The following is a 112,749-nucleotide window of genomic DNA, read 5'->3' as shown; positions in this document are numbered from 1 at the left end:
AATCCCCAAGGAGGCCACTCAATGGCGTTGTTCTTCCGTAAGCGCAAGCTGGTGACGGACGCGAACGAGCTGTGGAAGGACCACAGCAATGTTTCACGTGAAACACCCCCACAACCACGCCGAGCGCTGAGCAACGCCGCTACGGCCACCCTGGAGGAAGAGTACGGGGATGAGATGGTCGAATATGCGGCGCCGACGCCGACACTCCCCCGCCCCGCGGAGCCACGCGTCTTCGTCGTAGCTAACCAGAAGGGCGGAGTGGGCAAGACCACCACCACGGTCAACGTCGCCATGGCACTCGCCCTCGGCGGCCTGAACGTCCTCGTCGTCGACATCGACCCCCAGGGCAACGCGTCAACCGCGCTGGGCGTCGAACACACGTCGGGCACGAAGGGCACCTACGAGGTGTTGACCGAGCAGGTCGGCATCATCGAGCACGCCCAGCCGTCCCCCCACTCCCCCAACCTGCACGTGCTGCCGGCCGCCATAGATCTGGCCATGGCCGAGCTGGAGCTCGTGAATGAGCGCGGCCGCGAGATGAGGATGCGTGACGCGATCCGCACCTACATCGACGAATCCGGGGTCGACTACATCTTCTTCGACTGTCCCCCGTCGCTGGGCCTCCTCACCTTGAACGCGCTGGTGGCCGCCACTGAGATTCTCGTGCCCATCCAGACGGAGTACTACGCGCTCGAGGGCGTCTCGCACCTGATGCACACCATCAACCGCGTCAAGGGCAACCTCAACGACGATTTGCAGCTCAGCACGATCCTGCTCACCATGTACGACCCCCGCACCAACCTCGCGCGTGACGTCGCGGAGGAGGTGCGACGCCACTTCCCCAACGAAACGCTCGAGGTGGAGATCCCACGCTCGGTGAAGGTCGCGGAAGCGCCGAGTTTCGGTCAGACAGTCATGACGTACCAGCCGAAGAACGTGGGCGCCCTGGCCTACCAGGAAGCGGCCGAAGAGATCGCCAACCGCGCAGAAAGGGCTGACGCCTGATGGCAGTTAAGAACACGGGCCTCGGCAGGGGCCTCGGGGACCTGTTCGCCCGCACTGACGGCGAATCTGCACCGGAGCAACTCAAGGACGGCTCCGTCTACGAGGAGATCTCGCTTCAGAAGATCGGGCCGAACCCCCAGCAGCCCCGCACGGTGTTCGACGAGGACGACTTGGCGGAACTCGCTGAATCCATCCGCGAGTTCGGCGTGCTGCAGCCCGTGGTTGTGCGACGCGTGGGTGACGCCTTCGAGCTCATCATGGGGGAGCGGCGCCTGCGCGCGAGCAAGCTGGCCAAGCGCAAGACCATCCCAGCCATCATCCGCGGCACAGACGACCAGGCGCTCCTGCGCGACGCGCTGCTGGAGAACCTCCACCGCGCCAATCTGAATCCGATCGAGGAGGCGCGCGCCTACGGGCAGCTCCTCGACGACTTCGACTGCACCCAGGAGGAGCTGTCGCAGCGCATCCACCGCAGCCGGCCGCAGATCTCCAACACGCTTCGCCTGCTGGGCCTGCCGGAACGAGTGCAGCTGAAAGTGGCGGCGGGGACCATCTCCGCAGGCCACGCTCGGGCGCTGCTCGGTCTGGCTGACGCCGAGGCGCAGGAGCGCCTCGCTGATCGGATCATCGCCGAGGGCCTGTCCGTACGGTCCACAGAGGAGATCGTGGCCCTGGGGCGAAACAGAGCCACCCCGCGGCAGTCGGCCCCTCGCGGGCCGCAACTGCCGAGCGAACGCGAGCGCGAGATCTCGGGTCATCTCAGCGACCACTTCGACACGAGGGTGAAGGTCAACATCGGGCGGAACAAGGGCCGCATCACCATTGAATTCGCGTCGGGGGAGGATCTGGAGCGAATCATGGCCATCATGGACGGTCGGAAGATCTAAAACTATAGAACGACATACCGTTATATCGACAAAACGCTAAGGATGGAAAACCGTATGCCCGTCAATGAGGGAACCACGGCCGACAACTCCCAGGAGTTCGTTCTCGACTCCGACGAGGTGCAGGGAGTGAGGAGCGCGCTGACCCGCTACCGGATCATGGCCTGGGTTGTCGGCATCCTGCTCGTCGTGCTTGTGTGCGTGGGGATGCCGCTCAAGTACATCTGGGACGACGACCGGGTGGTGCGCTGGACGGGCATTCCGCACGGCTGGCTGTACGCGGTGCTCCTCATCACCGCGTACGACCTGGGGCGCAGGGTGAAGTGGTCCATCAAGTGGTTCCTCGCCATCATGGCGGCGGGCACCGTGCCCTTCCTGAGCTTCGTGGCCGAGCACTTCGCCACGAAGAACGTGCGGGCCACCCTGCGCGCAGCCGAGAGGCCCTGACCCGAAAGGCCCGGCGTCAGGCGGTCTTGCCGAGCTCGCGGGCGGAGTAGAGCCCGAAGACGATGGCCCCGGCGGCGAACACCCACCACTGCAACGCGTAGCCGCGGTGCGTGGGGGAGCCGTCGGCCGTGGGGAGCACCAAACGCGCCTCCTCGAGGCCCTGGGCCTCGGACTCGGCCCCCGGCAGGGTGACGTAGCCGGCGATCAACGGGGAGGGCCACTCCTGGGCGAGCTCCTGGATGCGGACAGAATGGTAGTCCGCCTCTGCACTGCGGCTGGCCTCGGGTAGATCCGGGGCGAGGAAGATGCCCTCAACGCTCTGCGTGCCCTGCGGCGGGGCGGGGATACCCTCGCTGGCATCGGTGGCGTCCACGGAACCCCGAACGACGGCGATGTACCTGCTGTCGGCCGTCTCCATGAGCGTGAGGACCCGCCAGGGCGACGCGGAGCCGACGGTCACTTCGTACTCGGGCAGGTAGACACCCGTGAACGTGACCCGCTTGCCGTAGATGTCCTGCACCACACCGTCGGAGGCGACCGCCTCAGACAGGGGGGTGGGGGCCTCTGCGGCCCGCTCGGCCGAGACGTCGCGCGTGGATTCCTGGTAGGACGCCATCTGCCAGACTCCCAGCCACATCATGACGAGCGCCACCACGACGCCCGCCGCGATGGCGAGGGTCTGCTGCAGGCGGATGCTCACCGCAGCGTCGCCTGGTCCACCAGGGAGGCGAAGACTTCTCCCAGTTCACGGCCTGCCGCCTCGAACGCCAACGGCGCCAACGAGGTTTCGGTCATACCGGGCGCCACGTTGCCCTCGAAGAACACAGGCCCCTCCGCAGTGACCATCATGTCGACGCGCGACAGGTGACGCAGCCCGAGTGCCCGGTGAACTGCGACTGCCAGCTCCTGCGTGGCGGTGAGCACGTCGTCGTCGAGCTGGGCGGGTGTCACGAAGCGGGTGGCGCCAGCGGTGTAGCGGGACTCGTAGTCGTAGACGCCGGACTCCGGCCGGATCTCCACCGGGGGGAGGGCGACGGGGCCGTCGCCCTCGTCGAGCACGGTCACGGCGACCTCGGTGCCGCTGAGGTACTGCTCGATCACAGCCACCGCACCGTAGGCGTAGGCCGCCACCAGCGCAGACGGCAACGCGGCCGCGTCGTCGACCTTCGTCACGCCCAGCGCAGAGCCGGACCGCGCCGGCTTCACCATGAGCGGGTAGCCGAGCTGCTGCCCGATGGCCGCCATGAGGACCGGTGCGCCGAGTTCGCGGAAGATGTCGTGGGGCAGCGCTATCTGGCGCGGTGCAGCGAGCCCGGCCGCCCTCACCACGGAGGTGGCCACGGCCTTGTCGAAGGTCAGCCGGGAAGCGGCGCCCGTGGGGCCGACGAAGGGTACGCCCAGCACCTCCAGCACCTCGCGCAGCGCGCCGTCCTCGCCCAGGCCGCCGTGCAGCATGGGCACCACGACGGCGTCCTCGTTGCGGCGCAGCAGTTCCACCAGATCGGCGTTGACGTCGGTTTCCACGACGACCCGGCCCGCGTCGCGCAAAGCCTGCGCCACGCGTCGGCCGGACCGCAGCGACACGTCCCGCTCATGGCTGAGGCCCCCTGCAATCACGATGACGGTCACAACATCACTCCTTGTCAGCTCAGGTCTGGCGCCGGCCCGGCGGGCATGCGTCGTTCGACGGGGGAGGTGTGCACGCCGAACGTGGCCATCACCTCGAGTTCGCGCCGCACCACGTCGGCGAATCGCTTGACGCCCAGCTGGATGCGCTCGGCCGGCGGGAAGCAGAAGGAGAGGCGGGCGTTGCGCGCGCCCTGACCGTCGGCGTAGAAGGCGGAGCCGGGGACGAACGCCACCCGTGCGTTCACACCGCGGGGCAGCATGGCCTGCGAGTCGAGGCCCTCGGGCAGGGTCACCCACACGAAGAAGCCACCGGCGGGCTGGGTCCAGGAGGTGCCGGTGGGCATCGTCTCGTGCAGCGTGCTGAGCATGGCGTCGCGACGGTCGCGGTACATGTCGCGGAACACCACCACCTGGCGCTTCCAGTCGTGGTTCTTCAGGTAGTTGCCGATGGCGAACTGGCTGAACACGGGCGGGCACAGCGTCGCCGACTCCTGGGCCAGCACCAACTTCTCCCGCACCGCGTGCGGGGCCAGCACCCACCCCACCCGGAAGCCGGGGGCGAAGGTCTTGGAGAAGGAGCCCAGGTAGATGACGTCCTCGTCGATGGAGCGCATGGCCGGGATGGGATCAGCGTCCAGCGACAGCAGTCCGTAGGGGTTGTCCTCGACCACCAGCACCCCACCTGAGCGGCAGACCTCGAGGATCTCGCGACGGCGGGCCAGCGGCTGCGTCACGCCGGAGGGGTTGTTGAAGTTGGGGATGGTGTAGAGGAACTTGATGCGCTTGCCCTCGGCGGTGAGCCGCGCGATGGTCTCCCGCAGCGCCGCAGGGTTGAGCCCTTCGTCGTCGCACGGGACGTGCACCACCTCGGCCTGGTAGCTGAGGAAGGTGCCCAGGGCGCCCACGTACGACGGCGACTCCGCCAGCACGACGTCGCCGGGGTTGCAGAAGATGCGCGTGACCAGGTCAAGGCCCTGCTGCGAACCGGCGGTGATCGCGATGTCGTCGGGATGGGCCGTGACGCCCTCGAGTGCCATGACGTCCAGGATCTGCTCGCGGAACTCCGGCTCCCCCTGGCCGGAGCCGTACTGCATGATCTGCATGCCGCGGGTGCGCACCATCTCCGCCATCGAATCCGCGATGTCGAGCAGCGGGAGGTCGGCGATGTTGGGCATGCCACCGGCGAGCGAGACGATTTCCGGCCGGTTGGCGACGGCGAACAGCGCGCGCACGGCTGAGACGCGCATGCCGTTGGTACGCTCTGCGTAGTTGTCGACAAACCGGTCCAGCCGGGTGTCGTGACGGGTGTTCTCGGTCACTGGCCGATCGCCTCCTTGAAGCGGTCCAGGGTTTCGGCGACCGCGGTTTCGCTCTGTTCGGTGACTGACACGAGCAGCACGCCCACTTCGTCGATCACCTCACCGCACGCCGATTCGCCGGTGTCCTCGGAGACTCCACAGTATCGAGAGCCACCGGTGGGGGATGGGGTCTGGGCATCGATCTCGATGCCGGCGTTGGCCACGAACTCCGCGACATCCGGCTCCGGCCACGACAGGATGAACACGACGGTGTTCTCGCCGTCGGTGTAATCCGCCTGCACGATGCGCTGGTTGGCCGGTCCGGGGCCTGTGCTTTCGCTCGATTCGCCGCGCACCAGATCGTCCACCATCAGTGGGGTGTCCAGTGGGAAGGCCGGCGAGGGGCTCGCCGACGGGGAAGGTGCCTGCTCGGGGCGATCCGCGAGGCTGCCGCCGACCAGCCCACCGGCGAGCAGGAGCACACCCACCCCACCGGCGAGCGCGGGCTTGACCCAAGGGGGCATGGGCGGCCTCGAACCCACCGGAGGCTCAGGCGATACCGCCGTCCAGCTTTCGGTGGGTCCAGGGTGACCGCCGGAGCTCATCAGAGCAGCTCGTCGATGGCCTTCGTGAGTGCCTTCTTCGTCTTGGCGCCCGAGAGCGAGTTGACGACGCGGCCCTTCTGGAAGAACTGCAGCGTGGGCAAGGACAGCACGCCCTGCTGCGCGGCGAGGTTGGGGTTCGTGTTGGTGTCGACCTTCACGAACTTCACGTCGGTGTACTGGGCGGCCAGTTCGTCGAGGATGGGCGACATCTGCTTGCAGGGCGCACACCAGTCTGCCCAGTAGTCCACGATCACCAGGCTGTCAGCCATCAGCACCTCGTCGGCGAACGTATTCTCCGTCACGTCGGTCACTGCCACGGAATTCTCCTTGCACGTTGGTTGAGCGCCGCCTGCTCTGCCGGCGGAGTCGAAAACCCCGTCATTCTACAGAGCAGGCTGCAGTGCAGCTTACGCCTGAGCGTCTGCGAGTTCCTGGAGGTAGCGCTCCGCGTCGAGGGCGGCGGCGCATCCGGAGCCGGCGGCGGTGATCGCCTGACGGTACGTGTGGTCCACCAGGTCTCCGCACGCGAAGACGCCGGGCAGGTTCGTGGCCGTGCCGCGACCCTCGACGAGGACGTAGCCCTCGGCGTCGAGGTGCACCTGGCCATTGACCAGCTGGGAGCGCGGGTCGTGGCCGATGGCGATGAAGACGCCGTTGACCTGGAGGTCGCGGTCCACGCCGGTGTTCTTGTCCGTGAGGGTGATCGACTGCACGGAGGTGTCGCCGTTGATGGACTTGATGTGGCTGTTCCATGCGAAGGAGATCTTCGGGTCGCGCATGGCGCGTTCGGCCATGATCTTCGAGGCGCGCAGCTCGTCGCGGCGGTGGACGACGACGACGCTGGAGCCGAAGCGCGACAGGAAGGTGGCCTCCTCCATGGCGGAGTCGCCGCCGCCGATGACGGCGATGGGCTTGTCGCGGAAGAAGGCGCCGTCGCAGGTGGCGCACCAGGACACGCCCCGGCCGGAGAGACGGTCCTCGTCCGGCAGCCCGAGCCGACGGTAGCCCGACCCCATGGCCAGGATGACGGTCTTCGCCCGATACTCGGTGTCGTCGGAGTCCTTGACGATCTTGACCTCACCGGTCAGGTCGACGGCGGTCACGTCGTCCGTGATCAGCTGGGCGCCGAAGCGCTCGGCCTGCTTCCGCATCTCGATCATCAGGTCCGGGCCGTCGATTCCCTCCGCGAAGCCCGGGTAGTTCTCCACCTCGGTGGTGTTCATCAGTGCGCCGCCGGAATCCAGCGCGCCCTCGAAGATGACCGGCTTGAGGTTGGCGCGCGCCGCGTAGATGGCGGCGGTGTAGCCAGCGGGGCCGGAACCGATGATGATGACGTCGTGGATCTCGGACATGCACACTTCCTGGAGGTGGAGGGATCGGCCCCATCCTAGGCGCTGCCGCCAAGATCGCCGCTTCCGTTCAGGGGCGTTGCGATACCCCCGGGGATAAGGGCGCGGTAAGGGTTGCGCCCTATACCCAGCCGGTCGCCGCAGGACTAGGGTCGGAGCATGTCTGAAGAACTGTCTCGCGAAGACCTGCACGCCGCGCTCGGGGTCCGCAAGGAGATGGGGGCCGACATCGAGCCGGCCCTCGTGGATTCGCTGGCCCGCAAGATCGAGGCCACCGTGGAGCGGCGCTTCCAGGCGGAGATGGTGGCCAGCCGGCAGGAGGCCGAAGCTGCCAGGGCAGGTCAGAGCGGACGGATCGCCGTGGGCATCGTGTCCCTGGTCATGGCCATTCCGCTGACTGCAATCTCAGGATCCATGTCGGGCTTCCTCGGCATGCTGCTCGTGTGGACGGGCATCGTGCTCGTCAATGTCGCCATGGCCCTCCGCAGGCCGCGCCCCTGACCGAAAAGCGAGAGAAACGGCCCGTCACGCGACGGGCCGTTTCTCTGTCAGGGGGTCAGTAGTTCCAGCTGGAGCGGTACGCGAAGACGGCGTCGACCGCCTCTTGAGGCACCTCTTCGAGAGTCTTCCATCTCCACTGCGGGTTGTTGTCCTTGTCGATCAGCAGCGCGCGGACACCCTCGACGAAGTCAACGGTGAGCACCGACTCGGCCAGACGGAGATCCTGGTCGAGGACCTCGCTGAGCCCGAGCCGCTCGGCGCGGAGCAACGCCCGCATGGCCACGTGCACGGCGAAGGGGGAGCGGGCGCGCAGTTCGCGTGCGGCCTGCTGGGCGGCCTCGTCCGGATGCGACTCCAGCATGCGCGCGATCTGCACCGGATCGTCGGATTCGTAGCACTCCTGGATCCACGCGGCCTCGAACAACGGGGCGGGCAGCGGGCCGTCGGCTGATTCGTCGGCCAGGTTCAGCAGGAGAGCGTCGCCGCCGGTGAACGTGGCGGCCGTGAGCGCGACGTGGCGGCCCACCGCCCGGGCGCGCGCCAGGTGCAGCATCATGCCGACGTCGGGGAAGAAACCGATCTTGGTTTCCGGCATGGCCATGACCGTGTCGGCGTAGACGATGCGACGATCCGCGTGACCACCGAGGCCCAGGCCACCACCCATGGTGATGCCGCGCATGAAGCTGGTCACGGGCTTGGGGTAGTTGGCGATGAGCATGTCGAGGGCGTACTCGGTCTCAAGAAAGGTCAGGAAGGACCCGCCCTGTGCCACGACGGCGGACAGTGCGCGGACGTCAGCGCCGGCGCAGAAGCCGCGGTCGCCGGCCCCGGCGATCTCGACGGCGGTCACGTCGTCGTCGTGGTGCCACTGCGTGAGCGCCTCGTACATCGCCGTCATCATCTCGGCCGTCAGGGCGTTGATCGCCTTCGGACGGTTCAGGGTGATGCGGGCGATGCCATCGGTCACGTCGGTGAGGATGAAATCGGACATGCTGCACAGGGTAACGCCGTCGTGGCATGCAGAAGAAAAGCGGAGGGTTTCACACCGCCCATGTCCTGTTCATGTCAGTCTGAGCGAGGGGTTCATCCTGTGCAGTACGGCCCGGGCGGTGTCCTCGTCGATGACCAGGTCGGTGGCCACGCCCGCGCGCAGGGCTCCCAGCACAGGGGCCGCCTTCGCCAGGCCACTGACGACACAGATCCGACGGGGGATGCGCTGCAGCTCGACCGGGGTCATGCCGGTGGCGCGACGGTTGATCTCCAGGTCACGGTAGGACCCGTCCTCGCGCAGCATGACGGTGCAGATGTCGCCGACCACACCGTCGCGCACCAGGGAGTCGAGGTCTTCCTTGCTGAGGTAGTTGGAGGCGTAGACGTGGCTCTGCAGTTCGGCGTCGAGGCCCCCGACGCCGAAGAGCGCGACGCTGCACTCGGCGCGCACCGCGAGGATGTGGCGGGTGGAGCGCTCGCGCCACATCGCCTCGCGGGTGCGCGGGTCGTCGAAGAAGGCGGGGAGTGCCATCAGTTGTTCCTGTGCACGGAACGCGTTGGCGAACCGGTGGAGGATGTTGCCGACGTAGGGCAGCCCGGTGGTCTGGGAGTTGGCGCCGCCGTTCAGCCCGATCACGGTGACGCCGCTCACTTCCAGGGGCTTCAGGTGGGCCGCGATCGCCGAGGTGGTGGTGCCCCAGGCCACGCCGACGATGTCGCCGTCGGTCACCGCATCGCTGACGACGCTGGCGGCCAGCCGGGCGACCTGGTCGAGGCGGAAGATGTTGCTCGCCCCGGGACGGACCTGCACCAGGTGGGCGTCGACGTTGAAGTGCTTGCGGAAGAGCTCTGCGATCCGGCTCAGCGGGCGGTTGGGATCCGTGATGGAGATGCGCACCAGGCCACGGTCGCGGGCCTCCTTCAGGAGCCGGGAGACGGTGGAGCGTGACACGCCCATCAGGTGGGCGATGGCGTCCATCGTCTCTGATTGGACGTAGTACATCTGCGCCACCCTGAGCAACGTCTCGGTTGTTGCCTCCGCCATGCGTTCCCCCTCCTCAGCGGGGTTTGCCGACGACGTGGTGCAACCCCTCCCTCATCCTAGAGCGCTGCGTGCACAAACGTGCACCGATGTTGCAAACATCGTGCAGCCGGGTGAAGCTGGGCAGGAGCAAAGGAGCCCTCATGACTGTGTTGACCCCCCAACAGCGTGCCGCCTCATTGTCGGCCATGTCGTCAGAAACCTTCGACGTCCTTGTGATCGGCGGCGGTGTGACGGGTGCAGGAATCGCGCTGGACGCAGCCGCGCGAGGCCTGCGCACCGCCGTCATCGAGGGACAGGACTGGGCCTCGGGCACCTCTTCGCGGTCCTCGCGGCTGGTGCACGGCGGCCTGCGCTACCTGTACAACCTGGACTTCAAGCTGGTGGCGGAGGCTCTGAAGGAGCGCGGCCGACTGCTCACCGTGATCGCTCCGCACCTCGTCGAGGCCCAGCCGTTCCTGTGGCCGCTGAAGACGCCGGTGATCGAGCGGGCCTACTCCGCCGTCGGCGTGGGGATGTATGACGCGCTGGCCGTCATCGGCGCCGGGTTCAAGAAGACCGTGCCGCTGCAGAAGCACCTCTTCAAGAAGGGCGCCATGCGCCACTTCCCCGACATCAAGCCGTCGGCGCTCACCGGCGCCATCGAGTTCTATGACGCCCGGGTCGACGACGCGCGCCTGGTCATCACGCTGATCCGCACCGCCGCCAAGTTCGGCGCCGAGGCTGCAAGCCGCGTCCGGGTCACCGATATCCTCAAGGATGACCGCGGTCACGCCAGCGGTGTGAAGGCGGTGGACCTGGAGAACGGCGACGAGCTGACCATCAAGGCCAAGCGCATCATCAACGCCACCGGCGTGTGGACCGAAGAGACCCAGGACATGGCCGGAGGCACCGGCGGCCTGAAGGTGCTGGCGTCCAAGGGCATCCACATCGTGATCCCGCGCGAGCGGATCAAGGCGAAGGCCGGCATGTTCCTGCGCACCGAGAAGTCTGTGCTGTTCATCATCCCGTGGCAGCACTACTGGGTGATCGGCACCACCGACACCGCCTGGCACGAGCAGTTGAAGCACCCGGTACCCACCTCGGCCGACATTGACTACGTGCTGGCCCACGCCAACGAGGTGTTGGCCCGCCCGCTGACCCGCGACGACATCATCGGCACCTACGCCGGCCTCCGGCCGTTGCTGCAGCCGAAGGTGCTGGACGAGTCGAAGTCGACGAAGGTCTCCCGCGAACACACCGTCACCGAGGTCATCCCGGGCATGGTCGCCATCGCCGGTGGCAAGTTGACCACCTACCGCGTGATGGCTGAGGACGCCGTGGACTTCGCTCTGGGGGAGTCCGACGCCAAGACCCGTCGGTCGGTGACGTTCGACCTCCCGCTGCTGGGTGCCGACGGTCTCGACGCCGTGCGCAACCAGGCGGGGCGCCTGGGCGCCAAGTATGGGTTCGACGCGGACCGGGTGCAGCACCTCTTGTCGCGCTACGGCTCTGAGCTGCCGGAACTCCTGGCCACCATCGACGACGACCCCACCTTGGGTGAGCCCCTCGCGGCGGCGCCGCAGTTCTTGCGCGCCGAGGTGCACCGCGCCTGCACCGTCGAGGGCGCGCTGCACCTGGAGGACATCTTCATCGCCCGGGTGCGCCTCAATTCCGAGGCGCGTGACCGCGGTGGCGCGGCCGTCGACGAGGTCGCCGAGGTCGCGGCTGCCGCTCTGGGCTGGGACGCCGAGAAGACCGAGGCCGAGAAGGCGAACTACCGGGCGCGGATCGCGGCCGAGCTCGCTGCGGAAGAGCAGAGCACCGACGAGGCCGCATCTGCGGAGCGGGAGAAGGCCGAGGACATCGTCTGACGCTTCTGCCCCTGGGCCCTGGCTTCTGAGGCCGGGGTGGCCTCAAATCTAGGTGGCCCCAAATCTAGATTTGGGGCCGTCCGCCACCTCAGATCTGGATCCGGCGTGGCCGGGGTGGGAAGCCTCTCCACCAGCCGGTGGCCCCGCCGTCGCAGCTTTGGTTGTCGGCCGGAAGTGCCCCTATACTTGCCACGCGCACTTCGGGGCATTAACTCAATTGGTAGAGTGCCACCTTTGCAAGGTGGAAGTTAGGGGTTCGAGTCCCCTATGCTCCACGGCTGAACTCCCTAGTCAAACGCACTTGACTAGGGAGTTTACTTGTTCCACCTTGGACCCAAGTGCCCTCGAAGGGACAGAAAAGACCGTTCAGATCGCACGTTCATCGCACGCGCTAAGGGCAGTCTGGCGGGGTTCAGACTGTCATGAGACATTTTGGTTACATCCGACGGCTCCCAAGTAAGCGCTATCAGGCGAGCTTCACTCATCCGGACGATCCTCAAAGAAGAGTGACCGCTCCCACGACCTTCACCCACAAGAGCGACGCCGAGCACTGGCTCCTGATGCAGGAGCGCGCCATCGAGCGCGGTGAGTGGCGGTCTCCCGAAGAAGTCGAAGCCAGCCTTCCTGTGGTCCACACTCTTCAAGAGACCTATGAACGCTTCCTGGCCCAGCGGCCCCGGCCGCTGGCCCTCTCCACGGCGACGGCCTACGAACAGGACTGGCGGCTTCGCATCGTGCCCCACTGGGGAACCGAGCGCGACGTGAGGACCATCACCATGATGACGTGTGGCAGTGGCGTCAGTGGCCGCTCAGCGGGGAGCGGCGTCGCGACCGATCCAGCCTGGCCCGTTTCAACGAGTCTGACCAAGGCCACGCGCTGCCGCGTCTTTCCAAGTGATACGTGTCGAGAAGCCGATCGGTGGCGTCAGGGTCTGGACCGTCCCAGACCTGCTCTCGGCTCTTGATCGTTTCGCCGAACGGGCAGGACGACGAACGTTCAGCAGTGGCTGACCTGCGCGGCCTGCCGGAATCGCAGACCTCTAAGCAGCCCTCCGTGTACCGCCGGAGTTGAACCCGTCTCGTTCATCGATGCGTCTTGAAGGAATTCGACCCGACTGTCTCGGCGCATCCTCGGCGAGAACCTCGAGTCGAGTCGGCGCTGGTGTTCTCGTCCGGATCCTCCACCGATCAGCTACTGGGGTGTGGCCAGGTGGCCGTCCTGTGATCTCCCACCACGCGCAAGGCTGTCACGCAGATCAAACCCTTGCTCTGCCGTTGGCATGGCCTCTGCCACCCCCGTCGCTGTGGGCGGGGGAGCCAGCGTGGCGTGAGGGTCCGAACTCACAGATATGGATTGATCATGGCTCAGCACAGCGCTCCGGTTCACCATCCCGACCTGACGGAAGCACGGCCACCCGTGGGGGCACGCCACGGGCTCCACTGGTGGCCGAGCGCGCTCGGTCTGGGTTTCGCGCTCGTCAGCGGCACGGGTTCCGGCGTGAGCGCGACACTTGCCAGCGTGGTTGCCGTCATTGCCGTCATCTACGTGCTGTGCGCAGCGACCGGACGTCAGGCACAGGCGTGGTGGGCGTTCGTCGGCTCCTTCCCGATCGTGCTGTCGGGCAGATTCACCGGGGCCGAGCTCATGCCCTTCCTCCTGCTTGCGGTCGCCTCGATCATCCTGATCGGCGTCGGACGGGCGCGCGGGGCGTGGGCTGCTCCCGACAATCGGGTCCAGCTGTACGGTTTGGTTGCGTTCGGTGGGATTGCCTTGCTGGCTGCCCTGTCGACGCACATGATCGCTGCTGTGCTCATCGCGGTTGGTCTCTTGGCCCACGCGGTGTGGGATGTCGTGCATCACCGCCGGCACAAGGTCGGGGGTCGACGCTATGCGGAGTTCTGTGCGGTGCTCGACGCCGGGCTGGCCATCGTCACCGTCTGGGGGATCCTATGACCGAGCCGCTGGCGCTCATCCGATCAGCCATCCCGAGCCCGCCACTTGGGTGATCTATACGGGCGTCGGATGAGCAAGGTGGTACTTCGGCCTGCGGCACCCTCCTGCACGGCCCACGAATCACCTGAACTACTTCGGATGGGACCCGCCATGCGTCTGGTTCCCCCGGATCGCCCTGGTCAGGTCATGGGCACCGTGTCGATGGTGATCTCCGTCGCAGTGGGCGCGTGTGAGGACGAAATGCGTCGGGCCGGTGCCGACCATGTCGTGCTCGCAGTCATGGAGGACAACGTTGCGGGGCGGCGCGCATACCGCCGCCTCGGTTTCACCGACACCGGGCGGGTCGACGTGCTCGCCGACGGACGACGTGAACTCTGGATGGTCAAGCTGTTGCGCTAGATGGCAGCGTCGCGAGCGGTGACCTCACGCAGCAGGTGGCTTCCCATGCGGGGCAAGCGCAGGTCGGTGCTGGAGGGGCGCAGGTAGACGTCGGTAGGTGTTCACGAGCAGGTCGCCAGGAAGACGCTGGGAGTTCATCAAGGCGAGCGGTCTCGGTTCGAAGCCAGCGTTCATCAGGTGGAGCCCATCGCCGAACAGTACTGGGTAGACCTTCACGTGGACCTCGTCCACGAGACTGGCCAACTGCGCGGCGAGGTCGGCGCCTCCGCACAACCAGATGTCGCGCCCCTTCTGTGCCTTGAGTTCTTGGACGTACTCAGCGGCGTCGCCCGAGAAGGGATACACCGAGGGGTCCTCGGGCAGGTCCCGATGCGTCGCAACGTGCTGCTCCAAGTGGGGATAGGCGCTGGTCAAGCCTGCGTCCAACGCTGGTTGGTGTGTCCGTGCCCCCATGATCACCGTGTCGAACCGCCTGGGGGGACTAGCGATGGCGAAGTGAGCGCGCAGATGTGTGGGGCACGTCTCTGGATACAGCTCGAACAGCGCGGACAGCGTGGCTGGTTCCTGGGGGAATGCGTCGAAGTCACCCGACGGCGCCGCGATGAACCCGTCTATCGACGTGGCGACCAAGTAGACCAAGGATCGCATATCACTCCTGGCTCGTGAACCAAAGGGGTCATGTGGTCAGCGTAGTTGCGTTCCCACGGATAGCGCACTCGCTGATCGGGTGGTCGATGTTGGCTAATGGGATGAGGGGTTGGGTCCGTGAAGTCTGGAGTGTGACGCGTGCGCACATCGATGATCTAGTGACCCTTGGACATCGGCGCTCATGTGCGTCCTGACCTAAAGCTGCGGGCAGCCAACGGCAGGAAGATGGCGGTCAGGATGAGCGGCCAGCCCACCGAGAGCAGGGCCGACACCGTGGCGGGTACCAGGTGCGCGGACCAGCTCGTGGTGCCCAGCAGGCCGCGCAACGTGGTGGCGGTCGCGGAGATCGGGTTGACTTCTGCGATGGCTCCGAGCCAGGCCGGCATGGTTCCCGGGTCGACGAAGACGCTGGACAGGAATGCGACGGGCCACACCAGGATCTGGACGTAGGCGACGGATTCGACGGAACGGGCCCGGTACCCGATAAAGATGCCGATCCACAGCAAGGCGAAACGCAGCAGCATGAGCAAACCGAGCGCCAGCAGCGCGTCGACGGGGCCCACTTGGGGACGCCAACCGAGGACGAAACCGAAGCCGGCCATGACGAGCAGCCCGATCAAGGAGTTCGTCAGATCGGCCAGACACTTGCCCAACACGATGGCCGACGCGTTGATGGGCAGCGAGCGCAACCGATCATTGATGCCGCGTGCAGCGTCGGCGGCCGCCGTCAGGGTGGTGGACTCCAGGCCGAAGAGCATGGTCACGGCGAGCATGCCGGGCATCAGGAAGTCGACGTATCGCTCACCTGAGGGCATCTGGAGTGCCCCACCGAACAGGCCGAGGAACAACAGCGTGACCAAGATGGGGAACAGCCAGGCGATGATGACCGGGCCCGCCTCCGTGCGCCACCCGCGGATGATGCGACCAGCCAGGATGCTTGCCGTGGCCAGCACCCCGGGTCGGGTGGGCACGGTCGCGAGGGATGCGGATGCACTCATGTCGATTCCTTGGGTGTCGGGTTCCCGGTCATGGTCAAGAAAACATCGTCGAGTGATGGTTTGCGCAAGGACGCCTCCACCGGAGCGACGCCGTGACCGCTCAGTACGCGCAGCGATGCCAGCAGGTCTTCGTTGCGGTCGGTGTCCAGCACGAGCGTCGCGTCGTGGTCGAGCCGTGCGCCATCGCTGATGGAAGACAGCAGCGGCAGGGCTGCGCGCGCTTGGTCGTGGGTCGCGAAGCGCAACGTGATCCTGGACTGGCCCAAGGCATCCTTCAGGGCGTCCGAGGTGCCTTCGGCGATGACCGCTCCATGGGCCAACAACACGATGTGGTCGGCCAGTGCGTCGGCCTCCTCAAGATACTGGGTCGTGAGCAGGATCGTCGTGCCTTCCGCGACCAGGCCGCGCAGCGTCTGCCACAGGTCCCTGCGTGCGGCCGGATCGAGACCCGTGGTGGGCTCGTCCACGAACAGCACTTCCGGACGGGTGATGATGCTGGCCGCCACGTCGAGTCGACGGCGCATGCCGCCGGAGAATCCGCGCACCGGACGGCCCCTCGCCTCAGCGAGCCCGAACTGGTCGAGGAGATCCACGGCACGGGTGCTGGCCTGCGTCCGGTTCAACCCGCGGAGTCGACCGAACAGCACCAGGTTGTCCGTGGCGCTGAGGTGTTCGTCGACGGCGGCCATCTGGCCCACCAGCGAGATCCGCTGGCGCACCTCCTGGGGCTGGGACCGGACACTGAATCCCGCGACCCGCGCCTGACCACGGTCAAACTCCAGCAGCGTCGCCAAACCTCGCACGGCCGTGGTCTTCCCTGCGCCGTTGTGTCCCAGCAGGGCCACGACACTGCCAGGTGGCACCGCGAGGTCGAGCTCGCGGAGCCCGACGGCATCGGCACCTGATCCGAACAGTCTCCCCACGGAATCCGCTTCGATGGCCATCTCCATGAATCACCTCTCAAACAGTCGGACGTACAACGTATCGTACACTGTACGACAGCGCAAGCGAGGGTACCCTGCGAGAACTGGGAGAGGTGATGGCGATATGGAGCGCACGGGCGAGGGCGAACCCACGCGGGTCATCCCGCTGCTGTGGGGGCAGGGGGGCCGAACAGGCCGCACGGGTATGAGCCTGGACTCGGTGGTCGAGGCAGGCGTTGCCCTCGCCGACGATGCAGGAGTGGGCCAACTGACCATCCGCCGCCTTGCGCAACGCCTGGGCGTGGGGGCCATGACCCTCTATTCCTACGTGCCGGGAAGGGCCGAGTTGATCGACCTCATGGTCGATCACGTGTTCGCCGAGGTCATTTACAGCGGCCAGGTGCTGTCTTGGAGGGAGGGCCTGGCGGAAGTAGCGGCCACCAACTGGGCATTGCTGACACGACACCCGTGGCTGGTCGATGTCGACGTGTCCCGGCCTCCGTTGGGGCCTGGCGTCATCGCCAAGTACGACGCGGAGTTGCGTCCACTGGTGGGCACTGGGCTCGACGAGGTGGCGATCGACCAGGCATTGAGTCTGGTCCTGAACCATGTCTGGTCCAACGCTCGGCAGATGTCGGTTGCCGCCCAGGGCACGGCCGGCGGCGGTGATGAGGACTGGTGGCGGCGGGCAGGTCCCGTGCTGGCCAGCCTCATGAGCGCGGACCGCTTTCCCCACGCCGCGCGCGTTGGGGAGATGGCTGGGCAGACCTACGGCGCCACCGTGGACCCCGCTCTCGCCTATGAGTTCGGGCTCCGGGTCATCCTCGACGGCATCGAGGCCCTGATAGAGCGCAGCGGCTGATTCGCTCGTACGGTCCTGCCCGGGGCTGATGGCGCAGGCGACCACTGAGGGCGAGGAGCTCGCCGGCTTCTTCCACCAGGAGTGCCTGGTCGTAGGCGTCGATCTCCAGGCAGCGCGCCAGGTCGTCAGGGTCGACCCCGGGGAAGCGGGTGTCGGTTCCGCGGTCGCGGCATTCGATGCCCGCAGGCGACCTTTCGACCCGCTCGAGGAAGGGGCCGGGATGAGGCGCTCGGTTCGTGCTCAGCGCCACGGTGAGGTACTCGGCGAGTGCGACGTCCTCGTCACCCTCGGTGGGCACCAGCAGGGCGTTTGGATACAGAAGGTCTCCTTCGCGCACTGCAGACTCAGCGTCGCGGGCCAGGAATAGCCGGGACGCGCCACGCAGAAGGATCCACGGGGCAGTCGTGAACGCCCGGATCACGTCGATGATCACCGCCGCGTCGAAGGAAGCGTCGTCACCGAGGCTACCCAGTTCGTTGACATGCAGGGTCTCGATTGTGGGTGGCCGATTCGGTTCAACCCGGGCGTGGGCGTTCATGCGCCGAACCCATGGTCGGGATGTGTGCTCAGTTCGAGTCTGGCGAACACCGTGCCATCGGCGCTGTGGTCGATGGTGGCGTTGGCTCGCTGAAGGACTCGTAGCGCGGGCTCGTTGCCGATGGTGGTGCGGGCGACGAGGGTGCTGGCGCCTGACAGCACTGCCCGGTTCGCGGCCAGCCGCAAGACCACACGGGCCAGTCCCAGACCGCGGGCTCGCTTGACCAACCAGATTCCCCACTCGAGCTCGCTGGGATCGTTGGGTGTGGTGCGTCGCAGTCTGGATGCTCCGACGACGTGGCCGTCCAGTCGGATGGCGCAGGGTTCCTCGTCCGCGCCACCTTCGAACCCGGGGAAGCACTCGGTGTGGTAGGCCCGCAGCCAATCGAGGCGCTCTGTTGTCCAGCCTTCGCCCAGGGAGGGTGGCGTGACGTCGAGAGGATCGGCGCCGATGGTCGCCGCGGTGACGAGCTCTGCCAACACTTCCGCATCGACGCGGACCAGTTCCACCTGGGTGGGCTGGTCTGGCCTCATGGCAGTTCCTCCGCTGGCTCGTTGAGCATCCAGCGGTGTCCGTGAGGGTCGCGTAGGACGGCGACCCGTCCATGACTGCTCGGCTCCGGCCCGCGTTCGATCACGGCCCCTGCCGATGACGCGCCGGCGGTGACAGCATCGACGTCCTCGATCGTCAGGTGCAAGGTGACCGTGGCGCCATGCCCGGGCAACGGGGGCTCCACCCCCAGTTCGGGGAAGGGGTCACTCAGCATGATGATGCCCGCGTCGCCAATTGCCACCTCTGCTTGTCCGACGCGTCCGTCCGGCCTCACGAGCGGCCGTTGCACCAGGCGGGCCCCGAAGGTTTGGGTGTACCACTCGATCGCGCGCCAGCTGTCATGGACGCAGAGGTAGGGCGTCATCGTTGGACGAGGGGCCGACGCGTCGGGTGATCGGGGGGTGAGCGCCGATGCGGCGCAACGCCAGATTTCGTTGGCACGGATGAAGACCTCCGTGACCCATTCGTCGGCGTGGAATGGTGCCCCGCGGAAGGTGCCGCAGTTGGTGCCATGCGCCCGAACGACGACGACATCGCCGTGTTGCTGGGCGTCAAGCAGGGTGAACTCCATGGCTTCGTGGCTCAGGTCACCAGAGGCGACGGCCGCGCAGAAGGCGGCCAAGCTGACGGCCCCGGCTTCGGGGGTGACCAGCACCCACTCCGGCTCAGCGAAGGAGGCGATGCGTTCCGGGTCATTGGCGACGATGGCCGCGGCCCACGCGTCGAGCACGCTTTGCATCTGCGCGGAAAGGTCGGCGGAATCGGTGGTCATGGATGGCTCCTGTATGGGTGGTGGCTCAGCGCAGCGGACGCAATGATTGGAACCGGTGCAGCTCGTAGTCGAACCCTCGCTGCTCGCGAGTGGGTGCTGGCGTGTGATCCCTGAGCTTGGTGAGCAGTGTGAGCAGGGATTCTGGGCGTGGGCGGGTCAGGGTCTTCCTGTTCTTGGGCATGGGCCAACTCTGCGTCTTCCGGAGGCGATCTCCATCGGCCGGTGGGCTAGGCGATGCTGGCCGATCGGACCGTGAACCAGACGACTCATCCGTTCGGCCAGTCGGGGATGGCGGCTCGGCCGATCCGAAATCGTGGCCCGCGGTGGAGGCTGGCGCCATGGAACTCATTGAAGTGCGTGACCTGCGCAAACAGTACTCGGGCCGGCCGGTGGTCCAAGGCATCAACTTCTCCGTCAGTGAGGGGGAGGTGTTCGGCATCTTGGGCCCCAACGGTGCGGGGAAGACCACGACCGTCGAGATGATCGGCGGTCTGCGCAGACCCGATTCCGGGTTCATCCGCGTGGCCGGGTTCGACCCGTCTCTCGAGCAACGCGCGTTCCGCGAGTTGCTCGGTATGCAGCTGCAGGAGTCGCGGCAGCCGGCCAAGACCACCGTCCGCGAGGCGATCGACCTGTATCGCACCTTCTACCGGACCGCTCGCCCGACGGACGAGTTGCTGGCACGCTTCGGCCTGGAGGCCCAGGCGGACACCCGCTTCGAGCACCTTTCGGGTGGCCAGCAACAGCGGTTGTCGGTGGCGCTGGCCCTGGTGGGCAATCCCCGCATCGCCATCCTGGATGAACTGACCACCGGGCTGGATCCGGGAGCGCGTCGTGAGATCTGGGCGTTCCTGAAGGATCTCTCCGACGTCGGGGTCACCATCATGTTGGTCACCCATTCGATGGAGGAGGCCCAGTTCCTGTGCGACCGGGTGGCGATCATCGACGATGGGCGCATCACTGCTCTCGACACGCCCGCGGAGTTGGCGCATAGTGGAGGCCAGACGGTGACGACGTTCACCCTCATCGACGGCGACCTTGCCGGTGTCGGTGATCTGGCGTCCGTGGTCGAGGTGGCGCTCAGCGCTGGGGAGGTCACGGTGCGGGGCAGCGCGACGAGCCCCGTGGAAGTGTTGAGTCACCTGGCCAGGGCAGGGGTCCGGTTCGAAGGGCTCAGGGTCAACGCCCCCTCGTTGGACGATGCCTATGTCAGCCTCACGCAGAAGGGAGGCCTCCGATGAACCGCCTAGCGACATTCACTTCGTTGTTGGCCAACGAGGTCCGGTTGCTGGGCCGGGAGCCAGCGCCGGTCATCTGGGCGGTCGTGTTGCCCTTCATCGCCGCCGTCGTCACGCCGTTGGTGCCCCGGGTGGCCGCACCGCAGGGGTTCCTGGGCGGCATGAGCTTTGCCCAGGTCTACCAGCCGGTGCTGATCCTGTTCACGGCCTCGGCGCTCGCGCTCCAGGTGCTGCCCACGGTCGTGACCCAGTACCGCGAGTTCGGGGTCCTGCGCCGGCTGCGCACCACCCCAGTCCCCGCGTGGCTCCTGCTCGCCGCGGTCGTCGTGCTGGTGCTCGGGATCAGCGCGGCGATGGCGATCCTGATGGTGGCAGTGCCCACGGCACTCGGGCTGCCGCTGCCGGCGAACCTGGCTGCCTTTGCCCTGACCACCGCGTTGGCCATCATCTCGTTCCTTGCCATCGGCGCGCTCCTGTGTGGCATCGCGCGCACCTCGCGGATCGGCGCAGGAATCGGCGGTTTCGTGGCCGCTTGCATGTGGTTTGCCGCCGGCATGTGGATGCCTCGCGCGGTCTTTCCCCCCGTCCTGCAGGTCATCTCTGACCTGACGCCGGGTGGAGCCGCTGCCGGCGGGATGCTGGACGCCATGAATGGGCGATGGCCCGAGCCGTTCGCGGTGGTCGTCATGGTGGCGTGGGCCCTGATCGGCTTCGGGATCGCGGCACGCACCTTCCGGCTGGAGGCGCCGTGACCGTGCCGGGCCGGTCGGCGACGGATGGTCCGCTCGGCGCAGTTGCTGGGTCGACGCCGGACGACGCCGGCCTCCACCGGGTGATGGCCTTCGTGCCGTACCTCCTGCTCGGACTTTCGTTCCTGGGCACCCTCGCGATAGGTGGGGAGGCCACCGCGGAGCGCCTACCCTGGGTGATCGCGGCAACGTCGTTCGCGGTGTGCTTCCGGGTGTGGTGGCAACTGCGCTGCGCCGGGCCTCGAGCGCGCATCATCGGGTTCGTGTTCAACCTGGGGCTCACCCTGGCGCTGATCAGCCTCAGTTCGCTCTACGGCCTGTACGCCTTCGTCGGTTACCTGGATGCCGTGGTCGTGTTCTCGGGGACTTCGCAGGCGTGGGCGTTGGTGGCGGCCGGGTCCCTGAATGCGCTGGCTCAGACGGGTGGACCCAGCGGCGCGCTGCAGCGGCCATGGTTGTTTGCGTTCCTGCTGGTCGCCAACGGTGGCTTGGCCGTGGTCATGGTTCGGGTGGATCGACATCGCCAACTGACGGTGACCCGCCTGCAGAATGCCCTCGCTGAACTCGAGTCGGCCAAACAGGTGAACGAGGAGCTGCAGGCCCAGTTGCTTGACCAGGCACGGGATTCCGGTGTCCTGGAGGAGCGCCAGAGGCTGTCTCGCGAGATCCACGACACGGTGGCCCAGGGCCTGATCGGGCTGCTGAGGCAGATCGAGGCGGCCTCCGCGGCGACCTCACTCACCGGGGCGCGTGACATTCTGGAGCAGGCCGATCAGACGGCACGCGACAGCCTGACGGAGGCCAGACGCGCCGTCGGGGCGCTGGCCTCCCCACTGCTGGACGGTGCCGACCTTCCCACTGCCTTGTCCACCCTGACCGCCGGCTGGTCGAAACTCACGGGGACCGACGCCTTCTTCAGCACCGAGGGCGCCGGATTCCGGACGCCCCACGATGGTGACCTGGTGCGGGTGTGCCAGGAGGCACTGTCCAACGTGGCGCGCCATTCCGGAGCCACCCGTGTCGACGTCCGGTTGAACTACACGCCCACCGCGCTCTGTTTGGATATCTCCGACGACGGCTGCGGTTTCGATCCGCAGCAGGGGCGCACTGGCCATGGCCTCAACGGCATCCACCAGCGCATCGCCAACATCGGCGGCACGCTCGACATCGAGACCACGGAAGGAGGCGGCTGCACCATGAGTGTTGTCGTACCGCGATGAATGGACAACAGACCCCCATCAAGGTGGTCATCGTCGACGACCACCCCGTCGTGCGGGGCGGACTGGTCAGCATGTTCGCCGCCGAACCCGGCATCGACGTGGTCGGGGAAGCAGGCGACGGAGCGGAGGCCGTCGTCGTGATCACCGCGGCCGATCCCGATGTCGTCCTCATGGACCTGCGGATGGCCGGAGGCGACGGCGTCGACGCCATCGGCCGGCTCAGGGCTGCGAACGCAACCCGCCCCCGGATCCTGGTGCTGACCACCTATCACGCCGAGCGCGACGTCCGCAGAGCCATGGAGGCCGGCGCGGACGGCTACCTGCTCAAGGACGCACGCCGCGCCGAACTCGTCCGCGCGGTCGAAGACCTGGCTCAGGGCAAGCCGGTGCTGACGAGCGAGGCCCTCGCGGTGCTGGCTGGGCGGGCGAGCGAGCAATCGCTGACCGAACGAGAACTGGACGCCCTGAAGCTCATGGCGGCCGGCCACACGAACCGTGGCGTCGCCATCCGGATGCACGTCAGCGAGGCAACGGTGAAGGCCCACTTGGCACACGTCTTCGAGAAGTTGGGCGTCGGCGACCGCGCCTCGGCCGTCCGCGTCGCCTACGAACGCGGCCTCTTGTGACTCCCGCTAGCCCTTTTGCTTGGCCCCGACGGCTGGTAGACAGGGACGATGGAACGAGCAGACCTGACCAGCATCCCCTCGCAGCAGCAGGAATGGCCCGGCCGCACGGCCGACCTGAACCCACAGCCAGACCACGGCGAGACGTCGTGGATCGGGCGTGAGCGTCTCGTGGGCAAGCGGGCCCTGATCACCGGTGGCGACTCCGGCATCGGCCGCGCCGTAGCCATCGCGTTCGCGAAGGAGGGCGCCGACGTCGTGATCTCCCACCTCCCCCAAGAGGAGGACGACGCCCGCGACACCGTCGAGCTGATCCGCGCCCAGGGCCGCACGGGTGAGTCCGTCGCCAGCGACCTGAGGGACGCCCAGAGCAACAAGGAACTCGCCGCCAAGGCCGTGCAACTCCTCGGCGGCGTCGACATCCTCGTCGCCAACGCGGCCTACCAGATGACGCACGAGGACATGACCGAGTTCCCGGACGAGCAGGTGGAGCGGACGTTCCAGACCAACGTGTTCGGGCCCTTCTGGCTAGCCAAGGCGCTGGCGGATGAGTTGAAGGACGGTTCGATCATCATCACGACGTCGATCCAGGCCTTCGACCCGTCGGAGAACCTCCTCGACTACGCGGCCACCAAGGCGGCGCTGAACAACATGGCCGTCAACATGGCCTCCGAGCTCGGCGGGCAAAACACCCGCGTCAACGCCGTCGCGCCCGGCCCCATCTGGACGCCCTTGATCCCCGCGACCATGAACGCCAAGAAAGTGGAGGGCTTCGGCTCCGACGTCCCGCTCGGCCGGGCCGGGCACCCCATCGAGGTGGCGGCGGCGTTCGTGTTCCTGGCCTCCGACGAGGCGAGCTACGTCTCAGGCACCGTCCTCGGTGTCACCGGGGGCCGCCCCGTCTTCTGATCGACGGATGCTCCGGACGGTGCCACCTTCCCGTGGAACGTTCCTGGAACGTCATGAGCGCGTGATGGCGGGCAACGGGTCCTTGATCCCGCGCCCGATGATCAGGCGACCGGGACGGGTCCGGTCTGGCCGGGGAGGGTTCCCGTGGCGCGCTGGCCCGGGGCTGGGGGCCGGCTGGCGGACATCTCCGCCTGACTGGGCAGGAGGTCGTCCCATGGCACGTCCTGCAACACCAGCAAGGTGGTCGTGCCGTGGAGGATGAAGCTGGTGGCGAGTCCGCCGTGGGGCCAGTAGCGCTGCCCGGACTGTCCGTGCGCGCTGACCAGAACCAGGTCCACCCCCTCGTCGGCGGCCAACGCGTGCAGTGCGGCCGCGGGGTCACGGTCGCGGAGCACCCGCACCTCGGTGGGCGACTGCAGCCCTGAGGCCACCTCATCCAGATAGGACTGCGCCTCGGAGATGAACTGGTTGATGGCCCCGTCGACGATCGACTCGACCACGCTCTCGCTGCGTCGATGGATGTACCTGGGCGGCTGCACCACATGGGCCAGCACGATCGTCGCACCTGTCCCGGAGGCGATGGCATCTGCCGCGCCCAGCACGTGCTCCGCCCGCAGAGACCCGTCCATGGGCACCAGGATGCGTCGGTACGACTCGGAGGCCAGCGTCTCATCGGGTGAGTCTGAGCTGAACTGGTAGCCGCGCACGAGCAGCAGGGACGTGCCGGTCCGCTGTGCCACCTTGAACGCCACAGAGTTGAGGTTCCACGCGTTCAGGCCCCCCGCCCCGTGGCTGCACAGGGCGATCAACTGGGCGTCCCACTCGCGCGCCACCGCCAGGATGCGGTCCGCAGCGCAGCCCTCCTCCACGCGGGAGACGGGATGCAACTCCGTGTCCAAGCCGATCCGCCGCGCGACGTCGTCGAGGTAGACCTCTGCGACGTCGCGGCGCATGCGCCACTCGAGGGGATCGCTCAGAGTGGCCTCGACGTTCTGTTCGAGAACTCGAAGCAGCAGCGTCTGCGAACCCGCGGGAGCGATCCTGGCCACATGCGGAAGGACGCTGGCGGCCAGGGCAGAACCGTCCAACGGAGCTAGTACGCGCTCGAACATAGTGCCCCCTGTCGTGGAGTGTTTGCCATCGTACGCCTGGCGCCGTCGTCGGTCCGGGGCCGTTGCCTGTTAGTCATCGGTCTGCTCATCCTGCTCCACCTTCCACCCGTCGCCGTCGCGTCGGACCGTCACGTCGATGCGCCGCCCACTGCGACGCACGGTGGCGCGGTACCCGTCCCAGTCGCGCGGCAACTGAGGGGCGACGCGGAGCGTGTTGCCGTCCCAGGAGAGGCCCAGGATGGCCTCCACCCCCACCCGGTAGAGCCAGGAGCTGGATCCCGTGTACCAGGTCCAGCCGGCCCTGCCCACGTGCGGCTCGCGGCTGTACACGTCGGCGGCCAGCACGTAGGGCTCGGCCAGGTATCTGGCCACCCCGTCGGCGTCGGCCGTGCGGCGGACGGGGCTGATGAGGTCGAACAACCGGTGCGCGGTGTCGCCGTCACCCGCCTCGGCTGCAGCCCACGCAAGCCAGGCGGCCGCGTGCGTGTACTGGCCGCCGTTTTCCCTGATTCCGGGCAGGTAGCCCTTGATGTAACCGGGGTCGTCGGGGGTGTGCTCGAACGGCGGGGTCAGCAACAATGCCAACCGGTCCTCCCACCGCACCAGGTTCTCGACGGCGGACGCCAGGGCGGTGGTCGTCCGGTCGCTTCTGGGCGCGCCCGAGAGCAGCGCCCAGCTCTGCGCGATCGAGTCGATCCGCGCCTCTGCCTCGCCCGCCGAGCCGAGCGGGTGCCCGTCGTCGTAGAACGCTCGCAGGTACCACCGGCCGTCCCACCCGTGGGCCTCGACGGCGGCGAACAGCTCGTCCGCCCGGGCCCGGTGGGCGGTGGCCTCGTCCGCGTGCCCCGCGCGCTCGCAGAGATACGCGAACTCGCGGCTGGCCGCGCCGCCGAACCAGCCCAACCAGACGCTCTCGCCGCGACCCTCTGCTCCCACCCGGTTCATGCCGTCGTTCCAGTCCCCGGTGCCCATGAGGGGTAGCCCGTGGGCGCCGGAGGTGATCCCGCGCCGCACCGCCCTGCGGCAGTGCTCGAGCAGGTCGCCCTCGCCGTGGGACACCCGGAACGAGTCGTACCGTTCGGCTTCGTGGGCGGCTAGGGGGTCGCCCCGCAGGAAGGGCACGCTCTCCCGGAGGACGTCGACGTCACCCGTGGCGCGGACGTAGTTCGCGGTCACGTACGGCAGCCACAGCAGGTCGTCGGAGATGCGTGTGCGGACACCGCGGCCGGTGGGCGGGTGCCACCAGTGCAGGACGTCGCCGTCCTCGAACTGATGGGCAGCGGCCCGCAGCAGGTGCTCCCGGGCGAGATCCGGCCTGGACCACAGCACCGCCATGACGTCCTGCAGTTGGTCGCGGAAGCCGTAGGCGCCGCTGGACTGGTAGAACCCGGTGCGCCCCCAGAGCCGTGCGGACAGGGTCTGGTACGGCAGCCAGGTGTTGAGGAGCAGATCCATGGCCGGGTCCGGCGTCTCCACCCTCACGCCACCGAGCGCCCCGGCCCACAGCCGGCCGACCTCGGCGTGCGTCGCGTCGATCGCCCCTGGTACGCGTAGCCGTGCGATGGCCTCGGTCGCAGCCTCCGACGAGTCGGCCTGCCCGAGCAGGAACGCCACCTCGTCCGATCCGCCGGGCGCGAGGCTGAGGTGCACCTGGAGCACCGCGCACGGGTCCACCCCGGGCCCGTCGCGCCGCGACAGCCCGATCAGGGACAGACCGGCCGGGCTCGCCAGGCTGCCCATGCGCCCGATGAACCCTCTACGATCGGCCGTCCACCCGTGCAGCGGGTGCGTGGTGGCCACCCACGCCACACGGTCCGCCAGGTCGGTGTGGAACGGGTTCCGGGCAGTGATGGCGCCGGTGGCCTCGTCGTACCGGGCCGTCACGTGATGTCGCGTCGTTTCGTGGGTGCCACCCAGCACCAGGTCGGCGAAGTAGGTGAGCGTAATGCGGCGGGGACGGTCCGCCACGTTGGCCACGTGCACCCGCACCACCACGGCCGCCGGATCTGGGCTGGCGAACACTGTGGTGGTCAGCCGCAGCGCATGGCTGGAGTACTCGTAGGCGGTGTACCCGAGGCCGTGGCGCACCAGGGTGGGTCGCTCGCCGCCCGCTGGTTGCGGGGTCGTCGACCAGAAGGCCCCCGTCTCCTCGTCGCGCACGTACACGGCGTGGGACGCCTGGTCAGCCAGCGGGTCGTTGCGCCAGGCGACCAGCCGGTTCTCCCCGCTGTTGACCGACCAGGCGGCGCCCAGGCCAGCCTCTGTGGCCAGGCATCCGACGTCGGGCGTGGCGATCACGTTGGACCAGGGCGCAGGTGTGGTCACGCCCGGCGGGAGGAAGATCTGGTACTCCCGCGCGTCGGCGTCGAAGCCGCCCAGACCGTTGTCGAACGAGAGCCCGGTGGGGCGGACCACCGATGGGCCGGCGGCGGCGGACAACATGCTGCTCGTCTGGTCCCCGGGTCGAGGATCGAACGGTGGCAGCGCGGCGGGCGCGGGGCCCATCAGGCGTCCAAGCCGGGCGGGAAGGTCGCCTTGGCCCGCGTCGAACACCACACGTGCGGCATGGCGAAGCCACTCGAGCGCGTGGCCGCCCACGTGGTCGCGGTTGAGCATGAACACGCCGCCGCGACGGCCCAGCCAGCGGTCGGCGCCCAGCCGGCCGACCAGAGCGAGCGCCGAGTCGCGCACGTCGGCCGCATAGCCGGTGGGTTCCTCGTCGACGACAGCGAGATCCACCTCGATGCCGCGGCGTCGCCAGTAGGACTGGGCGCGCAGCAGTTGTTCCAGGAGGGCCAGGTCGCCGTCGTCCGCGATGCCGAGGTAGACGATGGGCAGGTCACCGGAGATACCCAGCCCCCACAGCGCGCCCAGGGCCTCACCAGGTCCGGCCGCCTCGGGGCCGGCGACCCTCAGGCCCGACGGTGGGAAGAGGAGCAGGCCCAGCAGCCGCTGGGTGTGCGCCAGATCGCCGCCGGCGAAGCCGAGTTCGCGCAGCTCGCGCTGAGCGTGGGCCGCCGCGACGCCAGCGGCGTGCTCGAGGTGTGCCCACACCCGGTAACGGTCGGCGAGGTGGAGGGCCTCCTCACGGCTCGCCGCGAAGGCGGTGACCACGGCCAATCGGACGCGTCCGTGGGCTTCCAGAAAGACCTCCTGCCCCAGCGCCACCGCGGGGTCCAGGGGCGCCTCGGGGAACTCCTCCAAGCCCCGCCACCACCCAGTGCGATGGTCGAGGGCCCGGGGGCGTGCGGGGGTCCGGTGCCGCCCGAGGAACCTGGCCCGGTCGCTGGTGGAGCGCACCCGGCCCCACTCGGCGCCCTCAGGCTCGGGCCCGCGGACCAGGAAGTGGACGACGAACCGCTCCGTCTCCTCGGCCGAGCGCGGCCTGCGCCGCAGCAGCAGCCCGGGCAGGTCGGGCAGGTCCTCCGCCTCGACGAAGAGCCGGCTGAACGCGGGATGTCGCTGGTCGTCGCCTGCCGGGGCCAGCGCGACCTCCGCGAAGCTGGTCAGCCCGAGCCGGCGGGACTCGGCGGACTCGTTGCGCACGTCGAGCATCCGGATCTCGACGTCGTCGCGGGCGGCGACCGTGATGTCGAGGTGGCTGTGGATGCCGGCGTGTCCCTGCCGGTACTCCGCCCGTGAGGCGCTGAAGACGGTCTCCGCCGGCACGGGCCCGCACGGACGGGCCGCCGCGGACCACAGCGTCCCGCTGGTCAGATCCTGCAGATAGAGCCAGGATCCGCTGTCGTCCAGCGCCTCGTCGGCGCGCCAGCGGGTCAGCGCGACACCCTCGTGGGTGCTGTGGCCGGCGCCGCTGTCGGTCAGCAGCACCGTGTAGCGGCCGTTGGAGAGGCAGTGCACGGCCACCGTCTGCCCCTGCGGCGGGCCGACGGTCCACGGCGCGGTGGGCACGGCCCCCGCCGCGTCGTTCCCGGCACCACCGTCGGAGCCTCCGTCGTCCGCGGGTTCCGGCGTGGGCAGTCGGAGGCTGCCGCCCTCCGGCACCTGCTCGGCCAGGAGCAGGCTGATGGCCGCAGTGAACGGCTCGCGCGCGAACCGCCTCACCATCCGCCGCCCGTCGAGGTGGGCCGCCAGGGCGAGCATGATCATGCCCTGGTGATGAGCCATGTGGGACCGGACGATGCCGAAGTCATGGCCCAGCGGCACCCTGGACGGGGTGAAGTCCACCGCCTCGTACATCCCGTAGCGACCGAGGGCGCCCAGTGCCTCCAACCGGTCAAGGTTCTCCACGACGGCCGACGGGTCGTAGGGCAGGCCCAGAACGCTGGCGTAGGGGGCCACCACCAGGTCATCGGCGAGCCCGCGGGTGAGCCCCGCACCCGGCACCCCGAACGCCCGGTACTGATAGCCGGAGGCCGCGTCGAAGGCGTAGAAGCCGGACTCTGAGATGCCCCACGGGACACCGCGCCTCCGGCCGTAGGCGATGTGGTGGGCCACGATCGCGGCGCAGCTGTGGCCCAGCAGGCTCGCGCGCGGCGTGGGCACCATGAGGGTGGGCATGAGGTACTCGAACATCGTCCCGCTCCAGGACGTGATCGAGTAGTCGCCCGCCAGCGTCCGAGTCATCGGGCGGCCCAGGTGGAGCCAGTGGTCCTGCGGGACGTCGCGCTTGGCGATGGCGATCAGGCTGGCGATCCGCGACTCGGAGGCCAGCAGATCGTAGTAGCTGTCGTCGAGGAGGCCGGAGTTGATGTTGAAGCCGATGTGGAACACCCCGCGTCCCCGGTCGTAGAGGAAGCCGAAGTCCATGTCGGCCACCATCGCCCGGGCGCGGGTGGCGAGGGCCTGCAACGAGTCCAAGGTCCGGTCGGCGGCCGCTGCCGCCTCATCGAGCGACACCGTCAGCGCCAGCGCCCACTCGCGTGCCGGGGGAGGCGCGTCGGAGAGCGCCGCGACGAGGTCGCGGGCACCGGCGGCGGCCTCGCGGCTCGCCCGAGGCAGGTCGGCCCAGGTCAGCTCGAGAGGCAGAGCCTCGCGGACACGGTGCCAGGCCACGGCCGCCGGGCCGCGGCCGAGCGCGTCCTCCCAGGCCGGATCCGGTCGCGACGACAGCCACGGAAGTGCCAGACCGGCCTCCCGTGCGAGCGCCTCGAGGTGACGTTGGAGGAGACCGGCGTGGAGGCGGAGGGCCGCGACGGCTCCGGGATCCAACCCGCGCCCATGCTCCACCAGGTCCGCCAGGAGCAGCGAGACGTTGGCCCGCACGTCGGCCAGGAGGGCAGGGAGGGCGTCGAGCCAGCTCGTCGGGTCGGCCTCCACCGTGGCCACCCGCCGGTCCAGGCCAGCGAGGTACTCGACGAGGGCCGGCTGGCCGGAGCCCAGAGCCGCGGCACCGTCGCTCACCAGCGCGATGGCATCGCGCAGACCCTCCCAGGCCGCGATGGGCCAGACGGGGCCGTCGGGCAGTTCGTCGCACCCCTGGGCCACGATGATGAGGCAGGCCGCGAGGTTGCCGCTGTCCACCGTCGAGACGTAGCTGGGGGGCAGTGAGCCCAGGCTCCGGGTGTCCACCCAGTTCACCGGATGGCCTCGATAGTGCTCGATGCGGTCCAGGGAGTCGAAGCCCGATTGGAGGCCGGACACGAAACTCTGTGTGCCGAGGTAGCCGCGGTCGTGCGCGGCCAGCGCGGCGATGAAGTACAGCCCGACGTTGGTGGGGGAGGTGCGGTGGGCGACGATCCCGAGGGGCACCTCCTGGTAGTTGTCCGGCGGGAGCCAGTTGTCCTCGGGCCCCACGAACTGCTCGTAGAAGAGCCAGGTCCTGCGCGTCAGGGTGCGTAGCTTCCGGTCGTCGGCGGCGGTCAGGCTGGGCTTGACCCAGCGGTCCGGGCGGCCCACCAGGTAGTGGATGAACGGGGCCGCGAGCCAGGCAACGAGGAATGGAGCCGCTGCCGGCAGCGCCGATGGGCGCAGGAGCACGACGGCGACGCCGAGAGCGAGGGTCAGCAGGGTGGCGGGGAGAGCGGCGCGGACCGCCGTGGTGAGCCGGACGTCCTTGCCCACGAGGCCGACGGCCCCGGCCGCCGTCGTCCACTCGAGGAGGTTGCGCCGCGAGACCTTCATCCGCCACAGGGTGCGCACGATCGCCTCGAGGCTGATGACCGCGTCGCCTGCCAGCCCCGCCAGCTGCAGCCCTGCCCTGCTGAACTGCCGCCTCAGTGGGGCAACGCTCGTCCTCCACAGCCTCGTCCGATCCCCACGGACCAGGGCGGACGCGGCAGTCGCCAGTGCACCCACCACGCCGGCCGCGAGGCCCACGACCGGGGCGAGCAGTGCCAGGAGCGTCCATGCCCAGGGTGACCCGGGCAGCCACAGCCATCCGGAGGCCAGCAGCGCGACGATGGACGCCGGGACGAGGCTGCGGCGCAGATTATCCGCCATCTTCCAGCGCGCGACCACCGGCAGGGTGTTGGGAGCGTGACCCCGCTCCGTCGGCACCCGCGAACCCAGCCAGGGCAGCAGCTGCCAGTCGCCCCGGACCCAGCGGCTGAGTCGCAACGCGGCCACCAGATAGTTGGGGGGGTAGTCCTCGTAGACGGTGACGTCGCTGACCAGCCCCGCCCGCCCCTGCGCACCCTCGAACAGGTCGTGGCTGAGCAGGGCGTTCTCGGGAACGAGGCCCTCGAGGCTGCGTTCGAAGGAATCCACGTCGTAGATTCCCTTGCCCATGTAGTTGCCCTCGCCGAAGAGGTCCTGGTAGACGTCTGAGACGGCCATGTTGTAGAGGTCGACGGTGGAGTCCCCGGCAAGCGCCCGCGTGAAGGCGGAGCGGCTGGCGCTCACGGGATCGGTCTCGGCGCGCGGCTGCAGGACGGTGTAGCCGGCCACCACCCGTCCCCGCTCGTCGAACGTGGCCTGGTTCAGCGGATGTGCCAGCGTGCCCGCGAGCCGCCCGGCGGCGTCAGGGGGGAGCACGGTGTCGGCGTCGAGCGTGATGACGTAGCGCACACCGTCCAGCAGGGTGCGGTCTCCGGCCACCAGCTCGAACGACGTGTCGGTGGCGCCGCGCAGCAGCCTGTCCAGCTCCTGCAGCTTCCCGCGCTTGCGTTCCCATCCCATCCAGGACCTCTGGGTCTCGTTCCACATCCGGCGCCGATGGAGGATGAGGAAGGGGGCGCCGGCGGTTGCGGCGTTCAGTTCGGCGAGCGCGCGCTGAGCGTGCGCGAGGACTTCGTCGTCGCCTGGAGCGGTGGGCTCCTTGGCGTCCGGGAAATCGGTGACCGCGGCGAAGGCCAGGCCGGGATCCGGGTTGCGTAGGTAGTGGGCGCGGATGTTGGCCAGGAGGGAGTCGACGTCCGCCGGGCGGGACACGAGGCCGGGCACCACCACCAGGGTTCGGTGCTCCGTCGGGATGCCGTCGCGGAAGTCGAGCTTCGGCAGCACCCGCGGACGCAGGGTACGCCCGAACGCCCAGTTGACGAGGTGGACCGCGGCCGTCAAGGCGGGCACGAGCGACAGGATCGCGGCGGGGACCGCGGCCCACGCGGCCCGGGTGCCCGAGTAGAAGGCGGCGGCCAGCACGAGGGCGGTGGTGATCACCAGGATCGGGACGAGGTAGGTGGCGGTGGGCCTGCCGAGGAGCGCCCGGCGGATCCGCTCACGGAGCCCGGGCCGGCCGCCGACGGTCGTCTCCAGCCGCCGCCGGCCGGCGTCGATGAGGAAGTAGCCCACGTGGCGCTCGCGGGGGGTGGTGGAATCGGCGGCCAGGGCGAGGGCAGCCTGGGCCACCTCGACCTCGGAGCGGCTGGCCGTGCGTGCCGCCTTCTCGATCGCGGTCCGGTAGCGGTTCCGGCTCTCGTAGTCCATAACGGGGTAATGGCCGGTGGGGTCGCCGTCGACGAGCATCCGATGCACCACGCTCAGCCGTTCTGCGGCGGGCTTCCAGTCCCACCTGTCGAGCTTGCGCAGGCTGACCACCGCGGTGGCCATGATGTCGTCGTCGTCGCCTAGGGGCGGATCTGCGACGGGTGGCGCGTTCCTCGCTGCGGGGAGCCCTGCGAGTCGCGATGCGGCCCCGATGATCGCCTGGAGCAGCACGACCCGCAGCATGGTGGGCAGCGCCCACACATCCCCCTGGGTCAGGACGCTGTGCTGTTGATAGAGATCCACGAAGCCGAACAGCTGCTCCGGATCGAGCTGGAGCTCGTCGGCGCCGAGGACGGCCTCGGCCAGTGCGAGGGTTCGCGGGGGGCAGGTTGCGTCACCCTCCCTGGCCAGCCAGGGCAGCTCCCGGTAGTAGGCCGCAGGCAGGTCCTGCCGCACCTGGCCGAGGGCCTGTTCGATCAGGTAGTAATTGTCGAGGAACCACTCCGACCCCGACGTGAGCGTCTTCGCCCCATCGGTGGAGAGCGCGGATCGGGCCGCGCGTAGCGTCCGAAGGAGTTCGGGGAAACGGGCCGGCAGGTTGACAGGACTGCCCCTGCGCGTGGTGGTCAGTACCTCCGCGTGGGCGCGACCAAGCGTCGTCGCGCTGCCCTGTTCAGTTATCACAGCGTCCCCCTTCGGAGGCCTCACCTTCGATGGTAACCCGTGCGGCGTGACGGCCGGGTTGACGGGGTGAGGTTCAACGCCTCAGCTCGGCCGGGGTGGCCTCCGCCATGCCCTGATTCAACCCGCCACCAGGTGCGGCCACCCGCTCGAGAAGTAGTCGACGAACGCCTCGCCCACGCAGTTGTCGCGGAGGACGTCCTTCGTCACCGGGAAGGCGGGCCCAGGGTAGTTGGGGTCCGCCAGGATCCGCTCCGCGATCCGCTGGTCGGCGACAGCCGCCCGGCCGATGGTGACGAAATCGGCGCCCGTGGCCAGCGCCGCCACGGCGGCCGGTCCGCTGCCCACTTTGCCGGCGACCCCCAAGCGGGTGGAGCCGCGGGGGAGATCGATGAAGTGGCTGAGCAAGGGTGCGGCCCCCGGCTCGGCGTCCTCGGGGAGCTTCGTGACGTCCCACAGGGACAGTTCCAGGTGGTCCAGGTTGCCCTCGGACATGAGTTGGGCGCTGAGCTCCGCCATCTCGTCGGTGTCGAGACCTAGTCGTTCGGTGGAGATCCGCAGCCCTAAGTGGAAGTCTGACGACGTGGCCGCCCGGATCGCGGCGATGGCCTCGCGGATGATGCGCGCCTTTCCCTCCAGGTCACCGCCATAACCGTCGTCGCGGACGTTGCGTGAACTCAGGAACTCGCAGAGCAGGTACCCATGGGCGCCGTGGAGCTGCACCCCGTGGAAGCCGGCGCGTTCGGCGCGGACGGCGGCGGCGGCGAAGTCGTCGACGGCTCGTCGCACCTCGTCGGTGGTCAGTGCACGCGCGCCGTGGTCGGCGTCTGCGTAGGGTCCGACGCGCTCCTCGCCTGAGACGGACGGGTTGGCCTGTGTACCGCCGTGATGGAGCTGGACAATCGCGGCGGTCCCCGCATCGCGGAGGCCATCAGCCAGCCGGGTGAGGCCGGGGAGGTGCGCGTCGTCGCTGATCCCCAACTGCCCCTGCCACGCCTTCCCGGCGAGCGCGACGTAGGCCGCGGCGGTCATCGTCATGCCGAAGCCGTGTCTCCCGCGCGCGAGCAGCCACCGGATCTCGTCGTCCGAGAGGGTGCCGTCGGGATGGGACTGCTTGTTCGTCAAGGGGGCCAGCGCGAGCCGGTTGCGCCAAGCGGGCCCGTGTGGAAAGACGAGGGGATCGGAGAGCTCTGTCACGCACACGAGGGTACTTCGTCTGGGCCGGCGCCTTCCCCTACGGGCAAAGCGAGAGATCGGTGGCGCTGGTGGCCGAGAGGTCGCAACGCAGTACAGGGCCGGAGCCGATGTCGATCAGCTACTGCTGCGGCAGTCGACGGTCATCCCGTCAGCGCCGGATGCGGCGCGCCAGGGCGCTGAAGGGGGCGCCCTCGCGTCATCGAGTGCGGACCTGCGGTGGTGTTCATGCGCTCGCGGAGGAGTGCGAGACAACTGGGAGAGGGACTAGACGATGTTCGCGGCGGGGTGGTGGATCGTCGTTGTGAATCCGGTTTTCATGCAGTGCCTCCATCCGATGCCTGGGCGCGAGCGACAAGCACGTGGGTGCGCATCGGGTACGCCAGCACACCGTCGATCACGTAAGGCTGCAACGCCTCGCGCACGTCCCGCACGAAGCGCTCCCGCGCGTCTGCCGACAGCTTCGCTACCGCAAGCCGCGTGGACGGCGAGCCACGCGTCATGCCTTCCAGAAACGATTGTAGGGAACCGAACTGCGAGACGCCCTCCTCGGTTCTGAGCTCGATGCCTGCGAAGCCAGCCTGCGCGGCCGTCGCGCGAATCTCTTCCGTATTCGAGAACGAGCAGGCGCGCTTTGCCGGTGCCGCATCGACCCCGAGCCGTTCGAGCCCCTGCACGACCACGTGATGTCCCTTGTTAGATTCCAGTGGTCCCCAGAAGCTCGCAACGAGCCTTCCCGAAGGCTTCAGCACGCGGCGTATCTCCGCAAAACCTTTCAGCCGGTCCGGAAAGAACTGCAGCCCCTGCAGACACAGCGCGAGATCGAACACGTCGCTTTCAAGCGGCATCTCCAGCGCGCTCGCACAATGCCACTCCATCGGCGTCTCACCGCCGCGTGAAAGCTGCCGCGCGAGCTCGATCACGCCGGGATCGATGTCAACGCCAACGGCCCTGCCCGTCGGCCCGATGTGTGCCGCCGCGAGCCTTGCGCCGATGCCAGTGCCGCATGCGACATCCAGCACATGCTCGCCGGCCTTCGGTGCAGCGAGCCCCACCTGGAGCTCCGTCCAGTGCCGAAACATGCCCGGCACCATGTGCTGCTCGTAGGCTTCCGCCACTGTCGTATCGATTGATTTCTCTGACGCCACTTTCGCGATCCTATTTCTTCCGCACAGCGCGGGTGGACTTAGGTGCTGAGATGGTCTGGGCGTGCTCACCACCAGTAGTTGTCCTGGGGGCGGTATGGGTCTTCGAGGGCGTTGACCTCGTCCGTGGTGAGGTTCACGTCGAGGGCAGCGACTGCGTCTGTCAGGTGGTGCGGTTTGGTGGCCCCGACGATGGGGCAGGCAACCACAGGCTTGGACAGCACCCAGGCCAGCGCGACCTGGGCCATGGGCACGCCACGGCCGCGCGCGACGCTCTCGATGGCGTCCACCACGGCCACGTCCGTGTCCCGGTCGAATGCGGAAGCGACAGTGTCGGAGGCTGACCGGGCGGTCTGTTCCCCCCAGGGACGTGCGGCGCGTCCCTTTGCCAGCGGCGAGTAGGGGGTGAGTCCCACCCCTTGGTCGAGGCACATGGGGATCATGTCCCGTTCTTCTTCGCGCTTGAGGAGGTTGTACTGGTCCTCCATCGCGGCGAACGCGGTCCCGCCATGGCGGCGGGCTGCCTCCTGGAGTTTGGCGAACTGCCAGGCCCACATCGAGGAGGCGCCGAGGTAGCGGACCTTGCCCGCTCTCACGACGTCGTGCAGTGCTTCCATCGTCTCGTCGACGGGCACCTCGTCGTCGAACCGGTGGATGTAGTAGACGTCGATGTAGTCGGTGTCGAGCCTGCGCAGGGAGGCGTCGACCTGTTCGAGGATTGCTGCGCGGGACAGGCCGCTGCCGCCGGGTCCGTCGTGCATCTTGCCCCACACCTTGGTGGCCAGCACGATGTCCTCGCGTCGGGAGTATCTCTTGATGGCTCGGCCGACGAACTGCTCGGAGGTGCCCCCTTGGTAGACGTTGGCCGTGTCCCAGAACGTGACCCCGAGCTCGACCGCCTGCCTGAAGAACGGCGCAGCGGCGTCCTCATCCAGCGTCCACTGATGCATCCCTGCCCCGGCTTGGCCGTAGCTCATGCAGCCGAGCCCTACCCTGCTCACCGGCAACCCGGTGCGACCCAAACGCGTGTAGTCCATAGCGTCCGCCTCCTCGCTGCCAAACCTAGTGGCTCGTCACTGGCCAGCCCTCGACCGTGAGCCGCCCGACGGCGACCCCCAGGTCAAGGCTGGATCAGGCGCTCCAGCGCGAGGATGACACCGGCATCCCTGGGGAGGCAAGCCCTTGTGGCGCTCGGTTGGGGCTGGGACACTGAGCCCAAGCGACCGTGGGTTGTGCGGCGCTGACACTGACCAGCGTGAGCGGCCGGGGCCTCGGTACGGCGGGCGGGGAAGTCATCGTGACGGTGAAGGACGATCTGGTTGGGCGGGCGCAGCGGTGAAGGCCGCATCCAGCCTCGGGCTGCCCGTTGGCCTCTGCGGTGGGACAGACCGGGAGTCCTCGCGCCGTGCAGACCGTACTTCCGTCATGCTGGTCCTTACCTGCATCGAGTGCTCACCGGCGTGCCCATCGCCCGCACCGCGGATCCTGTCGGATGCCGGGCGCGTCCATGGGGCTAGACGATGACGGCCCAGCGCATTGAAGATTACGGGGTCATCGGCGACCTCCATACCATGGCGCTAGTGGGCCGTAACGGGTCGATCGACTGGCTCTGCATGCCGCGGTTCGATTCGCCGGCGTGCTTCGCTCGGTTGCTGGGAGACGAGGAGGCCGGCTTCTGGCAGATCGCGCCTGCGGGTGGCGGGTCGTGCCTCCGGCGGCGTTACCGGGGTGACACCCTGGTGTTGGAGACGGAGTGGGACACCCCCGAGGGGACGGTCCGGGTGGTGGACGCGATGCCTTTGCGTGACCGGGTCACGGACGTGGTCCGCGTGGTGGAGGGAGTCCGGGGAAGGGTGTCGATGCGCATGGACCTCCGGCTGCGGTTCGACTATGGCCATATCGTCCCGTGGGTGAGCCGCCACGGTCACCTGCTCTCGGCCATCGCCGGCCCGGACGCGGTGTGGCTGGACACCCCCGTTCCAGTGCATGGGGAGCACCTGTCCACGGTCGCCGAGTTCGAGGTAGCCGCCGGCGACCGAGTGCCCTTCGTGCTGACCTACCATCCGTCCCACCAGAATCGCCCCGCCCGCCTCGACGCTCTGCGCGGGATCCAGGACACCGAGCGGTTCTGGACGGACTGGGCGGCCCAGAGCAACTACGAGGGGCGGTGGTCGGAGGCGGTCACCCGGTCCCTGGTGCTGCTCAAGGCCCTGACCTACGCCCCGACCGGTGGGATCGTGGCGGCGGCGACGACGTCGTTGCCCGAGCAGATCGGTGGGGTGCGGAATTGGGACTACCGATACTGCTGGTTGCGGGACGCGACCTTCACCCTCCAGGCCCTGTTGGGCACTGGATATGTCAAGGAGGCCGGGGCCTGGCGTGACTGGCTGCTACGGGCGGTCGCCGGGGACCCCGCGGATCTGCAGATCATGTATGGAATCGATGGCACCCGTCGGTTGACTGAGTTCCGGTTGGACTGGCTGGCCGGCTACGAGGGGTCGGCGCCGGTGAGGATCGGCAATGCCGCTGTGAAGCAGTTCCAGCTCGACGTGTGGGGGGAGGTTCTCGACGGGTTGCACGTGGCCCGAATGGCCGGACTGACGGGTGTCGAGCAAGCGTGGGAGCTGCAGCGGGCGTTGCTGGACTATCTCGAGGGCCACTGGCAGAAGCCGGACGACTCCCTGTGGGAGATGCGCGGCGGACGTCGGCACTTCGTCCACTCCAAGGTCATGGCCTGGGCAGGCCTGGACCGGGCTGTCCAGGCGGTGGAACGCTTCGGAATGGAGGGTCCAGTGGACCGGTGGCGGGTGGTGCGTCAGCAGATCCACTCGGAGGTCTGCGCCAAGGGATTCGACGGCCGGCGAGGAACCTTCACCCAGTTCTACGGCTCGGCCGGATTGGATGCAGCCCTGCTGCTCATCCCGCAGGTCGGGTTCCTGCCCTGGGACGACCCCCGGATTGTCGGCACCGTCGAGGCGGTCCAGCGTGAGTTGGACGAGGGCGGGTTCCTGCTGCGCTACCGACCCGAGCCCGACGGTGGGGTGGACGGACTGGCAGGGCGCGAAGGAGTGTTCCTGGCCTGCAGCTTCTGGCTGGCCGATGCTCTGCACGGGATCGGCCGCATCGACCAGGCCCGTACCCTGTTCGAGCGTCTGCTGGGCCTACGCAACGACCTGGGAATCCTCGCCGAGGAATACGACCCTGCCACCGGACGCCACCTCGGCAACACCCCACAGGCCTTCAGCCATGTGGGTCTGGTGAACACCGCCAGGCACCTGTCCAATAGCCATCCGGCCACCGACACCCCCAGTTCACGACAGGACCCGTGATGCTTGCCCTGACCATCCGCCGGGTCGCCCTGCGCCGGGCCGCAGAAGCATTCGAGGCCCAGCAGGACGACATCAAGGCCGTCATCGATCTGCAGGCGCCCGCGTGACCGGGATGCTGGCCGCAGCGGGATGGGGACTCTTCGCCGGGGCCGCCCTGGTCATCGGTGCCGCAGTCGCCTGGTTCATCCCTGTGCCGCCCAAGGTCGTCGGCTCGGTCATGGCCTTCGGCTCGGGAGTGCTCATCTCCGCAGTGGCCTTCGAACTGTTCGACGAAGCTGCCCGCACCGGCGGACTGGGTCCCGCCGTGTTCGGCTTCGGCGTCGGGGCTGCTGTCTACATGCTCGCCAACCTGGCCTTGGCCCGCTTCGGGGCCCGTCACCGGAAACGCTCCCAGCACCAACAACCAACCCGGGAACAGCAATCGGGCAGCGGACTGGCCATCGCCCTCGGCGCACTGCTCGACGGGATCCCGGAATCCCTGGTGCTGGGCATCAGCCTGCTCGGGGGCGGCGGAGTCAGCACCGCTGTGGTGGCAGCCGTCTTCATCTCCAACCTCCCCGAAGGGCTCTCCAGCGCCGCCGGAATGAAGAACGCGGGCCGGGGGGCCCGGTATGTCTTCGGTGTGTGGGGGGCCATCGCGATCGTCAGCGCCGCCTCCGCCGCCGTCGGCTACCTCCTACTGGGGTCTGCTCCCGTGCAAGTCATCGCCGCGATCACCGCCATCGCAGGCGGGGCGATCCTGACCATGATCGCCGACACGATGATCCCTGAAGCCTTCGAGATCACCCATGCCTGGACCGGCCTGATCACCTCCGCCGGGTTCCTGCTGGCGGCAGCCATCAGTTGGTTCGGCGGCTGAACTTCACAAAGCCGGGCAGGGCCCACTTCATCCAGGATCTCGACGCACGGGCATCACAGAAATGATCATGTGATCTCCAACGGGCGCGGCGTCCCGGGCGACCGCATGACCGTGTCGAAGCGGGGTGCCGTCCACGACCCCCGGGCGATGCGGGCAGCGGCCTCAGCCCCCGACGTTGACGACGCCCAACTCGTAGGCGCGGATCACGGCTTGGACGCGGTTGGCCAGCTCCAACTTGGCCAGGATGCGGCCGAAGTGTGCCTTGACGGTGGACTCACTGAGATACAGGCTGTGCGCGATGTCCGCGTTGGTGAGGCCCTGCCCCACAAGGATGAACACCTCGCGCTCGCGGTCGGTCAGCACAGCGAGTTCCTGCTCGGCCGCGCTTCGGTCAGCGCCGGACAGGTGCGGCACCGCGACCTCGATCAGCTTCGCGGTGATCCGCGGAGAGACCACCGCGTCGCCGGCCACGACCGTACGCACCGCCGCTACGAGTTCGGCCGGCCGGGTGTTTTTCAGCAGGAACCCGGCGGCACCGGCCTGCAGCGCGCCGAAGGCGAAGTCGTCGCGGTCATAGGTTGTCAGCACCAGCACACGGGTGCTTGGGAGTGTCGCGGTGAGGTACGTGGTGGCCTCGATGCCGCCCATGCCGGGCATGCGGACGTCCATGAGCACCACGTCGGGGGAGAGCCGCCGGGCCGTGCGCAGAGCCTCCTCGCCGTCGGAGGCTTCGCCGACGACCTCGATGTCGGGTTGCGCCTCGAGCACGAGCCTCAGTCCGTACCGGACCAGTTCCTGATCGTCGACCAGCAGAACACGGATGGTCGCCGCTGTCGCGGAGCCCTCGGTCATCGTTCCTCCATCGGCAATCGAACGTCTACCCGCCAGCCCCCACCGGCGCGGGGACCCGCGTTCACGCGACCATCGTAGAAGGCGGCCCGCTCCCGAATACCCAACAGCCCGCGCCCCGGTTCCGTGTCTGCCTGGACGGGGGCCGATGTGTCTTCGATCAGGACCGTCACCTCGTCATCGTCGTGCACCACCCGCACCAGTACGTCGCGTACCTCGCGTGCATGTCGGAGCACGTTGGTGAGCGACTCCTGCGCGACCCGGTAGACGGTGAGGCCGACGACGGCCCCCGCGTCAGGGTCTCCCTGAAGGTCCAGGCGGACCGGAAGGCCGGCGGCCCTGAACTCGTCCACCAGGGCGGGCAGGTGCTCAACGCTCAGCGAGGACGGTAGCGTCGCCTGGGGTGAGCCGTCGCCATCACGCACCGCCCCCAGCAGCCGACGGACCTCCCCGAGGGTGCGCCGTCCGGTCTCGGCGACCCGCCCGATCGCGCGGAGCGACTCCTCTGGCCGCGACGAGGCCGCGGCGTGGGCGCCGTCGGCCAGCGCAATCATCACGGACAGACTGTGGGCGATGACGTCGTGCATCTCCCGCGCGATGCGCTCGCGCTCCTGAGCCCGCGCAATGCTGGCCTGCTGGTCGCGTTCCCGCCTCATCTGCTCCGCGTGCTCCACGAGGGCAGCGATGTGGCGACGTCGATGGCCGACGTTGATGCCGATGAGGACGGTGATCAGGGCGGCTGCGACGAAGACGGTAGTTGCGCTGAGCCAGTCCGTGGGCCAATCCTGCAGGTCGACGCGTGGGGCCAGGCCCAGTAGAGGGGGGCCGAACCGCACCCGGAACGACAGGATGAGCGCGCCCAGCGCGCCGGCCGTCGCCGCGAGACCGAATGCTCCCCACGCCCGTCGACTGGTCCGCGTGGCGCCGATCTCGTACAGGGCGGGCAGGACCAGCACGGCCTCGGCGCCACTGCCCCAGCCCGCCGTCAGTGGCAGGGCGGCCAGCGTCGCCGCGAAGGCGACCGCAGGACGGCGACGCCGGGTCAGGACGGTCGCGATGCCACCCGCGCCGAGGAGCAGGACCGGCGCCAGCGGCGTCTTCAACGGCGACTCGAGAGACAGGTACGCGAGGAAGAGGGCGAGCACGGCGTAACCGGTCAGTATGGCCAGATCGCTGCAGTCAGGCCGGTAGCGCTCGGCTCGGTTATTCATGCGTCGCGCCTCTGCAGGGCAACCGCCCCCCCGGCCAGGGCCAGAGCCGCCCAGGCTGCCACCAGTAGCCAGCCGGCTGCAGTACTGATGTGGCCACCCCAGACGTCGAGGAAGGGGCCTCCCGGGGTGCCGACCCGCGCCATCGCGTCGCCGGCATTGCCGAGCAGTGCCACGCGTGCAACACGGGAAAACAGGTTGAACGGCAGCGCGGAGGCCAGGATCGGCCCCAGCAGGGTGGCCGTGAACACGACGACGGCACCGATCGTCGTGGACCGCACGAGCATTCCGATGCCCACACCGAACACCGCGCAGAGCCCGAGGTACACCGCGGACCCCAGCAGCGCGAGGAGGACGCCGGGCGCGGTCAGAGGGGCATGGAGTCCGTGCTCCGCATACAGGGGGTAGGTCGCCAGCCAGGCCCCGAAGACGGTCGTCAGGGCGGTTCCGGTCACCGCGAAGAACGCGACGATCGCCTTGGCCCACAACACCCGCACCCTCGTGGGCACGGCCATGAGCGTGGTCTGGATCGACCCGGATGAATATTCGGCGCCCACGGACGAGACCCCGGCGATGCCTGCGATGATCTGGCCGAGAATGACCATCGGGAGGGTGACGTCACCGATGGTGCGTTCGACCGACGCCACCGACGGCACCCCGGAAGACTCGAGGGTGAGGCCGAGGAAGAGGCTGCCTCCCAGCCCCACGGCCAGGATGCCGCCGAGGGCGAGGAACGTCGACGGCAGGCTCAGCAACTTGATCCACTCCGAGCGCAGAGCGTCGCGGAAGGCTGGGCGGCGGACAGCGGGATCGGCGCGTCGGGTCGTCGGCGCGGTGGTCATGATCGGGCTCCTTCTCCTGCGGCGGAGACCGCACGGTACTCGGCGGCCTCCGCCGTGAGGGTCAAGTATGCGTCCTCGAGGGAGCCTTCGGTGGAGGTGAGTTCGTGAAGGACCACCCCCGCGGACGAGGCGGCCTCGGCCACCTCTTCGGCGGTCAGCCCCGAGATCTCGACGGCACCGTCTGAAGTGGGCGTGACGGTCACGGCCTGGGCCGCGACGGCGGCGCTCAACCGCTCTACGTCGCGTGTGCGGGCCCTGACGACTGTGCGGGTTGCACCGGAGATGACCTCGCGTATCGGGGCGTCGGCCAAGATCTTGCCGCGGCCGATCACGATGAGGTGATCGGCGGTCTGCGTCATCTCTCCCATCAGATGAGAGGAGAGCAGCACCGTTCGGCCCTCGGCTGCCAAACGACGCAGGAGCGCCCGGATCCAGAGGATTCCCTCAGGGTCGAGGCCGTTGACAGGCTCGTCAAGGATGACGGTCCCAGGGTCGCCGAGCAGCGCCGCAGCGATACCCAGACGCTGGCCCATGCCCAGCGAGAAACTCCCCACGCGCTTGTCGGCCACCGATTCCAGACCGGCGAGTTCGATGACCTCCCGGACCCGGTGTTTCCCGATGCGGTGGGTGGCGGCGAGACCTAGCAGGTGCTTGTAGGCGGTGCGGCTGGGGTGCGCCGCCCGGGCGTCCAGGAGCGCGCCCACCTCGTGGAGCGGTGACTGCAGGTTCCGGTAGGCAGTTTCGTTGATCGTGGCCGTTCCCCCGGACGGTCGGTCGAGCCCCACGATCATCCTCATCGTCGTCGACTTCCCTGCACCGTTTGGGCCCAGGAAGCCGGTCACCCGGCCCGGCCGGACGGTGAAGTCGATCCGGTCGACCGCCACCTTCTGGCCGTACCGTTTGGTCAGGTTGTGCACTTCAATCATGTAGCGCCTTTCGTTCATTTCCGACGCTACGTGACGACCCCCGACGGGCTCGTTGTCCTGCAGTCCCCTCATCCTGAGGGGGGCAGTACCCAGGTCCACATCCTGGATCCGTTTCAGGCGCTCGCCCAAGAGCCGCCGCGACAGCAGCACCCCGACCCCGCCCTGTGTCACGTCGCTGTGGCGTGAGCCAATTTCCGGCTCAGGCTAACGGCCGAAGGTAAACTCCCATCCGAGACGGACCTGCCGCAGGCATGGCCGCGCGTCGGAAGGCGGCTTGTGGACAGCATCAGCAGAAGCCGGGACGGCAGCGCCCATGTGACTGACGAGCGGTTCAACACCCTCTCGCACCTCGTGGCCCTCTGCTTCTCAGTGATGGGAACGGTGCTGCTCGTCTCCCAGGCCGTCGCTCAGGCTGAACCTTGGAAGATCGTCGGTTTCAGCATCTACGGCCTGTCCCTCATGACGCTTTTCGCGGCGAGCACACTCCACCACGGGATTGATCGTGGGCCCCGGATGAATGAGGCGTTGCGGACGCTCGACTACGCATCCGTCTTCGTCCTCATAGCTGGCACGGTCACCCCCTTGGTGTTGGTGCTCGCGCGCAACGCGTTCGGGTGGGCGGTGTTCGGCGCGGTGTGGGGCGTCGCGATCATGGGCGTCGTCCTTCGTTCCGTCTGGCGCCGGCTTCCGAAGTACATCACCAACACCCTCTACATCACGCTGGGCTGGATGACCGTCGCGCTGCTGGGAGCTGACGTCTCGCTCCCGCCGCTGGCACTCTTCCTCCTAGCGGCGGGCGGGCTTGTGTACAGCGCGGGCTTCGTGATCTACGTGATCGAACGGCCCAATCCCTGGCCCGGCCGGTTCGGCTTCCATGAGATCTGGCACGTGCTCGTAGGCTTAGCGGCGCTCCTGCATTTCCTCTTGATGTACGTCTTCGTCCTCCCTGCCTGATCCGAAGGAGTGACGGCGTCGAGCGGCCACGCACCTGCGAGCGACGATGGCACCGTGCGCGTCGACCACCGGCCCTGGTAGCCGGACGAGTTGCGACACCAGGATGTCGCTCAACTCATCGTGTCTGGCGCCCGGACCAAGAGCGCAGAAGCGCTCAGCCCTAGCCGATGCTCCCGCGGCTCTCGCGCGGCGGTTGCGCCGCTGGGCTCCCCGGCCGGCAGTCCACCGTGAGCCCACCGTCGGCGCGGACGGCCTGCCGCAGTACCTCGTCGGCCCCCACCGTGCAAGCCGGCCAGACGACGCTGTCGATCAGCGTGCCCTCAACGACGGCCCCGTCGCCCACCACGCTGCGGCCGCCGTTGGCCAACAGGTTCGCCCGGAGGTAGTCGGCCGGCGTGCCGCAGTCGACGACGTCGCCGCGCACGCGCACGAACTCGAGTTCGCCGCGCTCGAACGCTGGCCCCCACACAAGCGGGTACAGGGCCGCGAAGCGATCCGGCAGGGCCGCCACGTAACGGTGGGGCAGCAGGCTGACTCCGACGAAGCGCCACGGCCCGAAGTCCGCCGGGCCGTCGCCGGCCTCCGCCACCAGGAGCCTCGGGTACTCGCCCGACCAGTCGGCAACGAGCTCGGACAGGTCGTCGGTCAGCCAGCTGTCGGAGTTGTGCAGCAGCACGTCTGCGTCCCCGATCCAGCCGGCTAGGTGGCCCAGCGCGCCGGCGCTGCCGAGCAACTCCGCCTCGTGCGACACGGTGACCCCCGTGCCGTGCAGGTGGGAGTCGATCTGGCCGGCGAGGTGGTAGGCGTTGACGGCCGTCCGGGAGACATGGGGGCGCACCCGGTCGAGCGCCCAGTCGAGCAGGGGCCGGTTCCCCACCGGGCACAGCGGCTTGGGCCGCAGGTCGGTGAGCGGCCGGAGCCGGCGCCCCTCGCCGGCGGCCAGCACCACACCCAGCAGTTCACGCTTCGTCACGCCGGCCATTCTGCCCGCCGCCGAGACGAGCCGCCAGGATGGGGAAGGGTAAGGTCCACACGAGCCGGGCAGTCGCGGTTTGCGGGGGACGAAGGGAGGAGCATGGCGGAGGTGCTGGCGGTTGTCGTGCCGCTGTACGTGCTGATCCTGCTGGGGCTGCTGGCCAGCAGGGCCAAGGCGTTCGGGAAGGCCGACGTCGGCCTGAACTCCTTCGTGTACTGGTTCGCGCTGCCGGCGTTCCTGTTCGACGCGATCGTGAAGGCCCCGTCGGGCGCAGGGCTTCCCGTTTCCCTGTTCCTGGTGGCGTTCGTCGTCACCCTCGGCTTCTCGGCCCTGGTCTACCTCGCCTCGCGTTTGGCCGGGCTCCGGCCGATCGCGGGCAGGCTGTCGCTGGCGGCGGGCTACGGCAACGTGGGCTACTTCGCCTTCCCACTCATTCTGAGCGTCCTCGGGCCGCGGGCCGCGCTGCCGATGGCGTTGACCTCCATGGTCCACAACCTGATCTTCATGGTGGGTTACCCGGCGTTGGCGACGGCGGGGAAACCCCAGCCGGGGCGGCTGCGGCGGGCGCTGCTGAAGGCGGGCCCGCTCAACCCCGCGGTCATCTCCGTGGTGGCCGCGCTCATCGTGCGCGGCCTCGGGCTGGAACTGCCCGAGATGGTGGCCGTCCCGGTCACGCTGCTGGCGCAGGCCGTGATCCCGGTCGCACTCTTCGCCATCGGCCTGTCGCTCGGCCCGGCCGTCAAGCAGGTGTGGACCCGTGGTTCGTCCCTGGTGGCGATCGTGTCGGTTGCCATGGCGAAGCTCCTGGTCCTGCCGCTCCTGACGTGGGCGGCGGCCAAGCTGTTCGTTCCAGACCCCACGGGCCTGCTCACCGCGGTCTTGGTGCTGCTCGCCGCCATGCCCACCGGCGCGACCACGTTCACCCTGTCGCAGGAGTTCGACGGCGACGGGCACCTGGTCGCCGCCGTCGTGGCGGTCTCGACGCTCTTGGCGCTCGTGACCGTCTCGGCCTTCAGCGTCCTGGTGGTGTAGAGCCGGAGACCCCCGGCTCCGGTGTCCTAACGCAGCTGTGACCCCGAGGGTTCCACCGAGGGTCCGACTCTGAAAGGATCAAGCATGGTGATTGATCCCACCGCATTCGACGCCGCCGTCACCCGCCAGTCGTTCACCGGCGTCGTGACGGTCGACGTCGGCGACCAACGGGTCTTCGAGCGCTGCGAGGGTTTCCTCAACCGGGCTCTCGACGTGCCGATGACACCCCGAGCGCGGATCGCCATCGCCAGCGGGAGCAAGAGCTTCACTGCTCTGGCGGTGATGCGGCTCGTCGAAGACGGCGCCGTGCAGCTGGGGCAGCCGGTGCGCGGCCTCCTCGGGGACGACCTCCCGCTCATCGACGACGCGGTCACGGTGGAGCACCTGCTGACGCACACGTCGGGCATCGGCGACTACCTGGACGAGGACACCGACTGGGAGGTTGCAGACTTCGTGCTGACGGTCCCCGTGCACCGGCTGATCACCGCGGAGGCGTTCCTCCCCATGCTCGACGGGCATCCACAGAAGTTCGCACCGGGCGAGCGATTCGCCTACTGCAACGGTGGGTACATGGTGCTGGCCGTGCTGCTGGAGCGGGTGACGGGGGAGACCTACCACGACGTCGTGAGGCGGCTCGTGTTCGAGCCGGGGGGCATGGCAGCCACCGACTTCCTTCCGCTCAACGAGCTGCCGTCGGACGCCGCGGCCGGCTATGTGGCCAACGAGGGCCACCTCATGAACACGCTTCACCTGCCGATCCTCGGCAACGGCGACGGCGGTGCGTTCACCACGGCCGACGACCTGCATAGGTTCTGGCGCGCGCTGATCGACGGCAGGATCGTGCGGCGGGACACCGTCGACGAGATGCTGCGTCCCCGCCACGACGTGCCGGAGGAAGAGATGCGCTACGGCATGGGCTTCTGGCTGCACCGGTCTCACCCGGTGCCCATCCTCGAGGGCTATGACGCCGGCGCCTCCTTCCGGTCGACGCACATCATCGCGAGCCAGACAACCGTCAGCATTCTGGGCAACAGCTCCGAAGGTGGGTGGCCGGTGATCAGGGTCATGAACGCCGCGATCGAAGCAGCAGGCCTGACCTCGTGAGCCGCCCGGCACGCCCCTTCACTGGCGTGCCGGGCGGTTCTCGTTGGGAGCACGGCACTAAGGTCGACCGTGTGAGTAGCTCAGATGGATTCTTTGGTCAGTACGGTGGACGGTTCGTGCCACCCCAGCTCGAAACCCCCCTCGCCGAGGTGGCCGAGGCGTACCAGGAGGCCGTCAAGGACCCGGCCTTCCTCGCCGAGTACGAGGCCCTATTGACGGACTACGTCGGCCGGCCGTCCCCGTTGTTCAAGGCGCAGCGCCTCAGCGAGGAACTGGGTGGGGCCACCATCTACCTCAAGCGCGAGGACCTCAACCACACCGGCGCCCACAAGATCAACCATTGCCTCGGCGAGGCGCTCCTCGCCAAGCGGATGGGCAAGAAGAAGCTCCTCGCCGAAACGGGCGCAGGCCAGCATGGGGTTGCCCTGGCGACCGCCGCGGCGCTGGTCGGGCTTGAGTGTGAGATCCACATGGGGTCCATCGACATCGCCAAGCAGCACCCCAACGTCGTGCGGATGGAGCTGCTCGGCGCCAAGGTGGTTCCCGTCACCAGCGGCGGGGCGTGCCTGAAGGACGCCGTCGACTCGGCCTTCGGGGTCTTCGCCGCGGACTACCACGACACCTTCTTCGCCATCGGATCCGTCGTGGGCCCCCACCCGTACCCGACCATGGTGCGCGACTTCCAGTCGATCGTCGGGCGCGAGGCCCGGGAGCAGATCCTGGCGAAGGAGGCCCGCCTGCCCGACGCCGTGATCGCGTGCGTGGGCGGCGGGTCCAATGCCATCGGGATCTTCAGCGGCTTCCTCGACGACACGGACGTGCGCATCTACGGCGTCGAGCCCGCGGGCCGCGATCTGGGTACGGTGGGAGAGCACGCCGCCACCATGACCCTGGGGTCAGACGGCATGCTGCACGGCATGAAGACCGTGATCCTGCAGGATGAGGCCGGCGAACCGACGGCGGTGCACTCGATCGCCTCCGGCCTCGACTACCCGGGCGTCGGACCGGAGCACGCCCACCTCCGGCAGACCGGCCGAGTCGACTACGTGCATGCCTCCGACGACGAGACGTTGGAGGCCTTCAAGCTCCTGTGCCGCACGGAGGGCATCATCCCCGCGCTGGAGTCGAGCCACGCGCTCGCGCACGCCATCCGCATCGCCCCGTCGATGGGTGCCGACCAGATCATCCTGGTCAACCTGTCCGGGCGTGGCGACAAGGACATCGACTACGTCGCCGAGAGACTGGCGGAGCGCGCGAACGACGCTGGACTGGAGTCCACACTAGAAGCCTGAGCGGAGCGCGGGGGAACCGGGGGCCGGCGACGATGCGGGTCTGGCTCCCGGTGGTCCCAGCTTCGGCGTCCGAGTGCACGCCACGGCGGTTATTAGGCTGACCCTGCGCCCCCCGCGAACCGCCCGCTCGTCCTCGCCGTCGACTCCTCCACGACCGCGACCAAGGCCCTGGTGGTCGACGACTCGGGCCACGTCGTCAGCCAGGGCGTGCTCGGGCAGCTTGCGCAGTCCCGTGACGATGGCGTCCGCGGTGAGTTCGAAGCCCAGCTCGCGGGCTGCGTTCTATGCCAAATGGCTGCCGATGCTTGTCGTCGGTGCGGGCACCGTTTCCGGCTCCTTCCGTGAGCACGGGCCGTTGGCCGAACACCTGCGCCCCCGCGCCCTGGACCCATCCTGGTGTATTCCTTGGGGGTCGTTTCGCGTCGTGATCCTTCGCGAAAGCGCGATGCACTTCGCGTTTGACCCGTACCATCGCAGTACTGCTGTTCCCCATGGGGCCGATGACGATCACACCACCAGGAGGATCGATGACAGTTGGCGAGCACCGGAGCGCGTCGCGCCGAAGTGGCAATCCATTGAGCGGTTGGGTGATGCTCCTGATCGGACTCCTGGCAGGGATCGCGCTGGCCGCAGCCGCCGGCGTCGTCCTCCTGGGGATCGGTTGGGCCACCCCACTGGAGGCACAGTCCGTGATCAGCGCAAGCCCCACCCCGTCGGCGTCTCCCACCGCGGATGCCTCCACTGGGTCGGGCGACGTCTCTGAGGCGTGCGTGCGGGCGGCCGAGTACAACGTCGAGGTCGACAAGGCCGTCGAGGATCTCGCCAAGGGCGCCGAATCACAGGACGCACGCGCCCTGCAGGAGGCCCTCGACCGCCTCCAGGATGCTCGCGAGGTGGCCGACGGGGCGTCAGAGGAATGCCTTGAGCAGGCCGGGAAGTCGCCGCAGGCCAGCGAGTCCGGCTCTCCGTCGCCTACCCCCAGCGAGACCCCATGACCCACGCACCTGCGCCGCTCGAGGGGGAGCCCCGGCGCGGCTTCATGGCCACTGTCTGGTACGGCTACGCCCGGGCGATCGTCGCCCTGCGCTGGGTGATCGTCATCGGCTGGGTGGCGGCGGCTGTCGCGGCGACACTGCTCCTTCCCCCGATGCAGGGCACCGCCAACGACATCGAGGCGCTCGGCGCCGACGACGACAGCTTCGCGGCCGAGCAGCGGTCCATGGAACTGTTCGAGTTCCCCCTCCTGAGCCGGGCGGCGATCGTGCAGCGCAACCCGGAGGGCCTGCCCCCAGTGGTCCAGGCCGAGGCCGTCATGCGCGGCATCGCCATCAACCAAGGCAAGTACGACACCCCGCTGCTGGGCGCGATCCCGGTCCCCAATGCCGAGGGAGCCTTCCCCGGTGCCGCCGAGAAGAACACGACCGTCCTCACCTACGTGTTCGCCGACCCCACGCTGAACTTCTTCGAGCAGACCCGAATCGTTGAGGACTTCGCGGCGGAGCAGCTGACGGACCCATCCGACGGGTACGTGGGCGTCACCGGTTCCATCCCGGCGCGCGCGGCCCAGGGCCTCGTCCTGAACTCCTACGTCCACATCGTCGAGGCGGTGACCGTCCTCGCGGTGTTGACGATCGTGGCGCTGACGTTCGGCTCGCTGGCAGCGCCCGCCCTGACGCTCGTCTCGGTGGGGGCTGCGGTGTTCGTCACACTCGGCGTCTCGGGCTGGGCCGCGACCATCATGGATGTGTCGATCCCGGCAGACCTGCGGCCGCTGATCGTCGCGCTGCTCCTCGGCATCGTCACCGACTACTGCATCTTCTACCTCTCCGGCCTACGCAGCAGACTGCGGGAGGGCCACGGCCGCCTTGAGGCGGCCCGCCTGGCCACCGCTTCCGTCACGCCCATCGTCGCTGTGGCCGGCATCACTGTCGCGGCGGGAACAGCCTCGCTCCTCGTCGCCCAGTCCCCCCTCTTCCGGGGGTTCGGGCCCGCGCTCGCGCTCACCGTCCTGACCGGGCTCGTGGTGGCCGTCACCCTCGTGCCCGCCCTGCTGGCCATCCTCGGTCGAGGCGCGTTCTGGCCCCGAACCCTGGCAGCCACACCCACGAAGATGCGTGAGAGGCCTTCCCTCCTCACCAGGGCCGTGGCGAACCGTGGCTCCGCCCTGGTCCTGGTGCTGGTGTGTGTGGCCGGTCTGGGCGTCGCCGCCTACCAGGCGCGCAACCTCGACCTCGGCCTCGGATTCGTCCAATCCCTGCCGGAGACCACCAGCGCGCAGCAGGCAGCAGACGCGGCGGGCAAGGGATTCGCTCCGGGCATCGTGTCCCCGACCGAGATCGTGGTCGAGTCACCGGGGGTGGGGGAGAAGCCCGATGAGGTGGCCCAGTTCGGTGAGGCCCTCAAGACCCAACCAGGAGTGGCCGGCGTGATCGGCCCCGGCGACCTCCCGGCCGCGGACGACGTCGGCGCCTTCACCGCGAAGTCGGGTGACGCCGTGCGCTTCCTGGTCATCCTCGACAGCACGCCACTGGAGGCGACGGCGATCGACACGCTGGGGCGCGTGGAAGCCGCCCTTCCACAGCTCGCCGCTGGTGCGGGGCTGGGCGAGGTCACCACGCACGTCGGCGGCGACACCGCGTTGGCTTCAGGAGTCATCGCGGACACCACCAACGACCTCTTCCGGATCGCCATCGTCGCGATCGCCGTCAACCTGCTCCTGCTGGTCATCTTCCTGCGTGCCCTGATCGCCCCGCTGTACCTCCTCGCCTCCAGCGTCCTGGCGCTCGGGGCGACGCTGGGTCTGTCGGTGCTGTTCTTCCAGGACTTCCTCGGGCACGACGACCTCACGTTCTACGTCCCCTTCGCCGCGTCGGTGCTCCTGCTGTCGCTGGGGTCTGACTACAACATTTTCGCGGTCGGCCACATCTGGCAGGAGGCACGCAACCGGTCGATGAGGGACGCCCTCCTCGTCGCCACCCCGGAGTCGACCCGCGCGATCACCTCCGCGGGCCTGGCGCTGGCCGCCAGCTTCGGGCTCCTGGCGCTCGTCCCGCTGGGCCCGTTCCACGAGCTGGGCTTCCTGCTGGGGGTGGGAATCCTGATCGACGTGTTCATCGTCCGGGCGCTGCTCGTCCCGTCGCTGATCACGCTGGTGGGGACCTTCAGCAGTTGGCCGTCGGACATCCTGCGCGAGAGGCGCCCGCGCGTCAGGAAAGCACGTGCAGTTTCCTGACGGGCCGCCACAGTCGCACGGCAGCCACGCCTACTCGCCCGGCGCTGGTGCGGATGAGCCGTTCGGGGCAGGGAGCCACCTGGTTCCCGCACCGCGGCGACGGCTCCGATCACGCGTGCTCGACTGGGTCATCGGCGCCCTCGCCATGCTCGGCATCGTGCTGCTCGCACTCGTGTTGTTCTGGTTGTCGGTGACGCAACCGGTCGACCCCACCGGCGCCCCGCCGAGCGACGACACGTCGACGGCGGCCGGACCAGTACCCGAGGCCACCCCGCCCGCGGACCTCGAGGAGAACGAGGTGTGGCTCGGTGACATCTCCCTGAACGCCGGTTCGGTCTTCGCCGCGGGCACACCGCTCCAGGACGTCGTCGGCACCGGCACCGACGTCATCTCCGGGCCGGACGGGCTCGTCGCGCGGCACCTCGACCTGACGGCAACGGTCCCGTTCCATGTCGTGGCCGCGCAGATCAACCCGAACACCACGCTGAGCGCAGCCGGTGGGGGTGAGGCGCGCGTCGACACCATGATGGAAGCCCTAGGGCGAAGCCTCCCCGTCGGGGCCACCGGCACCGTGGAGGTCGTTGGCGGCAAGCTCGTGATGGTGCCGACCTCCATCGACGTCGGCGCACCACGCTTCGTCTCCGACCTGTTGGGAGACGTGGTGCGGGAGTTGATCACGTTCGAGTACGCCATCGAGGGCCTGCCCGACGGGGTGGTCCTGCGGAGCGTGCAGGTGGTCGACGGCGGCTTCCGCGCCAACCTCACCGGGGACAACGTCCGGCTCGTCCAGTGAGCCGGCCGCCGTGTTCCGTGAGCAATTGGATGGGGTCACGGGTTGAATAACGACGTTTGTCGGCGTGTCGTCACCGTGACCCCATCCAATTGCTCACGACTACCCCGGACTCGGCCCCCTGAAGGTGACACGAGCGTCGTCCGCCGCGACCGTCAGGGCGGCCGTGTATCCGGTCAGTGGGGGATCGAGCTGGAGCACGCTGCCGGCGCCTTCGGGGAGGCCCGCCTTGAACCGCGCCTCAGCCACCACCCAGTCCCACGTCCTCCCGGCAGCCGATGCGCGCTGCACGTCGACGCCGACAGCCGCCTGGTAGCTGGCGGCGACCGCGACGAGGAGCCCAGAGTGGCTGACCGAGACGTAGGGGCCCAGGCCGTCGGACGGTCTCGGCCGGCCGTGGGGACCGCCGCACGTCTCGCACGTCCTGTCGAGCTCGACGGCGGCTCCCTGCGGTAGGCCGCGCGCGGTCCGCAGCGCTTCCTGAAGCAGCAACGCGCCCAGCAGGCGGCGCCCGCGATCCGCCGACGCGTCGAGCTCCTCCAACCGTGCCCGCTCCGCCGCCGGCAACTCTGCCGCGCGTTCCACGTCGGCGGAGCGCAGATCTGCCCACCACACGTCGACCGCCACCGTGATCAATTTAGTTACCCTTAGGTTGTATAAATCTATTTTGTGAGGTTACCCTAACCCGGTGCAAGAAGCGTGGACGCTGACCAAGGGTCGGGCCCTGAGTCCGCTCCCTCTGTCCCAGCGCGTCGCCGGCGCGGCGCCGGCGCTCATCGCCGGGGACGGGGAAGTCGTCGACCACGCCACGCTGCGTCGGCGGGTGGACGAACTTTCGGCCCGCCTCCGCACGGGCGACCGACGTCTCGCTCACGTCCAGTTGCGCCCCACCGTCGACGACATCGTCGGCTACCTGGCCCTGCTCGAGGCCGACCATGTCGTGCTGCTCCTGCCCGAGGGCCACGGCGCAGAGGCCGTGCGCCGGGCCTGGCCGGCCGACCTGCAGCTGGTCGACGGTGACATCGACTTCCTCCACGAGGATCCGGAGCCGCGACACCTCCTCCACCCGGATCTCGCGCTGCTGCTGAGCACGTCCGGCAGCACCGGTTCCCCCAAGCTCGTGCGGCTGTCGCATGCCAACCTCACCTCCAACGCCCACGCCATCGCGGCGGCGCTCGGCCTCACGGCGCACGATCGCGGTGCGACGAGCCTCCCGCTGCACTACTGCTTCGGGTTGTCCGTCCTGCACAGCCACCTCGCTGTCGGGGCGTCGGTCGCCCTGACGTGCGGCTCCGTGCTCGACGACGACTTCTGGACCGCCGTCGACGCGGGCGTCTCGACGCTGGCCGTCGTCCCCCACATGGTGGAACTCATGGAGACGACGGGGGTCCTCGATCGCCCGCACCCGTCGCTCCGGCTCATCACGCAGGCCGGCGGCCGCATGGGGGAGGACCGGGTGCGACGCACCGCCCAGCTGGGCGCGCGCCACGGATGGGGGGTCGCCGTCATGTACGGCCAGAGCGAGGCCACCGCGCGCATCGCCATCCAGTCGCCGGACGCCACGTTGTCGTCGCCGGGCACCGTGGGCACCCCTGTCCCCGGCACCGAGGTGCGGCTGGACCGTGCGGTGCGTGAATCCGACGGCACCAGCGGCGAGATCGTCGTGACCGGCCCCGGCGTGATGCTCGGCTACGCGCAACACCCCGACGACCTCGCCCTCGGCCGCATGGTCACCGAGCTGCGGACGGGCGACCTCGGCGTGCTCGACGGCGGCCTGCTGCGCATCGTCGGGCGGCGCTCCGGGTTCGTGAAGGTGCTGGGGCTGCGCATCGACCTGGCCCGCGTCGAGACCACCCTCGAGCACGAGGGCCTGGTGGTGTGCGTCACCGGGGACGACACCGGCCTGCGTGTCGCCGTCGAACCCGTGCCCGGGGAGGTCGCGGGCGACACGGCCAGCCGGGTCCGTCGCCTCGCCGGCCACGCCGCCGGCGTCGGGGTGGGCCACATCCGGGTGGGCGTCCTCCCGCTGGCCCGCCTGACCAACGGCAAGGTGGACCGCGCCGGCTGCGACGCCCTCGTCCGGGCTACAGACCCGGAGGAGTGCGCAGATTCGCGGCAGCGGATCGACGCCCCCGGTGTCGCCGTCCGTGTCGCCGGGGTGCTGCGCGATGTGCTGAGCCTGCCCGACGTCGACCTGGACCGGTCCTTCGTCGCCCTGGGGGGCGACTCCCTCACCCACGTGCAGGCCTCTGCCCGGCTCAGTTCGCTGCTCGGCGACCTGCCCGCGGACTGGCACCACCGCCCCGCGCGCAGCCTCGTCGACTCCGCCGCCCCGGACGACGTCCGGCCCGCGCCGGACCGTCGCTGGCAGCGCGTCGAGATGTCGGTGGTCCTCAGGGCCGTGGCGGCCATCATCATCTGCGGCTCGCACGCCGAGCTGTTCCGTGTCCTCGGTGGCGCCCACACCCTCATGGCCGTCGCCGGTTACAGCACGGCCATGTTCGGCCTCTCGGCAGCCGGGGCCGTCGCCCGCTGGCGCGCCGGCGCCAGGCTGGTCATCGGCGTGGCAGTGCCCACCGTCGTCACCGCCCTCATCGGCATGGCCTACGGCCGCTACGGCTGGGGCAACGTCTTCCTGGTGAACTGGGCCACCGGCAACATCTCCACCGGCGGCCGCAACGAGTTGTGGTTCGTCGACGTCCTGGTGTTGGCGGTTCTGGTGGTGACCGCACTGCTGTCGTGGCCGGCCATCGCCCGGCGCTGGACCGACGACCCGTGGCGGGTGGCGATGGGGCTGCTCCTCGTCGGGCTGGTGGCGCGCTTCATCATCCTCAGCTTCGAGCACGACGGCCCGATGCGTGGCGTGCTGCCCACCGTCTTCTGGCTGTTCGCCGCCGGGATGGCGCTGGCCGTCGCCCGCACCCGCCGTCGCACGGAACTGACGCTGGCGATGGCGCTGCTGGGCACCCTCGGCTACTTCCCGGACGACACCGCGCGCAACCTGGTGATCGCGGGCGGCATCATCGCCCTGGCGCTGGTGCGCAGCGTCCCGCTGCCGCGGCTGGTCGTCCCCGTCGTCACGGTGCTGGCCGCCGCCAGCCTGCACATCTACCTCATCCAGTTCCACGTCCTGACGTTGGTGTCGCGGACCCTCACGGACCACGGGTTGGTGCGCACCGTCGCCGCCCTCGTCGTGGGCGTGCTGCTCTGGCGCGTCACCGCCACGCCCATCGCCCGCCTCCAAGACCTCCTCGTCCCCCTCCGCAGTACTTCCCCCACCCCCGAGAGGACCACCCCGTGACCCCCCATCTCAGCCGACGCCTCCTCCTCACCGCGTTCGCCCTCACGCCGATCGCAGTTGCAGCGTGCAGCCGCGACGACGGCGGTGAGGAGTTCGTCGCGGACCCCGAGGCGCTCCTCATCTACTCCTCGCAGCACGAGAACGTGACGGCCGCGTGGGCCGAGGCCTTCACGGCGGCCACCGGGGTGAAGACGCAGGTGCGTCGAGGCTCCGATTCGTCCATGGGCCACCAGATCGTGCAGGAGGGGGACCGCAGCCCCGCCGACGTGTTCCTCACGGAGAACTCCCCGGCCATGACGGTGGTGCAGCGCGCCGGTCTCCTCGCGCCCGTCGTCGCCACCACGCTGGAGCAGGTGCCGAGCGCCATGGCGCCGTCCAGCACCGACTGGATCGCGATCGCCGCCCGCTCGACGGTGCTGTGCTGGAACACCTCCGAGATCAGCGAGGCGGAACTGCCGAAATCGATGATGGACCTGGCGGATCCCGCCTGGGACGGCCGCTGGGGCTGCGCCCCCGGCGGGGCCGACTTCCAGGCCATCGTCGCGGGCATGCTCGCCGACCGCGGCGAGGAGGAGACCGCCGCCTGGCTCGTCGCCCTGCAGAGGGGTGCCAACGCCTACCAGAACAACATCGCCACGATGAAGGCCGTCAACGCGGGCGAGGTGCCGGTGGGCGTCATGTACCACTACTACTGGTACCGCGACCAGGCCGGCAACAAGGAGGGCTCGGGCAACACCCAGCTGCACTACTTCGGCAACCAGGACCCGGGCGCCTTCGTCTCCCTGTCGGCCGGCGGCGTGCTCGCCAGCAGCGACAAGGCCGAGCAGGCCCAACAGTTCCTGGCCTACATCACCTCGCCCGAGGGACAGAAAGTGCTCGTCGACTCCAAGTCGATGGAGTACGCGGTGGGCGTGGGCGTCGCCTCGGACCCCGCGCTCCCGCCGCTGGAGAGCCTGGACAATCCGCCGGTGGACCCGTTCACGCTGAACTCGGATGAGGTCACCAAGCTGATGACTGATGCCGGCATCCTCTAGCCGCCCCTGGCTCCAGGTGGCCGCCGCCCTCGTCGCGGCGATCGTCCTGCTCCCCATCGTCGTCACGGTGGCCAGCGGGTTCGGGGTGGGCTGGTCAGAGGCGGCCGCCTACCTCTTCCGGCCGCGGATCGGGATGCTGCTGACCAACACGGCCGCTCTCATGGCCATCACCCTGCCGCTCGCAGTCGCGATCGGCACCGGGGCGGCCTGGCTGGTGGAGCGCACCGACCTCCCCGGCGCCGGCGTCTGGCGCGCCCTGATGCTGGCGCCCCTCGCCGTGCCCGCCTTCGTGGCCAGCTACGCCTGGACCTCCTGGCAGCCGGCCCTCGTCGGCCTGGGCGGTGCCGCGCTGGTCACCACGCTGGCCTACTTCCCGTTCGTCTTCCTGCCGGTGGCCGCGCTGCTGCGGGCGCTCGACGAGGGAGAGGAGGAGGCTGCGCGCTCCCTCGGGCTGGGCCCCTTCGCGGCCTTCCGCCGGGCAGTCCTCCCTCGCCTCCGCCCCGCCCTGAGCGGCGGGGCCCTGCTGGTGGCCCTCCACCTCCTCGCCGAATACGGCGTGCTGGCCATGATGCGCTACCAGACCTTCACCACGGCGATCCTGCAGCAGTACGCCGTCGGCTTCAGCGACGCCCAGGGCTCGCTCCTGGCCTCCGTCCTCCTCCTGCTCTGCCTCGGCCTCCTGACGCTCGAGGTCGTCGGCCGCGGCTCGCGGCGCGTCGCCAGGATCGGGGCGGGCAGCATGCGGCCGCCGTCACGCGTGCCGCTGGGCAGGTGGACGTGGCCGGCGCTCGCCGGGCTCACGCTCCTGACCGCGCTGTCCACGGCGGTACCGGTGGTGCTGGTGCTGCGGTGGCTCCTCACCGGAACCAGCCAGTCCGGGGCCGTGGCCGACGACCTCCTCCGCGTCACCGCGTCGACTCTGGGGCTGGCCGTCCTGGGTGGCCTCACGGCCGTGGTGGTGGCGTTGCCCGGAGCGCTGCTCCTCAGCAGGGGCGGCGGCTGGGTCGCCACACTCCTCGAGCGCGCCACCTTCGTCGGCAGCGCGCTGCCCGGCGTGGTCGTGGCGCTGGCGCTCGTCGGTCTCGCCGTGACCTGGGCGCCAGGGCTCTACCAGACCGTGGCCCTGGTGGTGGTGGCGTACGCGGTGCTCTTCCTGCCCCGCGCGATGGTCTCCCTCCGCTCGGGGCTGGCGGCGGCCCCACCGGAACTGGCGGAGGCCGCGCGCTCGCTGGGGCAGGGCGGGGCGGGCGTGTTCCGGCGGGTGGTGCTGCCCCTGGCGGCGCCGTCGGTGTTGGCCGGTTTCGTGCTGGTGGCACTGGCGATCTCCACCGAACTCACCGCGACGCTGCTGCTCGCCCCCACCGGCGCCGACACGCTGGCGCTGTCGTTCTGGGCGGCCAGCGACGAACTCGACTACGCGGCCGCCGCGCCGTACGCGGCGATGATGATCGTGCTGTCGGTGCCGCTGACGGTGGTGCTCCGGCGCCAGATCACCCACGACAGAAGGGCCACGAAATGAGCGAGGTGCTCGTGCGCGAACTGCGCGCCGGATACGGGGCCAGCGAGATCCTCCACGGGGTCAGCCTGCGCGTCAAGGAAGGCGCGACCACCGCGATCCTCGGCGACTCCGGCTCCGGCAAGACGACGCTGCTGCGCGCCATCGCCGGCTTCCTCCGGCCGACGGCGGGGGAGATCAGCGTCGGGGGCCGCGTCGTCGCCGGCCCGCGCACCTGGGTGGCGCCCGAGCGACGCGGCGTCGGCTACGTCCGTCAGGAGGGGGCGCTGTTCCCGCACCTCAGCGTGGCGGGGAACGTCGCCTTCGGCCTGCCCCGTGCCGGCCTCCGGGGCCGCGAGCGGGCCAACCGGGAGAGGGTCGCCGAACTCCTGGAGCTCGTGGAACTGCCGCCGGAAATCGCCGGCCGTTACCCCGCGCAGCTCTCGGGTGGACAGCAGCAACGCGTCGCGTTGGCCAGGGCGCTGGCGCCGCAGCCCAGCGTCGTGCTGCTCGACGAGCCGTTCTCCTCCCTCGACACCACCCTGCGGCACGCGACGCGGGAAGCGACCGCGCGCGCCCTCCGTGCCGCCGGCGCCACGGTCATCCTCGTCACCCATGACCAGGGGGAGGCGCTGTCCTTCGCAGACGAGGTGGCGGTGCTCCGCGGGGGCCATGTGCTCCAGGTGGCCGCCCCCCGCATCGTCTACGGCGAGCCGATCGACCCCCAGGTGGCGTCGTTCATGGGCGACGCCGTCATGGTGCGCGGTGAGGGCGTCGGCCCGGAGGTGCGTTCAGGCCTGGGAATGCTCTCGGTGGTCGGGTTCGTGCCGCGCGGACCCGTCGACGTGCTGCTGCGGCCGGAACAGATCCGGCTCACGCCCCCCGAGCAGGGAGCGGTCAGCGGCGTCGTCACCACCGTGCGCTTCTTCGGCCACGACGCGGTGGTCGACCTCGATGTCGCCGGCGACGTGCAGGGCTGGGCCGGCGGGCCGCTGTCTGTGCGGGCGCGCGTGCACGGGAACGAGACTCCGGTGCTCGGTGCCCGGGTGGGCCTGCGGGTCGTCGGTCCGGTGCGGGTGTTCAAGCACTGAGGCGTGCACGCCGTCACCAGCGGTCGTGGACGTGGCTCCTGATGTACTCGTCGTAGATCCGTTCGCACGCGTCGAGCTGTTCCCGGGTAAGGGGCAGCAGGGAGCCGGCGGCCGCGTTGGCCTTCGCCTGGTCCGGCCGGCTGGCGCCGGGGATCACGACGGAAACACCGGGCTGGTCGATGATCCAGCGCAGCGCGAACTGGGCCGGGGTGACGCCCTGCGGCACGATCGACGCGAACTCGCGGGCGGCCGCGACCCCGACGTCGTAGGGCACGCCGCTGAACGTCTCGCCTTGGTCGAACGATTCGCCGTGCCGGTTGTACGTCCGATGGTCCTGCGGCGCGAAGGTGGTGGATTCGGTGAACCTGCCGGTCAGCAGGCCGCTGGCGAGCGGGACCCTGGCGATGATGCCGACGCCGGCCTCCATCGCCGCGGGCAGGACCTTCTCCAGTGGCTTGCGGCGGAAGACGTTGAGGATGATCTGGATGCTCGCCACGCCGGGGCGGGCGAGGGCCGTCATCGCCTCGTCGACCGTTTCGACGGACACGCCGTAGTTGCGGATCCGTCCTTCCTCGACCATCTCGTCGAGCACGTCGAAGACCGTGTCGTCGGAGTAGACGGGCGTCGGCGGGCAGTGCAGCTGCACCAGGTCGATGGTGTCCAGCCCGAGGAGAGCGCGGGAGCGGTCGTTCCAGGCGCGCAGGTTCTCGCGGGTGAACGTCTCCGGCACGTGCGGGCTGGCGCGGCGGCCGAGCTTGGTCGCGACCATGATCGAATCGTCGGCGCGCTCCTTCAGGAACCGGCCGACGAGTTCCTCGCTGTGGCCGTCGCCGTAGACGTCGGCGGTGTCGAAGAAGGTGACGCCCTCGTCGGCCGCCGTGTGGAGGACGGCCATGGCCGCGTCGTCGCCGACGTCGCCCCAATCGCCACCGAACTGCCAGCACCCCTGGCCGACGACCCCGATGTCGCGGCCAGTCTTACCCAATGTTGACTTCTGCATGCCTCCACCTTGGCACAGCCGTCGACGGGGCGCTGAGGGGGGCCGCCGTTGCATGACCCCGGAGACCTCCTCAGCCGGCCCAGACGTCCTCGACGTAGCGGCCGCTGATCATCAGGTCGTGCAGCCACGCCTCGGCGTCCTCCTCGGATCCGTCGGTGTGGTCCCGGAACAGCTGCCGGAAGCCGGCGCGTACGTCGGGGGCCATGTACCGGCCGTCGCCGCAGACGCGCACGTGCGCGCCCTGCTCGAGCAGGCGCCACACCTCGTCGCCCTCGCGCGCGATCCGGTGCTGGACGTACCGCACGCCGTCGTGGGCCGCGCGCGAGAAGACGGGACGCAGGCTGATCACACCGGCCGCGTCGGCCGCCTCCAACTCCTCGCGGTGGAGGAAATCGACGTCCGGGTGCCGGCAACCGAAGTAACACAGCACGGTCCCGCGTGGGGCGTGCCTGCGATCCGCGATGGCGGCTCGGAACGGGGCCAGCCCCGTGCCGGCGCTGATCAGGATGACGGGGATCGACGGGTCGTCGGGCAGGCGGAAGGCCTCCTGGCAGGAGACCGTCCTGGCGTGGAGCACGTCGCCGGCCTCCACGCCCCAGAGGAAGGCGGAGGCCACCCCGGTGTAGGTGCCGAGGCCCGCGCGATGCGGTTCGTCCAGGAAGGAGACCAGCAGTTCAGCCTCGTGCGGCCGGTCCAGGGGAGAGCTGGAGAGCGAGTAGCTGCGGAGCCGGATGGGGCGCACGAGGTCCAGGTACGCGTCGAGCGTGAGGGCGCAGGAGGGGAACTCCTCGAGGAGGTCCAGGACGGTCCGCTCCCGCTCGGTGACCTGCTCGCGGAACTCCTCGCGGCCCAGGGCCGCGAGAGCAGCGAGCTGGTGCCGCTCCCCGTCGTCTGACGCGTGATCGGCAAGCTTCGCGACGCTGATGGCGCTGGGCGGGAAGCGCAGCTCGACAAATTCGGTGAGGAGTTGGTGCACCGTCAGCGGGACGCCGACGGGAAGCCCCCGTCGCCCCTTCTCCAGCGTGACGGTGTGCGTCAGCTCCAGGCCGAGGCGGGCGGCTACGCGCCTGACCAGGGCCTCCGGGTTGCGGGGGAGGAGGGCGAGGTGGTCGCCCGTGCGGTAGGGCATGTCCGGCGGCAGCTGGACCCGCAGGAACCGTTTGGGTTCTCCGAGGGGGTGGCTGGTGTCCACCAGGTCGCGTGCCTCGAGCACCGGCATGGGCGCCACGTGGTAGCGCTGGGCAAGGACCTGGAACACCTCATCAGACCGCGGGGCGTCCCGCAGCCGGGCGCTTTCCTCTTCCGGGCCGGTCACCAGGCGTAGGCCTCCGGGGCCGGTCCGCCGGGGCCGGGGAAGATCTCGTCGAGGCGTGCCAGTGCGGACTCGTCCAGGCTGATGTCCAGGGCGTGGAGTGCGCCGTCGAGCTGCTCCATGGTGCGGGGGCCGATGATCGGGCCCGTGACGCCGTCCTGGTGCAGCAGCCACGCGAGCGCCACATCGGCGGGCTGCTCGCCCAGTTCGCGGCAGAACGACTCCCACGCATCCAGTTGTTCGCGCATCTCCGCGACGCGCCGCAGCATCTGCTCGTCGGCGCGGCGGCCGGATTCGATCTTCTGCAGGACACCGCCCAGCAGGCCGCCCCCGAGCGGCGACCACGGGATGACGCCCAGCCCGTAGTGCCGGGCGGCGGGCAACACTTCGAGTTCGACGGTGCGCGCGGCCAGGTTGTAGAGGGACTGCTCGCTCACCAGGCCCAGGCTGTGGCGCGCCTTCGCGGCCTCGACCGCAGCCGCGATGTGCCAGCCGGCGAAGTTCGAGGACCCGACGTAGACGATGTCGCCCGCTGCCACCAGACGGTCCATGGACTGCCAGATCTCCTCCCAGGACGTGGCGCGGTCCACGTGGTGCATCTGGTAGAGGTCGATGTGGTCCGTCTGCAGGCGCTGGAGCGACGCGATCGCTGAACGCCGGACGTTCACCGCCGAGAGCTTGGAGAAGTTGGGCCGGTCTTCGTCCAGGGTGGAGCCGTAGCACTTGGTGGCGAGGATCACCTCGTCGCGGCGGCCGGACTTCTTGAACCAGCGCCCGACGATCTCCTCGGTGCGTCCGCGGTGACCCTTGCCGCCGTAGCCGTTGGCGGTGTCGAAGAAGTTGATGCCTGCGTCGAGGGCGCGGTCCATGATGGCGTGCGCGTCCTCCTCCGACGTGTGTGGCCCGAAGTTCATGGTGCCGAGGACGAGACGGGAGACCTGGAGACCGGAGCGGCCGAGGTGCGTGGTGTGCATGGGTGATTCCCTTCAGCGATCGTGCCTGACTGCGACTCTAGCTCTGTCATCCCTTGACCCCGATCTGGGCCGCGAGCTAGGCGCTCAGTCGCCTCTCCAACCCGGCCTTCACGGCCGGCCACTCGTCGCGGAGGATCGAATAGACGACGGTGTCGCGGAAGGTGCCGTCGGCGCGCACCTTGTGTCGCCTCAGCACTCCCTCCTTCGTCGCGCCCAGCTTCTCGATGGCCGCCTGGCTGCGGAGGTTGAGGGCGTCGGTCTGGAGCCGCACCCGGCCGAACCCCAGGTTCTCGAACGCCTCCCTGAGGAGCAGGTACTTCGTCTCCGCGTTCACCAGGGAGCCCCACCAGCGGCGTCCGTAGACCGTCCAGCCGAGGTGCACCGCCTCGTTCTCCGGCTCAGCCTCTCCCAGGGACGAGGCGCCGACGAGCGTTCCCGCCGGGCCGAGGTCACCGTCGCCGGTGAGCCGCACCACCCACGTCACGCGGGACGCATGTGCGGCGGGTGTCGCGGCCCAGGCGGAATAGACGCGCCGGAGGGCCTCGGCGTAGCTCCTGGGCGGCGGGTACATGACGAAACCATGCTCGTGCAGGCGCGGATCAAGCACGAGTTCGGCCAACTCGTCTGCGTCTGAGGCGCGGAACGGCTCCAGGCGGACGAGCCGGCCGCTCAGCGTCTTGGGCTCAGGCGGTGTCGCGACCATGGAAAAACGCTACACCGGACGCCATCAGGATTGGAGTCCCAATGATTCATGGGCCTGCTGGAGCACGGTGAGCTGGGCGGTGAGGTTGACCAGCGCATTGCGCACCTCGTCGGTGTCCTCCGCTGCGGCAGGGAGGGCTGGGAGGTCGCTGGTGCCGTGGGCGTCCAGGACAGGGGTCCACCCGCCGAGACGGGCCTCGAGACCCGCCCTCACCCGCGGCCAGTCCTCCGTGATGATCGAGTAGAAGACGGAATCCCTGGAGCTGCCGTCGGCGCGGATCTTGTGCCGACGCAGGACGCCCTCGCGCACGGCCCCCAGCTTCTCGATCGCGGCCTGGCTGCGGACGTTGCGCACGTCGGTCTGGATCTGGACGCGGCTGTAGCCGAGGACCTCGAACGCCTGGCGCAGCAAGAGGTACTTGCCCTCGGGGTTCACCGGAGCACCCCACCAGCGACGGCCGTAGATGGTGAAGCCGAGGAAGGTCGCCTGGTTGCCGGTGTCGAACGGCCCCAGCGAGGTGGTGCCCACGAGGGTTCCGGGGGTGCCCAGCCCGCCGTCGCCGGTCAGCCGGACGGCGTAGCTGAGGCGGTCTGCGCTGCCGGCGCGGGTGCGGTTGGCCCACCAGGCCCAGACGCGTTCGACCGCTTCAGCGTGGGTCGACGGGGTGGGATACATGACGTATCCGTTGGTGTAGAGGGCCGGGTCGAGCAGGAGGCTGGCCAGCTCGTCGGCGTCGGATTCTGTGAACGGCTCAAGCCGGACGAACCGCCCGGTCAATGGCTCTGTAGAGGGCGGCAGCGCGACCATGGGAGAAAAGTAGGGCCGTGCCTCGGAAGCGATGCAAATCGACGCGTGTTGTGGGCTTTCATCCCACTCGCGCCACCGCCACGGGGCTTGTCCGCAGCGCTTCCGGGACCACGGCGATCCCGTCGTGGACCACTGTTTCGGAACCGCCCAACCAGTGCACGATCCGGGCCGAAGACAGCTCGGGCGGAAGGGTCAGCCGGCCCTCGCCCGGCGTGAGGAGATGGCAGTAAACGGCACCGTCGGCATGGGTGTAGCGCACCTGAGCGTCGCCACACCGCAGCCACGGCCGCGTCGTGAAGATCGCCTCGCCGTTGACGGCCAGCCACGCGCCCAGCTCCTCCAGCGCGCGCAGTTGCAGTTCGGGGATGGTGCCGTCGGCACGGGGCCCCACGTTGATCAGGAGGTTGCCGTTCTTCGACACGACATCGACCAGATAGGCGACGAGTTCTGCGCCAGACATGGAGGCGCGTTCGTCCTCAACGCGGTTGTAGCCGAAGGACTGCCCCAGGCCACGGCACGCTTCCCACACCTGGGGCAGAGTCTCGTTGACATGTGTGTACTCCCGGGTCACGAAACCGTGGGTGGGGATGCCCCAGCGATCGTTGACCACGCCAGAGGGCACGGCGCTCAGGTAGTCCTGGAAGAGCTGCGCCAAGCCGTAGGGCTCGTGGCCCTTGCCGCCGTCTGGCCAATCGATGTCGTTCCACAGCACGTCTGGGCTGAACCGCTCGATCAACTCCCGGAGCTGCCGCGCGGAGTACTGCGCGAACTCGGCGTCGTTGCGCCTCAGGGCGAACAGGTCGCGGTCTGACTGGATGGGCGGAAGATCGCTCACGTGCCAGTCCAGAGCCCCGGAGAAGTAGACGCCGAAACGCACGCCGGCCGCCCGGGCCGCGTCGTGCAACTCGGCGATGAGGTCACGATGGGGCCCCCGTCGGGCGGTGGAGAATGGCGTGGTCTCGGTTTCCCACAGGCACAGGCCCTCATGGTGCTTGGTGGTGGGAATGATGTAGCGCGCGCCCGAGCGGAGGACCTGGCTCACCATGTGGCCGGCGTCGAAGCGCTCTGGGTGCCACAGGTCGACCAGATCCTCGTACGACGTGCCCTGACCGTAGGTCTCCACGTGGTGGCGCTGGGTGGGACTGCCGGGAATGCGCCAGGTGTTGCCGTACCACTCTGCGTACTCGTGGAGAGCGTACGCCTCCTCGGGCTGTACGTTGCGTTCGCCGTGGAGCTGCGCCCACGCCGGCACCGAGTAGATGCCCCAGTGGATGAAGATGCCGAGCTTCGCGTCGCGGTACCACTCCGGCACGCTGAGATCCGGGTAGTCCGGGGCGACGGCGAACTGGGGCCCGATGCGCGTGTCGAAGTTCAGCATGGGAAGGCTCCTCGTGAGAGTTGGGGTTCGAACATGGTCTGCGGCCCGTTGGTGTCGAAGGGCCACGTGCCCGGCAGCAAGCGGTGATGCCCCAGCCGTTCAAGGTTCTGATCGACGCCGCCCGGCGTCAAGGCCAGGGTCCAGCCCTCCGCGAGATCGTGAAGTTCGGGCTCCAGGTAGCCGATCTTCACCACAACGATGTCGGCCTCGCGCGGATCGAGCCCGAGGCGCGTGAAGTCGGCCAGGTGATGGAACGGCTTGCGGCGCTCCGAGATGATCGCGTGCACCGCCCCCCGCTGTACGACGACCTGGGTGCCGCCCACCGGATCGCCTTCGACGACGGCCCGGACGATGCCGTCGAGCTGCGCCGGGGTTGCCGCCTCGTCGACGTTGCCCCCCACGCCTAGTTGCACGCGGGCACCCACGCCCGCCGCCGCCGCCGCCGCAACTGCTGCGGCGTCATTGATCGAGGCGTGGATGACTGTGAGGGTATCGTCCGTCAACCGAGGATCCGCGATGAGCTGCGTGAGGGACCACGAACTGTCTCCGGCCCCGCCTGCTGTCGGGTTGTCGCCCGAATCCGACACCACATGCGGATGTTTTGCGTCCGGGCAGAGCGCGATGTCGATCGCCTCGGCGAACGTTCCGGTGGGCCCGACGAATTCGAACTCGTCGCGCACTGCCCAGAACGCCTCTGCCAATTGGCGAGCGCCGTCGCGGACGGCAGGCTCGGCGTCGCCGGTCACGACGACCACCCCATGGCAGCGGGGTTCGTCGGCCCAGGCGTAGCCCACCCAGATTGCAGCGTCGAGCACGCCGTCGCGTGCCTCCACCTGCGGCACCAACCGGTAGAGCGACCTGGCTGGCTCCACCCTGGTGCTGGTCTTCTCACCCGGCAACAGTATGGGCACCCGAACCCAGGCCTTCAGGGGGCGGCGCGACTCCGGGTCGCTCCCGCCGTCGGCGCGGAGCCGCGCGAGCAGGTTGCGGGCGGCGCGTTCGCGGGTGTTCTCCTCATCCTCGTGAGGTGCCATCCGGTAGCACGTCACCAGATCCACCTGCGCCAGGAACTCGGGAGACACGTTGCCGTGGAGATCCATGCTGGCCGACACCAGTGTGTCCCGGCCGAGCGCCGCCCGCACCGCGCGGGCCAGGTCGCCCTCGGCGTCGAGCATCCCGACGACGCTCATGGCACCGTGGATGTCGAGCAGGAAGCCGTCGAAGGGTCCCTCTGCGTGGATGCGCTCGACGAGTTCGTCGCGCATCGCCAGGTACGCCTCCTGGGCCACCGGTCCGCCGGGCAAGGAGCGGCCGTGCAGCAGCGGAACCCAGTGGGCCGCTTGCCGCAAGGGCTCACCCTCCCGGAGGAACGGGTGGTACGCGAGCAACTCCTCGCCGCGTCGCTGCACGAAATCAGTCAGGGTCGCAACGTGGCGGCTGAACGTGCTCGACTCGATGGCGATGCCGCCGACGCCCACCCTGGGTTGTGAGATCCCCGTGAGGGCGACAGGTGGGAGCGGCTCAGACCGGATCTCCGATGCTTCTCTCATGCCATGTCTCCTGCCGAGTCAACCGTATCCAGCGCGAGGGTTGCGGCGCCGATCGCGGGGTTGGTCAATGCCGCCAACCGCACAATGAGTTGGCGCCCGCTGATCGGCGGGTTCTCCGCCACCGTCGCTTCGAAGGAGGGCCGCCAGAATTCCCATGCCTTGGCCACCCCGCCGCCGATGACGACGTGATCGACGTCGAAGAGTGTGCCCGTGGTGAGGACGGCGTTGGCCAAGGCCTGACCCGCGTCATGAAAGACGGCGAGCGCGACCTCGTCACCGGAAGCGGCCCGTCGGGCGGTCTCCTGCCCGGTGAGGGGTGAACCGCCGGTGCGCTCGGCGTAGCGCAGGCCGATGGACCGCCCCGAGGCAACGGTCTCGAGATGGCCGATCCCGCCGCACGTACAGCGGTGGTCCGAGTGGCGAGGCGTGTGCCCGATTTCACCTGCACCGCCATGAGGGCCCTCGAACAGGTGACCGGCCAGCATGACCGCTCCTCCGACGCCTGTGCCCAGCATCACGCCCAGTGCGTTCTCAGCCCCGCGCAGCGCGCCCCAGCGGACCTCGCCGACGAGGAATGCGTTGACATCGTTCGCGACGGTGACGGGGCGTCGGATGAGCGCTTCGAGCTCGGCACCGATGCGCCGACCCACCCAGTCGGTGAAGAGCTGCGAGGCGGCCAGGACGGTGCCCGTGGCCGAATCGATGATGCCCGCGGCGCCAAGGCCGAGCGCAGCGATGGGGCTGCCGACCTCACGCTCCAGGGATTCGATCGTGGCGGCAACGGCCCGCAGCACAGCGCCTCCACCCCCTGTGGGAGCGGCCTCCGTATGGGAGGCGAGGACGTCGCCCGACCTCGACACCAGCACGGCGGCGATCTTGGTGCCCCCGATGTCCACCCCGGCGAGCAGGGCGGGCCGAGGGGGGTCGTCGATCGCTACCGGCGTCTTTGCAGGCTGCACAGCTTGTCCTCCTTGAAAGGTGCTGGCAGCAGGTTATATCGGAGCCGAAATAAATGCCAGTCAGAGATTGACGCGCCGCGCGATCATGAGTGAGGCAGCGCCGATCGCCTCCGCCGAGGCGTCCCATTCGCGCACCTGCAGAGCGGGAGGAATGGCCATGGTGGGGCTCGTTTCACCCAGTCCAGCCTGGAAACTGGTCTGAAGGGCGGGCCAGAGCGGCAGCGACTGGCCGGTGAGGAGCACCGTGCTGAGCCCGGTCATGGTGCAGGCGCCGCCGACGGCGCGCCCGAGCCAGTAGCCCGCTCGGTCCATGATCGCTCCTGCCCGCGGAGCCGCGGCGGCGAGTTCGGCGAGGTCCTGGGCGGAGGCGGCCTCCCGGCCGGTGCTCCGGCTGATCGACTTCATGAGGTCTCCCAGGCCCACCAGCACCTGCAGGCAGCCGGTGTTCCCGCACGGACAGGGGGGCCCGAGTGGGTCCACCGAGACGTGGCCGATCTCTGTGGACGCACCCTTTTGGCCGCTGAGGATGTGGTGGTCTCGGACCACGGCCATGCCGACGCCGTAGCCCAGCGAGACGAGCATGAAGTCTGCAGGGTTCTCGGCCCCTGTCCGGAAGAGTTCGCGGTAGGCCAGGGCGCCGATGTCGTTGACGAGGAACGTGTCCATGCCACTGTCGGCCTGCAGCATGCTGGCCAGGCCCAGGTCTCGCCAACCGTGCACCACGGAGATGGCCACGCGGGTGGCGTCGGCGCTGATGACGCCGGAGATGGCCACGGACAAGCCCCACCAGTCGGCGGCAGCATCCTGTTCGACGAGACGCCTCACGTGTCGGCCCAGTGCCCTGCTCAGCTCTCGCGGCGAGTTGGTCGACACCTCGACGGTGGTCACCTCGAGTGCGGCGCCGTCGAGACCCACGGTTGCCACGGTCGCCTGGCCGGGGTTGATCCCCACTCCTACGACGCGGCCGGCGTCTGGCACCACCTCGAGCGGCACTCGGGGGCGACCCGACCCGAGGATCTGCGCCGCCCCCTCGCGCAGGATGCCCATGTCGATCAGCCGTCGCACCTGCGTGCTCACTGTTGCGGGGCCGAGACCCAGCCGGGCCACGAGATCACTGCGGCTCTGGTTGGGCTCGCTCGCCAAGCTGGCTAGCAGTTGGCCCCGTGAAGCTTGACCACCCCGTCCGAACGGCTCCATTGACCTTCTCCCCTCAGGTGCCTGCGGCCATTGTGTCGCGTACCGGCAGGAATTCGGCAACCCCACTTGACAACCACTTAATTCGGAGGCAAATTAAACCTACCTTGTATCTAGGAGGAAGCAATGAAGCTTAACCTTGTCGGCATCGGTGCCGTCACTCTCGCGGCTGCCCTCGGGTTGGCTGCATGCGGCTCGAACGCCAGCCCCACCGGAAACGAAGAAGAGTCGTCCCAGGAAGGGCAAGCCGTCACGCTCGACTGGGGCTTCTGGAACCAGGGCGATGACGGCAACAAGATGTGGCAGGGCCTCGCCGAGGACGTCACCGCTGAGCATTCCAACATCACCGTGAAGCTCACCAGCCCGCCGTTCGCCGACTACTTCACCAAGCTCCAGTCTCAGCTCGCCAGCAATTCCGCTCCCTGCATTGTCAGCATGCAGAGCCTGCGGCTGCCCGCCTTCGCCGAGGCCCTGGAGCCCATTGATGAATTGATGGCAGCCGAAGGATTCGACCCCGAAGAATGGAACCCCGCCGCGCTCAAGGCCCTGCAGCTCGACGGCAAGCAGTACGCCATGCCCTACGGCATCTCCACCATGGCGCTGTACTACAACAAGGATCTCTTCGCCGCCGCGGGCGTCGACGAGCCGGAGCCCGGCTGGACGGTCGAGGACTTCGAGGCCGCCGCCAAGACCATTACGGAGAAGACCGGCAAGCCGGCCTTCGGACAGAGCTTCTCGGATCTCCACATGTTCTCGCAGCTGCTCGCTTACAACGGTGCCCGCCCCGTCTCCGATGGCGGCACGTTGGAACTCACCACCGACGCCATGCGCGAAGCGTTCACCTGGTACACCGGTCTCGCCACAGAACAGGGCGTTGCGCTCGTTCCGGCCAGTTCCTCCGATGTTCCCTGGGGCGAGCAGCAGTTCGTCGCCGGCAACGCTGCGATGGCCGTCGACGGCACCTGGAACCTGGCCTCCGACGCCAAGGAAGCCACGTTCCCGGTCGGCGTGACCACCCTCCCCATCGGGGATGGCGGCGTGTCCTCGTTCTCCGCCAACTCCGGGTTCGGCATCGCCAAGTCCTGCGAGAACAAGAAGGAAGCGGCCCAGGCCATCGCGATCATCACCGGTGCTGACGGCCAGGAGAAGACCGCCACCTCCGGCACCATGCCTGGCCGTCTTGCGCCGGCCGACCTCTTCTACGAGGGCCTGGCCGCCGCTGTCGACGGTGACAACCCCGGATACTCGGAGCAGGCCCGCCTGGTCGTCGAGGAAAGCAGCAAGGGCGCCGTGCCGTTCGTGCCCACCTCGAACTGGGACGCGGTCACCAAGTCCATCGCCCGCGAGTTCATCCTGGCCTACACCGGCAGCGCCACCCCGGAGGCAACCCTCGACAACGTTCAGGCGTCGGCGGGCAACTGACGTGACCGTCTCATCCCCCGTCCGTGACCGTTCGGTCAGGGAAGAGGAGGCCCCGGTTGGCAACAGCCGGGGCCCCCGCTCCAGGCCCCACGAGAAACGTGCCGCCCTCGGGTTCCTGACCCCCAGCGCCATCGGCCTGACGCTCTTCGTGCTGGTCCCGACGATCCTCGCGATCGCCACGAGCTTCTTCCACTGGCCGACTTTCGGCGATGTCACGTTCGCGGGATGGGACAACTACAGGAATCTCTTCGCCCGCGGCAACGCTTTCCCGGCCGCCCTCATCAACACCATCGTCTTCACCATCGTGGTCGTTCCCCTGAACCTGGTGCTGACGCTGGCGATGGCGTTCTGGATCTCCACGAGCCGGATCAGCCACGTCTACCGAGTGCTGTTCTTCCTTCCCGTCGTGACGCCCAGCGTGGCCACGTCGATCATCTGGAAGATGCTCTACCAGCCCGGGGGCATCATCGATTACCTCGCCCAATCCGTTGGCATCCAGATGCCGAATCTTCTGGCCACCAACAGCACCGCGCTGATGGCCGTGGTGTTGGTCGTGATCTGGAATGGCCTCGGCTACAACACCCTCATCTTTTCCGCGGCCATCGACCAACTGCCGGATTCGGTGCTCGACGCAGCGAAGATCGACGGTGCCGGCTTCTGGTCCACGCTGTTCCGGGTGAAGCTGCCCCTCATGACGCCGGCCATCTTCTTCGCCACCACGATCACGATCATCCAGGCGTTCCAGATCTTCAACCAGCCCTACGTCATGACGGCCGGTGGGCCGGGCAACGCAACAGTCACCGTCGTGATGGACGTCTACCAGAAGGCGTTCCAGGGTGGGCAGCTCGGTGCCGCAGCTGCGCCAGCCATGATCCTGTTCGCACTCATCCTCGTGGTCACCGCGCTGCAGTGGCTCGGCCAGAAGAAGTGGGTCAGCTATGACCAGTGAAACCATCCCCACCGTTCGCCGGCGCCGACGCATCGCAGGACCGGTGCTCAACGAGGCGCTTCTGTTCGTCGCCGCCGTCGTGTTCATCTTCCCGGTGATCTACACCATCACCTCTTCCCTGAAGCCGGCAGGCGAGATCTTCAGCCAGCCGCCGTCGCTGTTCGGCTCGGAGATCCGCTGGGCGAACTACACCGAGGTGTTCGACTACGCGCCGTTCGGCAAGTACATCCTCAACGGTGTCATCCAGTCGCTGGGCGGCACCCTCGTCGTGCTGGCCGCCAGCGCGCTGGCGGCCTACTCCTTCGGCATCCTCCGCTGGCGAGGCCGCGACGTGACCCTGCTGGGTTACCTGGCCACGCTGATGATCCCGCAGGAAGTCCTCGTCATCCCCATGTTCCTGCTCATGCAGCGACTCGGCTGGATCAACTCCTGGCAGGCCCTCATCCTGCCCTGGGCCTTCGGCGCGTTCGGAACCTTCTTGCTGCGCCAGTTCTTCATGAGCCTGCCGTACGAACTGGTGGAGGCCTCCAGGGTGGACGGCTGCAGCCACTGGCAGACGTTCCTGCGGATCATCCTGCCGCTGGCGCGCCCGTCCATGGCCGTGCTCGGCGTGTGGACGTTCATCACCTACTGGAACAGCTTCCTGTGGCCGTTGATCGTGGTCAACGACATCGAGGGATTGGGCAACGTGAGCCTCGGGCTCCAGACCTTCTTCGGTGAACGCGGCGCAGCCTGGAACCTGATCCTGGCCGCATCCGTCATCGCGATCGCGCCCACCATGATCGTGGTGATCATCCTGCAGAAGCACCTGGTCAAGGGCATCGCGACGGTGGGGCTGGCCGGCCGATGAACCGCACCTCGCGCCCCCATGTGCTCGTCATCCTGGCCGACGACCTCGGCTGGGGCGACCTCGGCTGCTTCGGGGCGACGAGGGTGCGCACGCCGAACATCGATGCGCTAGCGGCGCGCGGCACGTCCTATTGGGACGCTCACGCCGCATCGTCGGTGTGCACCCCGTCCCGATACGGCCTGCTGACGGGGCGCCACCCCTGGCGCAGCCCCCTGAAGGCGGGCGTGCTGGGCGGAGCAGATCCGTGCATCATCGCCGACGACGTCCCGACGATCGCATCGGTGTTGCAGGCTGAGGGCTACCGCACGGGAGCCTTCGGGAAGTGGCACCTCGGTCTCGACTGGCAGCGCACGGACGGTTCACGCCCAGCAGCCTTCGATCCTGGCTTCGCTCCGGATATGCAGGGCGACGGCCGCGACATCGACTACACCGTCGCGTTCGACAACGGGCCACTCGAGCACGGATTCGAGCGCTATTTCGGCATTGCCGGGTCGCTCGACATGCCGCCCTACTGTTTCCTGGACCAGAACCGTACCGTCGGCATCCCCACGCTGGAGAAGCAGCCGCTGATCACCTCGCAACGCCCCGGGCTCATGGTGCCGGGGTGGGAGGACGACCAAGTTGACGTGGCCGTCACCCGCGCCGCGCAGGAGTGGCTGAAGGAGCCCGACGAGCGTCCATTCTTTGCCTATGTCGCCGCGGCGTCCCCACACCGTCCCTGTGTGCCGCCTGGGTTCGTGCGCGGAACCTCCGATGCCGGCGCCAGGGGCGACAGCATCCATCTCTTCGACTGGATGGTCGGCGAGCTGCTGGGGGTGCTCCCCGACGACGTTCTGGCCCAGACCCTGGTGATCGTGACCAGCGACAACGGCGCGCCGATGATCTTCCCGGAAGACGGCGACGTGGTCATCCATCGCCCCAACGGCGCCTGGCGAGGGCAGAAGGCCGACGCGTACGAGGCCGGCCACCGGGTACCGCTCGTGATCACCGGGCCCGGGTTCGACGTCGGCGCGGAATCTCGCGCGTTGGTGAGCCTGCTGGACCTGTTGCCGACGATCAGCCGCTGCGCGGGCGTCGCCGCGACTCCTCCAGCAGACGGTGTCGCCTTGGGGGACCGAACCGAACAGGACTTGGTGGGTGCCCAGGCATACGATGGTCGGCTCCTTCTGCGCTCTGCGTCAGCCAAGGTGATCTATGGCAGCGGCTCCGGCGGGTTCAGTGAGCCGGTGGGGCAACCGTGTGGGCCGGGCAGTGAGCTCGTCCAGGTCTTCGATCTTGCGGCAGACCCAGCCGAGGCGCGTGACATCCGCCGCAACGACGAGTCTGTCGCACCCACAATGTATGAGGAGTTTGTGGCCGCTACTGGCTACGCACCTGTCCCCGACCCGTGACGCACATATTCGTCCGCCACGCGTAAGGTGTTTCGGTTCCTCTTGACCTAGACTTCGGCGCAACGAACATACATGCCAAGGATGTCGGAGGTCGGGGTGACAGGGTCACAGGTGCTGAAGACCGAGGAAAGGTCGGTTTCGCTGAACGCGGGCCGCCCGGCCTGGCTGTTGGGACCCGCCCTTGTTGCGGGAGTGGCCTACCTCGACCCCGGCAATGTCGCGGTCAACATGTCGGCCGGCGCCCACTTCGGGTACCTGCTGGTGTGGGTGTTGGTGGTGGCCAACGTCGCGGCGTGGCTGGTGCAGTACATGTCAGCCAAACTCGGGCTCGCCACGGGCCGCAGCATGGCCGAACTCCTCGGCGAGCGGATCGGCACCCGCACCGGCAGGGTCCTCTACGGCATTCAGGCCCAGTTCGTGGCCGTGGCCACTGACATCGCCGAGATCATCGGTGGGGCCGTTGCGCTCTGGATCCTCTTCGACATCCCACTGGTGGCCGGGGCCGTCATCACCGGGGCGGTCTCGACGGTGCTGCTCCTCGTCCAGTCGGAACGCGGGGCCAAGGCCTTCGAGTTCAGCATCATCGCTCTGATGGCCATCATCGTGATCGGCTTCTGTTACGGCTTGGTGATCTCGCCGCCCGAGGCTGCGCAGGTCGCGGGAGGGCTGTTACCGAGGTTCGACGGTACCCAGTCGGTCCTGCTGGCCGCCAGCATCATGGGCGCCACCGTCATGCCGCACGCGATCTACGCGCACTCGTCGCTGGCGCGCGACCGGTTCGCCCACACCGAGATCCCCGCGCGCCGGCTGATCCGCGCCACCCGTGTCGACGTCACCATCGCGCTGAGCATCGCCGGTTCGGTCAATCTGGTGATGCTCCTGGTGGCCGCGACCGTGCTGCCGGGCGTCCCCGGCACCGACAGCTTGGAAGGCGCGCACCTCGCTATCCAGAACGCGCTGGGGGCCACTGCCGGTTCCATGTTCGCCATCGCGCTCTTGGCCTCGGGCTTGGCCTCCACGGCGGTGGGCTCCTACGCCGGAAGTGACATCCTCGGCGGCCTCTTCCGCACCAGGCTCAGCCTCCTCACCCGTCGGCTGCTGACGATGATCCCGGCGGTTCTGGTGCTGGCGGCCGGTGTCGATCCCACGGCGGCGCTGGTGCTGAGCCAGGTGGTGCTGTCCTTCGGGATCCCCTTCGCCGTGGTGCCGCTGGTGTGGCTCACCTCGCGCAGGAAACTCATGGGCGCCTACCGCAATACGACGGCCCTGACCGCTGCGGGCTGGCTGGTGGCGGGGGCGATCGTCGCGCTCAACGTGGCCCTGTTGGCGATGCAGCTCGGGCTGGTCGGTTGACCTAGGGCGTGACCCAGACGGAATCCGTCGCGGCCCGGCCGAGAGTCAGCGTCTCGTCGGCGCTGTCGACGATGATCTCGATGCCGCCCGAATAGGGGAGGCCGGGCCTGGCCTCCAGCACGGTGCCCACCCCGATGCCGTGCTCGGCGAAGAACTGCAGCAGGGCGGGGTCGTCGTCGGAGATCCGCTCCACCCGGGCGGGGTGGCCGGTGCCGAGGTCGGTGAGGGCGACGGCGTCCAGTTGCAGGATGCTGCCGTCGGCGTTGGGAATGGGGTCGCCGTGCGGGTCACGGTCGGGGTGTCCCAGGTGCTCCGCGATGCGTTCCACCATGAAATCCGAGACGGCGTGCTCGAGGTGGTCTGCCTCCTCGTGCACCTGATCCCAGCGGTAGGCGAGTACTTCCACGAGGAACGTCTCAATGAGACGGTGTCGCCTGACCATGGCCACCGCATGCGTGCGGCCCTCGTCCGTGAGGGTCATCGACCCGTAGGGAGTGTGCTCGACCAGGCCGAGTTCGCCTAGCCGACGCACCGCATCGGAGGCCGTGGACATCCGCACGCCGACGCGGGCCGCTACGGCAGAGGTGGTGACGGGGTCATCAGACCATTCGCCCAGGCTCCAGATGGCCTTGAGGTAGTTCTGATTGCTCGTCGAGAGCGCCGACACGGACATGCTGAGATGTTAACAAACTCGTATCTTCGCCCTGACGAACTTCAGTTTGGCATACCAGGAGCGTCTAAGTAAGGAGGCTCATTTTTCTCAGCGGGCCCGCGTGGCGTCACAAGAAGTTTCATGTCCGGGTGCCAGCCTGGCAGGTGCTGATGACTAGGTACGTGGCCTGGCCGGCGGGCCTCTCAGGGGCCGCGGGGGCCGTTGCAGAGCGTTGAAATGTGGTGGGCCGGCGGTAAATCCTGTCAGGCGCGCCGAGGTCGGTATGTACTTGACATATGCCCGTGAGGGCTACTATTGCGCCATGCCTTCCCCCGACGTGAACTCCCCCTCTGGGCTGGTGGCACGGATTGAGACAATGTTGCCCAATCTGCGCCCCGCCGAACGACGTGTCGCCGAGGCGGTGCTGACGGATCCGGCCGCCGTGGCGCGGGAGTCGATCTCCGCACTCGCCGAGCGCTGCGGCGTGTCTGCACCCACAGTCGTCCGCTTCTCCAAGCGCGTGGGCCTGGCTGGTTACCCCCAGCTCCGCGTCGGTCTGGCGATGGCTGCCGGCGCCGAGGCCGGCCGCACCGGACGGCCCATGACCGCGGGCATCGTGGGTGAGGACGACTCCTTGTGCGACATCGCCGCCAAGGTGGCCCACGCGCACGCCAACTCGATCGAAGAGACCCTCTCCGCGCTCGACCTCAACGCGCTCAAGTCTGCAGTCCGCACCCTTTCCAGCGCTGAGAAGATCGACGTCGTGGGTATCGCGGGAAGCGGGCTGATCGCGGCTGACCTGGTCCACAAGCTGCAGCGATTCGGCTACAACGCCTGGGTGCAGGCAGACAGGCACGCGGCAGTGACCGCCCTGGCGCTGCGTGGCCGCGGCGACGTGGTGGTGGGTATCTCGCACACCGGCCACACCGCCGACGTGGTGGAGCCTCTCCGGATGGCTGCTTCCCGTGGCGTGAAGGTGGTTGCGATCACCAGCGACGACCAGTCTCCGTTGGGTCTGCTCGCCGACACCGTGCTCACGTACCGCTCCAAGGAGCCGGCCTTCCGCCTGGGTGCGATGGCCAGCCGGATCGCTCAGCTGAGTGTCATCGACTTCCTGCTGGGTGGCATCGCGATGCGTCAGGCTCAGCCCGTGCGCTCCGCGCTGGACAGCACCTTCAAGGCCGTCGGCGCCCTCTGAGCCCCGATCAGGCCGCTCGCGGTGCGCCGCTCCTGGCGCGTTCGTAGGACACGAGGGCTGCCGCGGACAACTCCGCCGGTGACGGGCGAGGCGACTTCACGCCGATGCCCGGCCCGCTGACCGTCCACGTCCCGCCGCGGGTGCATTCGCTCTTGGCGACGACGACGGCGCCCCTGGGCGTGACGAACGACAGCCTCGGCCGGTCGTCGTCGACGGTGATCTGGCCATCGAGCTCGGGACGCATCGCGATGAGATGCGACTTGACGGAGAAGATCAGCAGCAGGTCTGAGATACCGGTGTCGGTCACCAATTCGTTCATGTGAACTACTCTGCCGCTCGCCTCCGACATTTCTTTCGCGCGCACGGGGGACCGATCGCGAGGGTCGGCTGCGCGGCGGGCCCGCCTTGGCGGATATGGGAAGCTTGGCGCGTGAACCCCCTCGTGCTGACGTTCCCGGACTTCGATCCCGTGGCCCTCAACCTCTTCGGCCTCAAGATCCACTGGTACGCGATCATGTACCTGCTCGCGTTCGGCATGGCGTACGGTCTGATGCGGCGTCGTCTGGCGCACGAGCCCTACCGCTCCATCACGAAGCCCCAGCCGTGGTCGTCGGCCGACATCGAGGACATTCTCCTCGCGTCGATCATCGGCGTCATCGTGGGCGGCCGCCTGGGCTACTCCCTCTTCTACACCAACGGCTACCACCTGCAGAACCCGTTGGAGATCATCAGGGTGTGGGACGGCGGCATGAGCTTCCACGGCGGCGCGATCGGCGTCGTCCTCGGTCTGGCCTGGTACGCGTGGCGCAAGAAGCGGCCCTTCCTCCAGGTGGGCGACTTCCTCGCGCCGTCCGTGCCCATCGGCCTCGCGGCTGGGCGTTTCGGCAACTTCATCAACGGTGAACTCTGGGGCAGGCCGGCCCCCGAATCGCTGCCGTGGGCCATGATCTTCCCCACGGGCGGAGACGTGCCCAGGCACCCGTCGCAGCTCTACCAGATGCTCCTCGAAGGCATCCTCCTCTTCGTCCTGCTGTGGTTCTACGCCCGCAAGCCGCGCTTCCGCGGCCAGGTCACGGCCGCCTTCCTCGCCGGCTACGGCGTCTTCCGGTTCATCGCCGAATTCTGGCGCGAGCCGGATGCGCAACTGGGCATCCTCGGGCTGGGTCTCAGCATGGGTCAGTGGCTCTCCCTGCCGATGATCCTCATCGGGGCGGGGTTGTGGTGGTGGGCGCGCCAGCGCCGCGTCGACGACCGCGAAGAGCCTGTGGACAACTCGGGGGACAACTCCCGCGGTGAAGCCGAGGCCGATCCGGCGTCCGACGGCTCGACACCAGACGACGACACGCTCAGTGACAGGCGCGAAGACCCCCACGTCAACCCCCGGGACAACTGACGCGGGGGTTATCCACAGCTTCGTTGCCACGTACAGTGGAGACTCACGGGAGTTCGTACTCAAACGGGCAGGACAAGCATGGATGAGCATCTGAACGAGTCGGCACGGGCTGGGGATAACTCCGTGGACAACCCCCGGCTGACCCGGCCGCTGGTCCTCTACGACGAGGACTGTGGCTTCTGTACCACATCAGCCCTCGCCACGCAGACGCCGTGGTTCCGCGCACAGGTGACTGTGACCGCTTTTCAGCGTGTGGACCTCGCTGTCCACAACCTCACTGTGGACAAGTGTGCGGAGAGTCTTCACGTCGTGGATATCGACGGCAGCGCGCACGTGGGCAGTGACGCTGTCGCCGTCGTGTTCCGCGAGTCGAGGTTCCCCTGGCCGCTGGTGGGGGGCGTCCTGCGCCTGCCCGGGATCCGCTGGGTGGCGCAGAAGGTGTACGCGATCGTGGCTCGCAACCGCTACCGGTTGCCCGGCGGGACGGCCGCGTGCCGGCTTGATTAGCGCTCGAGGAGCGGGTCCACCCAGGCAGCCGGGCCGCTGACCACGGGGCCGAGCGCGGCCAGACCTGCGCCCATCGCGGCGCGGCGGGGCGTGTGATCGACCAGTTCCAGCTCGATACCCGAGTGCGGCGCCCACAGCACGCGCGTGGTGAGCTCGCGCTGGAGCGGCTCGCGGAGCCACTCGCCGACACTCGCGAGGTGCCCGCCCAACCGCACGGTGCTGAGATCGAGCAGGTTCAGAGCCGCGCCGATGGCGATGCCCAACGCCGACGCCAGCGTGTCGATGGCCGCCTGAGCAACGGCGTCGCCCTCCGCGAGCGCGGCAACCACGCCGTCGATGTCCGGCTGCCCGGCAAGGCTGGACACGGCATGGGCGCCGGCCACCGTCTCGAGGCACCCGCGGGCGCCGCAACCACAGAGCTCGCCGTCGGGATCGACGCAGATGTGGCCGAGCTCGCTGGCCCAGCCGTGCCGACCGCTCATCAACTGACCATCCAGCGAGATGGACGCGCCGATGCCCACCTCGCCGGTGACGTAGAGGAACGACGACCCCGGGTTCTCCCGCAGCACGGTGAGCGCGGAACAGTCGACGTCGTTGCGCACGGTGAGCCCCAGCCGGGCACCGGCCACCTCCACGTCCCAGTGGAGGCCGGGCTCGACCCCTTCCCACGCGAGGTTGGGTGCGCGCAGAACGCGTTGGCCCTCCCTGTCGACCAGACCTGGGATGGCGAGGAGCGCGCCGGAGACCCGGGCTCCTTCGGGCACGTCCTTGAGTGTTTCCCTGGCGATGTCGGAGAGCCGGGCCATGCCCTCCTCGACGCTGAACGACTCGACATCGATGTCGATGTAGCGCTCCGCCTGCACCTCTCCGGTCAGGTCGACGAGGGTGGCGACCATGCGCTCGACGTTGACCTCGAGACCGAGGGCGAAGACTGTGCCGGGGCGGATCTTGAGCGGGACGGCCGGGCGGCCCCGCGACCCACCGACGGCCTCGCCCTCCACGACAAGCTCGCCGATGATGAGGTCGTCGACCAGCCTGGACACCGTGGAGCGTGTCATCCCCAACCGGCCGGCGATGTCTGCGCGGGAGACGGAACCGCTGTTCGCCAGCACTTCGCCCAGCACGAGCGCGAGGTTGCCCGTGCGCACGGATGCCTGCGTCATGCCCGCGGAAACTGGTGTCTCAGTGTTGAACATCGCCCCTCCTGCCAGGCCGGAAGTGATCAGACCTCAGACCATTCTCCCCGACAACGATGGGAAACGCCGCACGGGGTGTTGAGCTATGAGCGATCGTCGGGCGACGCATCGTCAGCATCCTCCCGTGAACCCGCGACGGGGGGTCGGCGCCGCAGGATCCGGGCGAGCTCCACGATGATGAAGAAGATGACCAGAGCCGCCGCCGCGCCCAACAGGAGGAGGGGCCACAGCGGCGTCGCCTCCGCGGTCTCGAGGAGCTGGATGTCCAGCGGAATCAGCATGCGCCCATCATCCCACGCTCGCTCGGCCCTCGGACGGGGCGCCCGAAGGGATCAGACGATGAGTTCGGCAGCCGCGTCGGCGTAGGCGCAGGCCAACTGCATCAGGTCCGCCCGGTGCCGGTCGATGCGGCAGCGGCCGGGCTCGCTGCTGATCCCCTCACGCGCCCACTGCTTGCGGGCCAGGGGCAGCAGGTGGACGGGGAGTTCCCCGTCGCGGTTGGTGACCCGCCACCAACTCACCTCGCCGCCGCGGGTGGCCATGATGGTGCCGACCCTGCGCGCGGAGGTGCCGACGAGTTCCGCGATGTCGCCGTACGACACGACCGACCCCCTCGGAACCTGTTCGACGGCTCGCAGAACCAGTTCGACGGTGACCTCCGCCTGCTGCGCCATCTCAGGCCCCCTTCGGGTCAGAGTGATTGAGCAACCCTAATACGCGTCGGGGTTCAGGGCTCGGTGGTCAGCAGATCGGGCAGGACGTCGTCGAGCCGGCCCCGGACGACCTGGTGTGCGAGGTCGTCCATGGGGGTCTCGGAGGCGTTGACGATCACGCCGTACGCCCCGTGGGAGATGGCAGTGGGGAACAGCCCAGCCACGGGGTAGACGCCGAGCGACGTGCCCACGGCGACGATCGCGTCGCAGTCTTCGACCGCCTGCAGCGAGGCCTCCATGACGTCGGGCTCCAGGACCTCCTCGAAGAGGATGACGGTGGCGCGGGTGATGCCGCCGCACTCCGGGCAGCGGGGATCCGGGTCGCCGGCGTTGACGTGGGCGACCATCTCCTCCATCGGGCCGGTCTTCCCGCACATCTCGCAGCGCCACGTGCGCATGCTGCCGTGGACCTCGTGCACCAGTTCGGGGCTGGAGCCGGCCAGCTGGTGGAGGCCGTCGGTGTTTTGCGTGATGATCGCCCGCAGCCGGCCCTGCTTCTCCAGGCCGACGACGGCGTGGTGCGCGTTCGTGGGACGGGCGTTCCAGGCCTCGGGCATGGCGCGGCGGCGCCAGGCCGCCTTCCGGACGTCCTCGTCGCTGAGGTACCAGGAGAGGGTGGAGACCAGTTCGGCGTAGGGGTCGCGCGTCCAGAGACCCTCGGGGCCGCGGAAGTCCGGGATGCCGGCGGCGGTGGACAGCCCGGCGCCGGAGAGGATGACGATGCGGTTGGCTTCAGAGAGACGTGACACGGCCATGCGCCCAGTCTGCCCCAGGTCACATGCCCCTGCCCGCTCGCCCCGAGGCGGTAGGCGACCCCCCGCCGGGCAATTAGGTAAGGCGGTGCTAACTTAATGCGCATGACTCTCGTGGAACTGTTCGCCGCTCGGCGATGCACCACAGCGCGGGCGTTCGCCGCCAAGTCAACGTGCACCCTGGACTCCATACCGCTGGGCGAGGTGCGCACCGTCGTCGGTTTCGATGACGACGACGTGGTGGTGCGCCGCCTGTTCGACCTGGGTTTCACACCGGGTGAGAGCGTCGTGCGGCTGCGCCAGGCGCCGCTGGGCGGCCCCCTGATGTTCCGGGTGGGCGGGGTGGAGATCGTGTTGCGCAGGGCGCAGGCGAGCCGCATCCTGGTCGCGACGTGAGCCACACCCACCATCACGGCGGCCCTTCGGCCGCGCCGCAGACTTCGGCGACCGGAGAGGTGCTCCCGCGGGTGGCGCTCGTCGGGAGCCCGAACGCCGGCAAGACCACGCTCTTCAACGGGCTCACGGGCCTGCGGGCCAAGACGGGCAACTACCCCGGCGTCACCGTCGCGAGGTACGAGGGCCTGGTCGAGACCACCACCGGGCCGGTGGTGGTCGAGGACCTCCCCGGCACCTACTCGCTCGATCCCATCAGCCCTGACGAAGAGATCGTCGCCGCCGTCCTCGAGGAGGCGGGCACGCTGGCCGGGCTGCTCGTCGTCGTCGACGCGACGAACCTGAGGCGGGGGCTCGGCTTCGTCGCCCAGGTGCAACAGGCCGGTCTGCCCACCGCGATCGTGCTGACGTTCGTCGACGAGTTGCTGCACCGCGGCGGCAAGGTCGACCCCGAGGCGTTGTCCCGGGCGCTCGGGCTCAAGGTGCTGCCCGTGGTGGCGGGTGAACGACGGGGGGTCGAGGCCCTCCGCCAGATCCTCGCCGCGCCCGCCCAGTGGCCCGCGCCGATGCTGGTGCCTCCCACGGAACCCGAGGCCGTCGTCGGCTGGACGCAGTCCGTCCTCACCGCGGCGCACTTCGCCGCGCCGGATCCGGATTCGCGCACCGCCAGGTTCGACCGCGTGCTGCTGCACCCCCTCTGGGGCAGCCTCATCTTCTTCCTCACCATGTTCGTGTTCTTCCAGACCATCTTCGTGGTGGCCGCCCCCCTGCAGGGCTGGATCGAGGCGGCGTTCGCGTGGCTCGGCGACTGGGCGCGCGGCGCCATCCCGGTGGGCTGGTTGGCCTCCTTCACCGCCGACGCGCTGCTGGCCGGTGTGGGCGGCGTGCTGGTGTTCCTGCCGCAGATCGCTCTGCTCTTCATCCTCATCTCGTTGCTCGAGGGTTCCGGCTACCTGTCGCGCGCCGCCTACCTGATGGACCGCGTGATGTCGACGGCGGGCCTGGAGGGCCGCGCGTTCGTCGCGCTCCTCTCGTCGCTGGCCTGCGCCATCCCGGGCATCATGGCCACGCGCACGCTGCCCTCGGCCAAGGACCGGCTGGCCACCATGATGGCCGCTCCGCTGATGACCTGCTCCGCCCGGCTGCCCGTGTATGTGCTGCTGATCGGGATGCTCGTGCCGCCCGAGCTGGGCTGGGGCCCGGTGCGGGCACAGGGCGCCATCATGTTCGGCCTCTACGTGCTGGGGGCCGCGTCGGCCATGACGTCGGCGTGGTTCTGGAAGCGGGTCGTGGGGCGCTCGGGCGTGGGGCTGCCGTTCTACATGGAGATGCCGTCCTACCGGCTGCCGAAGCTCAGGACGGTGCTGATCTCGGTGTGGGATGCCTGCAAGGCGTTCCTGCGGAAGGTCACCTCGATCATCCTGGTCACGACGGTGGTCCTCTGGGCGCTGTTGAGCCTGCCGATGCGCTCGGCTGACGACCTGGTGGCGGCAGGGGTGGACCCCGCCGACGAGGTGGCCGTGACCGCCTACACGCTGGACCATTCGGTGGCGGCCGGCCTCGGCCGCGCGGTGCAACCGGTGTTCGAGCCGCTGGGCTTCGACTGGCGCGTCAACGTGGGCGTGATCTCGTCGCTGGCCGCGCGCGAGGTCTTCGTCGCGACGCTCGGCCAGGTGGCGTCCGCCTCGGATCCCGAGAACCCGGCCAGAGCGTTGGCGGAAATGCGGCACCAGGACGGGCCGCGCGAGGGCGAGGAGGTCTTCACGCCTCCCACCATCGCCGCGCTGCTGGTGTTCTTCGTCTACGCGCTGCAGTGCATGTCCACGCTGGCCGTGATGCGTCGCGAGACCGGCACCTGGCGGTGGCCGCTCATCGCCTTCGGCTACCTGGGCCTCACCGCCTGGCTCATGGCCTTCCTGGCCCATCAGATCGTGGGAGTGCTCACATGACACGCGCCATCCACCCCCAGTCGATCCCGGGCGAACCGCGCGCCGTGCGCTGGGTCACCGACGTCGACCTCCCCGTCGGCCAGGTTCTGCACGCGCCCGGCACGCTCGGCCCGCTGCTCGAGTACGGCGTGTTGACCAAGGCAATGGTGGAACGACGCGGTGTCTGGACGTGGTTGGCCGAGGACCGCACCTGGACCGAGCACGGCCCGCGGATCCGCGACGCGGTGGCGGCCGCCGTCGACCTCGACGGCTGGCAGGTCACCGAGGGCTCCGGGGAACTGCTGGGAATGCTGGCGCGCGAGGTGCTGGAGGGTGAGCTGGCCGGCTACGTGTCGAGCCACGGCGGCCACATCACAGTCGCCGATGCGACGGCCACGACGCTGAAGCTCAACTTCGGCGGCGCCTGCGAGGACTGCCCCGCGGCCGCGTCGACGCTGCATGACCGGGTGGAGGCATCGGTTCGGGAGCGTTACCCGCTCCTCACGGAGGTGAAGCGCGCCGGCGGGCACCATCCCGGCGCCGGGTGGCTCGGCCTCCCGGCGCCCGGTCGGGGCCGATAGCCCCTGAAACTCCCGCGTGCCTGACAGGATGACCCGTATGAAGGTCTACGAGCACGTCACCGACTTCGCGCATCCGCGCGACCTCGTCCGCCGGATGCTGTACGGCCCCGGTGGGCTGGTGCGCTTCATCCCCGGGGGCGGCCTGACCGTCCTCGAGGGCAACCCGGACGACTACCGCGTGGGCAACCAGTTCACCGTGAGCGTCCACCTGCCCTACCGGCCCTATCCGAAGCCGAAGGCCACCTACCGCTACATGGCGCTGAGCGACGACGTGCAGGTCGTCGACATGGTGGACAGCGGCATCTTCAACAGTTGGCGCCACGAGTCGTTCCTCAGCGACCTGCCCGACGGCGGCACCAGGATGTTCGACCGCATCACGTTCGACGCCCCCAGGCTGAAGTTCGACACCGACGTGGAACACAACCGCGACTTCCGGTTCAGGGCGCGCCAGATGAAGGGCGACCTCATGCTCCACCGGCTCCTCGACGGGCGGAGTCGCCGGATCCTCGTCTCGGGTGCCTCGGGCCTCATCGGCACGCAACTGGTCGCGCTGCTCGCCAACGCCGGGCAGCACGTCGGACGGCTGGTCCGCTCGCCGGACCGGGGCTACGCGCCCGGCACCGCCATCCAGTGGGACCCCGCCGGGCGACACCTGCCCCCCGCCGTCCTCGAAGGCGTCGACGCGGTGATCAACCTCGCCGGGCACTCCATCGGTGGCCGGTTCACCGCGAAGAACAAGCAGAAGATCCTGCAGTCACGCCTCGACGCCACGCACACGCTGGCCGACGCCGTCGCCCAGCACCCGTCGACCGCGCTGATCCAGGCGTCGGGCATCGGCATCTACGGCGCGCGACGCCCGGGCGAACTCCTGACCGAGGAGTCGGCGCCCGGCGACGGGTTCCTCGCCGACGTCGTGCGTCAGTGGGAGGGGGCCGCCGGCGCCGCGTCGGACGCTGGGGCCCGCACCGCCTTCATGCGCACCGGGATCGCGTTGAGCCAGGGCGGCGGGGCCCTCCTGCCGCAGCTCCCGCTGTTCTTCCTGGGGCTGGGTGGCCCGGTGTCGCCGAAGGAGGGCATGAACAGCTGGATCGGGATCGACGACGTGGCCCGCGCGTACACGTATGCCGTGGTGGCGCCGTCGGTGCAGGGACCGGTCAACATGGTGGGGCCCGCTCCGGTCACCAACGGGGAGTTCGCCGAGACGCTGGCCCGGGTGATCGGGAAACGGTCCTGGCTGCCGGTGCCCTCGGTGGGGCCCAAGGTCCTCCTGGGGTCCGAGGGCTACGACCAGCTGATCGACACCGACCAGCGGGTCTCCTCGGCCAAGCTCCAGACCGCGGGGTTCAGGTTCTCTGAGCCCACCGTCGAGGAGGCGCTGAAGCACACGCTCTGGCGGTGACAGGCGGCGCTATCCGGCGAGCTGGAGGCCCCGGAAGAGGCTGACGGCCACGAAGGCGACCGCCAGCACGGCGAGCAGCGGCCACTGCCATTTCCGCGCCGACCTGGGCAGGTACAGGACGACGGCCGTGGCCACCACGCCGCCCACCAGGCCGCCCAGGTGCCCCTGCCATGACACGTTGGCCCACAGGAACGACACCGCCACGTTGATGCCGATCCAGGTGAGGATGCCGCGCACGTCGCCCTTGTGCTTGATGGCGAGCAGCAGCACGGCGCCGAGGAGACCGTAGATCGCGCCCGACGCGCCCAGCGTGGAGCCCAGCGGGTTGGAGAACAGCATCACGCTGGCAGAACCGCCGAGCAAAGAGATGAGGTAGATGGCCAGGAACTTCCAGCGCCCCACGATCTGCTCGACGTTGGGGCCCAGCAGGTACAACACCAGCATGTTGAAGCCGAAGTGCCACAACTCCACATGCGCGAAACCCGAGGTGAGCAGTTGCCACCATTCGCCGTAGTACGCGGCGATGGCGGGGGTGAGCGCCACGTAGCCCATCGGCTCGCCGTCGTAGCCGCCGGTCAGCAGCAGCAGGATCCAGATGGCGGCGTTGATGCCGACCAGGACCATCGAGGTCGTCTTGGGGTTGGAGGTGCGCTCGCCGCCGTACGGGAGCGCGTGTTGCCGTGTCTGCTGCATCCCCTGCTGCACGCATTCGGGGCACTGGAACCCCACCGAGCCCGGCACCATGCACTGGGGGCAGATGGGGCGGCCGCAGCGCTGGCACGAGATGCGGGTGGGTTCGTTCGGGTGCCGATAGCAGACGGGCGCGGCCATTTCCATGGGACGAGCGTACCCGCGCGCCTACTGGTGCTGTTTCCGGCGGCTCTCAGCCCAGGCCTCGCGGGATTCCGGGTCGTCCATGATGAGATAGACGAGGCCGCAGTCGTGCGGTCCGGTCACGTTGATCTGGCAGAGGGTGCACGGATCCCCGGGGCGCAGCGGGCACTTGGCGTCCGGGCGCCGCTTCCGCCTGGTTTCCGCGTTCGTCGACACGTTTTCGAGTGTACGTCCGCCGTGTACGTTGGCCCGCATGGGTCACTCGCACGGCGAACACGCACCAGTAGAAGTGGGTCAGCGCGCCCGGGCTCTCCTCGTCGGCTTCCTCGCCATCGTGGGCATCCTCGCCGTGGCGGGCATGATCTGGCTGTGGCCCAGCGGCGCCGAACTCCGCGGCGCCCTCACCATCGTCGACGAGGTGCCCGGCGTCACGTATGAGGACGCCACCATCACGGAGGTCGTCGAGGGGTGCGAATCGGCCGACGTCGGCCCCGTCGAGGGGCCCGCCTGCCTGACCGCCAGCGTCGTCGTGGACAGCGGGGCCGACGAGGGGGCGGAGGTCGCCGTCGAGCTGTCCGGCCCCCAGGTGCATGCAGGCTTGAGGGCGGGCGACTCCATAGAGGTCGCCCGCATCCCCACCGAAGACGGCTTCCACTATGCGTTCAGCGGCGTGAACCGGCTGCCGGTGATCGGGATCATGCTGGCGCTGTTCGTGGCTGCGGTGGTCGCCGTCGCCAGGTGGCGGGGGCTGATGGCGCTGGTGGCGCTGGGCATCGCCGCCTACGTACTGCTGGGGTTCATGCTTCCGGCCGTCATCGTCGGCAAATCCGGCATGGCCGTGGCGCTGGCCGGGTCGACGGTGATCATGTTCATCGTGCTCTACGTGGCGCACGGGGTCTCGGTGCGCACCTCGGCCGCGCTGGCCGGGACGCTGCTGGGGCTCGCGGTAACCACGGGGCTGGGCGCGGTGGCTGTCGTGACAGCCCGGCTGTCCGGCTTCTCTGACGAGAACGAGTACGACCTCGCCCAACTCGCGCCCGCCATCAACTTCCAGGACCTGCTGATGGTGGGCATCATCGTGGGGGGGCTCGGCGTGCTCAACGACGTGACGATCACCCAGGCCTCGGCCGTCTGGGAGCTGCGCGGCGCAGCGCCGCAGTGGTCGCGGACCCGCGTGTTCGCGGCGGGGATGCGAATCGGCCGCGACCACATCGCCTCCACCATCTACACCATCGTCTTCGCCTACGCCGGCGCAGCCCTGACCGTGCTGCTCCTCCTGTACTTCACCTCCCGGGCGCCGCTGGACCTGCTCGGCGTCGAGATGTTCGCCGGGGAGGCCGTCCGCACCCTCGGCTCGGCCATCGGCCTGGTGTTGAGCGTGCCCCTGACCACCGGTATCGCCGCCCTCACCGTCGGCCCCGCGAAGGGGGAGGTTTCGGCCGCAGAGGCATCGCCCCTAGCAGAAATCTGAGCAATCCTCAGGAAGGATTTGGGAAACTCTCAGGAAACTCGTACAGTTTTCAGGGATCACCCCGTGGGTGGTCTCCTCATCCTGAGAAACCCTGAGAATTTGCTGAAGGATATCTGCGTGCGAAAGTCTTTTGTCGGAGCCCTGGTAGTGGCGCTCCTGGCTGGCGTGTTCAGCGTCGCCACCGCTCCGAGGGCCGAGGCCGCAGCCACCCTTCCGGATTTCCCCATGCTGCTGCCCGTGGGTTGGGGCCTCACAGTCCAGGGTGGCGGCACCCACACGTTCGCCTCCGGAGTGCGTAGTTCCGTGGATCTCGGCGCCGCCGGCAACGCGTCGGTCGACGTGGTCGCCGCCGCCGATGGCGTGATCACCACGGTCAAGGCCAACTGCGAGGTCATCATCACCCACGAGGACGGCTGGCAGACGAAGTACTTCCACCTTCGCGCCATCCCGGCCGGCCTCGCCGCCGGCCAGCAGGTGGCGGCCGGTACCAAACTGGGGATGACCGGCATGCCGGGCTCCGAGACCTGTGGCCGTGGCACCTTCCGCCACGTGCACTTCACGCTGATGAAGGCCGGCACGGAGATGCCCATCGAGGGCCTGCAGCTGGGTGGCTACGCCGTCCACGGCAGCGGCGGCGCCTACTGCGGCTACTGGACGCGCAACTCCGACGGCGCCGTCGTCGCCGACGCACGTCGCTCCTGCTACGCCGTGCCCGCACTGAGCAACACGCTGCTGCCCGCCTCCGCGCTGCACCGCGCGTCGCAGGTCGCCGCCTCGCGTGACGTCCAGCGGCCGGCGATCGCCGCGGCCGACACCATCGACGCCGTCGCGCTCTACGTGACCGACGGTCAGCACACCGTCGGCGGCCGCGCCTGGCGCACCACCTGCGAGCCGTACTCGCAGACGGAGCGGTGCCGCACCGAGATCTGGGCCTCCATGGTCGAGAACGTGGCGGGCTATGAGCTGCACACCGAGGGCTGGGTGTTCAACAACCTCACCTACAAGCCCGCCAAGCGCGAACTCTGGGTAGGCAACGACCTGGGCACGACCGCCAGTTGGAGCGACGCGCAGGGTCGCCAGTGGCGCACCGAGTGCGACACCGCCGCGACGGGTCGCGGCGCCTGCCGCACCTACGTGAAGTCGTCCGCCGGCGGCGCCGAGGTCTTCAACAACCTGGTGCGCTTCAGCGACTGACCCCCGGCCGCTCGCGGCACGCTTCCCGAATCCCTGCCCCGCCCGCACCGGCGGGCAGGGATTCTCCTATCGTGGGGACGTGGCTCTCCGGCGTTCTTCAGCACTGCTCCTCGCCATCGCCCTGGTGTGGAGCGTCTTCACGCCGTCCGTGGCGACGGCCGACGAAGGCCTCCACAACTGGCGGGTCCCCCTCGCCCAGCAGGCGACCGACACGGAGCTCAAGGGATTCGTCGGCGCCGAGAGCCTCCTCCCCGGCCAGCCCATGGAACTGCGGGTGCACAGCCCCTCCCAGGGCGTGGCCGTTGACGTGTACCGCATCGGCGACTACGGCGGCCGCGGCGGGCTCAGGGTGGCGCAACTGCCCGCCCAACCCGGCGTCGCGCAGCAGCCCTGCACGCTCGAAGAGGGCAACATGGTGGACTGCTCCGGGTGGGAGGTCACGCACACCCTCGACACCACCGGCTGGCTGCCGGGCATGTACTACGTGAACCTGCGCCACGCGTCGGGCAGGTCCAAGACGGTGCCGGTCATCCTGCGCTCGCGCTCGCACCGCGGCACGGTGACGGTGATGTCGGCGACGGCCACCCACCAGGCGTACAACCCGATGGGCAACTTCAGCCTCTACCAGGGCTACCAGGATGGGCGCTCCGCCTTCGAGTACCGCGCGCACCGCGTCTCGTTCATGCGCCCCCAGGCGTTCGAGGGGAACCGCACCCTCAAGGTGCAGGAGTACGAGGTGGGGTTGATCCAGCAACTCGAGTCGCTGGGCGTGCCTCTCTCCTACACCACGAACTTCGCGCTGCATCAAGGGGCGGCGCAGTACGCCGGCTCGCCGGCCATGGTGTTCCTCGGCCACGACGAGTACTGGAGCTGGGAGATGCGACGCGCGGCCGAGACGTTGCGCGACTCCGGCACCAACCTGCTCTTCCTCGGTGCCAACACTGCCTACTGGCGCATCCGGTGGAACGCCGATGGCGCCATCGTGACCAGCTACAAGGACGCCAGCCTAGACCCGGTGCAGGGCCCGACCACCACGGACCTCTGGCGACGGAGCCCGGGGGCGGATCCCGAGGCCGTGCTGCTGGGTTCGCAGTACACGTGCGCGTCTCGTTCCCGGGAAACGGCGCCCCTGGTGGTCACGGATCCGACGTTCTGGGGGTTCGCGGGCCTCGGCGTGACCGCCGGCGCCCAGTACCCGGGGCTCGTCGGTCATGAGATCGACCGGTTGGCGAAGCAGTCGCCTGACTCCACTGTCGTGGTGGCGCACAGCCCGTTGCGGTGCACCAACGACGCCAACGCCTTCTCGGACATCACGTACTACTCGGCACCGTCCGGGGCGGGGGTGGTGAACCTGGGGTCGTTCGCGTTCGCGTGGGCGGTGTCGCCTTGGATGGAATCCGCGCCGGCCAGGTCGCAGGCGTTCGCGCGCGGGCTCGTGCGCAACCTGGTGACGGAAGCGGCGAAGGGTCCGCTGGGGCTGCGCCATCCGAGCGTCGAGCCCCCTCCGGATTTCGTGAAGAACCCAGAGCTTCTCTACGTGACGCCGGGCGAGCACCTGGTCAACGGGCGGCGCTGGCGCACCTCGTGCGAGCCGTACTCGGTGACCGAGCGCTGCCGCACGGAGATCTGGGGCACGGTGGTCAGCCAGGCTGGCGGCCGGTTCGTGCAGAGCACCGGCTGGCTGTTCAACAACCTCACCTACAAGCCCACGCCGCGTTCGGTCTGGGCCGGCAACCCGCTGGCCACAACTGGCGAATGGACGAGCAACGGCCGGCGGTGGCGCACCGAATGCGACACGGCCGCCACGGGCTGGGGCGGCTGCCGCAGCTACCTGGTGGCCTCGGTGATCGCCTACTCGGTGGGCGCCGACGGGACGGGCAGCTACGCCTGGCGCAATCAGTGGACGTTCAACTCGATGGTGTCGTTCACGCCCGCGTGACGTGGCCAACACCTCCCGGGTGCCCGGCCCTGTGCCTAAGCTTGCGCCATGAGCAATGACGCGATGGTCCTGGTCGGAAACTCCAAGGGCGGCACACTCACCACCCTGCGGATCAGCGACGAGCAGCTGATCCGGGTGAGCGACGTCGCCGTCGGCGCGGGGTGCAGTACGTTCGCCGTCGACCATGCCCGTGGCCTGCTGTATGTCGCCACATCGGAGCCGGCGCCCGCGATCCTGACGCTGCGCATCGATCGGGAGAACGGCCGGCATCAGGAGGTGGCGCGCCGCCCGGTGGAGGATCCGTTGGCCTACCTGGACGTGTCGCCGAAGGGCCACATGCTGCTGGCCGCCTCCTACCACGGCGGCTGGGGCGCGTCGTACCGCGTTGTCGACGGCGTGGTGGGCGATCCGTCGGCACGCCTGGAGAGCCGGAACATGCACGCAGCACTGTTCGACCCGAGCGGCCACAACGCCTACTTCGTGTCGCTGGGCGACGACCGCATCGCCCAGTTCGCCACCACCGTCGACGGCGGACTCTCCGAACTGTCTGAACCGTTCATCCACGCCACGCCCGGGACGGGGCCGCGGCACCTCATCTTCTCGCCGGACAGCAACCACGCGTACCTCCTGACCGAGTTCACCGGTGAGGCCATCCACTTCGAACGCGGCGAATCCGGCCGGCTGACCTGTCGCGAGGAGGTCCCGGCCTTCGACGTGACGCGGGGGCTGCACACGTCGTCGTTCGGGGTGGACCCCATGGCGGGTCACCTGGTGTGGGGCGCGGACCTGGCGCTGGCCGCCGGGGGCCGGTGGCTGCTGTGCACTGAGCGCACGGAGTCGACGGTGGGCGCAGTCGCCGTCGAAGCGGACGGCTCGCTACGCGGCCCGGCCGTGATCACCGATACGGAGACGCAGCCGCGCGGGCTGACGGTGTCGCCTGAGGGTGAGCATGTCGTCGTGGTGGGGGAGCGCAGCGGGCACGCCTCGCTGTACCGGATCTACGACGACGGCCACCTGGTGCTGCAGAGCCAGCTCGAGACGGGCGCAGGCCCCAACTGGGTCCGCTTCCTGTGACGGTTGTCCACAGGGTTACCCACACCCGGGGATAAATCACACGGCTGTGTTTCCGTCATGTCAGGCTGTTGGAGCGCCGTCCTCCGCGCGAGGTTCAGGGGTCTCGCCGTTGGCGACCTCGTCGATCCAGTCGTTCGCCTCGTCCGACAGGTATAGCCCGGCTGGACCGCTCTGGCCGACCCACCATGCATCGGTGCTGACGATGCCGCCTGCCCCAGTGATTTCTTCGACAAGGTCGGTCGGGACCTGGTCACCGTTGTTTTCCATCAAATACTCACGGGACTGCTGACGAAGCTTCGGCCACCACGCTTCGATACTCATGGGCGACATCATCCATCACTGCGATGTGATGCGCCAGACGCGGCAGATGCGCGCATTGCAGGGTGCCGGATTGTGGCTACACTTGTAGCCATGACCGTGGAAGGATCGATGGCGCTACGGGACGTCAAAAACCACCTGTCCGAAGTGGTAGACCAGGTGGAACGTGAGCACGACCGGGTGGTGATCACCAAGCATGGCCGCCCCGCGGCCGTCGTGGTCAGCATCGACGACCTCGCCTCGCTCGAAGAGACCCTGGACATCGCCGGCCGTCCCCAGCTGATGCGTCAAGTCCGATCCAGCCTGACCGAACTCTCCGCAGGCGACGCGGAAGTCATGACCAAGGACGAGATCCTTCGCACCCTCACCGCATGAGCGACGACGCTCCCCTGTCCATCGCCTGGACCCCTACTGCCAAGCGCGCCCTGATCCATCTCCCGGAGAAGGTAGCCGCAGCAGCGATGGAGTTCATCTACGCGCCCGTGGCCGCGAACCCGCGTCGCGTCGGCAAGGCCCTGCGTCGTGAAATGGAAGGCCTCCACAGCGCACGACGCGGGGACTTCCGCATCATCTACCGCATCTCCGACGTCGTCACCATCGTGGCCATCGACCACCGGTCCGACGTCTACAGGAGCCAATGACCACCCCAGCGCGGCATGAGCGTGCATCCCGATGTGGGACCCGTGCTGGTATGATCGGTGACATGACTGTGCAGATCGCGATCCGCCTGCCCGACGACATGGTGGCCTTCCTCGACAAGTCCGTGGCCGCCGGCAACGCTCCCAGCCGAGCAGCACTCGTGGCACGTGCCGTCGAGCGCGAGATGCGCCGTCAGGTTGCCGAGCACGACGCCGCCATCCTGCGCGAGCGGGGCACCACTGACGAGCTCGACGAGCTGGTCAACTGGTCCGTCGCACACACGACCGTCGAGGACTGACCCGTGCGCGAGATCTGCCTGGTGCGGCTCGACAAGACACGACCAGCAGTCGTTCTGACTCGCGCGGCCGCGCGTGCTGCCATGACGAAAGTCACGATCGCGCCGATCACCTCCACCATCAAGGGCCTGTCCAGCGAGGTTCCGGTCGGCCCTGCCAACGGCCTCGACCACGACGGCGTGATCTCCCTCGACAACGTCGTCACCGTTCCGAGCAGGCTGCTCGGCCGGACCGTCGGGTTTCTGACCTACGCACAAGAGGCCGAGCTCGCCCGGGCGGTCGTCCTGGCCTACGACCTGGACATCCCGCTGCTCGATTGACGACCGCGAAGGTTCACGCCGGGTGCGGCAGTTCCGGGGCCAAACGTCCCGATCTACCAATTGCCGAGCGCAGCCCGCAGATTGCAGCGCGCTCGACAATGCGTCGCGCCGAAGGAGGGCCCGCTCATTCGCCCGGGCGACGGCGCGCGCTCTTCAGCTCCGCCCTGTGCTTCTTGGACCGCAACCGGCGTTCCACCGATCCCCTGGTCGGGCGGGTGGCCCGCCGCTTCGGTGGGGGCGGGGCGAGCGCCTCGCGAAGCATCGCAGCCAGCCGCTGGCGGGCGGCGGCGCGGTTGCGGAGTTGCGAGCGCTCCTCCGAGGCTTCGACGGCGAGCACCCCGTCGGCCATTCTGTGCCGCAGCCGGTGCAGCACCCGCCGACGCTGCGCCTCCGTGAGCGTGGTCGAGGCACGGACGTCGAAAGAGAGCTGCACCTTGCTGTCGGTGGTGTTGACCCCCTGACCGCCGGGGCCGGACGAGCGGGCGAACCGCTCCCGCAGTTCGCCGGCCGGGATGACCAGGCCGTCGGGAATCCCCGGGCCCGGGTCGACGGTCAGCTCGCTCATGCCCTGGAGTCTACGAGGATCAGTACCCCAGACGGATCCCCGCGCCTGCCGTGCCGCAATAGGCTGCCAGGCATGGTGCGGAGATCCTGGGGATGGGTGCTGGCGGTGGCCGGGCGGGCGCCCTGATCCTCGCCGGTCGCCTGGTGCGCCGCCGGCGCCAAGCGGCTGCTGCGGGAGTCCTGAGCGGGTGGCTCCTGCTGGGTGCCCACTACGTGCTGGGGCAGGTCCTCGGCGTCTGCACCGGCCCTCGTCCTCGGCGGCGCAGGTTTCGTTGCCGCGCTGCGCCGAGGGTGCAGGACTGTGCGGGTTCTAGACTCAGCCGCATGACGCGCCCCTCGTTCGACGAACTCGGCCTCGCCACCGCACGCCTCTGGGCCTCCCGGAGCGCCGACGCGAAGGTCCAGGTGGGCGCCTGCCTGCTGGACAGGTGGCACCGCGTGGTCGGCGTCGGTTACAACGGCCGGGCCGCCGGCGAACCGAACCAACGCGAATCCATGGCCCAAGGCCAGAGCGGGTTCATCCACGCGGAGGTCAATGCCCTCCTGGCTGCGAACTGGAACGGCGAGGGCCACACCCTGTTCGTCACCCACGAGCCGTGCGCCACGTGCGCCCGGTTGATCATCAACTCGCGCCGCGTGACACGGGTCGTCTACGAGACCGGCTACACGGAAGTGGTGCGCTCCGAAGTGGGCCTCCCGTCCGGGGCCCAGATCCTGCGCGACGGCGGGCTCAGCGTCGAACTAGCTGGCTGAGTCCGCGGCCAGTGGCCGGCGTCCGTGCGAGCATTGTCGGATGCAACTGCCTGACTCGACGCCCAAAGCCAAGGCGTCCGCCCTCCTCGGCACCACCCTCGTCGTCGCCCTGCTGGCGGCCATCGGCCTGACCGAGTTGTTCGGAGAGATCCTCGAGTCGGTCGGCGACAGGGACGGTGTCGCGGCCTGGGACCGCCCTGCACTCGACTGGGCCCTCGCCGCACGCACCCCGGGGTTCACCTCGTTCGTCGCCTGGTACTCGAACACCGGCGGCCCCCTCTGGCAGCCGATCATCACAGGGGTCGTCGTCGCATTCCTGTGCTGGCGTTGGCGCGACATCACCCCCCTCATCCTCACCGTCATCGCGGTGGGTGGCTCGCTGCTCATCACCGTCCTGGGCAAGAACTACATCGGCCGGGCCCGGCCCCCCATCGCGGAGGCGGTGCCGCCCTACGAGTCGTCGATGAGCTTCCCCAGCGGACACAGCCTCAATGCGCTGGTCATCGCAGGCATCCTCGCCTACCTGCTGATCCGCCATGTCTGGAACCGGAAACGGGGGCTCACCTGGCTCATCGCCGGTCTGGCGGCGCTCTACGCCATCTCGATGGGCCTCTCCCGGGTCTTCTTGGGGCACCACTGGTTGACCGATGTGTTCGGCGCCTGGGCCATCGGTCTGGCGTGGCTCGCCGTCGTCATCGGTTGCCACCGCATCTGGCACGCCGTGCGGTCCCGGACGGAGCCCGGGCCGGTGGAGGAGGAACGCGCTCCCGCCTGAAACCCCCAGTCAATGGTGGAACAATGGAAGTGTCAATGGAGCCGGGCGGCGTCGCCCGCCCGCCCGGCGCGGCCACGCGTAGAAGGGAAGGGCGCCCCATGTTTGAGAACCACTTCGAAAAGATGCAGAGCGCACCCGGCTTCATCGCCGCGCTCGACCAGAGCGGTGGCAGCACGCCTGGCGCACTGAAGCGTTACGGCATCGAATCCTGGGCCGATGAGACCGAGATGTTCGACCGCGTCCACGAGATGCGGACCCGGATCATGACCAGCGCCAGCTTCGACGGCGACCGGATCCTCGGCGCCATCCTCTTCGAGGACACCATGCGCCGACAGGTGGAGGGACAACCCACCGCCCAGTACCTGTGGAAGGTCAAGGGAGTGGTGCCCATCCTGAAGGTGGACAAGGGCCTACGGGAGGAGGAGTCCGGCGCCCGCCTGATGAAGGACATGCCGCAACTCGACGACGTGCTCGCGGAGGCGCGGGACAACAAGGTGTTCGGCACCAAGATGCGCTCGGTCGTCATGACCCCCGGTGCCGGCTTGAAGGCCGCCGTCGATCAGCAGTTCGACATCGGTCGGCACATCTTCGCCGCCGGCCTGGTGCCCATCCTCGAGCCCGAGGTCGACATCAAGAGCCCGCTCAAGGCGGACGCCGAACAGCAGCTCCACGACTTCCTGATGGAGGGCCTCGACTCCCTCCCAGACGACGAATGGGTCATGCTCAAACTGACGCTGCCGGAGGTGGACGACCTGTACCGCGACGTCGTCGGCCACCCGCGGGTGCTCAGGGTGTTCGCACTCTCCGGCGGCTACACGCGCGCCGAATCCAACGAGCGCCTCGGACGTCAGCACGGGGTCGTGGCCAGCTTCTCCCGCGCCCTCACCGAGGGGCTCATGGGGAGCCAGACCCAGGAGGAGTTCGACGCGCTGCTCGACGAGTCGATCGGCAGCATCTACGCCGCGTCGAACACCTGAGCGGAGTTGCGCAGATGTGGGCGGCGGGCCTCGGCGGCGCCCTCCACATTCCGGCCACCCGGCTCAATCGGCGAACAGCGCGGCGATCTCCTCGTGCGCGGCGATGTAGCCGTCGAGAAGTTTGCGCCCCAGCTCCGGCGAGTTGACCAGCGGGTGCGAGGCGAAGCCCTCCCAGGCCTTGTCCGCATCACGGGTGAGGGCGGCCTCGGCGATGGCCTGCTCGGCGCCGCGGAGCCGGGCCATCAGGCCCAGTTCGAGGAGGCTCACGGGCCCGACGGGCAGTGGGTGCACCCCGTCGCCATCGACGACACAGGCGACCTCCACCACCACGTCGTCGGGCAGCTCCGGCACCACGCGCCGGCCGTCCGACAGGTTCGCGACGTCGAGGATCATCCGCTCGGGCTGCCCCGTGGCCAGCGCCCGCATCATCCGCAGCGCGACCTCCTGGTAGCCACCGCCCATGTCCTCCTCGCGGCGCTCCTCGTCGCGGGCCTCGGCCATGTAGGTGGCCTCACGCTCGTGCAGCACCTCGTGCCACAGGCGCAGCGGGTCGGCGGCCCCGGCGACATTCTCGTAGAACTGGCCCTGCTGCGCCGCCAGGTACTGGCCGCGGGTCTGCTCGTTCTGCCCGATCCGTCCGACGGCGGAGTCTGTGTGCCAGTAGTAGTAGAGGTATTCATTGGGCAGGGCGCCGAGCGCGCGCACGAAGTCCTTGCCGATCAGCCGGGCCTCTTCGATGGTGTCGAGCCGGGCGTCGTCGGCGAGGATCTCCGGCAACCTGTCCACGCCGTCGACGCTGACCGACCGGAGGAAACCCATGTGGTTGAGCCCCAGGTAGTCGTAGTCCACGCGGTCCTGGTCGTGCTCGAGCGAGACGCCCAGCAGCCGCGACACCCGCCGCACCAGCCCGATGGGGGTGTCGCAGATGCCGACGACGCGCTCGCCGAGCACCCGGCGCATGGACTGCGTCACGATGCCGGCCGGGTTGGTGAAGTTGATGGTCCAGGCCTCGGGCGCCACCTCGGCGATGGCCGTGGCGACCTCGTGCATCACCGGGATGGTCCGCAGCGCGTAGGCCAGCCCGCCTGGGCCGATCGTCTCCTGGCCGAGCAGCCCGAGATCGAGCGCCACCCGCTCGTCCTTCACCCGGCCCGCGGGCCCGCCCACCCGGATCGCGGAGAAGATGAAGTCGGCGCCCGCCAGGGCGGTGCGCAGGTCCGTGCCGGTCCGCAGCGTCGGCGGATTCTCGAGCTGCGCCGCCCGCGCGCGGATGACCCGCTCGATGCCATCGAGCCGTTCCTGGGAGGTGTCGTAGAGCACGACCTCCTCGATGAAGGGCCGGCCGTCCGACATGGCCACCGGATCTGTGGCCACCGCTTCGTAGACGAGGGGTACGCGGAAGCCGCCGCCGCCGAGGATCACGAGTTTCATGGGTAGCGAACCTCCAGATTCGTTTCAGGGGGAAGGTGCAGCGACTCCGGCCCCGCTGGGCTGTCGGTGATGAGTCCGGTGAAGGCTGTGACGGGGGCGATCTCGAGGAATCCGGCGCCCGGGAACTTGGCGTGGTCCGCCAACAGCCAGGAACGGGTGGACACCTCGATCATGGCCCGCTTGACGGGCACCTCGCTGGGCGTCGAATCGAGGACCGCACCGTCGGGCCGGATGCCGGCGGCCCCCAGGAACGCCACGTCGACGCGGACCTGACGCAGGCACGACTCCGTCAACACCCCCACCAGCGACTGATAATTGGGCCTGAGGACGCCGCCCATCACCACGAGGTCGACGTGCGGGGCGTCGCTCAGTTTCGCCACCACCGCCAAGGAGGCCGTGACCACCGTGATGGACCGTGACCGCAGGTAGGGGCACATGGCGAACACGGTGGTGCCGATGTCGAGCGCCACGACGTCGCCGTCGTTGATCAACTCGGCGGCCGCCTTGGCAATGCGGCGCTTCTCGTGGGTCTCCTGCCCGGCCACCACGTCGAAGGCGGCGTGGTCGGCCTCGGGACGGATGCTGTGCGGCCGGCAGGCGCCACCGCGCACCCGCTCGACGAGGCCCGCGTCGGACAGCTGTTGGAGGTCGCGCCGGACGGTAGCCTCGGACACACCCAGCGTGCTGGCGAGTTCGGGCACCGACGCGGAGCCCTTCGCGTGCACGAACTCCGCCACCCTGCGGAGGCGCACATCTGTCAGCATGACACCGACCCTAGCCCCGATGACCAAGCATTATCGCTAAACATCGATCATCACCGAACAGAACGTGGCAGACTCAGAGCCACAGACAGTCAAGGAGGACCTCATGTCGCCCAGTCCATTCAGTCGGCTGCTCAAAGCGGCCGTTGCGGCCGCTGCGTCGCTCAGCATGCTCGCAGCCTGCGCCCCTGGATCTGACGCCCCGGACGAGACCGCCGCCCCGGCCGACGGCGGCTCGAGCGCCGCGGCTGAGCCCAGCGTCGACCCGGCCAGCCTGGGCGACATCACGCTCACCGTGTGGGACCAGGAGGTCCGCGGCAGCCAGAACGACGCGCTCGTCGCCCTCAACGAAGCGTTCATGGAGAAGTACCCCAACATCACCATCGACCGCCAGAGCCAGTCCTTCGACGACCTCAAGGCGCAGGTCTCCCTGGCGCTCAGCGGCAACGACGTGCCCGATGTCGTCCAGGTCAACAACGCCCGCGGCGACATGGGCCAGTTCGTCACGGCCGGTCAGCTCACCGACCTGTCGCCGTACGCGGCGCAGTACGGCTGGGAGGACCGCTTCCCGGCCTCGGTGCTCTCGAAGGTGCGCTACTCCGCCGACGGCACGACGTTCGGCGAGGGCAACCTGTACGGACTCCCGCAGACCGGTGAGATCGTCGGCATCTTCTACTCGAAGAAGAAGCTCGAGGGACTGGGCGCGGAACTGCCCACCACCTGGGACGAGTACTTCGCCATCCTGGACCAGGCGAAGGAGGCCGGCGAGCAGCCGATGATCCTCGGCAACATCGAGGGCTGGCCCGCCATCCACGTCTTCGGCCCGCTGATGGCCAACTACATTGAGCCCGAAGAGGCCGTGAAGCTGGGCATGGGCAACGCCGGCGCCAGCTGGGTCTCCGACGGCAACAAGGCCGCCATGGAACAGTTCGCCAAGTGGGGCGCGGAGGGCTACTTCGGCACCTCGCCCAACGGCACCGACTACGACGCCGCGTGGAACGACTTCACCAAGGGCACCGGCGTCTTCCTGCCCGGCGGCTCCTGGCTCGGCACCGACATGGAGGGCGTCATGGGCGAGGACCTCGGCTTCATGGCCCCGCCGCCCGCAGTCAACGGCGAACTCGCCACCACTGGTGGCACCGGCATCCCGTTCTCCATCCCGGCCAACGCCGAGAACAAGGACGCGGCCGTGGCCTACATCGACTACATCACCAGCGACGAGGCCATGAAGCTCATCGCCGAGAACGGCGGCTTCCCGGTGCTCGGCGCCGCCGACCTGGCGCCTGAGTCCGGCGTCCAGAAGGAGATCTTCGAGGCGTTCGACAAGGTCTCCCAGGAGGGCACGCTACTGCCGTACCTCGACTACGCCACGCCCACGTTCTCCGACACCGCGGGCCAGGGCCTCCAGGAGGTCCTCGGCGGGCAGCGCTCGGCCGACGAGGTGCTGCAGGCGTTCGAGGACGACTACAAGGGCTTCACGGGCGAGTGACCCATGGCAGGTCGAGGTAGGCGGGGGAAGGGCAACCCGTCCGCGGTGATCCGCGGGCGGGCGACGCCCTATCTGTACCTCCTGCCCGCCTTCCTCGTCTACGCCGCCTTCCTTCTCTATCCGCTGCTGAGGGCCGGCCAGTTCTCGCTGTACGACTGGCCGGGCTTCGGCCCGTCCACCTTCGTGGGCCTGGGCAACTACGCAGACCTGCTCGGCGACCGTCGCTTCCTCGCCGCCATCAGCCACGCGCTGGTCCTGATCTTCTTCTACTCGATCCTGCCCCTGGTGGTGGGCCTCGTGCTCGCCGCAGTGCTGCGGCGCGGCCAGGTTCGCGGCCTCGGGTTCTTCCGCGTCGTGATTTTCATGCCTCAGGTGATCGCGCTGGTCGTGGTCGCCGTCGCCTGGTACCAGATTTATTCGCCGCGCGGCCTGCTCAACGCGGTGCTCGAACTCGTCGGGCTGAGCGACTTCGCGCGCGGCTGGCTGGGCGACCCGGACTTCGCGCTCCCCGCCGTCGGCATGATCGGCTTCTGGTTGTCCACCGGCCTGGTCATGCTGCTGCTCCTGGCCGGCATGAGCCGGATCCCCAACGACCTCTATGAGGCGGCCCGCCTCGACGGCGCCGGCCCGGTGCGCGAGTTCTTCGCCATCACGCTGCCCAGCGTCCGCGCCGAGATCACCACCGCGCTCGTGCTGACGATCATCGCCGCGCTGAAGACGTTCGACCTGGTCTACGTCACCACCTCCGGTGGGCCCGGCACGGCGACGACGGTGCCCAGCTATGAGGTCTACAACCGCGCGTTCAACCTCAAGCAGGTGGGCTCCGCGTCGGCCGTCGCGATCGTGCTGACGCTGCTGGTGTTCATCATCAACGTGTTCGTGTCGCGCATCGGTGAAGAGAAGGAGGTGCGACGGTGAAGGTCTCGGCCGGCGAGAAGCTGATGAACTACCTCATCCTGAGCCTCTTCGCGCTCTTCGCGCTGTTCCCCATCATCACCATCCTCCTCACCTCGCTGCGCCCGCAGATCGGCGTCGTGGGAGGAGCGTTCCACTGGGAGAACTTCGTCACGGCGTGGGAGCTGGGCCGCTTCGGCACGGCGCTGACCAACTCGCTGCTGGTGGCGCTCCTCGTGGTGAGTGTGGCGCTGGTCCTGTCGATCCTGGCCGGCTACGCGTTCGGCACGATGCAGTTCCGCGGGTCCACGGTGCTGTTCTACCTGTTCCTCCTGGGCCTGATGGTGCCGGCCGAGGCCATCGTCATCCCGCTGTTCTTCGACCTGCGCAACCTGGGCCTCACGGACACGATCTGGGCGATCGCCGCGCCGCAGATCGCGCAGTCGGTGGCCTTCGGCACGTTCTGGATGCGCGCCCAGTTCCGCGCCCTGCCCCGCAACCTCATCGAGGCGGCCGCCATCGACGGCACCTCCGGCATGGCCGCGCTGTGGCGCATCATCGTGCCGCCGTCGCTGCCGTCCATCGCGACGGTGGCCGTGCTGATGTTCATGTGGACCTGGAACGAGTTCCTCATCCCGCTGATCATGAGCCCCGGCGGGCAGTGGCGCACCGCGCCGCTCGGCCTGGCCATCTTCAAGGGCCAGTACACCTCGGATCACGCGCTGCTCGCCGCGGCGGGCGTGATCATCGCGGCACCCATCATCCTGGTGTTCCTGCTACTCCAGCGCTACTTCATCAGCGGCATGCTGGAAGGAGCGTCGAAGGAATGAACCAGCATCAGCACCAGGAACCCGTCTGTTACGACTGCTGGGACTGGGATCCGCTCGCTGATCTGCGCAGCGACGACGACCCGCCGCTGGACGTGGTGACCACCGGCCCGCTCTTCTTCGACCTGATCTTCACCGGCCTGCCCCGGCTCCCGGAGCCCGGCGAGGAACTGTTCAGCACCGGCATGGGCTCCTGCCCGGGCGGCATCGCGAACCTGTCGACGGCGACGGCCCGGCTGGGCCTGCGCACCGGCCTGGTCACCGGCTTCGGCGACGACGCCTACGCCGACTGGATGTGGGACACGCTGGCCAACCAGGAACACATCGACCTGTCCTGCTCGCGGCGCTTCCAGAACTTCCACTCGGCCATCACCGTGTCCATGGCCTTCAGGGGCGACCGCGGCATGGTCACCCACGAGCACGTCCTCCCTGAACCCCTCGACGACCTCCTGCTCACCGCCCCCGCAGCCCGCGCCGCTGCCGTCGACCTGAAGCGGCCCGGCCTCTGGTGGGACAAGCTCCGCCACGACAACACGCTGATGTTCGCCGACGTCGGCTTCGACGAGACGGGGCGCTGGGACAAGGCGCACCTCGCCCCCCTCAGCCAGTGCCACGCCTTCACCCCCAACGCCGTGGAGGCGATGGGCTACACGCGCACGGACCGGCCGAGCCACGCCGTCCGGGCGCTCGCCAACCTCGTGCCGCTGGCGGTGGTGACCGACGGCGTGCGGGGCTCGTACGCCATCGACAACACGACGGGGGAGGAGGCCTACTGCCCCAGCGTCGCCGTCGACGCCATCGACCCGACGGGGGCCGGCGACGTGTTCGCCGCCGCCATCATCCTGGGCACCATCTCCGGCTGGAGCCTGGAGCAGCGACTGCAGTTCGCCTCGCTCAGCTCATCGCTGGCGGTGCGGCAGTTCGGCGGCTCGCTGGCCGCCCCCGGCTGGGGCGACCTGGCCGACTGGTGGCGCAACCTCGAGAAGCTCCGCGAGGAGGGCGACCTCCGCGCGGCCCACATCGGCCGGGAGTACGCGTTCCTCGCAGACCTCATCCCCACGCACCCGGTGCACGGCGTGCGCCGGGCTGAGGGCACGTTCGCGCTGGCCTCAGATGCGGACTCGCCCCTCGCGCGCCCCGTTCCGGACGCCGAGCCCCGGGGCTGACAGCCCTTTTCAATCAACTTCACGCAGACTCTCGCAAATGCACACAGGTCATGCCTAGTATGACCATCATCCTCATCCAACTAGGGCAACGCCGTCGTTGCCATTGGAGGTTTCCTGATGAGACGCAAGTTGCTAGCCCTGGTCGGCGCATTGGCCGTCGGTTTCGGTCTACAAGTCCCAGCGTGGGCGCAGGACGTTGAGCTCGCCGTGGGCGAGCCGTCCGTGACCACCGAGGTCAATCCCAACAAGATCGATGTGCTCGGCATCTGGGCCCATCCCGATGATGACGCCGGTTTCACCACCCCCTGTGGCGTCTGGACTGACCGCTACGACGTCAAGTGCGGCGTCGTCATGCTCACGCGTGGCGAGGGCGGCTCGAACTCGGTCGGCGACGAGGCCGGCCCGGATCTCGGCCTGCGCCGCGAGAACGAGGACCGCACCTCCTTCTACCGCTCGGGCGTGTACGACATCTACAACATCGACGCAGTGGACTTCTGGTACAACACCAGCGCCGCCCTCACCGAGGACGTCTGGGGCTCCGAGCGTATCCAGCGCCAGGTGGTGCACGTCATCCGCCAGACCCAGCCGGAGATCCTGATGGGATGGGCCCCCAGCCCCGCAGGGCACGGCCACCACCAGTACTCGGGCCGGGTGAACTGGGAGGCGGTGCAAATGGCCGCGGATCCCAACGCCTTCCCCGAGCAGCTCACCGGCCCCGACGCGGTGGAGCCGTGGCAGGTGAAGGTGGTCACCTCCGGCGCAGCCACCAACGGCACGGGCGGACAGCTCGCCGCTGAATGCAACGCGGGCTTCGTGCCGGCCGACAACAACCAATTCACCGTCGTGGGGACGTGGACCGGGTTCGAGTCGCCGTACACGTGGCTCGAGGGCAACGTGCAGGGCATGGAGCCGGGCACCCCGATGACGTGGGCGCAGGTTGGCCGCGAGGGCAACCGGGCGCACCCCACCCAGGCGCGCACCAAGCACACCGGTGTGTTCGAGCCGTTCTGTCAGCGCTACGGCATCGCGCAGTCGCTGGTGCCGTTCCAGCCCAACGGCACCGCCGCGAACGCGCGCGACGACGCCATTCTCTTCGGCACCCTCGTCGCTGATCCCGGCGGCATGCCGTTGGGTTCGACCTACACGATCGACGTCGGCGACTACTTCCAGGCCCCCGGCGTGCCGTTCGACGTGACCGTTACGGCGAGGTCGGGTGAAGGCACGATCGCCGCCGGCGACGTCACCCTCGGGCTGCCCGAAGGCTGGACCGTCACCGGCGACCCCGAGCTCGGCCCCATCACCAGTAACGCCGAAGCCAGCGTGACCCTCACCGTCACCCCGTCCGCGGATGCCGCGCTCGCCCGCTACAAGATCGAGGCCCTCTTCGACAACGGCTCCGTGACCGCCTACAACGATTCCCGCGTCCAGCTGGTCGCCGGGGTCGAGGGGCAGTTCGAGCGCTGGGGCAACTTCGCCTCCTACGAGGCGTGGGCCGACGAGTTCACGCGCGTGTCGGGTCGCTCCGCGGCTGAGCGCCAGATCGGTGCCGGCGAGTCGGTGACGATCCCCGTGATCGTCAGCAACCGCACCACCGTGCCCCAGAGCGGCAACGTCTCGGTCACCGTTCCGGCCGGCTTCACCGTCGACGAGGTGACCAAGCCGTACACGGCGCTGGCCGCCGGCGCCCAGACGACGGTCGACTTCGTCGTCACCCATACTGACCCGGCAGATCCGGGCGGGCGGATCGCGGAGGTGCCGATCGTGACGACGGCCACCGCGCTCGGCTCGACGAGCACCGAGACGCTGCGGCTGTACGTGGTGCCCACCACGGTGATCCCCGAGGCTGAGGTGGCGCCCGTGGTTGACGGTGTCGCCGATGACTTCTACGGCCCCGCCCTCGACATCGGCCGCCGCTGGGAGGGGGCGGCGTGTGATCCCGACGGCACCGACTGCGGCGCGGGCAGCACCGTGAGGCTCGCCTGGCACGGCGACGCCCTCTACGCCCAGGCGTTCGTGGTGGACAACATCGCCAGCGCCGCCGCCACGCCTGAGCGTTGCTTCGGCCACTGGCTGGTGGATTCGGTGGAGGTGCTCCTCGATCCCCTCGGCGGGTCGCGCGACACGTCGACGACGTTCAAGACCGGCATCATGCCGTTCACGGACGACGCCTCGGGTGCCGCGGGTCAGGGCCCCAACGGGCCGTGCTGGAGCCGCGACGCCGACAACCACCAGGGCTTCTCGTCCGGTCCGCTGGCCGCCACCGTTGAGGGCGGGCCCAACTCGCCCGGCCAGGAAGTGGCTGTCGACTTCGACCTCAACGAGGACGGCACCTACGTCGACGGCGGTTTCACCGTCGAGGTGAAGATCCCGCTGGAGAACCTGCCTGCGGCAGTGGTGACCAGCACCGCCCCCACGGGTTCCCAGGCGACCAACGTGGTGGACCCGGATTACCTGGGTCTCAACGTGACGCCGTACGACTCCGACGTGGCTACCTTCATCGGCAAGACGCGCACCGCGTGGTCGCCGTTCGGGAGCCAGCAGTCCGAGCCGTACCGCTGGGGCCACGCCTACCTCGACGGCTACACGGCGCCTGAGGGTCGTTCGACCACTCCGGACACGCCGCAGATCCCCGATCAGGCGTTGCTCGGCGTCGAGTCGCCTCAGACCATCTACCAGTCCGCCGCCCGGGGCGTGACCATCGCGGGTCTGGACGCGAGCCGTGCGCTCACCGTCCAGGACGTGTCGTTCGACGACGACGGGGCCACCATTTCCGTCGCCAGCGCCAAGGCCGGCACGCTGCGTGCCTTCGCCTGGAACGGCAACCCCGCCGCCATCCCGGTCTGGGTGTCCAGCTGTGAGGGCGACGAGTGGGGCTTCTCCACCTGTGACCTCGCCTCCGACACCGCGGCCGCGCCGTGGGGCGATGACATGGGTGGGCGTCTGCTCGGCTCCGTCGAGAAGGCCATCAGCACAGGTGCCTCCACCGTCCGGTTGGCGTTGGACGCAGCAGACCTGGAGACGCTGATGGGCGAGGACGGCACCATCCTGATCTCGTTCCAGGAGAGCGCCACCAGCGCGGTCAACGCCTGGGCCTACCCCGTGGTGCTGCGCGAGGTGGAGCCGACGAAGCCGCCGGTCACGCCGCCCGCGTCGCCCGGTAAGCCGGACTTCGTGCGCACGCCTCCTTACACGCTGCCGGGTTACCACGACCTCAACGGCCGCAAGTGGCAGACCACGTGTGAGGCGTACTCGCAGACCGAGCGTTGCTGGACCTACATCTGGGCCACGACCATCAAGGTGGACGACGGGAAGTTCGTGCGCACCACGGGCTGGGCGTTCAACAACCTCACCTACCTGCCGTACATGACCCGCGCCGACTGGGCGAAGAACCCGCTGGGGTTCACGGGGGCATGGACCGCGACCGACGGCCGCATGTGGCGCACCGAGTGCGACACGCCTGCCACCGGCCGGGGCGGCTGCCGCTCCTACGCGAAGGTGACGGTGTACCAGGCGCATGCGAAGCCCACCGGTGGGTACACGTTCACCCAGAGCAACGAGTGGGTGTTCAACAACATCGTGCTGTTCAAGGAACGCGTCTGATCCCTGAGCGGTTGATGTGAAGCGGGGCGGGTGGCGGTTGCCGCCCGCCCCTCCTCATTCGGACAGGGCGCGCCGGGCGGGTGTCTGCATCGCGTCCTGGACCCGGATGGCGAGTGCCGGCTCGAGGTCACGGCCTTCAGCCCGCAGCGCCCGGTTGAGCCGGACGACCGCGTGCTCCGCGTCGGCCTGACTCCCAGTCCTGAGGAGGGCCTCGATCTCGCGCACGGCGAGCGCGTCGTCTGAGGGTGAGCCGAGCCGACCCCGGGCGATGGCCCACATGGCGGTCTCGAGGTCTCCCTGGTCCAGCGAGCGGTCCGCCAGGACGCAGGCGGCGTCGACGATCATCGCGATCATGTCGGCGCGCAGTTGCTGGGCCCATTGCCACTGGAACCCGAAGGTGCCGAGCGGCTCGCCGCGGACCATGGCGAGGGCGTCCCGGAGGGCGTGGCTACCCGCCATGTTCACGCCGCCGCTGAGCAGGGCGACGAACTGCTCCCAATCCGAGGTGACGCGTTCGTCGAGCGCGATCCTTCCGGTGTAGGCGTCCGGTAGGTAGGGCTGGCCGGCTGGGTCCGCCCCCAACCAGGTGCGCAGCCAGCTCATGTTCGAGCGGCGGGTGGCATCCGCCACCTGGAGGTCGCGCAGCATCCGGCTGGGCGTGGCGCCGGGGTTCTGGAGCAGCCAGGCACAGTATTCCAGGCACTGCCCCAGCGCTCGGGTGGGGGCGATGCCGGTGGTCCCGCCCAGTTCCACCGGCCCGAGGAGGGAGAGCACGGGATGGGGCGGTGAGCTGAGCCTGGTGGTCATGGGTCGCTCCTCGGGGCGGTCCAGCCGGGGGAGGGGGAGAACGTTGGGTGGGAGATCGTCGTCGCCCTTCCACCAGGGCGCAGGCTCCGTGTCGAGCCGGCCGGTGGTGGCGAACAGTTCGACGAGCGCTCGGCGGGCCGGGGCGGTGACGAGTTGAGGGGTGAACGTGCGACCCCGGAACAGACCCTGCTCCTCGCTGACGAGCACCTGGGCGAAGCGCAGGGGGGATGGGCCCACTGTCGGCGCCACCACTGAGACGCCCACCTCGCCCAGCGCGAGGGCATCGCCCACCGCGTCGAGGTGAGCAGGTTCCAGACGTTCGAGGAAGACGACGACGGTGGGCGCGAAGGCATCGCGCAGGTCGTCGTCTGCGCGCATGGCGGCCAGCGTGCCCTGGCGCATCGCGAGTCGGCGCTCGGAACAGAGGCGTGCCAGCCTGTGAAGGCCCGCCGCCGTATCGTTCTCGCTGCTGACGCGTGGGTCGTCGATGGCCCGCACCCAGTCGTCGCCGCCCACCACGACCAGCGACACGCTGCTCGCCGACGGGTTGCAGGACAATTCCGTCACGATGGCACCGAGCGCCGACACGGCCTCGTCGCCGTCGAACAGGACGGCTCGCTCGGCCTCGAGGTCCGCGTTGACGGCTTCCTCGCCGTCCCACCCGAGCACCACGGCGGTGGGTCCGGAAGCTGGGGCCCCGGCCACCCCCGTCTCGGATCTGTGCGCCAACGCCGTCCAGAACTGCGAGACCTGCCGGGGCACGGGGATCAGGCGCCGGCCCAGCGCCCGGGCGAGCACCTGTGCCCGACGCCGCGTCGCCACGCCGAGCAGCACGGAACTGGCCAGCGCCGCGCCCACGGGTTCGAGCATCCCGGAGAAGTCCTCCGCTGATCCGGTGTCCTGATCGTCGGCGTCCGCAGCTTCGTCTGTCTCTGTGGCCTCCTGGCCAGCCGCGGCAGCGGGATCCTGAGGGTGCTCCGGTGGCGCCGCGTCGATGGGGTACCCCCGGCCGACGGCCTCAGCAACCGCCTCCTCGGGTGACCCCGGTTGGGACGTGGTGGGCGACTCGGCCTGCTCGACGGTGGGGGGAGTCGTCGGCTCGGCGACTGCCTCGGGGGCCGGTTCTGCGACGGGAGCGACGGCGCCTGCAGTGCCCTCAGGTAGGCGGAGTTCCCACCCCACCTCGATCAGGTCCGGGTCTGCCACCATGTCGGCGTTGGCGCGGTGCAGCTCAGGCCAGCGGCTGGGATCTCCCAGTTCGGCGCCGGCGATGTGCCAGAGGGTGTCGCCTTCCTGAACCACCACGGTGTGCGGAGGTTCTGCGGCGTCTTCGGGCAGGGTGAGGATGTCGCCCGGGTGGAGATGCGAGACGTCCGAGACGCCCTCGTTCAGCGCCACGATCTCCCGCCAGCGCTCTCCCGAACCCAACTCGCGCTCTGCGATGGCCCAGAGCTCGTCACCGGGCTGCACCGTATAGCTACGCCCGGCTGGGGCGGTTGACGAGGCGGCGGGCGCCGTCGCGTCCATCCCCGCGGCGGCAGGAGCGCGTGGTGGCTCTGCGACAAGTGGGGCGGTGCCGCCATCTGCCATGGCGAGGGTGGGGGAGGCCACCGCCGCCATCACGAGGGCGCCGACGGCCGGACGTAGCCAGCCGGTGCCCGGCAGCGTCACGCGGATCCGCTGCCTGCTGAGGACCGCAATCAGCTCCAGCAGCACCGTGAGCGCCACGACCGCCCACGCGGCCCAGGCCACGACGCTGAAGAGCCCCAGGATGAGCCGGGAATCTGCCCCCAGGGTGAGGGCCGCGACCCAGTCGACCCCCAGCAGGTGGGTGGCGTCGGTGAACCGGTACAGGAACCACGGCACGCCGACGAGCAGCGCGCCCAAGGCGAGGATCGCCGAGCCCGCCGAGGCCAACCGGATGCCGAGAGTCCTCACGTCAGCCCGGCAGGTTGTCGGTCACGTAGGCGGTGATGACCGTGATGATGATGACGGCGATGCCGGCCGCTCCCGCGAGCAGGATGGCGTTCTCGGTGCTCTGGCTGAGGCCACGCTCGTCGCGCCGCGGGGCCGGAACGAGGGTGCGGACGATGAGTTCTACGGTCTGGTGGATTGCTGACATGGTTCCTCCTCAAAGGACACTCTGGTTGATGGGGAGCTCGGTACACCTGTTTTCCACAGGTCGGCAGGAAAGTCGAAAAAGTTGTCCACAGGGGGAGAAAGGCTTGACATCAACCCCCGATCAGGGTGAGGAGCGCCGGGGCGACCAGGGCGACGCCGAGCAGGAGCGCGGGGATGGTCATCCAGAGGGTCATCGCCTCGCTGGCCTCCTGCGCCTTCGCCTTCTGCTGGCTGAGGTGCGCGTCGCGCAGTTCGCGCACGCGGGCGCGGAGGGCGTCGGCGACACCGGCGCCCTGCTCTTCGAGTTGCATGACGTCGCTGAAGTCTGCCAGTTCCGGAATGCCCCACTCCGCCGCGATGCGCCGGAGCTCCGGCCACGGTTGCACCTGCTCCATCCGCGCCCGCTCGAGCCCGGCGGAGATCCGCCTGAACAGCGCGGCGTCGGAGATGGCGGCCGCGTTCGCCGCAGCCTGCGCGGCCGAGGCGTTGGCGAGGCGTTCCAGCACGGCCAGGTCGAAGAACGTGTGGATCCCGTCGACCGCTGAGCGCTTCTGTTCCTCGGAGCCGGAGCGCAGCCGGAGATCCGCGATGAAGTAGCCGGCGGTCGCTCCGGCCAGCGCCACCAGGAAGGGAGTGAGGCCGACCGGGCGTCCCATCGCGAACTGCAGCCCGCCCCAGAGGGCGGGGAGGAAGAATCCAGTGACCGTCCAGACGAGCTTCTCCACGAAGAAGTCGCCGACGGTGCGGTCCTGCATGAGCAGCAGCCGCTGTTGCCGGGCGGTGAGCGGCAGCCTGAGCCGACGGTGGAGGCGCTCACCCCAGTTGTCGACTCCCACGGAACCGGCTGGTTCGGCCGGGGTCTGTCGCCGGTCGAGCAGCGCCAGCGCGTCGTCCAGCCGGACGGGCGCAGTGAGTGCCCCGCGGATCACCAGCAACGACCCGAAGCCCGTGAGCATGCCGAAGGCGATCGCCAGCCCCATCATCACGACCGGCTCCTCAGGAAGCGCGGCGCCATGGGCGGCACGGTCTGGCGCCGCAGCACCACCAGGCAGCCCAGGTAGGCGCAGGCCAGGGTGACGGCGAGCAGTTGCCCCAGCGGGGAGCGGTAGGGCGCGAAGAACTCGCCGTTGAAGAGCAGGGCCGCGCCCAGCACGGCCAAGGTGATGTAGGTGACCTGCCGGACGACCGCCCTGGGCTTCGCGCGCTCGGCCGCCACTTCCCGCAATGCGCGCAGCCGGTCCTGGCTGGTGTCCGAGAGCGCCGCGAGGGTGGCACGGGCACCGGCCCCACCACGGCCTGCGGCGATCACCAGGGCGGCGACCACCGCGTCGGCATCTGCTGAGCGGAGTTCATCTGCGAGCGCGAAAAGCGCGTCACGCATCGTCCACCGCTGATCGAGGCGCACGCACAGCCGGACGACCGGCTCGGTGAGGACTGGCGGCACTTGTTGCCGGGTGGCGAAGATGGCATCACGGATGGACTTGCCCGAGGAGAGCGCGGTGGCGAGCAGCCTGACCCACCTGTCCAGCGCCGCGATCACCTCGATCTCCCGGTTCGGCGGGGCCATGAGCAGCAGTGGCACGATGATCGCCGCACCGGGCACCAACAGCAGGGCGGGCAGCCACCCCGTGATGACGGTCACCAGAACGCCGGCGCCCAGGGCGCCTCCGAACCACGCTCTGCG

106 protein-coding genes and 1 tRNA gene are annotated in these 112,749 nt (G+C 69.0%); 56 read left to right on the top strand and 51 right to left on the bottom strand.

Annotated features, from left to right (window positions below):
* Positions 1-21 precede the first annotated feature (21 nt).
* From J7D54_RS14100 to J7D54_RS14090, 3 genes are read left to right on the top strand one after another with little or no spacing between them, the layout of a single operon-like run.
* Positions 22-1,005 (top strand): ParA family protein, encoded by a 984-nt coding sequence (locus J7D54_RS14100; protein WP_182763101.1) that lies wholly within the window; start codon positions 22-24, stop codon positions 1,003-1,005.
* Positions 1,005-1,892: a ParB/RepB/Spo0J family partition protein gene (locus tag J7D54_RS14095; protein ID WP_182763102.1), complete on the top strand. Its 888-nt coding sequence runs from the start codon at positions 1,005-1,007 to the stop codon at positions 1,890-1,892. The genes J7D54_RS14100 and J7D54_RS14095 overlap by 1 nt, the downstream gene beginning before the upstream one ends.
* A 54-nt stretch (positions 1,893-1,946) precedes the next feature.
* Positions 1,947-2,336: a DUF3817 domain-containing protein gene (locus tag J7D54_RS14090; protein ID WP_182763103.1), complete on the top strand. Its 390-nt coding sequence runs from the start codon at positions 1,947-1,949 to the stop codon at positions 2,334-2,336.
* Between the two features lie 16 nt (positions 2,337-2,352).
* Here J7D54_RS14090 and J7D54_RS14085 read toward each other — a convergent pair whose 3' ends face one another.
* The 6 genes from J7D54_RS14085 to trxB all read right to left on the bottom strand — a co-directional run bounded on the left by J7D54_RS14085 (position 2,353) and on the right by trxB (position 7,220).
* On the bottom strand, positions 2,353-3,036 hold the full coding sequence (locus J7D54_RS14085) for an SURF1 family protein (RefSeq protein ID WP_182763104.1): 684 nt from the start codon (positions 3,034-3,036) through the stop codon (positions 2,353-2,355).
* Complete coding sequence (locus J7D54_RS14080; protein WP_182763105.1) at positions 3,033-3,965, bottom strand: D-alanine--D-alanine ligase; 933 nt, start codon at positions 3,963-3,965, stop codon at positions 3,033-3,035. Before J7D54_RS14080 ends, J7D54_RS14085 begins: the two co-directional genes overlap by 4 nt.
* A 14-nt stretch (positions 3,966-3,979) precedes the next feature.
* Complete coding sequence (locus tag J7D54_RS14075) at positions 3,980-5,284, bottom strand: PLP-dependent aminotransferase family protein (RefSeq protein ID WP_245244041.1); 1,305 nt, start codon at positions 5,282-5,284, stop codon at positions 3,980-3,982.
* Positions 5,281-5,787 (bottom strand): hypothetical protein, encoded by a 507-nt coding sequence (locus tag J7D54_RS14070; RefSeq protein WP_182763106.1) that lies wholly within the window; start codon positions 5,785-5,787, stop codon positions 5,281-5,283. The genes J7D54_RS14075 and J7D54_RS14070 overlap by 4 nt, the downstream gene beginning before the upstream one ends.
* Before the next feature lie 80 nt (positions 5,788-5,867).
* On the bottom strand, positions 5,868-6,185 hold the full coding sequence (gene trxA / locus J7D54_RS14065; RefSeq protein WP_076061668.1) for a thioredoxin: 318 nt from the start codon (positions 6,183-6,185) through the stop codon (positions 5,868-5,870).
* Positions 6,186-6,275: 90 nt separating this feature from the next.
* Positions 6,276-7,220 (bottom strand): thioredoxin-disulfide reductase, encoded by a 945-nt coding sequence (gene trxB / locus J7D54_RS14060; RefSeq protein WP_182763107.1) that lies wholly within the window; start codon positions 7,218-7,220, stop codon positions 6,276-6,278.
* A gap of 156 nt (positions 7,221-7,376) precedes the next feature.
* Here trxB and J7D54_RS14055 point away from each other — a divergent pair, with 156 nt between their 5' ends.
* Positions 7,377-7,718, top strand: a complete 342-nt coding sequence (locus J7D54_RS14055) for a hypothetical protein (RefSeq protein WP_076061672.1) — start codon at positions 7,377-7,379, stop codon at positions 7,716-7,718.
* A 55-nt stretch (positions 7,719-7,773) separates the two neighbouring features.
* On the opposite strand, the gene J7D54_RS14050 is transcribed toward J7D54_RS14055, so the two are convergent.
* Both J7D54_RS14050 and J7D54_RS14045 read right to left on the bottom strand, forming a co-directional pair.
* Positions 7,774-8,709 (bottom strand): enoyl-CoA hydratase/isomerase family protein, encoded by a 936-nt coding sequence (locus tag J7D54_RS14050; protein ID WP_182763108.1) that lies wholly within the window; start codon positions 8,707-8,709, stop codon positions 7,774-7,776.
* Between the two features lie 69 nt (positions 8,710-8,778).
* The gene (locus tag J7D54_RS14045; protein WP_182763109.1) at positions 8,779-9,753 is read right to left on the bottom strand and encodes a sugar-binding transcriptional regulator; all 975 of its coding nucleotides are present in this window, start codon (positions 9,751-9,753) and stop codon (positions 8,779-8,781) included.
* A 140-nt stretch (positions 9,754-9,893) separates the two neighbouring features.
* Here J7D54_RS14045 and J7D54_RS14040 point away from each other — a divergent pair, with 140 nt between their 5' ends.
* From J7D54_RS14040 to J7D54_RS14020, 5 genes are all read left to right on the top strand, one after another.
* Complete coding sequence (locus J7D54_RS14040; protein ID WP_182763110.1) at positions 9,894-11,603, top strand: glycerol-3-phosphate dehydrogenase/oxidase; 1,710 nt, start codon at positions 9,894-9,896, stop codon at positions 11,601-11,603.
* A 202-nt stretch (positions 11,604-11,805) separates the two neighbouring features.
* A tRNA-Ala gene (locus J7D54_RS14035) sits at positions 11,806-11,878 on the top strand.
* 231 nt (positions 11,879-12,109) lie between these two features.
* Entirely contained in the window at positions 12,110-12,568 is a 459-nt protein-coding gene (locus J7D54_RS14030) for a hypothetical protein (RefSeq protein ID WP_182763111.1), read from the top strand.
* Between the two features lie 395 nt (positions 12,569-12,963).
* Positions 12,964-13,557: a hypothetical protein gene (locus J7D54_RS14025; protein ID WP_182763112.1), complete on the top strand. Its 594-nt coding sequence runs from the start codon at positions 12,964-12,966 to the stop codon at positions 13,555-13,557.
* 150 nt (positions 13,558-13,707) lie between these two features.
* Positions 13,708-13,956 carry an N-acetyltransferase gene (locus J7D54_RS14020; RefSeq protein ID WP_182763113.1) on the top strand — a complete coding sequence of 83 codons (249 nt, stop codon included), beginning with the start codon at positions 13,708-13,710 and terminating at the stop codon, positions 13,954-13,956.
* A 24-nt stretch (positions 13,957-13,980) separates the two neighbouring features.
* On the opposite strand, the gene J7D54_RS14015 is transcribed toward J7D54_RS14020, so the two are convergent.
* From J7D54_RS14015 to J7D54_RS14005, 3 genes are all read right to left on the bottom strand, one after another.
* Positions 13,981-14,595 (bottom strand): dihydrofolate reductase family protein, encoded by a 615-nt coding sequence (locus J7D54_RS14015; RefSeq protein WP_209455160.1) that lies wholly within the window; start codon positions 14,593-14,595, stop codon positions 13,981-13,983.
* A 188-nt stretch (positions 14,596-14,783) separates the two neighbouring features.
* Complete coding sequence (locus tag J7D54_RS14010; RefSeq protein ID WP_182763115.1) at positions 14,784-15,602, bottom strand: ABC transporter permease; 819 nt, start codon at positions 15,600-15,602, stop codon at positions 14,784-14,786.
* Positions 15,599-16,552 carry an ATP-binding cassette domain-containing protein gene (locus J7D54_RS14005; RefSeq protein ID WP_182763116.1) on the bottom strand — a complete coding sequence of 318 codons (954 nt, stop codon included), beginning with the start codon at positions 16,550-16,552 and terminating at the stop codon, positions 15,599-15,601. The genes J7D54_RS14010 and J7D54_RS14005 overlap by 4 nt, the downstream gene beginning before the upstream one ends.
* Before the next feature lie 97 nt (positions 16,553-16,649).
* On the opposite strand from J7D54_RS14005, the gene J7D54_RS14000 reads away from it, so the two are divergent.
* Positions 16,650-17,387 (top strand): TetR/AcrR family transcriptional regulator, encoded by a 738-nt coding sequence (locus J7D54_RS14000; protein ID WP_182763117.1) that lies wholly within the window; start codon positions 16,650-16,652, stop codon positions 17,385-17,387.
* On the opposite strand, the gene J7D54_RS13995 is transcribed toward J7D54_RS14000, so the two are convergent.
* From J7D54_RS13995 to J7D54_RS13980, 4 genes are read right to left on the bottom strand one after another with little or no spacing between them, the layout of a single operon-like run.
* Positions 17,344-17,925 (bottom strand): 2-phosphosulfolactate phosphatase, encoded by a 582-nt coding sequence (locus J7D54_RS13995; protein ID WP_182763118.1) that lies wholly within the window; start codon positions 17,923-17,925, stop codon positions 17,344-17,346. The genes J7D54_RS14000 and J7D54_RS13995 overlap by 44 nt on opposite strands.
* Complete coding sequence (locus J7D54_RS13990) at positions 17,922-18,458, bottom strand: GNAT family N-acetyltransferase (RefSeq protein WP_182763119.1); 537 nt, start codon at positions 18,456-18,458, stop codon at positions 17,922-17,924. The genes J7D54_RS13995 and J7D54_RS13990 overlap by 4 nt, the downstream gene beginning before the upstream one ends.
* Complete coding sequence (locus tag J7D54_RS13985) at positions 18,455-19,249, bottom strand: DUF4440 domain-containing protein (protein WP_209455159.1); 795 nt, start codon at positions 19,247-19,249, stop codon at positions 18,455-18,457. The genes J7D54_RS13990 and J7D54_RS13985 overlap by 4 nt, the downstream gene beginning before the upstream one ends.
* Positions 19,250-19,274: 25 nt before the next feature.
* On the bottom strand, positions 19,275-19,430 hold the full coding sequence (locus J7D54_RS13980; protein WP_182763120.1) for a hypothetical protein: 156 nt from the start codon (positions 19,428-19,430) through the stop codon (positions 19,275-19,277).
* A 157-nt stretch (positions 19,431-19,587) separates the two neighbouring features.
* On the opposite strand from J7D54_RS13980, the gene J7D54_RS13975 reads away from it, so the two are divergent.
* Genes J7D54_RS13975 through J7D54_RS13955 form a run of 5 tightly spaced genes read left to right on the top strand, consistent with a single transcriptional unit; the run spans position 19,588 to position 23,988 of the window.
* The gene (locus J7D54_RS13975) at positions 19,588-20,490 is read left to right on the top strand and encodes an ABC transporter ATP-binding protein (RefSeq protein ID WP_182763121.1); all 903 of its coding nucleotides are present in this window, start codon (positions 19,588-19,590) and stop codon (positions 20,488-20,490) included.
* A 26-nt stretch (positions 20,491-20,516) separates the two neighbouring features.
* Positions 20,517-21,239, top strand: a complete 723-nt coding sequence (locus J7D54_RS13970; protein ID WP_182763122.1) for an ABC transporter permease — start codon at positions 20,517-20,519, stop codon at positions 21,237-21,239.
* Positions 21,236-22,456 (top strand): sensor histidine kinase, encoded by a 1,221-nt coding sequence (locus J7D54_RS13965; RefSeq protein WP_182763123.1) that lies wholly within the window; start codon positions 21,236-21,238, stop codon positions 22,454-22,456. Before J7D54_RS13970 ends, J7D54_RS13965 begins: the two co-directional genes overlap by 4 nt.
* A complete protein-coding gene (locus tag J7D54_RS13960; RefSeq protein ID WP_182763124.1) occupies positions 22,453-23,082 on the top strand; it encodes a response regulator transcription factor in 630 nt (209 codons plus the stop codon). Before J7D54_RS13965 ends, J7D54_RS13960 begins: the two co-directional genes overlap by 4 nt.
* A 48-nt stretch (positions 23,083-23,130) precedes the next feature.
* A complete protein-coding gene (locus J7D54_RS13955; protein WP_182763125.1) occupies positions 23,131-23,988 on the top strand; it encodes an SDR family oxidoreductase in 858 nt (285 codons plus the stop codon).
* A 101-nt stretch (positions 23,989-24,089) separates the two neighbouring features.
* Here the strand turns inward: J7D54_RS13955 and J7D54_RS13950 are convergent, their stop codons facing one another.
* From J7D54_RS13950 to J7D54_RS13930, 5 genes are all read right to left on the bottom strand, one after another.
* Entirely contained in the window at positions 24,090-25,100 is a 1,011-nt protein-coding gene (locus J7D54_RS13950; protein ID WP_182763126.1) for a universal stress protein, read from the bottom strand.
* A 69-nt stretch (positions 25,101-25,169) separates the two neighbouring features.
* The gene (locus J7D54_RS13945) at positions 25,170-33,611 is read right to left on the bottom strand and encodes a GH36-type glycosyl hydrolase domain-containing protein (RefSeq protein ID WP_182763127.1); all 8,442 of its coding nucleotides are present in this window, start codon (positions 33,609-33,611) and stop codon (positions 25,170-25,172) included.
* Positions 33,612-33,728: 117 nt separating this feature from the next.
* Positions 33,729-34,805, bottom strand: a complete 1,077-nt coding sequence (locus J7D54_RS13940) for an NADH:flavin oxidoreductase (protein WP_182763128.1) — start codon at positions 34,803-34,805, stop codon at positions 33,729-33,731.
* A 314-nt stretch (positions 34,806-35,119) separates the two neighbouring features.
* The gene (locus tag J7D54_RS13935; protein ID WP_182763129.1) at positions 35,120-35,950 is read right to left on the bottom strand and encodes a class I SAM-dependent methyltransferase; all 831 of its coding nucleotides are present in this window, start codon (positions 35,948-35,950) and stop codon (positions 35,120-35,122) included.
* Positions 35,951-36,015: 65 nt separating this feature from the next.
* On the bottom strand, positions 36,016-36,984 hold the full coding sequence (locus J7D54_RS13930) for an aldo/keto reductase (protein ID WP_182763130.1): 969 nt from the start codon (positions 36,982-36,984) through the stop codon (positions 36,016-36,018).
* 483 nt (positions 36,985-37,467) lie between these two features.
* Here J7D54_RS13930 and J7D54_RS13925 point away from each other — a divergent pair, with 483 nt between their 5' ends.
* Both J7D54_RS13925 and J7D54_RS13920 read left to right on the top strand, forming a co-directional pair.
* Positions 37,468-39,276: a glycoside hydrolase family 15 protein gene (locus J7D54_RS13925; RefSeq protein ID WP_182763131.1), complete on the top strand. Its 1,809-nt coding sequence runs from the start codon at positions 37,468-37,470 to the stop codon at positions 39,274-39,276.
* Positions 39,277-39,388: 112 nt separating this feature from the next.
* Positions 39,389-40,135 (top strand): ZIP family metal transporter, encoded by a 747-nt coding sequence (locus J7D54_RS13920; RefSeq protein WP_182763364.1) that lies wholly within the window; start codon positions 39,389-39,391, stop codon positions 40,133-40,135.
* Between the two features lie 162 nt (positions 40,136-40,297).
* On the opposite strand, the gene J7D54_RS13915 is transcribed toward J7D54_RS13920, so the two are convergent.
* The 4 genes from J7D54_RS13915 to J7D54_RS13900 are packed head-to-tail and all read right to left on the bottom strand — an operon-like array spanning position 40,298 to position 43,960.
* Positions 40,298-40,987 carry a response regulator transcription factor gene (locus J7D54_RS13915; protein ID WP_182763132.1) on the bottom strand — a complete coding sequence of 230 codons (690 nt, stop codon included), beginning with the start codon at positions 40,985-40,987 and terminating at the stop codon, positions 40,298-40,300.
* Positions 40,984-42,195 carry a sensor histidine kinase gene (locus tag J7D54_RS13910; RefSeq protein ID WP_182763133.1) on the bottom strand — a complete coding sequence of 404 codons (1,212 nt, stop codon included), beginning with the start codon at positions 42,193-42,195 and terminating at the stop codon, positions 40,984-40,986. The genes J7D54_RS13915 and J7D54_RS13910 overlap by 4 nt, the downstream gene beginning before the upstream one ends.
* Positions 42,192-43,034, bottom strand: a complete 843-nt coding sequence (locus J7D54_RS13905; protein ID WP_182763134.1) for an ABC transporter permease — start codon at positions 43,032-43,034, stop codon at positions 42,192-42,194. Before J7D54_RS13905 ends, J7D54_RS13910 begins: the two co-directional genes overlap by 4 nt.
* Positions 43,031-43,960 (bottom strand): ATP-binding cassette domain-containing protein, encoded by a 930-nt coding sequence (locus tag J7D54_RS13900; RefSeq protein WP_182763135.1) that lies wholly within the window; start codon positions 43,958-43,960, stop codon positions 43,031-43,033. The genes J7D54_RS13905 and J7D54_RS13900 overlap by 4 nt, the downstream gene beginning before the upstream one ends.
* A 276-nt stretch (positions 43,961-44,236) precedes the next feature.
* Between J7D54_RS13900 and J7D54_RS13895 the strand changes: the two genes are divergently transcribed.
* Entirely contained in the window at positions 44,237-44,914 is a 678-nt protein-coding gene (locus J7D54_RS13895; protein WP_182763136.1) for a hemolysin III family protein, read from the top strand.
* 160 nt (positions 44,915-45,074) lie between these two features.
* Here the strand turns inward: J7D54_RS13895 and J7D54_RS13890 are convergent, their stop codons facing one another.
* The gene (locus tag J7D54_RS13890; RefSeq protein WP_182763137.1) at positions 45,075-45,887 is read right to left on the bottom strand and encodes a sugar phosphate nucleotidyltransferase; all 813 of its coding nucleotides are present in this window, start codon (positions 45,885-45,887) and stop codon (positions 45,075-45,077) included.
* A gap of 102 nt (positions 45,888-45,989) precedes the next feature.
* Here J7D54_RS13890 and J7D54_RS13885 point away from each other — a divergent pair, with 102 nt between their 5' ends.
* The 6 genes from J7D54_RS13885 to J7D54_RS13860 all read left to right on the top strand — a co-directional run bounded on the left by J7D54_RS13885 (position 45,990) and on the right by J7D54_RS13860 (position 53,343).
* Complete coding sequence (locus J7D54_RS13885) at positions 45,990-46,922, top strand: AEC family transporter (protein WP_182763138.1); 933 nt, start codon at positions 45,990-45,992, stop codon at positions 46,920-46,922.
* 84 nt (positions 46,923-47,006) lie between these two features.
* Positions 47,007-48,026, top strand: coding sequence for a serine hydrolase (locus J7D54_RS13880; RefSeq protein ID WP_182763139.1), 1,020 nt, complete (start codon positions 47,007-47,009; stop codon positions 48,024-48,026).
* A 71-nt stretch (positions 48,027-48,097) separates the two neighbouring features.
* On the top strand, positions 48,098-49,318 hold the full coding sequence (gene trpB, locus J7D54_RS13875; protein ID WP_209455157.1) for a tryptophan synthase subunit beta: 1,221 nt from the start codon (positions 48,098-48,100) through the stop codon (positions 49,316-49,318).
* A 590-nt stretch (positions 49,319-49,908) separates the two neighbouring features.
* Entirely contained in the window at positions 49,909-50,313 is a 405-nt protein-coding gene (locus J7D54_RS13870) for a hypothetical protein (protein WP_182763140.1), read from the top strand.
* Entirely contained in the window at positions 50,310-52,550 is a 2,241-nt protein-coding gene (locus tag J7D54_RS13865; RefSeq protein WP_182763141.1) for an MMPL family transporter, read from the top strand. The genes J7D54_RS13870 and J7D54_RS13865 overlap by 4 nt, the downstream gene beginning before the upstream one ends.
* Positions 52,537-53,343: an LmeA family phospholipid-binding protein gene (locus tag J7D54_RS13860; RefSeq protein ID WP_209455156.1), complete on the top strand. Its 807-nt coding sequence runs from the start codon at positions 52,537-52,539 to the stop codon at positions 53,341-53,343. The genes J7D54_RS13865 and J7D54_RS13860 overlap by 14 nt, the downstream gene beginning before the upstream one ends.
* Before the next feature lie 99 nt (positions 53,344-53,442).
* Here the strand turns inward: J7D54_RS13860 and J7D54_RS13855 are convergent, their stop codons facing one another.
* Positions 53,443-53,976 (bottom strand): 4'-phosphopantetheinyl transferase superfamily protein, encoded by a 534-nt coding sequence (locus tag J7D54_RS13855; protein WP_182763142.1) that lies wholly within the window; start codon positions 53,974-53,976, stop codon positions 53,443-53,445.
* A gap of 52 nt (positions 53,977-54,028) precedes the next feature.
* On the opposite strand from J7D54_RS13855, the gene J7D54_RS13850 reads away from it, so the two are divergent.
* The 4 genes from J7D54_RS13850 to J7D54_RS13835 are packed head-to-tail and all read left to right on the top strand — an operon-like array spanning position 54,029 to position 60,261.
* Complete coding sequence (locus J7D54_RS13850; RefSeq protein ID WP_182763143.1) at positions 54,029-56,641, top strand: AMP-binding protein; 2,613 nt, start codon at positions 54,029-54,031, stop codon at positions 56,639-56,641.
* The gene (locus J7D54_RS13845; RefSeq protein ID WP_182763144.1) at positions 56,638-57,675 is read left to right on the top strand and encodes an extracellular solute-binding protein; all 1,038 of its coding nucleotides are present in this window, start codon (positions 56,638-56,640) and stop codon (positions 57,673-57,675) included. The genes J7D54_RS13850 and J7D54_RS13845 overlap by 4 nt, the downstream gene beginning before the upstream one ends.
* Entirely contained in the window at positions 57,659-59,194 is a 1,536-nt protein-coding gene (locus J7D54_RS13840; RefSeq protein ID WP_182763145.1) for an iron ABC transporter permease, read from the top strand. The genes J7D54_RS13845 and J7D54_RS13840 overlap by 17 nt, the downstream gene beginning before the upstream one ends.
* Positions 59,191-60,261, top strand: coding sequence for an ABC transporter ATP-binding protein (locus J7D54_RS13835; protein WP_182763146.1), 1,071 nt, complete (start codon positions 59,191-59,193; stop codon positions 60,259-60,261). The genes J7D54_RS13840 and J7D54_RS13835 overlap by 4 nt, the downstream gene beginning before the upstream one ends.
* A gap of 13 nt (positions 60,262-60,274) precedes the next feature.
* Here J7D54_RS13835 and J7D54_RS13830 read toward each other — a convergent pair whose 3' ends face one another.
* From J7D54_RS13830 to J7D54_RS13790, 9 genes are all read right to left on the bottom strand, one after another.
* Positions 60,275-61,261, bottom strand: coding sequence for an aldo/keto reductase (locus J7D54_RS13830; protein ID WP_182763147.1), 987 nt, complete (start codon positions 61,259-61,261; stop codon positions 60,275-60,277).
* Positions 61,262-61,331: 70 nt separating this feature from the next.
* On the bottom strand, positions 61,332-62,576 hold the full coding sequence (locus J7D54_RS13825) for a hypothetical protein (protein ID WP_182763148.1): 1,245 nt from the start codon (positions 62,574-62,576) through the stop codon (positions 61,332-61,334).
* Entirely contained in the window at positions 62,573-63,547 is a 975-nt protein-coding gene (locus J7D54_RS13820) for an aldo/keto reductase (protein ID WP_182763149.1), read from the bottom strand. Before J7D54_RS13820 ends, J7D54_RS13825 begins: the two co-directional genes overlap by 4 nt.
* A gap of 76 nt (positions 63,548-63,623) precedes the next feature.
* The gene (locus J7D54_RS13815; protein ID WP_182763150.1) at positions 63,624-64,250 is read right to left on the bottom strand and encodes a GNAT family N-acetyltransferase; all 627 of its coding nucleotides are present in this window, start codon (positions 64,248-64,250) and stop codon (positions 63,624-63,626) included.
* 24 nt (positions 64,251-64,274) lie between these two features.
* The gene (locus J7D54_RS13810; protein ID WP_182763151.1) at positions 64,275-65,057 is read right to left on the bottom strand and encodes a GNAT family N-acetyltransferase; all 783 of its coding nucleotides are present in this window, start codon (positions 65,055-65,057) and stop codon (positions 64,275-64,277) included.
* A 58-nt stretch (positions 65,058-65,115) separates the two neighbouring features.
* Positions 65,116-66,435 carry an alpha-L-fucosidase gene (locus J7D54_RS13805; RefSeq protein ID WP_182763152.1) on the bottom strand — a complete coding sequence of 440 codons (1,320 nt, stop codon included), beginning with the start codon at positions 66,433-66,435 and terminating at the stop codon, positions 65,116-65,118.
* Positions 66,429-67,985 (bottom strand): M81 family metallopeptidase, encoded by a 1,557-nt coding sequence (locus J7D54_RS13800; protein ID WP_182763153.1) that lies wholly within the window; start codon positions 67,983-67,985, stop codon positions 66,429-66,431. Before J7D54_RS13800 ends, J7D54_RS13805 begins: the two co-directional genes overlap by 7 nt.
* Entirely contained in the window at positions 67,982-68,944 is a 963-nt protein-coding gene (locus tag J7D54_RS13795; protein ID WP_209455155.1) for an ROK family protein, read from the bottom strand. The genes J7D54_RS13800 and J7D54_RS13795 overlap by 4 nt, the downstream gene beginning before the upstream one ends.
* 60 nt (positions 68,945-69,004) lie before the next feature.
* Positions 69,005-70,141 carry an ROK family transcriptional regulator gene (locus J7D54_RS13790; protein ID WP_255433483.1) on the bottom strand — a complete coding sequence of 379 codons (1,137 nt, stop codon included), beginning with the start codon at positions 70,139-70,141 and terminating at the stop codon, positions 69,005-69,007.
* A gap of 123 nt (positions 70,142-70,264) precedes the next feature.
* Between J7D54_RS13790 and J7D54_RS13785 the strand changes: the two genes are divergently transcribed.
* The 5 genes from J7D54_RS13785 (at position 70,265) to J7D54_RS13765 (ending at position 76,103) form a co-directional block, all read left to right on the top strand.
* Complete coding sequence (locus J7D54_RS13785) at positions 70,265-71,560, top strand: ABC transporter substrate-binding protein (RefSeq protein WP_182763155.1); 1,296 nt, start codon at positions 70,265-70,267, stop codon at positions 71,558-71,560.
* A gap of 1 nt (position 71,561) precedes the next feature.
* On the top strand, positions 71,562-72,509 hold the full coding sequence (locus J7D54_RS13780) for a carbohydrate ABC transporter permease (protein ID WP_182763156.1): 948 nt from the start codon (positions 71,562-71,564) through the stop codon (positions 72,507-72,509).
* The gene (locus J7D54_RS13775) at positions 72,499-73,359 is read left to right on the top strand and encodes a carbohydrate ABC transporter permease (protein ID WP_182763157.1); all 861 of its coding nucleotides are present in this window, start codon (positions 72,499-72,501) and stop codon (positions 73,357-73,359) included. The genes J7D54_RS13780 and J7D54_RS13775 overlap by 11 nt, the downstream gene beginning before the upstream one ends.
* A complete protein-coding gene (locus J7D54_RS13770) occupies positions 73,356-74,750 on the top strand; it encodes a sulfatase-like hydrolase/transferase (RefSeq protein WP_209455154.1) in 1,395 nt (464 codons plus the stop codon). The genes J7D54_RS13775 and J7D54_RS13770 overlap by 4 nt, the downstream gene beginning before the upstream one ends.
* A gap of 168 nt (positions 74,751-74,918) precedes the next feature.
* A complete protein-coding gene (locus tag J7D54_RS13765) occupies positions 74,919-76,103 on the top strand; it encodes an Nramp family divalent metal transporter (protein ID WP_255433587.1) in 1,185 nt (394 codons plus the stop codon).
* Position 76,104: 1 nt separating this feature from the next.
* Here J7D54_RS13765 and J7D54_RS13760 read toward each other — a convergent pair whose 3' ends face one another.
* Positions 76,105-76,776, bottom strand: a complete 672-nt coding sequence (locus tag J7D54_RS13760; protein ID WP_182763159.1) for a metal-dependent transcriptional regulator — start codon at positions 76,774-76,776, stop codon at positions 76,105-76,107.
* A 262-nt stretch (positions 76,777-77,038) separates the two neighbouring features.
* On the opposite strand from J7D54_RS13760, the gene J7D54_RS13755 reads away from it, so the two are divergent.
* On the top strand, positions 77,039-77,953 hold the full coding sequence (locus J7D54_RS13755; RefSeq protein ID WP_371811024.1) for a MurR/RpiR family transcriptional regulator: 915 nt from the start codon (positions 77,039-77,041) through the stop codon (positions 77,951-77,953).
* 7 nt (positions 77,954-77,960) lie between these two features.
* Here the strand turns inward: J7D54_RS13755 and J7D54_RS13750 are convergent, their stop codons facing one another.
* Positions 77,961-78,272 carry a hypothetical protein gene (locus tag J7D54_RS13750; protein WP_182763161.1) on the bottom strand — a complete coding sequence of 104 codons (312 nt, stop codon included), beginning with the start codon at positions 78,270-78,272 and terminating at the stop codon, positions 77,961-77,963.
* A 111-nt stretch (positions 78,273-78,383) separates the two neighbouring features.
* Here J7D54_RS13750 and lgt point away from each other — a divergent pair, with 111 nt between their 5' ends.
* The gene (lgt, locus tag J7D54_RS13745; RefSeq protein WP_209455153.1) at positions 78,384-79,346 is read left to right on the top strand and encodes a prolipoprotein diacylglyceryl transferase; all 963 of its coding nucleotides are present in this window, start codon (positions 78,384-78,386) and stop codon (positions 79,344-79,346) included.
* A 78-nt stretch (positions 79,347-79,424) separates the two neighbouring features.
* Complete coding sequence (locus J7D54_RS13740; RefSeq protein ID WP_182763162.1) at positions 79,425-79,853, top strand: thiol-disulfide oxidoreductase DCC family protein; 429 nt, start codon at positions 79,425-79,427, stop codon at positions 79,851-79,853.
* Here the strand turns inward: J7D54_RS13740 and J7D54_RS13735 are convergent.
* The 4 genes from J7D54_RS13735 to J7D54_RS13720 all read right to left on the bottom strand — a co-directional run bounded on the left by J7D54_RS13735 (position 79,850) and on the right by J7D54_RS13720 (position 82,517).
* A complete protein-coding gene (locus tag J7D54_RS13735; protein WP_182763163.1) occupies positions 79,850-81,016 on the bottom strand; it encodes an ROK family transcriptional regulator in 1,167 nt (388 codons plus the stop codon). The two genes, J7D54_RS13740 and J7D54_RS13735, sit on opposite strands and share 4 nt — an antisense overlap.
* A 116-nt stretch (positions 81,017-81,132) precedes the next feature.
* Complete coding sequence (locus tag J7D54_RS13730; protein WP_182763164.1) at positions 81,133-81,330, bottom strand: hypothetical protein; 198 nt, start codon at positions 81,328-81,330, stop codon at positions 81,133-81,135.
* A 51-nt stretch (positions 81,331-81,381) separates the two neighbouring features.
* Entirely contained in the window at positions 81,382-81,723 is a 342-nt protein-coding gene (locus J7D54_RS13725; RefSeq protein ID WP_182763165.1) for an MGMT family protein, read from the bottom strand.
* Positions 81,724-81,776: 53 nt separating this feature from the next.
* Positions 81,777-82,517, bottom strand: a complete 741-nt coding sequence (locus J7D54_RS13720; protein WP_182763166.1) for a Sir2 family NAD-dependent protein deacetylase — start codon at positions 82,515-82,517, stop codon at positions 81,777-81,779.
* Between the two features lie 102 nt (positions 82,518-82,619).
* On the opposite strand from J7D54_RS13720, the gene J7D54_RS13715 reads away from it, so the two are divergent.
* Genes J7D54_RS13715 through J7D54_RS13700 form a run of 4 tightly spaced genes read left to right on the top strand, consistent with a single transcriptional unit; the run spans position 82,620 to position 86,815 of the window.
* Positions 82,620-82,910, top strand: coding sequence for a FeoA family protein (locus J7D54_RS13715; RefSeq protein WP_182763167.1), 291 nt, complete (start codon positions 82,620-82,622; stop codon positions 82,908-82,910).
* A gap of 59 nt (positions 82,911-82,969) precedes the next feature.
* Positions 82,970-84,856, top strand: coding sequence for a ferrous iron transporter B (locus J7D54_RS13710; RefSeq protein WP_182763370.1), 1,887 nt, complete (start codon positions 82,970-82,972; stop codon positions 84,854-84,856).
* The gene (locus J7D54_RS13705) at positions 84,853-85,416 is read left to right on the top strand and encodes a NifU family protein (protein WP_182763168.1); all 564 of its coding nucleotides are present in this window, start codon (positions 84,853-84,855) and stop codon (positions 85,414-85,416) included. Before J7D54_RS13710 ends, J7D54_RS13705 begins: the two co-directional genes overlap by 4 nt.
* A 37-nt stretch (positions 85,417-85,453) precedes the next feature.
* Positions 85,454-86,815 carry a TIGR01777 family oxidoreductase gene (locus J7D54_RS13700; protein ID WP_182763169.1) on the top strand — a complete coding sequence of 454 codons (1,362 nt, stop codon included), beginning with the start codon at positions 85,454-85,456 and terminating at the stop codon, positions 86,813-86,815.
* Between the two features lie 9 nt (positions 86,816-86,824).
* Here J7D54_RS13700 and J7D54_RS13695 read toward each other — a convergent pair whose 3' ends face one another.
* A complete protein-coding gene (locus tag J7D54_RS13695) occupies positions 86,825-87,652 on the bottom strand; it encodes a rhomboid family intramembrane serine protease (RefSeq protein WP_182763170.1) in 828 nt (275 codons plus the stop codon).
* Positions 87,653-87,673: 21 nt separating this feature from the next.
* Positions 87,674-87,865 (bottom strand): DUF6767 domain-containing protein, encoded by a 192-nt coding sequence (locus J7D54_RS13690; protein ID WP_076063579.1) that lies wholly within the window; start codon positions 87,863-87,865, stop codon positions 87,674-87,676.
* 37 nt (positions 87,866-87,902) lie between these two features.
* On the opposite strand from J7D54_RS13690, the gene J7D54_RS13685 reads away from it, so the two are divergent.
* The 4 genes from J7D54_RS13685 (at position 87,903) to J7D54_RS13670 (ending at position 93,327) form a co-directional block, all read left to right on the top strand.
* The gene (locus J7D54_RS13685) at positions 87,903-89,120 is read left to right on the top strand and encodes a YibE/F family protein (RefSeq protein ID WP_182763171.1); all 1,218 of its coding nucleotides are present in this window, start codon (positions 87,903-87,905) and stop codon (positions 89,118-89,120) included.
* 117 nt (positions 89,121-89,237) lie between these two features.
* On the top strand, positions 89,238-90,314 hold the full coding sequence (locus J7D54_RS13680) for a M23 family metallopeptidase (protein WP_182763172.1): 1,077 nt from the start codon (positions 89,238-89,240) through the stop codon (positions 90,312-90,314).
* Between the two features lie 79 nt (positions 90,315-90,393).
* The gene (locus J7D54_RS13675) at positions 90,394-92,253 is read left to right on the top strand and encodes a N,N-dimethylformamidase beta subunit family domain-containing protein (protein ID WP_182763173.1); all 1,860 of its coding nucleotides are present in this window, start codon (positions 90,394-90,396) and stop codon (positions 92,251-92,253) included.
* A 48-nt stretch (positions 92,254-92,301) separates the two neighbouring features.
* The gene (locus J7D54_RS13670; RefSeq protein WP_182763174.1) at positions 92,302-93,327 is read left to right on the top strand and encodes a beta-propeller fold lactonase family protein; all 1,026 of its coding nucleotides are present in this window, start codon (positions 92,302-92,304) and stop codon (positions 93,325-93,327) included.
* Between the two features lie 60 nt (positions 93,328-93,387).
* Here the strand turns inward: J7D54_RS13670 and J7D54_RS13665 are convergent, their stop codons facing one another.
* Entirely contained in the window at positions 93,388-93,648 is a 261-nt protein-coding gene (locus J7D54_RS13665) for a hypothetical protein (protein WP_182763175.1), read from the bottom strand.
* Positions 93,649-93,738: 90 nt separating this feature from the next.
* Between J7D54_RS13665 and J7D54_RS13660 the strand changes: the two genes are divergently transcribed.
* From J7D54_RS13660 to J7D54_RS13645, 4 genes are all read left to right on the top strand, one after another.
* Entirely contained in the window at positions 93,739-94,020 is a 282-nt protein-coding gene (locus tag J7D54_RS13660) for a type II toxin-antitoxin system Phd/YefM family antitoxin (protein WP_209455152.1), read from the top strand.
* A complete protein-coding gene (locus tag J7D54_RS13655) occupies positions 94,017-94,286 on the top strand; it encodes a type II toxin-antitoxin system RelE/ParE family toxin (protein ID WP_182763176.1) in 270 nt (89 codons plus the stop codon). Before J7D54_RS13660 ends, J7D54_RS13655 begins: the two co-directional genes overlap by 4 nt.
* Positions 94,287-94,348: 62 nt before the next feature.
* On the top strand, positions 94,349-94,582 hold the full coding sequence (locus J7D54_RS13650; RefSeq protein WP_182763177.1) for a YlcI/YnfO family protein: 234 nt from the start codon (positions 94,349-94,351) through the stop codon (positions 94,580-94,582).
* A 3-nt stretch (positions 94,583-94,585) separates the two neighbouring features.
* A complete protein-coding gene (locus J7D54_RS13645; RefSeq protein ID WP_182763178.1) occupies positions 94,586-94,900 on the top strand; it encodes a type II toxin-antitoxin system PemK/MazF family toxin in 315 nt (104 codons plus the stop codon).
* Positions 94,901-95,024: 124 nt separating this feature from the next.
* On the opposite strand, the gene arfB is transcribed toward J7D54_RS13645, so the two are convergent.
* A complete protein-coding gene (gene arfB / locus J7D54_RS13640) occupies positions 95,025-95,465 on the bottom strand; it encodes an alternative ribosome rescue aminoacyl-tRNA hydrolase ArfB (RefSeq protein ID WP_182763179.1) in 441 nt (146 codons plus the stop codon).
* A 323-nt stretch (positions 95,466-95,788) separates the two neighbouring features.
* Here arfB and J7D54_RS13635 point away from each other — a divergent pair, with 323 nt between their 5' ends.
* From J7D54_RS13635 to J7D54_RS13625, 3 genes are all read left to right on the top strand, one after another.
* On the top strand, positions 95,789-96,217 hold the full coding sequence (locus J7D54_RS13635) for a deaminase (RefSeq protein WP_182763180.1): 429 nt from the start codon (positions 95,789-95,791) through the stop codon (positions 96,215-96,217).
* A gap of 40 nt (positions 96,218-96,257) precedes the next feature.
* Positions 96,258-96,992 (top strand): phosphatase PAP2 family protein, encoded by a 735-nt coding sequence (locus tag J7D54_RS13630; RefSeq protein ID WP_182763181.1) that lies wholly within the window; start codon positions 96,258-96,260, stop codon positions 96,990-96,992.
* Between the two features lie 98 nt (positions 96,993-97,090).
* A complete protein-coding gene (locus tag J7D54_RS13625) occupies positions 97,091-97,969 on the top strand; it encodes a fructose bisphosphate aldolase (RefSeq protein WP_182763182.1) in 879 nt (292 codons plus the stop codon).
* A 63-nt stretch (positions 97,970-98,032) separates the two neighbouring features.
* Here J7D54_RS13625 and J7D54_RS13620 read toward each other — a convergent pair whose 3' ends face one another.
* Positions 98,033-99,400 (bottom strand): 6-phospho-beta-glucosidase, encoded by a 1,368-nt coding sequence (locus J7D54_RS13620; RefSeq protein WP_182763183.1) that lies wholly within the window; start codon positions 99,398-99,400, stop codon positions 98,033-98,035.
* On the bottom strand, positions 99,397-100,164 hold the full coding sequence (locus J7D54_RS13615) for a DeoR/GlpR family DNA-binding transcription regulator (RefSeq protein WP_182763184.1): 768 nt from the start codon (positions 100,162-100,164) through the stop codon (positions 99,397-99,399). The genes J7D54_RS13620 and J7D54_RS13615 overlap by 4 nt, the downstream gene beginning before the upstream one ends.
* Before the next feature lie 103 nt (positions 100,165-100,267).
* Between J7D54_RS13615 and J7D54_RS13610 the strand changes: the two genes are divergently transcribed.
* From J7D54_RS13610 to J7D54_RS13590, 5 genes are all read left to right on the top strand, one after another.
* Entirely contained in the window at positions 100,268-101,650 is a 1,383-nt protein-coding gene (locus tag J7D54_RS13610) for an ABC transporter substrate-binding protein (protein WP_182763185.1), read from the top strand.
* A 3-nt stretch (positions 101,651-101,653) separates the two neighbouring features.
* Positions 101,654-102,568 (top strand): carbohydrate ABC transporter permease, encoded by a 915-nt coding sequence (locus J7D54_RS13605; RefSeq protein ID WP_182763186.1) that lies wholly within the window; start codon positions 101,654-101,656, stop codon positions 102,566-102,568.
* Positions 102,565-103,374 carry a carbohydrate ABC transporter permease gene (locus J7D54_RS13600; protein ID WP_245244035.1) on the top strand — a complete coding sequence of 270 codons (810 nt, stop codon included), beginning with the start codon at positions 102,565-102,567 and terminating at the stop codon, positions 103,372-103,374. Before J7D54_RS13605 ends, J7D54_RS13600 begins: the two co-directional genes overlap by 4 nt.
* Positions 103,371-104,537: a carbohydrate kinase family protein gene (locus tag J7D54_RS13595; RefSeq protein ID WP_182763187.1), complete on the top strand. Its 1,167-nt coding sequence runs from the start codon at positions 103,371-103,373 to the stop codon at positions 104,535-104,537. The genes J7D54_RS13600 and J7D54_RS13595 overlap by 4 nt, the downstream gene beginning before the upstream one ends.
* A gap of 117 nt (positions 104,538-104,654) precedes the next feature.
* Positions 104,655-108,137 carry a PIG-L family deacetylase gene (locus J7D54_RS13590; RefSeq protein ID WP_182763188.1) on the top strand — a complete coding sequence of 1,161 codons (3,483 nt, stop codon included), beginning with the start codon at positions 104,655-104,657 and terminating at the stop codon, positions 108,135-108,137.
* Between the two features lie 54 nt (positions 108,138-108,191).
* Here J7D54_RS13590 and J7D54_RS13585 read toward each other — a convergent pair whose 3' ends face one another.
* From J7D54_RS13585 to J7D54_RS13570, 4 genes are all read right to left on the bottom strand, one after another.
* On the bottom strand, positions 108,192-110,882 hold the full coding sequence (locus J7D54_RS13585) for a LysM peptidoglycan-binding domain-containing protein (protein ID WP_182763189.1): 2,691 nt from the start codon (positions 110,880-110,882) through the stop codon (positions 108,192-108,194).
* A 1-nt stretch (position 110,883) separates the two neighbouring features.
* The gene (locus J7D54_RS13580; RefSeq protein WP_182763397.1) at positions 110,884-111,066 is read right to left on the bottom strand and encodes a hypothetical protein; all 183 of its coding nucleotides are present in this window, start codon (positions 111,064-111,066) and stop codon (positions 110,884-110,886) included.
* A 109-nt stretch (positions 111,067-111,175) separates the two neighbouring features.
* Positions 111,176-112,051, bottom strand: coding sequence for a hypothetical protein (locus J7D54_RS13575; RefSeq protein ID WP_182763190.1), 876 nt, complete (start codon positions 112,049-112,051; stop codon positions 111,176-111,178).
* Positions 112,048-112,707: a type II secretion system F family protein gene (locus J7D54_RS13570; RefSeq protein WP_245244033.1), complete on the bottom strand. Its 660-nt coding sequence runs from the start codon at positions 112,705-112,707 to the stop codon at positions 112,048-112,050. Before J7D54_RS13570 ends, J7D54_RS13575 begins: the two co-directional genes overlap by 4 nt.
* Positions 112,708-112,749: the final 42 nt, after the last annotated feature.

The sequence above is a fragment of the Tessaracoccus sp. MC1865 genome, assembly GCF_017815535.1.
Taxonomy (GTDB): domain Bacteria; phylum Actinomycetota; class Actinomycetes; order Propionibacteriales; family Propionibacteriaceae; genus Arachnia.
The sequence above is the reverse complement of the archived record's forward strand: the minus strand, read 5'-3'. Positions and strand labels throughout refer to the sequence as shown.

Excerpts from the sequence above, each read along its gene's own strand:
- J7D54_RS13950 (WP_182763126.1), bottom strand. The coding sequence starts at position 25,100 with ATGTTCGAGCGCGTACTAGCTCCGTTGGACGGTTCTGCCCTGGCCGCC.
- J7D54_RS13695 (WP_182763170.1), bottom strand. The coding sequence starts at position 87,652 with ATGGAAATGGCCGCGCCCGTCTGCTATCGGCACCCGAACGAACCCACC.
- J7D54_RS13725 (WP_182763165.1), bottom strand. The coding sequence starts at position 81,723 with ATGGCGCAGCAGGCGGAGGTCACCGTCGAACTGGTTCTGCGAGCCGTC.
- J7D54_RS14045 (WP_182763109.1), bottom strand. The coding sequence starts at position 9,753 with ATGGCGGAGGCAACAACCGAGACGTTGCTCAGGGTGGCGCAGATGTAC.
- arfB (WP_182763179.1), bottom strand. The coding sequence starts at position 95,465 with ATGAGCGAGCTGACCGTCGACCCGGGCCCGGGGATTCCCGACGGCCTG.
- J7D54_RS13835 (WP_182763146.1), top strand. The coding sequence starts at position 59,191 with ATGAGCGAGGTGCTCGTGCGCGAACTGCGCGCCGGATACGGGGCCAGC.
- J7D54_RS13615 (WP_182763184.1), bottom strand. The coding sequence starts at position 100,164 with ATGCTGACAGATGTGCGCCTCCGCAGGGTGGCGGAGTTCGTGCACGCG.
- J7D54_RS14000 (WP_182763117.1), top strand. The coding sequence starts at position 16,650 with ATGGAGCGCACGGGCGAGGGCGAACCCACGCGGGTCATCCCGCTGCTG.
- J7D54_RS13650 (WP_182763177.1), top strand. The coding sequence starts at position 94,349 with ATGACTGTGCAGATCGCGATCCGCCTGCCCGACGACATGGTGGCCTTC.
- J7D54_RS13735 (WP_182763163.1), bottom strand. The coding sequence starts at position 81,016 with ATGACGCAGGCATCCGTGCGCACGGGCAACCTCGCGCTCGTGCTGGGC.
- J7D54_RS14005 (WP_182763116.1), bottom strand. The coding sequence starts at position 16,552 with ATGGAGATGGCCATCGAAGCGGATTCCGTGGGGAGACTGTTCGGATCA.
- J7D54_RS13790 (WP_255433483.1), bottom strand. The coding sequence starts at position 70,141 with ATGGAGCCGTTCGGACGGGGTGGTCAAGCTTCACGGGGCCAACTGCTA.
- J7D54_RS13670 (WP_182763174.1), top strand. The coding sequence starts at position 92,302 with ATGAGCAATGACGCGATGGTCCTGGTCGGAAACTCCAAGGGCGGCACA.
- J7D54_RS13590 (WP_182763188.1), top strand. The coding sequence starts at position 104,655 with ATGAGACGCAAGTTGCTAGCCCTGGTCGGCGCATTGGCCGTCGGTTTC.
- J7D54_RS14055 (WP_076061672.1), top strand. The coding sequence starts at position 7,377 with ATGTCTGAAGAACTGTCTCGCGAAGACCTGCACGCCGCGCTCGGGGTC.
- J7D54_RS13840 (WP_182763145.1), top strand. The coding sequence starts at position 57,659 with ATGCCGGCATCCTCTAGCCGCCCCTGGCTCCAGGTGGCCGCCGCCCTC.
- J7D54_RS13750 (WP_182763161.1), bottom strand. The coding sequence starts at position 78,272 with ATGAACGAATTGGTGACCGACACCGGTATCTCAGACCTGCTGCTGATC.
- J7D54_RS13870 (WP_182763140.1), top strand. The coding sequence starts at position 49,909 with ATGCTCCTGATCGGACTCCTGGCAGGGATCGCGCTGGCCGCAGCCGCC.
- J7D54_RS13760 (WP_182763159.1), bottom strand. The coding sequence starts at position 76,776 with ATGTCCGTGTCGGCGCTCTCGACGAGCAATCAGAACTACCTCAAGGCC.
- J7D54_RS13830 (WP_182763147.1), bottom strand. The coding sequence starts at position 61,261 with ATGCAGAAGTCAACATTGGGTAAGACTGGCCGCGACATCGGGGTCGTC.
- J7D54_RS13880 (WP_182763139.1), top strand. The coding sequence starts at position 47,007 with ATGGTGATTGATCCCACCGCATTCGACGCCGCCGTCACCCGCCAGTCG.
- J7D54_RS14040 (WP_182763110.1), top strand. The coding sequence starts at position 9,894 with ATGACTGTGTTGACCCCCCAACAGCGTGCCGCCTCATTGTCGGCCATG.
- J7D54_RS13810 (WP_182763151.1), bottom strand. The coding sequence starts at position 65,057 with ATGGTCGCGCTGCCGCCCTCTACAGAGCCATTGACCGGGCGGTTCGTC.
- J7D54_RS13630 (WP_182763181.1), top strand. The coding sequence starts at position 96,258 with ATGCAACTGCCTGACTCGACGCCCAAAGCCAAGGCGTCCGCCCTCCTC.
- J7D54_RS14010 (WP_182763115.1), bottom strand. The coding sequence starts at position 15,602 with ATGAGTGCATCCGCATCCCTCGCGACCGTGCCCACCCGACCCGGGGTG.
- J7D54_RS13700 (WP_182763169.1), top strand. The coding sequence starts at position 85,454 with ATGAAGGTCTACGAGCACGTCACCGACTTCGCGCATCCGCGCGACCTC.
- J7D54_RS13975 (WP_182763121.1), top strand. The coding sequence starts at position 19,588 with ATGGAACTCATTGAAGTGCGTGACCTGCGCAAACAGTACTCGGGCCGG.
- J7D54_RS13705 (WP_182763168.1), top strand. The coding sequence starts at position 84,853 with ATGACACGCGCCATCCACCCCCAGTCGATCCCGGGCGAACCGCGCGCC.
- J7D54_RS13905 (WP_182763134.1), bottom strand. The coding sequence starts at position 43,034 with ATGACCACCGCGCCGACGACCCGACGCGCCGATCCCGCTGTCCGCCGC.
- J7D54_RS13665 (WP_182763175.1), bottom strand. The coding sequence starts at position 93,648 with ATGAGTATCGAAGCGTGGTGGCCGAAGCTTCGTCAGCAGTCCCGTGAG.
- J7D54_RS13625 (WP_182763182.1), top strand. The coding sequence starts at position 97,091 with ATGTTTGAGAACCACTTCGAAAAGATGCAGAGCGCACCCGGCTTCATC.
- J7D54_RS14100 (WP_182763101.1), top strand. The coding sequence starts at position 22 with ATGGCGTTGTTCTTCCGTAAGCGCAAGCTGGTGACGGACGCGAACGAG.
- J7D54_RS13740 (WP_182763162.1), top strand. The coding sequence starts at position 79,425 with ATGGATGAGCATCTGAACGAGTCGGCACGGGCTGGGGATAACTCCGTG.
- J7D54_RS13920 (WP_182763364.1), top strand. The coding sequence starts at position 39,389 with ATGCTGGCCGCAGCGGGATGGGGACTCTTCGCCGGGGCCGCCCTGGTC.
- J7D54_RS13730 (WP_182763164.1), bottom strand. The coding sequence starts at position 81,330 with ATGCTGATTCCGCTGGACATCCAGCTCCTCGAGACCGCGGAGGCGACG.
- J7D54_RS14095 (WP_182763102.1), top strand. The coding sequence starts at position 1,005 with ATGGCAGTTAAGAACACGGGCCTCGGCAGGGGCCTCGGGGACCTGTTC.
- J7D54_RS13635 (WP_182763180.1), top strand. The coding sequence starts at position 95,789 with ATGACGCGCCCCTCGTTCGACGAACTCGGCCTCGCCACCGCACGCCTC.
- J7D54_RS13685 (WP_182763171.1), top strand. The coding sequence starts at position 87,903 with ATGGGTCACTCGCACGGCGAACACGCACCAGTAGAAGTGGGTCAGCGC.
- J7D54_RS13715 (WP_182763167.1), top strand. The coding sequence starts at position 82,620 with ATGACTCTCGTGGAACTGTTCGCCGCTCGGCGATGCACCACAGCGCGG.
- J7D54_RS13720 (WP_182763166.1), bottom strand. The coding sequence starts at position 82,517 with ATGGCCGTGTCACGTCTCTCTGAAGCCAACCGCATCGTCATCCTCTCC.
- J7D54_RS13960 (WP_182763124.1), top strand. The coding sequence starts at position 22,453 with ATGAATGGACAACAGACCCCCATCAAGGTGGTCATCGTCGACGACCAC.
- J7D54_RS13755 (WP_371811024.1), top strand. The coding sequence starts at position 77,039 with ATGTACTTGACATATGCCCGTGAGGGCTACTATTGCGCCATGCCTTCC.
- trxB (WP_182763107.1), bottom strand. The coding sequence starts at position 7,220 with ATGTCCGAGATCCACGACGTCATCATCATCGGTTCCGGCCCCGCTGGC.
- J7D54_RS13775 (WP_182763157.1), top strand. The coding sequence starts at position 72,499 with ATGACCAGTGAAACCATCCCCACCGTTCGCCGGCGCCGACGCATCGCA.
- J7D54_RS13900 (WP_182763135.1), bottom strand. The coding sequence starts at position 43,960 with ATGATTGAAGTGCACAACCTGACCAAACGGTACGGCCAGAAGGTGGCG.
- J7D54_RS13815 (WP_182763150.1), bottom strand. The coding sequence starts at position 64,250 with ATGGTCGCGACACCGCCTGAGCCCAAGACGCTGAGCGGCCGGCTCGTC.
- J7D54_RS13785 (WP_182763155.1), top strand. The coding sequence starts at position 70,265 with ATGAAGCTTAACCTTGTCGGCATCGGTGCCGTCACTCTCGCGGCTGCC.
- J7D54_RS14050 (WP_182763108.1), bottom strand. The coding sequence starts at position 8,709 with ATGTCCGATTTCATCCTCACCGACGTGACCGATGGCATCGCCCGCATC.
- J7D54_RS13660 (WP_209455152.1), top strand. The coding sequence starts at position 93,739 with ATGACCGTGGAAGGATCGATGGCGCTACGGGACGTCAAAAACCACCTG.
- J7D54_RS13985 (WP_209455159.1), bottom strand. The coding sequence starts at position 19,249 with ATGACCACCGATTCCGCCGACCTTTCCGCGCAGATGCAAAGCGTGCTC.
- J7D54_RS14025 (WP_182763112.1), top strand. The coding sequence starts at position 12,964 with ATGGCTCAGCACAGCGCTCCGGTTCACCATCCCGACCTGACGGAAGCA.
- J7D54_RS13655 (WP_182763176.1), top strand. The coding sequence starts at position 94,017 with ATGAGCGACGACGCTCCCCTGTCCATCGCCTGGACCCCTACTGCCAAG.
- J7D54_RS13610 (WP_182763185.1), top strand. The coding sequence starts at position 100,268 with ATGTCGCCCAGTCCATTCAGTCGGCTGCTCAAAGCGGCCGTTGCGGCC.
- J7D54_RS13980 (WP_182763120.1), bottom strand. The coding sequence starts at position 19,430 with ATGCCCAAGAACAGGAAGACCCTGACCCGCCCACGCCCAGAATCCCTG.
- J7D54_RS13930 (WP_182763130.1), bottom strand. The coding sequence starts at position 36,984 with ATGGACTACACGCGTTTGGGTCGCACCGGGTTGCCGGTGAGCAGGGTA.
- J7D54_RS13820 (WP_182763149.1), bottom strand. The coding sequence starts at position 63,547 with ATGCACACCACGCACCTCGGCCGCTCCGGTCTCCAGGTCTCCCGTCTC.
- J7D54_RS13595 (WP_182763187.1), top strand. The coding sequence starts at position 103,371 with ATGAACCAGCATCAGCACCAGGAACCCGTCTGTTACGACTGCTGGGAC.
- J7D54_RS14070 (WP_182763106.1), bottom strand. The coding sequence starts at position 5,787 with ATGCCCCCTTGGGTCAAGCCCGCGCTCGCCGGTGGGGTGGGTGTGCTC.
- J7D54_RS13915 (WP_182763132.1), bottom strand. The coding sequence starts at position 40,987 with ATGACCGAGGGCTCCGCGACAGCGGCGACCATCCGTGTTCTGCTGGTC.
- J7D54_RS13865 (WP_182763141.1), top strand. The coding sequence starts at position 50,310 with ATGACCCACGCACCTGCGCCGCTCGAGGGGGAGCCCCGGCGCGGCTTC.
- J7D54_RS14020 (WP_182763113.1), top strand. The coding sequence starts at position 13,708 with ATGCGTCTGGTTCCCCCGGATCGCCCTGGTCAGGTCATGGGCACCGTG.
- J7D54_RS13620 (WP_182763183.1), bottom strand. The coding sequence starts at position 99,400 with ATGAAACTCGTGATCCTCGGCGGCGGCGGCTTCCGCGTACCCCTCGTC.
- J7D54_RS13800 (WP_182763153.1), bottom strand. The coding sequence starts at position 67,985 with ATGAGAGAAGCATCGGAGATCCGGTCTGAGCCGCTCCCACCTGTCGCC.
- J7D54_RS13995 (WP_182763118.1), bottom strand. The coding sequence starts at position 17,925 with ATGAACGCCCACGCCCGGGTTGAACCGAATCGGCCACCCACAATCGAG.
- J7D54_RS13955 (WP_182763125.1), top strand. The coding sequence starts at position 23,131 with ATGGAACGAGCAGACCTGACCAGCATCCCCTCGCAGCAGCAGGAATGG.
- J7D54_RS13910 (WP_182763133.1), bottom strand. The coding sequence starts at position 42,195 with ATGAATAACCGAGCCGAGCGCTACCGGCCTGACTGCAGCGATCTGGCC.
- J7D54_RS13605 (WP_182763186.1), top strand. The coding sequence starts at position 101,654 with ATGGCAGGTCGAGGTAGGCGGGGGAAGGGCAACCCGTCCGCGGTGATC.
- J7D54_RS13770 (WP_209455154.1), top strand. The coding sequence starts at position 73,356 with ATGAACCGCACCTCGCGCCCCCATGTGCTCGTCATCCTGGCCGACGAC.
- J7D54_RS13580 (WP_182763397.1), bottom strand. The coding sequence starts at position 111,066 with ATGTCAGCAATCCACCAGACCGTAGAACTCATCGTCCGCACCCTCGTT.
- J7D54_RS13990 (WP_182763119.1), bottom strand. The coding sequence starts at position 18,458 with ATGAGGCCAGACCAGCCCACCCAGGTGGAACTGGTCCGCGTCGATGCG.
- J7D54_RS13885 (WP_182763138.1), top strand. The coding sequence starts at position 45,990 with ATGGCGGAGGTGCTGGCGGTTGTCGTGCCGCTGTACGTGCTGATCCTG.
- J7D54_RS13805 (WP_182763152.1), bottom strand. The coding sequence starts at position 66,435 with ATGCTGAACTTCGACACGCGCATCGGGCCCCAGTTCGCCGTCGCCCCG.
- J7D54_RS14090 (WP_182763103.1), top strand. The coding sequence starts at position 1,947 with ATGCCCGTCAATGAGGGAACCACGGCCGACAACTCCCAGGAGTTCGTT.
- J7D54_RS13925 (WP_182763131.1), top strand. The coding sequence starts at position 37,468 with ATGACGGCCCAGCGCATTGAAGATTACGGGGTCATCGGCGACCTCCAT.